At 69.2% G+C, this 114,697-nt stretch carries 100 protein-coding genes, 1 pseudogene and 2 riboswitches (1 of these 103 cut by a window edge); of the genes and pseudogenes, 54 read left to right on the top strand and 47 right to left on the bottom strand.

The features are described 5' to 3' along the window. Window positions 1-142: 142 nt before the first annotated feature. Complete coding sequence (locus tag VES41_RS17290) at window positions 143-853, top strand: Crp/Fnr family transcriptional regulator (RefSeq protein WP_324819581.1); 711 nt, start codon at window positions 143-145, stop codon at window positions 851-853. A 26-nt stretch (window positions 854-879) separates the two neighbouring features. On the opposite strand, the gene VES41_RS17295 is transcribed toward VES41_RS17290, so the two are convergent. Both VES41_RS17295 and VES41_RS17300 read right to left on the bottom strand, forming a co-directional pair. Continuing rightward, window positions 880-1,590 (bottom strand): 2OG-Fe(II) oxygenase, encoded by a 711-nt coding sequence (locus tag VES41_RS17295; protein WP_324819583.1) that lies wholly within the window; start codon window positions 1,588-1,590, stop codon window positions 880-882. A 66-nt stretch (window positions 1,591-1,656) separates the two neighbouring features. After that, entirely contained in the window at window positions 1,657-2,577 is a 921-nt protein-coding gene (locus VES41_RS17300; RefSeq protein WP_324819585.1) for a LysR substrate-binding domain-containing protein, read from the bottom strand. Window positions 2,578-2,782: 205 nt separating this feature from the next. Between VES41_RS17300 and VES41_RS17305 the strand changes: the two genes are divergently transcribed. Together VES41_RS17305 and VES41_RS17310 are read left to right on the top strand one after the other, a co-directional pair. Then, the gene (locus tag VES41_RS17305; RefSeq protein WP_324819587.1) at window positions 2,783-3,982 is read left to right on the top strand and encodes an acyl-CoA dehydrogenase; all 1,200 of its coding nucleotides are present in this window, start codon (window positions 2,783-2,785) and stop codon (window positions 3,980-3,982) included. Next, on the top strand, window positions 3,982-5,217 hold the full coding sequence (locus VES41_RS17310) for a CaiB/BaiF CoA-transferase family protein (protein WP_324819589.1): 1,236 nt from the start codon (window positions 3,982-3,984) through the stop codon (window positions 5,215-5,217). Before VES41_RS17305 ends, VES41_RS17310 begins: the two co-directional genes overlap by 1 nt. A 21-nt stretch (window positions 5,218-5,238) precedes the next feature. On the opposite strand, the gene VES41_RS17315 is transcribed toward VES41_RS17310, so the two are convergent. Both VES41_RS17315 and VES41_RS17320 read right to left on the bottom strand, forming a co-directional pair. Then, a complete protein-coding gene (locus VES41_RS17315; RefSeq protein ID WP_324819591.1) occupies window positions 5,239-6,132 on the bottom strand; it encodes a DMT family transporter in 894 nt (297 codons plus the stop codon). A 27-nt stretch (window positions 6,133-6,159) separates the two neighbouring features. After that, on the bottom strand, window positions 6,160-6,381 hold the full coding sequence (locus tag VES41_RS17320) for a DUF1127 domain-containing protein (RefSeq protein ID WP_324819593.1): 222 nt from the start codon (window positions 6,379-6,381) through the stop codon (window positions 6,160-6,162). A 93-nt stretch (window positions 6,382-6,474) separates the two neighbouring features. Between VES41_RS17320 and VES41_RS17325 the strand changes: the two genes are divergently transcribed. Then, complete coding sequence (locus VES41_RS17325) at window positions 6,475-7,359, top strand: LysR family transcriptional regulator (RefSeq protein WP_324819595.1); 885 nt, start codon at window positions 6,475-6,477, stop codon at window positions 7,357-7,359. Between the two features lie 9 nt (window positions 7,360-7,368). Here the strand turns inward: VES41_RS17325 and VES41_RS17330 are convergent, their stop codons facing one another. From VES41_RS17330 to VES41_RS17350, 5 genes are all read right to left on the bottom strand, one after another. Further along, window positions 7,369-8,241 carry an alpha/beta hydrolase gene (locus VES41_RS17330; RefSeq protein ID WP_324819596.1) on the bottom strand — a complete coding sequence of 291 codons (873 nt, stop codon included), beginning with the start codon at window positions 8,239-8,241 and terminating at the stop codon, window positions 7,369-7,371. Between the two features lie 11 nt (window positions 8,242-8,252). Beyond that, entirely contained in the window at window positions 8,253-9,143 is an 891-nt protein-coding gene (locus VES41_RS17335) for a DMT family transporter (protein WP_324819597.1), read from the bottom strand. 37 nt (window positions 9,144-9,180) lie between these two features. Further along, a complete protein-coding gene (locus VES41_RS17340; RefSeq protein WP_324819599.1) occupies window positions 9,181-9,690 on the bottom strand; it encodes a flavin reductase family protein in 510 nt (169 codons plus the stop codon). A 106-nt stretch (window positions 9,691-9,796) separates the two neighbouring features. Further along, the gene (locus VES41_RS17345) at window positions 9,797-11,023 is read right to left on the bottom strand and encodes a nucleoside recognition domain-containing protein (protein ID WP_324819601.1); all 1,227 of its coding nucleotides are present in this window, start codon (window positions 11,021-11,023) and stop codon (window positions 9,797-9,799) included. Between the two features lie 3 nt (window positions 11,024-11,026). Continuing rightward, window positions 11,027-12,334 (bottom strand): D-amino acid dehydrogenase, encoded by a 1,308-nt coding sequence (locus tag VES41_RS17350; RefSeq protein WP_324819603.1) that lies wholly within the window; start codon window positions 12,332-12,334, stop codon window positions 11,027-11,029. A 60-nt stretch (window positions 12,335-12,394) separates the two neighbouring features. On the opposite strand from VES41_RS17350, the gene VES41_RS17355 reads away from it, so the two are divergent. Beyond that, window positions 12,395-13,957, top strand: a complete 1,563-nt coding sequence (locus VES41_RS17355; RefSeq protein WP_324819605.1) for an alkaline phosphatase D family protein — start codon at window positions 12,395-12,397, stop codon at window positions 13,955-13,957. A 34-nt stretch (window positions 13,958-13,991) separates the two neighbouring features. Here VES41_RS17355 and VES41_RS17360 read toward each other — a convergent pair whose 3' ends face one another. Beyond that, entirely contained in the window at window positions 13,992-14,804 is an 813-nt protein-coding gene (locus tag VES41_RS17360) for a metallophosphoesterase (RefSeq protein WP_324819607.1), read from the bottom strand. A gap of 166 nt (window positions 14,805-14,970) precedes the next feature. Here VES41_RS17360 and VES41_RS17365 point away from each other — a divergent pair, with 166 nt between their 5' ends. Beyond that, window positions 14,971-15,138 (top strand): hypothetical protein, encoded by a 168-nt coding sequence (locus tag VES41_RS17365; RefSeq protein WP_324819609.1) that lies wholly within the window; start codon window positions 14,971-14,973, stop codon window positions 15,136-15,138. Between the two features lie 31 nt (window positions 15,139-15,169). Here VES41_RS17365 and VES41_RS17370 read toward each other — a convergent pair whose 3' ends face one another. After that, window positions 15,170-16,144 (bottom strand): LysR family transcriptional regulator, encoded by a 975-nt coding sequence (locus tag VES41_RS17370; RefSeq protein WP_324819611.1) that lies wholly within the window; start codon window positions 16,142-16,144, stop codon window positions 15,170-15,172. A gap of 112 nt (window positions 16,145-16,256) precedes the next feature. Here VES41_RS17370 and VES41_RS17375 point away from each other — a divergent pair, with 112 nt between their 5' ends. After that, window positions 16,257-16,775, top strand: coding sequence for a hypothetical protein (locus VES41_RS17375; RefSeq protein WP_324819613.1), 519 nt, complete (start codon window positions 16,257-16,259; stop codon window positions 16,773-16,775). A gap of 78 nt (window positions 16,776-16,853) precedes the next feature. Here VES41_RS17375 and VES41_RS17380 read toward each other — a convergent pair whose 3' ends face one another. The 4 genes and pseudogenes from VES41_RS17380 to VES41_RS17390 form a co-directional block, all read right to left on the bottom strand. Continuing rightward, window positions 16,854-18,722: a phosphoenolpyruvate carboxykinase (GTP) gene (locus tag VES41_RS17380; protein ID WP_324819615.1), complete on the bottom strand. Its 1,869-nt coding sequence runs from the start codon at window positions 18,720-18,722 to the stop codon at window positions 16,854-16,856. 40 nt (window positions 18,723-18,762) lie between these two features. After that, a pseudogene (locus VES41_RS24245) lies at window positions 18,763-18,810 on the bottom strand (twin-arginine translocation signal domain-containing protein); the annotation flags it as partial. 74 nt (window positions 18,811-18,884) lie between these two features. Further along, entirely contained in the window at window positions 18,885-19,037 is a 153-nt protein-coding gene (locus tag VES41_RS17385) for a hypothetical protein (protein WP_324819617.1), read from the bottom strand. A 152-nt stretch (window positions 19,038-19,189) separates the two neighbouring features. Beyond that, window positions 19,190-20,389, bottom strand: a complete 1,200-nt coding sequence (locus VES41_RS17390; protein WP_324819619.1) for a threonine ammonia-lyase — start codon at window positions 20,387-20,389, stop codon at window positions 19,190-19,192. 150 nt (window positions 20,390-20,539) lie between these two features. On the opposite strand from VES41_RS17390, the gene VES41_RS17395 reads away from it, so the two are divergent. After that, window positions 20,540-22,861, top strand: a complete 2,322-nt coding sequence (locus tag VES41_RS17395) for an ATP-binding protein (protein WP_324819621.1) — start codon at window positions 20,540-20,542, stop codon at window positions 22,859-22,861. Between the two features lie 195 nt (window positions 22,862-23,056). Further along, a complete protein-coding gene (locus VES41_RS17400) occupies window positions 23,057-24,613 on the top strand; it encodes a S41 family peptidase (RefSeq protein WP_324819623.1) in 1,557 nt (518 codons plus the stop codon). Window positions 24,614-24,616: 3 nt separating this feature from the next. Here VES41_RS17400 and recQ read toward each other — a convergent pair whose 3' ends face one another. Then, the gene (gene recQ, locus VES41_RS17405; RefSeq protein WP_414719172.1) at window positions 24,617-26,509 is read right to left on the bottom strand and encodes a DNA helicase RecQ; all 1,893 of its coding nucleotides are present in this window, start codon (window positions 26,507-26,509) and stop codon (window positions 24,617-24,619) included. A 153-nt stretch (window positions 26,510-26,662) separates the two neighbouring features. Here recQ and VES41_RS17410 point away from each other — a divergent pair, with 153 nt between their 5' ends. Together VES41_RS17410 and VES41_RS17415 are read left to right on the top strand one after the other, a co-directional pair. Then, window positions 26,663-27,709 (top strand): homocysteine S-methyltransferase family protein, encoded by a 1,047-nt coding sequence (locus VES41_RS17410; protein WP_324819627.1) that lies wholly within the window; start codon window positions 26,663-26,665, stop codon window positions 27,707-27,709. Between the two features lie 284 nt (window positions 27,710-27,993). After that, entirely contained in the window at window positions 27,994-28,794 is an 801-nt protein-coding gene (locus VES41_RS17415; RefSeq protein WP_324819629.1) for an SH3 domain-containing protein, read from the top strand. Window positions 28,795-28,820: 26 nt separating this feature from the next. Here the strand turns inward: VES41_RS17415 and VES41_RS17420 are convergent, their stop codons facing one another. Beyond that, window positions 28,821-29,711: a LysR family transcriptional regulator gene (locus VES41_RS17420; RefSeq protein WP_324819631.1), complete on the bottom strand. Its 891-nt coding sequence runs from the start codon at window positions 29,709-29,711 to the stop codon at window positions 28,821-28,823. A 90-nt stretch (window positions 29,712-29,801) separates the two neighbouring features. Here VES41_RS17420 and VES41_RS17425 point away from each other — a divergent pair, with 90 nt between their 5' ends. The 7 genes from VES41_RS17425 (at window position 29,802) to VES41_RS17455 (ending at window position 46,075) form a co-directional block, all read left to right on the top strand. Next, a complete protein-coding gene (locus VES41_RS17425) occupies window positions 29,802-30,242 on the top strand; it encodes a PACE efflux transporter (protein ID WP_324819633.1) in 441 nt (146 codons plus the stop codon). A 59-nt stretch (window positions 30,243-30,301) separates the two neighbouring features. Beyond that, a riboswitch (S-adenosyl-L-homocysteine riboswitch) is annotated at window positions 30,302-30,373 on the top strand. Window positions 30,374-30,431: 58 nt separating this feature from the next. Beyond that, window positions 30,432-33,146, top strand: a complete 2,715-nt coding sequence (gene metH / locus VES41_RS17430; RefSeq protein WP_324819636.1) for a methionine synthase — start codon at window positions 30,432-30,434, stop codon at window positions 33,144-33,146. Between the two features lie 462 nt (window positions 33,147-33,608). After that, window positions 33,609-40,118, top strand: coding sequence for an Ig-like domain-containing protein (locus VES41_RS17435; RefSeq protein WP_324819638.1), 6,510 nt, complete (start codon window positions 33,609-33,611; stop codon window positions 40,116-40,118). Window positions 40,119-40,236: 118 nt separating this feature from the next. Beyond that, window positions 40,237-40,851, top strand: coding sequence for a hypothetical protein (locus VES41_RS17440; RefSeq protein WP_324819640.1), 615 nt, complete (start codon window positions 40,237-40,239; stop codon window positions 40,849-40,851). 7 nt (window positions 40,852-40,858) lie between these two features. Further along, entirely contained in the window at window positions 40,859-43,075 is a 2,217-nt protein-coding gene (locus VES41_RS17445; protein WP_324819642.1) for a type I secretion system permease/ATPase, read from the top strand. Beyond that, window positions 43,068-44,339: an HlyD family type I secretion periplasmic adaptor subunit gene (locus VES41_RS17450; protein WP_324819644.1), complete on the top strand. Its 1,272-nt coding sequence runs from the start codon at window positions 43,068-43,070 to the stop codon at window positions 44,337-44,339. Before VES41_RS17445 ends, VES41_RS17450 begins: the two co-directional genes overlap by 8 nt. Before the next feature lie 323 nt (window positions 44,340-44,662). Next, window positions 44,663-46,075: a TolC family protein gene (locus tag VES41_RS17455; RefSeq protein WP_324819646.1), complete on the top strand. Its 1,413-nt coding sequence runs from the start codon at window positions 44,663-44,665 to the stop codon at window positions 46,073-46,075. A gap of 40 nt (window positions 46,076-46,115) precedes the next feature. Here the strand turns inward: VES41_RS17455 and VES41_RS17460 are convergent, their stop codons facing one another. The 3 genes from VES41_RS17460 to VES41_RS17470 all read right to left on the bottom strand — a co-directional run bounded on the left by VES41_RS17460 (window position 46,116) and on the right by VES41_RS17470 (window position 49,007). Beyond that, on the bottom strand, window positions 46,116-47,309 hold the full coding sequence (locus VES41_RS17460; protein WP_324819648.1) for an amidohydrolase family protein: 1,194 nt from the start codon (window positions 47,307-47,309) through the stop codon (window positions 46,116-46,118). A gap of 2 nt (window positions 47,310-47,311) precedes the next feature. After that, window positions 47,312-48,034 (bottom strand): TetR family transcriptional regulator, encoded by a 723-nt coding sequence (locus VES41_RS17465; RefSeq protein ID WP_324819650.1) that lies wholly within the window; start codon window positions 48,032-48,034, stop codon window positions 47,312-47,314. A gap of 199 nt (window positions 48,035-48,233) precedes the next feature. Then, window positions 48,234-49,007: a ferredoxin--NADP reductase gene (locus VES41_RS17470; protein ID WP_324819652.1), complete on the bottom strand. Its 774-nt coding sequence runs from the start codon at window positions 49,005-49,007 to the stop codon at window positions 48,234-48,236. Window positions 49,008-49,305: 298 nt separating this feature from the next. Here VES41_RS17470 and VES41_RS17475 point away from each other — a divergent pair, with 298 nt between their 5' ends. The 13 genes from VES41_RS17475 (at window position 49,306) to VES41_RS17535 (ending at window position 65,006) form a co-directional block, all read left to right on the top strand. Next, window positions 49,306-50,934 (top strand): 6-hydroxynicotinate reductase, encoded by a 1,629-nt coding sequence (locus VES41_RS17475; protein WP_324819654.1) that lies wholly within the window; start codon window positions 49,306-49,308, stop codon window positions 50,932-50,934. Between the two features lie 10 nt (window positions 50,935-50,944). Continuing rightward, window positions 50,945-51,928, top strand: a complete 984-nt coding sequence (locus VES41_RS17480) for a UPF0280 family protein (RefSeq protein ID WP_324819656.1) — start codon at window positions 50,945-50,947, stop codon at window positions 51,926-51,928. A 43-nt stretch (window positions 51,929-51,971) separates the two neighbouring features. Further along, entirely contained in the window at window positions 51,972-52,613 is a 642-nt protein-coding gene (locus VES41_RS17485; RefSeq protein WP_324819658.1) for an amino acid synthesis family protein, read from the top strand. 35 nt (window positions 52,614-52,648) lie between these two features. After that, window positions 52,649-53,233 (top strand): amino acid synthesis family protein, encoded by a 585-nt coding sequence (locus VES41_RS17490; RefSeq protein ID WP_324819660.1) that lies wholly within the window; start codon window positions 52,649-52,651, stop codon window positions 53,231-53,233. A gap of 76 nt (window positions 53,234-53,309) precedes the next feature. Further along, the gene (locus VES41_RS17495; RefSeq protein ID WP_414719173.1) at window positions 53,310-54,512 is read left to right on the top strand and encodes an ABC transporter substrate-binding protein; all 1,203 of its coding nucleotides are present in this window, start codon (window positions 53,310-53,312) and stop codon (window positions 54,510-54,512) included. A 45-nt stretch (window positions 54,513-54,557) separates the two neighbouring features. Further along, entirely contained in the window at window positions 54,558-56,513 is a 1,956-nt protein-coding gene (locus VES41_RS17500; protein WP_324819664.1) for an ABC transporter permease, read from the top strand. Beyond that, window positions 56,510-57,274, top strand: a complete 765-nt coding sequence (locus VES41_RS17505) for an ABC transporter ATP-binding protein (RefSeq protein ID WP_324819666.1) — start codon at window positions 56,510-56,512, stop codon at window positions 57,272-57,274. Before VES41_RS17500 ends, VES41_RS17505 begins: the two co-directional genes overlap by 4 nt. Further along, a complete protein-coding gene (locus VES41_RS17510; protein ID WP_324819668.1) occupies window positions 57,274-58,008 on the top strand; it encodes an ABC transporter ATP-binding protein in 735 nt (244 codons plus the stop codon). The genes VES41_RS17505 and VES41_RS17510 overlap by 1 nt, the downstream gene beginning before the upstream one ends. A 26-nt stretch (window positions 58,009-58,034) precedes the next feature. Beyond that, entirely contained in the window at window positions 58,035-58,763 is a 729-nt protein-coding gene (locus tag VES41_RS17515; RefSeq protein WP_324819670.1) for a nicotinamidase, read from the top strand. Between the two features lie 10 nt (window positions 58,764-58,773). Then, window positions 58,774-59,250: a (2Fe-2S)-binding protein gene (locus VES41_RS17520; protein WP_324819672.1), complete on the top strand. Its 477-nt coding sequence runs from the start codon at window positions 58,774-58,776 to the stop codon at window positions 59,248-59,250. Next, window positions 59,247-63,035, top strand: coding sequence for a molybdopterin cofactor-binding domain-containing protein (locus tag VES41_RS17525; RefSeq protein ID WP_324819674.1), 3,789 nt, complete (start codon window positions 59,247-59,249; stop codon window positions 63,033-63,035). Before VES41_RS17520 ends, VES41_RS17525 begins: the two co-directional genes overlap by 4 nt. 142 nt (window positions 63,036-63,177) lie before the next feature. Beyond that, window positions 63,178-64,380 (top strand): fumarylacetoacetate hydrolase family protein, encoded by a 1,203-nt coding sequence (locus VES41_RS17530; RefSeq protein WP_324819676.1) that lies wholly within the window; start codon window positions 63,178-63,180, stop codon window positions 64,378-64,380. Between the two features lie 29 nt (window positions 64,381-64,409). Beyond that, window positions 64,410-65,006 (top strand): DUF502 domain-containing protein, encoded by a 597-nt coding sequence (locus tag VES41_RS17535; RefSeq protein WP_324819678.1) that lies wholly within the window; start codon window positions 64,410-64,412, stop codon window positions 65,004-65,006. Between the two features lie 25 nt (window positions 65,007-65,031). Here VES41_RS17535 and VES41_RS17540 read toward each other — a convergent pair whose 3' ends face one another. Continuing rightward, complete coding sequence (locus VES41_RS17540) at window positions 65,032-66,588, bottom strand: YifB family Mg chelatase-like AAA ATPase (protein WP_324819680.1); 1,557 nt, start codon at window positions 66,586-66,588, stop codon at window positions 65,032-65,034. 175 nt (window positions 66,589-66,763) lie between these two features. Between VES41_RS17540 and VES41_RS17545 the strand changes: the two genes are divergently transcribed. From VES41_RS17545 to VES41_RS17580, 8 genes are all read left to right on the top strand, one after another. Further along, window positions 66,764-67,588, top strand: coding sequence for a TorF family putative porin (locus VES41_RS17545; protein WP_414719169.1), 825 nt, complete (start codon window positions 66,764-66,766; stop codon window positions 67,586-67,588). A gap of 66 nt (window positions 67,589-67,654) precedes the next feature. Continuing rightward, on the top strand, window positions 67,655-67,993 hold the full coding sequence (gene glnK / locus VES41_RS17550; protein WP_324819682.1) for a P-II family nitrogen regulator: 339 nt from the start codon (window positions 67,655-67,657) through the stop codon (window positions 67,991-67,993). A 37-nt stretch (window positions 67,994-68,030) separates the two neighbouring features. Further along, window positions 68,031-69,410 (top strand): ammonium transporter, encoded by a 1,380-nt coding sequence (locus VES41_RS17555; protein ID WP_324819684.1) that lies wholly within the window; start codon window positions 68,031-68,033, stop codon window positions 69,408-69,410. A 391-nt stretch (window positions 69,411-69,801) separates the two neighbouring features. After that, a complete protein-coding gene (locus VES41_RS17560) occupies window positions 69,802-71,286 on the top strand; it encodes a tannase/feruloyl esterase family alpha/beta hydrolase (protein WP_324819686.1) in 1,485 nt (494 codons plus the stop codon). A 54-nt stretch (window positions 71,287-71,340) separates the two neighbouring features. Further along, entirely contained in the window at window positions 71,341-72,267 is a 927-nt protein-coding gene (locus VES41_RS17565) for an SMP-30/gluconolactonase/LRE family protein (protein WP_324819688.1), read from the top strand. An 88-nt stretch (window positions 72,268-72,355) separates the two neighbouring features. Next, window positions 72,356-73,504, top strand: a complete 1,149-nt coding sequence (glcE, locus tag VES41_RS17570; protein WP_324819690.1) for a glycolate oxidase subunit GlcE — start codon at window positions 72,356-72,358, stop codon at window positions 73,502-73,504. A gap of 18 nt (window positions 73,505-73,522) precedes the next feature. Next, complete coding sequence (gene glcF, locus VES41_RS17575; RefSeq protein WP_324819692.1) at window positions 73,523-74,764, top strand: glycolate oxidase subunit GlcF; 1,242 nt, start codon at window positions 73,523-73,525, stop codon at window positions 74,762-74,764. A gap of 126 nt (window positions 74,765-74,890) precedes the next feature. Then, window positions 74,891-75,445: a carboxypeptidase regulatory-like domain-containing protein gene (locus VES41_RS17580; protein WP_324819694.1), complete on the top strand. Its 555-nt coding sequence runs from the start codon at window positions 74,891-74,893 to the stop codon at window positions 75,443-75,445. Between the two features lie 19 nt (window positions 75,446-75,464). Here VES41_RS17580 and VES41_RS17585 read toward each other — a convergent pair whose 3' ends face one another. Further along, window positions 75,465-75,956 (bottom strand): glutathione peroxidase, encoded by a 492-nt coding sequence (locus VES41_RS17585; protein WP_324819696.1) that lies wholly within the window; start codon window positions 75,954-75,956, stop codon window positions 75,465-75,467. A gap of 40 nt (window positions 75,957-75,996) precedes the next feature. Further along, window positions 75,997-77,301 carry a lysophospholipid transporter LplT gene (lplT, locus tag VES41_RS17590; RefSeq protein WP_324819698.1) on the bottom strand — a complete coding sequence of 435 codons (1,305 nt, stop codon included), beginning with the start codon at window positions 77,299-77,301 and terminating at the stop codon, window positions 75,997-75,999. 155 nt (window positions 77,302-77,456) lie between these two features. Here lplT and alr point away from each other — a divergent pair, with 155 nt between their 5' ends. Beyond that, on the top strand, window positions 77,457-78,548 hold the full coding sequence (gene alr, locus VES41_RS17595; protein ID WP_324819700.1) for an alanine racemase: 1,092 nt from the start codon (window positions 77,457-77,459) through the stop codon (window positions 78,546-78,548). A gap of 393 nt (window positions 78,549-78,941) precedes the next feature. Continuing rightward, window positions 78,942-79,502 carry a hypothetical protein gene (locus tag VES41_RS17600; RefSeq protein WP_324819701.1) on the top strand — a complete coding sequence of 187 codons (561 nt, stop codon included), beginning with the start codon at window positions 78,942-78,944 and terminating at the stop codon, window positions 79,500-79,502. Between the two features lie 124 nt (window positions 79,503-79,626). Here the strand turns inward: VES41_RS17600 and VES41_RS17605 are convergent, their stop codons facing one another. From VES41_RS17605 to VES41_RS17670, 14 genes are all read right to left on the bottom strand, one after another. Next, complete coding sequence (locus VES41_RS17605) at window positions 79,627-80,619, bottom strand: 2-dehydropantoate 2-reductase (protein ID WP_324819703.1); 993 nt, start codon at window positions 80,617-80,619, stop codon at window positions 79,627-79,629. Window positions 80,620-80,641: 22 nt separating this feature from the next. Then, entirely contained in the window at window positions 80,642-81,439 is a 798-nt protein-coding gene (locus VES41_RS17610) for a class II aldolase/adducin family protein (RefSeq protein ID WP_324819705.1), read from the bottom strand. Between the two features lie 22 nt (window positions 81,440-81,461). Next, the gene (locus tag VES41_RS17615; protein ID WP_324819707.1) at window positions 81,462-82,457 is read right to left on the bottom strand and encodes a Bug family tripartite tricarboxylate transporter substrate binding protein; all 996 of its coding nucleotides are present in this window, start codon (window positions 82,455-82,457) and stop codon (window positions 81,462-81,464) included. Window positions 82,458-82,505: 48 nt separating this feature from the next. Next, window positions 82,506-83,339: a 4-hydroxy-2-oxoheptanedioate aldolase gene (gene hpaI / locus VES41_RS17620; protein ID WP_324819709.1), complete on the bottom strand. Its 834-nt coding sequence runs from the start codon at window positions 83,337-83,339 to the stop codon at window positions 82,506-82,508. A gap of 50 nt (window positions 83,340-83,389) precedes the next feature. After that, the gene (gene hpaH / locus VES41_RS17625; protein WP_324819711.1) at window positions 83,390-84,190 is read right to left on the bottom strand and encodes a 2-oxo-hept-4-ene-1,7-dioate hydratase; all 801 of its coding nucleotides are present in this window, start codon (window positions 84,188-84,190) and stop codon (window positions 83,390-83,392) included. Between the two features lie 6 nt (window positions 84,191-84,196). Further along, window positions 84,197-84,607 carry a 5-carboxymethyl-2-hydroxymuconate isomerase gene (locus VES41_RS17630; protein WP_324819713.1) on the bottom strand — a complete coding sequence of 137 codons (411 nt, stop codon included), beginning with the start codon at window positions 84,605-84,607 and terminating at the stop codon, window positions 84,197-84,199. Between the two features lie 19 nt (window positions 84,608-84,626). Then, window positions 84,627-85,490 carry a 3,4-dihydroxyphenylacetate 2,3-dioxygenase gene (hpaD, locus tag VES41_RS17635; RefSeq protein WP_324819715.1) on the bottom strand — a complete coding sequence of 288 codons (864 nt, stop codon included), beginning with the start codon at window positions 85,488-85,490 and terminating at the stop codon, window positions 84,627-84,629. A 10-nt stretch (window positions 85,491-85,500) separates the two neighbouring features. Continuing rightward, the gene (locus tag VES41_RS17640; RefSeq protein ID WP_414719174.1) at window positions 85,501-86,472 is read right to left on the bottom strand and encodes a tripartite tricarboxylate transporter substrate binding protein; all 972 of its coding nucleotides are present in this window, start codon (window positions 86,470-86,472) and stop codon (window positions 85,501-85,503) included. Window positions 86,473-86,586: 114 nt separating this feature from the next. Beyond that, window positions 86,587-88,056: a 5-carboxymethyl-2-hydroxymuconate semialdehyde dehydrogenase gene (gene hpaE, locus VES41_RS17645; RefSeq protein WP_324819719.1), complete on the bottom strand. Its 1,470-nt coding sequence runs from the start codon at window positions 88,054-88,056 to the stop codon at window positions 86,587-86,589. Continuing rightward, window positions 88,053-88,811, bottom strand: a complete 759-nt coding sequence (locus VES41_RS17650) for a fumarylacetoacetate hydrolase family protein (RefSeq protein ID WP_324819721.1) — start codon at window positions 88,809-88,811, stop codon at window positions 88,053-88,055. Before VES41_RS17650 ends, hpaE begins: the two co-directional genes overlap by 4 nt. Then, window positions 88,808-89,428 (bottom strand): fumarylacetoacetate hydrolase family protein, encoded by a 621-nt coding sequence (locus VES41_RS17655; protein ID WP_324819723.1) that lies wholly within the window; start codon window positions 89,426-89,428, stop codon window positions 88,808-88,810. The genes VES41_RS17650 and VES41_RS17655 overlap by 4 nt, the downstream gene beginning before the upstream one ends. Next, entirely contained in the window at window positions 89,425-89,859 is a 435-nt protein-coding gene (gene hpaR, locus VES41_RS17660; protein WP_324819726.1) for a homoprotocatechuate degradation operon regulator HpaR, read from the bottom strand. The genes VES41_RS17655 and hpaR overlap by 4 nt, the downstream gene beginning before the upstream one ends. A gap of 104 nt (window positions 89,860-89,963) precedes the next feature. Next, complete coding sequence (locus VES41_RS17665; RefSeq protein ID WP_324819728.1) at window positions 89,964-90,956, bottom strand: tripartite tricarboxylate transporter substrate binding protein; 993 nt, start codon at window positions 90,954-90,956, stop codon at window positions 89,964-89,966. 46 nt (window positions 90,957-91,002) lie between these two features. After that, window positions 91,003-92,673, bottom strand: coding sequence for an FAD-dependent oxidoreductase (locus tag VES41_RS17670; protein ID WP_324819729.1), 1,671 nt, complete (start codon window positions 92,671-92,673; stop codon window positions 91,003-91,005). Window positions 92,674-92,748: 75 nt separating this feature from the next. On the opposite strand from VES41_RS17670, the gene VES41_RS17675 reads away from it, so the two are divergent. The 4 genes from VES41_RS17675 to VES41_RS17690 all read left to right on the top strand — a co-directional run bounded on the left by VES41_RS17675 (window position 92,749) and on the right by VES41_RS17690 (window position 97,257). Further along, a complete protein-coding gene (locus VES41_RS17675) occupies window positions 92,749-93,651 on the top strand; it encodes a LysR family transcriptional regulator (protein WP_324819731.1) in 903 nt (300 codons plus the stop codon). Window positions 93,652-93,678: 27 nt separating this feature from the next. Beyond that, the gene (radA, locus tag VES41_RS17680) at window positions 93,679-95,073 is read left to right on the top strand and encodes a DNA repair protein RadA (RefSeq protein ID WP_324819733.1); all 1,395 of its coding nucleotides are present in this window, start codon (window positions 93,679-93,681) and stop codon (window positions 95,071-95,073) included. Window positions 95,074-95,179: 106 nt separating this feature from the next. Then, window positions 95,180-96,772, top strand: coding sequence for a BCCT family transporter (locus VES41_RS17685; protein ID WP_324819735.1), 1,593 nt, complete (start codon window positions 95,180-95,182; stop codon window positions 96,770-96,772). Between the two features lie 35 nt (window positions 96,773-96,807). Next, on the top strand, window positions 96,808-97,257 hold the full coding sequence (locus VES41_RS17690; RefSeq protein ID WP_324819737.1) for a glycerate kinase: 450 nt from the start codon (window positions 96,808-96,810) through the stop codon (window positions 97,255-97,257). 9 nt (window positions 97,258-97,266) lie between these two features. On the opposite strand, the gene VES41_RS17695 is transcribed toward VES41_RS17690, so the two are convergent. The 8 genes from VES41_RS17695 to VES41_RS17730 are packed head-to-tail and all read right to left on the bottom strand — an operon-like array spanning window position 97,267 to window position 104,136. Beyond that, window positions 97,267-97,818: a DNA-binding protein gene (locus VES41_RS17695; RefSeq protein WP_324819739.1), complete on the bottom strand. Its 552-nt coding sequence runs from the start codon at window positions 97,816-97,818 to the stop codon at window positions 97,267-97,269. Window positions 97,819-97,849: 31 nt separating this feature from the next. Continuing rightward, window positions 97,850-98,176, bottom strand: a complete 327-nt coding sequence (locus VES41_RS17700) for a hypothetical protein (RefSeq protein ID WP_324819741.1) — start codon at window positions 98,174-98,176, stop codon at window positions 97,850-97,852. 2 nt (window positions 98,177-98,178) lie between these two features. Beyond that, complete coding sequence (locus VES41_RS17705) at window positions 98,179-98,913, bottom strand: orotate phosphoribosyltransferase (RefSeq protein ID WP_324819743.1); 735 nt, start codon at window positions 98,911-98,913, stop codon at window positions 98,179-98,181. Further along, window positions 98,910-99,881 (bottom strand): helix-turn-helix transcriptional regulator, encoded by a 972-nt coding sequence (locus VES41_RS17710; protein WP_324819745.1) that lies wholly within the window; start codon window positions 99,879-99,881, stop codon window positions 98,910-98,912. The genes VES41_RS17705 and VES41_RS17710 overlap by 4 nt, the downstream gene beginning before the upstream one ends. Then, window positions 99,878-101,170, bottom strand: coding sequence for a hydantoinase/carbamoylase family amidase (locus VES41_RS17715; protein ID WP_324819747.1), 1,293 nt, complete (start codon window positions 101,168-101,170; stop codon window positions 99,878-99,880). The genes VES41_RS17710 and VES41_RS17715 overlap by 4 nt, the downstream gene beginning before the upstream one ends. Window positions 101,171-101,175: 5 nt before the next feature. Beyond that, window positions 101,176-102,126, bottom strand: coding sequence for a dihydroorotate dehydrogenase (locus VES41_RS17720; protein ID WP_324819749.1), 951 nt, complete (start codon window positions 102,124-102,126; stop codon window positions 101,176-101,178). Next, entirely contained in the window at window positions 102,119-102,997 is an 879-nt protein-coding gene (locus tag VES41_RS17725) for a dihydroorotate dehydrogenase electron transfer subunit (protein ID WP_324819751.1), read from the bottom strand. Before VES41_RS17725 ends, VES41_RS17720 begins: the two co-directional genes overlap by 8 nt. Continuing rightward, window positions 102,994-104,136, bottom strand: a complete 1,143-nt coding sequence (locus VES41_RS17730) for an MFS transporter (protein WP_414719175.1) — start codon at window positions 104,134-104,136, stop codon at window positions 102,994-102,996. The genes VES41_RS17725 and VES41_RS17730 overlap by 4 nt, the downstream gene beginning before the upstream one ends. Before the next feature lie 257 nt (window positions 104,137-104,393). Between VES41_RS17730 and VES41_RS17735 the strand changes: the two genes are divergently transcribed. The 4 genes from VES41_RS17735 to VES41_RS17750 all read left to right on the top strand — a co-directional run bounded on the left by VES41_RS17735 (window position 104,394) and on the right by VES41_RS17750 (window position 108,012). After that, window positions 104,394-105,635, top strand: coding sequence for a helix-turn-helix domain-containing protein (locus VES41_RS17735; RefSeq protein WP_324819753.1), 1,242 nt, complete (start codon window positions 104,394-104,396; stop codon window positions 105,633-105,635). 125 nt (window positions 105,636-105,760) lie between these two features. Further along, window positions 105,761-106,447: a hypothetical protein gene (locus VES41_RS17740; protein WP_324819905.1), complete on the top strand. Its 687-nt coding sequence runs from the start codon at window positions 105,761-105,763 to the stop codon at window positions 106,445-106,447. Continuing rightward, the gene (locus VES41_RS17745; RefSeq protein WP_324819755.1) at window positions 106,444-107,250 is read left to right on the top strand and encodes a DUF899 domain-containing protein; all 807 of its coding nucleotides are present in this window, start codon (window positions 106,444-106,446) and stop codon (window positions 107,248-107,250) included. The genes VES41_RS17740 and VES41_RS17745 overlap by 4 nt, the downstream gene beginning before the upstream one ends. A gap of 21 nt (window positions 107,251-107,271) precedes the next feature. Beyond that, complete coding sequence (locus VES41_RS17750; RefSeq protein ID WP_324819757.1) at window positions 107,272-108,012, top strand: hypothetical protein; 741 nt, start codon at window positions 107,272-107,274, stop codon at window positions 108,010-108,012. Here the strand turns inward: VES41_RS17750 and VES41_RS17755 are convergent. After that, on the bottom strand, window positions 107,898-109,172 hold the full coding sequence (locus VES41_RS17755; protein ID WP_324819759.1) for a D-amino acid dehydrogenase: 1,275 nt from the start codon (window positions 109,170-109,172) through the stop codon (window positions 107,898-107,900). The two genes, VES41_RS17750 and VES41_RS17755, sit on opposite strands and share 115 nt — an antisense overlap. A gap of 169 nt (window positions 109,173-109,341) precedes the next feature. Continuing rightward, window positions 109,342-109,447: riboswitch (glycine riboswitch) on the bottom strand. A gap of 212 nt (window positions 109,448-109,659) precedes the next feature. Here VES41_RS17755 and VES41_RS17760 point away from each other — a divergent pair. Genes VES41_RS17760 through VES41_RS17780 form a run of 5 tightly spaced genes read left to right on the top strand, consistent with a single transcriptional unit; the run spans window position 109,660 to window position 113,797 of the window. Beyond that, the gene (locus VES41_RS17760; RefSeq protein WP_324819761.1) at window positions 109,660-110,337 is read left to right on the top strand and encodes a hypothetical protein; all 678 of its coding nucleotides are present in this window, start codon (window positions 109,660-109,662) and stop codon (window positions 110,335-110,337) included. A 16-nt stretch (window positions 110,338-110,353) separates the two neighbouring features. Beyond that, complete coding sequence (locus VES41_RS17765; protein ID WP_324819763.1) at window positions 110,354-111,073, top strand: hypothetical protein; 720 nt, start codon at window positions 110,354-110,356, stop codon at window positions 111,071-111,073. Window positions 111,074-111,089: 16 nt separating this feature from the next. Next, on the top strand, window positions 111,090-111,809 hold the full coding sequence (locus VES41_RS17770; protein WP_324819765.1) for a hypothetical protein: 720 nt from the start codon (window positions 111,090-111,092) through the stop codon (window positions 111,807-111,809). A gap of 16 nt (window positions 111,810-111,825) precedes the next feature. Then, window positions 111,826-113,196 carry a phospholipase effector Tle1 domain-containing protein gene (locus tag VES41_RS17775; protein ID WP_324819767.1) on the top strand — a complete coding sequence of 457 codons (1,371 nt, stop codon included), beginning with the start codon at window positions 111,826-111,828 and terminating at the stop codon, window positions 113,194-113,196. 34 nt (window positions 113,197-113,230) lie between these two features. Further along, window positions 113,231-113,797, top strand: coding sequence for a hypothetical protein (locus VES41_RS17780; RefSeq protein WP_324819769.1), 567 nt, complete (start codon window positions 113,231-113,233; stop codon window positions 113,795-113,797). A gap of 67 nt (window positions 113,798-113,864) precedes the next feature. Here VES41_RS17780 and VES41_RS17785 read toward each other — a convergent pair whose 3' ends face one another. Beyond that, window positions 113,865-114,697, bottom strand: partial view of a recombination-associated protein RdgC gene (locus VES41_RS17785; RefSeq protein ID WP_324819771.1) — the 3' portion only. It continues 172 nt past the right edge of the window; only the last 833 of its 1,005 coding nucleotides appear in the window; its start codon lies beyond the right edge, outside the window; it ends in the stop codon at window positions 113,865-113,867.

A 114,697-nucleotide genomic window follows, 5' to 3' on the forward strand; every position in this document is an offset into this window, starting at 1 on the left:
GAACTGTCCGCTTCCCCGTCCCGGCCGGCAGTGCGCTTTCGCACACAAAATTTCGGCTGGGGAAGCCGCCGCCGCGGGCGCAGAATTCCCGTTTGCCGCGCGCCGGGGCGTGCGGTGCGCGCCGTCGCACGAGGCCTGAACCATGTCGTTGATTCGCTCCAGCCTGGGTCTTCGATCGGTGAAGCTGTTCGAAGGGCTCCCGCCCGGTCGCCTGGACGCCCTGGCGCAGGCCTGCCGCTGGCGCAGCCTGCCCGCCGGGCGCTCGCCGGTGCAGCGCTCGGTGCGGGAGAGCGACGTGCATTTCGTCATTTCCGGCCAGTTGCGCATCACCTATTTCGCGTTCGGCGGCCGCCAGCTGACCTTCCGCGAAGTGGGGGCGGGCGAGTACTTCGGCGAGCTGGCGGCCATCGACGGGCAACCTCGTTCGGCCGACGTGCTGACCCTGCAGGACAGCGTCATCGCCAGCCTCGATGCGACCGCTTTCCGGGCGCTGCTGCGTGACGAGCCGGCGGTGGCCGAGCGGGTCATGCTCGGCCTGTGCCGGCTGGTGCGCGAGGTCTCCGAGCGCGTCATCGACCTGACCACGCTGGGCGTGCAGAACCGCGTCCATGCCGAGCTGCTGCGGCTGGCGCGCGAGGCGGGCTGCGCCGACAACCGCGCCCGGCTCGACCCGGCACCGACCCACGCCGAGCTGGCCAGCCGCATCAGCACCACCCGCGAGCAGGTGACGCGCGAGATCAATGCGCTGCAGGTGCGCGGCCTGCTGGCCAAGGACGGGCGTGCGCTGGTGCTCGGCGACGTCGACCAGCTGGCGCGCATGGTGATGCAGGTGCGCGGCGCCGAGACGACGTAGGCCGCGGCGTGCGGCGCGCCGGCCGGTCAGGCCGCGTCGTGGAAGATGATGCCCAGCGTGTGCCGTTGTCCCGAATGCAGGCGGCTGACGCCATGGCGCATGGTCACGCGGTAGCTGCCGCGCGTGCCCGTCACCGGGCGCTGGTTCACCGCGAAGAGCACGGCTTCGCCCTGGCCGGGCGCGACCACCTCGGCGCGCGACTGCATTCGCGGTCGCTGCTCCGTCAAGACGAACTCGCCGCCGCTGAAGTGCTCGCCCGGCCGGCTCAGCATGACGGTGAGCTGGAGCGGGAATTGCAGGTCGCCGTACAGGTCCTGGTGCAGGCAGTTGTAGTCGCCTGGCGCATAGCGCAGCAGCAGCGGTGTCGGGCGCGCCTGGCCGGCCGCGTGGCAGCGCGCCAGGTAGTCCTCGTGGCGTGCCGGATAGTCGGCCGGCCGTCCCAGCGCGCCGGCCCAGGCGTTGGCCATCGGTGCCAATCGCCGGTAGAGCGCCGCGCGCCACTCGGCCAGGGCGCCGGGCAGCGGATAGGCGAAGTACTTGTATTCCCCCTGGCCGAACCCGTGGCGTTGCATCACGACGCGGCTGCGGAAGGCCTTGTCATCCTCGTACATCGCCACCGTCGCGGCGCATTCGGCGGGCGTGAAAAGGGGGCCGGTGAGGGCGCAGCCGTGCCGGGCCAGTGCGGCCTCGATGTCGGCCCAGCGCAGGGCGTCGACGCGGTGGTGAATGTCGAGCATGCACGCAGTGTGGCGCCGCCGCGCGACGCACGCCGGTCGTTTCCGGACATTCCTTTTTCCGCCGAATCAGGCGGCGGCTGCCGCCTCGGCCGCCAGCCATTCGCGAAACGCCGCCAGCGCCGGCCGTTCGTCGACCTGCTCCGGCGTCACCAGGTAGTAGGCGCGGCGCGCACGCAGCGGGCGGTCGCAGGCCACCACCAGTTCGCCGCGTGCCAGTTCCTCGGCCACCAGCAGCGCCGGCGCGAGCACCACGCCCAGGCCGTGGGCAGCGGCAATGGCCAGCATGGAGAACAGCTCGTAGCGTGGACCGGAGCGGGCCAGCGGCGCCTCCACGCCCTGCGCGTCGAACCAGGCACGCCAGTCGTCCGGCCGGGTGCTCTGCTGCAGCAGCGGCAGTAAGGCCACGGCCTGCGGCGTCAGCGGCTTGCCGGGGCGGCCGCCGGCGGCGCGCAACAGGTGGGGACTGCAAACCGGCAGCACGTCCTCGTCCAGCAACCGCTGGGCGCGGATGCCGGCCCAGTTGCGCACCTGCGCCGGGGTGCCCGCATACAAGGCGGCGTCGAACTCGGTTTCCGCGAACAGGAACGGGCGCGTGCGTGTCTCGATGTGGACGACCACGTCGGGCTGCAGCGCCGCAAAACGCGGCAGCCGCGGGATCAGCCAGCGCGTAGCGAAGGTGGGCACCGCCGCCAGGGAGACCGCGCCGCCGGCGCCGTGGTGCGTCATTGCGTCGAGGGTGTCGCGCTCCATCGCCTCCAGTCGTCGCGCAATCTGGCGGGCGTAGGCAGCACCGCTGGCGGTGAGGGCGACGCCGTGCCGCGTGCGCCGGAACAGCGCCACGCCGAGGAAGGCCTCGAGCGCGCCGATCTGGCGCGACACCGCGCTTTGCGTCAAGGCCAGCTCCTGCGCGGCGCGGGTGTAGCTCTCGTGGCGCGCGGCGGCGTCGAAGCACAACAGGGTCTGCAGCGGGGGAATCTTGCGTCGCATGGTATGAGGTAGATGCGGGAAATGACCCGCCAACCTGCGGCGTCACGCACTTGGCATTGGGCCACAAGACATGATTTGAATGCATATCTGGATTCAGAACAATCGTTTGCCCGCACGCTGGCGCAGTCTTACCATCGGCAGCCGATACTTTCTCAATCCGCCTCCTGCCGCCGCGCACGGGGCCCTCTTGCCGGAGACACGCGCCATGGCCACCAAAGCCGCCTTCCACTGGGACGATCCGCTGCTGCTCGACCAGCAGCTCACCGCCGACGAACGCATGATTCGCGACGCGGCCAACGCCTACTGCCAGGAACGCCTGCTGCCGCGCGTGCTGGAAGGCTTTCGCAAGGGCGAGACCGATCCGGCGGTGTTCCGCGAGATGGGCTCGCTCGGCCTGCTCGGCCCGACGATTCCGGAGCAGTACGGCGGACCCGGCCTCAACTACGTGGCGTACGGACTGATCGCACGCGAGATCGAGCGCGTCGATTCCGGCTTCCGCTCCATGGCAAGCGTGCAGAGTTCGCTGGTGATGGTGCCGATCAACGAGTTCGGCAGCGAGGCGCAGAAGCAGAAGTTCCTGCCCAGGCTGGCCACCGGCGAGTGGATCGGCTGCTTCGGCCTGACCGAGCCGGACCATGGCTCCGACCCCGGCAGCATGGCCACGCGCGCCAGGAAGGTGGCCGGCGGCTACGAGCTCACCGGCAACAAGATGTGGATCAGCAACAGCCCGATCGCCGACGTGTTCGTCGTCTGGGCCAAGGAAGTGAGCGAGGGCGGCGCCGTCGGCCCGATCCGCGGCTTCGTGCTGGAAAAGGGCATGAAGGGCCTGAGCGCCCCGGCCATCCACGGCAAGGTCGGCCTGCGCGCCAGCATCACCGGCGAGATCGTCATGGACGGCGTGTTCTGCCCCGAAGAGAACGCCTTCCCCGAGGTGGAGGGCCTCAAGGGGCCGTTCACCTGCCTCAACAGTGCGCGCTACGGCATTTCTTGGGGCGCGATGGGCGCTGCCGAGGACTGCTGGCATCGCGCCCGCCAGTACGTGCTCGACCGCAAGCAGTTCGGCCGGCCGCTGGCGGCCAACCAGCTCGTCCAGAAGAAGCTGGCCGACATGCAGACCGAGATCACGCTCGGCCTGCAAGGCAGCCTGCGCCTGGGTCGCATGAAGGACGAGGGCACGGCGGCGGTGGAAGTCACCTCGATCATGAAGCGCAACAATTGCGGCAAGGCGCTGGACGTGGCCCGGCTGGCGCGCGACATGATGGGCGGCAACGGCATCAGCGACGAGTTCGGCGTGGCGCGGCACCTGGTCAACCTCGAAGTGGTCAACACCTACGAGGGAACGCACGACGTGCACGCGCTCATCCTCGGCCGCGCGCAGACCGGCATCGCCGCGTTCGCGAACTGATGGCCGCCCCGGCAGCGCTCGACGGCATCAAGGTCCTGGACCTGTCCCGCGTGCTGGCGGGGCCCTGGTGCACGCAGATCCTGGCGGACCTGGGGGCCGACGTGGTCAAGATCGAGCGCCCGGACGTGGGCGACGACACGCGCCACTGGGGCCCGCCCTTCCTCAAGGACGCCCAGGGCCACGACACCGACCAGGCGACCTACTTCACCTCGTGCAACCGCAACAAGCGGTCGGTCACGGTGGACATGGCGCATGCCGAAGGCCAGGCGCTGCTGCGGCGCATGGCGGCCGAGGCGGACGTGCTGGTCGAGAACTTCAAGACCGGCGGGCTGGCGCAGTACGGCCTGGACTACGCCTCGCTGCGCGAAGTCAATCCGCGCCTGATCTACTGCAGCGTCACCGGCTTCGGACATGACGGCCCGCACGCCCAGCGCGCCGGCTACGACCTGATGATCCAGGCCACCAGCGGCATGATGAGCATCACCGGCCGGCCCGACGACGAGCCCGGTGGTGGCCCGCTGCGCGTGGGCGTCGCGCTGACGGACCTGTTCACCGGCGTCTATGCCAGCAGCGCCATCCTGGCGGCGCTGCACGTGCGCGGCACCAGCGGGGCGGGCCAGCATATCGACATGGCACTGCTCGACGTGGGCATGGCGATCCTGGCCAACCAGGCCAGCGCCTTCCTCAACACCGGCGTGCCGCCCCGCCGGCAGGGCAACACGCATCCGAGCCTTGCGCCCTACCAGGACTTCCCGACGCGCGACGGCTCGATGCTGCTGGCGATCGGCAACAACGGCCAGTTCGAGCGCTTCTGCGAAGCCGCCGGCCATGCCGACTGGGCCCGGGACGCCCGCTTTGCCAGCAATACGCTGCGCGTGCGGCACCGCGAGGTGCTCATTCCCATGATGGAAGACGTCACGCGCATGCGCAGCACGGCCGAATGGATCGCGCTGCTGGAAGACAAGGCCGTGCCCTGCGGCCCGATCAACGACATCGGCCACGCTTTCCAGGACGAGCAGGTGAAGGCGCGCGGCCTGGCGGTGACGCTGCCGCGCGATGCCGGTGACGGCATCGGCGCCATCACCGGCGTGGCCAGCCCGCTGCGCCTGGCCGACACGCCGCCGGTGCTGCGGCGTGCTCCGCCGGCGCTGGGGCAGCACACCGATGAAGTGCTGGCGGAGCTGGGCCTGTCGCCCGAGCAGATCGTGGCATTGCGCGCCGGCGGCGTGGTGTGAGCTGCGCGGCGGCCGCGCGGCTCATGCCGCCGGCCGCGGCGCCGGCAGCGCGCGCGGCGCTTCGCTGCGTGCCAGGTACAGCCCGCTGGCGATGATGATCACGCCGCCGCCGAGGGTCCAGGCATCGGGCACGGCGTGCCAGATCAACCAGTCCAGCGCAATGCCCCAGGCCAGGGCGCTGTACTCGAACGGCGCGATCGCCGCGGCCTGGCCGTGGCGAAATGCCTCGGAGATTGCCAGCTGCCCCAGGAAGCCACTGACTGCCAGCCCCGCCAGCAGCCATCCGTGCTCGGCGCGCACGGGCACCCACTGCGGCGCAGCCAGTGCGCTGCCGCCCAGGGCCAGTCCCATCGTCGTCCAGAACACCAGCGTGGCACTGGGCTCGGTGCGGCTGACGAGCCGGCCGAGCACGTTCGAAAGCGCATAGCAGACCGCCGCGGCCAGGATCGCCAGCGCGCCGGCCGACACGAAGGCGCCGCCGTCCGGCCGCAGGGCCACCACCACGCCCGCGAAGCCGACGGCGATGGCCACCCAGTGACGCGCGCGCACCCGTTCGCCCAGTAGCGGCACCGACAGCAACGTGATGACCAGCGGAGCCACGAAGGTCAGGGTGTACGCCTCGGCCAGGCCCAGCGTTTTCAGCCCGAAGGTGAACAGCATCAGCATGGTGATGGTGAGCAGCGCACGCAGCAGATGCAATCGCCACCGCAGGCCGCGTGCGAACAGCGCGCCGGTCTCGCGGCGCCAGGCCACGTAGAGGCACACCAGCGGCAGCGCGGTCAGTCCGCGCAGCGCCGCGACCTGGGCCGGCGCGAAGCTGCCGGATAGCACCTTCAGCAACGCGTCCATGCAGGCGAAGGCGGCGCAGGCGGCGAGCATCGCGGCAATGCCGCGCAGGGTTCCGGGTGGGAGCATGGGCGTCGAGCATACCCATGCGTGCGGCTAGTGCCGCGGTTCCCGGAGCCAGTAGTCGACCTCGGCGCGGCCGATGCCCAGGTCACTCAGCTCATGCGCGCTCATGGCCTGCAGATGGTGGCGGTCGACACGGCGCCGGCGCCGCGCCGCAGCCCCGTCGGCCCATGCATCGCGCAGCGCGCGCCATCGCGCCAGCACGCGGCGCAAGGCGATCGCGATCGGCATGGATGGAGCGGTGTGGGTGTGCATGGGTGGCTTTCCGAATGAAGTCGGAAGCCATCTTGCGCGGCGTCATGCTATCGTCAAAGTTGAGAATTCTGAGCAGGTCAATCAGCATTTCTGATGCGTGAACTCAACCTCGACCAAGTACGTACCTTGTTGGCGGTGGCCGACCTCGGCAGCTTCTCGGCGGCGGCGCGGGCGCTGCACCTGGCCCAGCCGACGGTCAGCCTGCACATCACCGAGCTAGAGGCGCGGCTCGACGCACGCCTGCTGGTGCGCGGCCACCGCCGCGTCGAGCCCACGGCCGCCGGCGTCGCGCTGATCGAACGCGGGCGCCGCCTGTTGCGCGAGGCGGACGAGGCGGTGGACGCTGTGCGCCGCCAGTCGCGCGGCCTGGCCGGGCGGGTGCGCCTGGGCAGCTCCACCGGCGTCGTGGTCGACCTGCTGCCGCAGGTGCTCCAGGCGCTGGAAGGCGAACACGCGGGAATCGAGGTCGAGGTCAGCATCCTGGGCTCGGCCGAGGCGCTGGCGCGGGTGGCAGCCGGCACGCTGGACATCGGCCTGGTGGCACTGCCGCAGCCGCCGCTGCCCGGCATCCGCATCACGCCATGGCGCACCCAGCCGGTGATGGCATACCTGCCGGACCGCTGGAAGGCACCGCGCCGCGTCACGCCCGCCTGGCTGGCCGCCCAGCCGCTGATCTTCAACGACCCCGGCACCCATCTGTTCCGCCTGACCATGGCGTGGTTCGCCGCGGCGGGCGAGTCGCCGCGCGCGCGCATCGAGCTGAACTACGACGCCGCCATCCGCAGCCTGGTTGCGGCCGGCTATGGCGCGGCCCTGCTGCCTGCGCAGCTCGAGGAAAGCGTGCTGTCGAACGCGCGCATACAAGTGCGCCCGCCCAGTCCCCGCATCAGTCGCCGCATCGGCATCGCCCACCGTGCGCGCGGCACCGACGGCAGCACCGCCCACGTGATCGAGCTGCTGGAGCGCTTTCGTGGCTAGGGCGGGCGGCTATGCCGCCTTGGGTTCGGGCAGGACTTCGCCCAGCGCGAAATCCACCAGCCGAAGCCAGGTTTCTTCCAGGCGCACGATGTTGTGGTGGTCGGAGCCGGTGATCGTCTCCACAGTCACAGGTGTCGGCCAGGCGTCGATCAGCTTCTGTGAGCGTTCCGGCAGCACGACGTCGTCGGTCTGCGCCAGCAGGATCTGGGTCTTGGCGGCGACCTCCTGGCAGTGGCGCAACGATTCGAAGCGGTGGCGCATCAGCAGCGACAACGGCACCAGCGGGAAGCGCCGCTTGGCCACTTCCAGCAGCGAATCGTAGGGCGTGATGAGCTGCAGACTGGCGAAATCGTCGCGCCGGGCCACCAGCTGGATCGCCACGCCGGTGCCCAGGCTGCGCCCGATGACGTGCAGGCGCACCTTGGGAAAGCGCCGGCGCAGGTTCGTCGCCAGCGCGGCGGCATCCTCGACGGACGCGAGCTCTGACGGCTCCCCCTGCGAATCGGCCATGCCGCGGTAGTTGGCCGCCGCGAAGCCGAAGCCCTCGGGCAGCCAGGCCAGCGCCTGCGCAGTGGCGCGCACGTCTTCGCCGCGGCCGGCGAAGTAGACGAACAGGTCGCGCAGGGCATCTTCGCCGTCCGGGTGGTAGACATAGCCGCGCACCATGCCGCCGGGCACCTCGTGCGCGTATGCCGAGAAGTCCTCGGACAGGTGGACCACCGGCAGCACGCGCGAGTCGAACAGCAGACGGCCCTGGCGCCAGGCCAGGAACGACCAGTAGGCCACCAGGCCGCCCAGGGCGGTGGCCGAGGCGGACAACGCGGTACGCGCCAGCAGCGTGGTACTCGGGGCGGCGGGCTGGAAGCGGAAGCGGCGAGCCATGGCAACGATATTCAGGCGCGTCGGTTGACCAGCAGGATGCCGAAGCCGACGCCCACCAGCGCCAGCACGAGTTGCAGCGTCAACGGCTCGCTCAGCAGCGCGACCCCGAACACCAGCGCGAACAGCGGCGTGAGGAAGGTGAAGGACGAAATGCGCGTGGCCGGGTAGTGGCGCAGCATCCACATCCAGGCCAGGTAGCTGGCGAAGGCGCCGATGACGGTCTGCAGGCCGATCGACATCCAGGCATAGGCCGAGTAGTTCGTGCTCCAGCTCTCGCCCATTGCCAGCGACAGGAAGGGCGTGACCGCGGCCGTCACCGCGATCTGATAGAAGAGCGTCTTCTCGGCACTGGCCGTGGCCAGCCGGGTGGCGCGGATGGTCAGGGTGGTCAGGCCCCACAGCGCACCGGCCGCCAGTGCCAGTCCGTCGCCGAGCAGCTGGCCCGGCTCCCGGTGCCCCAGGCTTTCGCTGAAGGCCAGCACCACGCCCGCGAAGGCAATGGCCAGCCCGACCCATTGCGCCGTGCGCAGCCGCTCGGCCGGCACGAAGCGCGGCAGCAGCAGCGCCACCCAGAACGGCGAGGTGTAGAGGAACACCGTCAGTCGCGAGGCGCTGGTGTGCTGCAGCCCGATGTAGATGCACACGAACTCGCCGGCGAACAGCAACCCTGCCAGCAGGCCGCCGGGAAGGGTGCCGTCCCGTTCGAACAGCCTGACGCCGCGCGACGTGCACCACACCCACAGCAGCACCACCGCGCCGGTCATGCGCATGGCCGCCTGCCACATGGGCGGCACTTCGGTGACCGTGGTCTTGATGAGGATCTGCTGCAGGCCCCAGAACGCGCAGCAGGCGATGAGCGTCGAGATGGCGAGGGTGTCGAGGTGGTCCTTGCGGGCGATCATGTGCGGGAGGAGGAGGCGAAAGACTCGGGGCGCGGCGTCACAGCGCGTGCTCGGTGTAGTAGCGGCCGCCGTGAAACAGCAGCGGCGAGGCGCCGGGACGGTGCGCGCAGCGCTCCACCTCGCCGACGAAGATGACGTGGTCGCCCTCGTCGTAGCGGCTGCGGTTGAAGCATTCGAAGCTGGCAGCGGCGCCGCGCAGCACCGGAGCTCCCCCGACGCCGAGGTCGAACTGCACGTCGGCCCAGCGGTCGATGTTGCGGGTCGAGAAACGCTGGGCCAGGGCCATCTGGTCGGCCGCCAGGATGTTGATGGCGTAGTGCGAGCCGGTGCTCAGCGCCTGCATCGACGCCGCGCTGCGCGAGAGGCTCCACAGCACCAGCGGCGGCGCGAGCGACACGGAATTGAAGGAGTTGGCCGTCAGGCCCACCAGCGTGCCGTCGGCCGCGCGCGCGGTCACGATCGTCACGCCCGTGGCGAACATGCCCAGGGCGGCGCGGAATTCGTCGCTGGAGAAGGAGGGCACTCGGGCCCGGCGGGGAGGACTCACTTGGTGTTGTCTATGTCGTCCGCAGCGGATGGCGGCGGTCTATTCTGGCCGAACGGGCGTTTGCCTGCCGCCGCGGCGCCAACTGGCCCTAAAAACCCGCCGGGCGTCAGCCGAAGAACCAATAGCACACGCCGATCGCCGCCACCACGCCGGCGAACTCCGCCGCCAGGGCGCAGCCGACGGCATGCCGCGCCCGCTGGATGCCGACCGCGCCGAAGTACACCGCCAGCACATAGAAGGTGGTTTCGGTGCTGCCCTGGATGGTGGCCGCCACCAGCGCCGGGAAGCTGTCCACGCCCTTCGACTGCATGGTCTCGATCAGCAGCGCGCGCGCCGCGCTGCCGGAAAAGGGCTTGACCAGCGCGGTCGGCAGCGCGTCGACGAAGCGGGTGTCCCAGCCGGCGTGCGAGACCGCCCAGCGGATGCCGCCGAGCAGGAAGTCCAGCGCCCCCGAGGCCCGCAGCACACCGATGGCGCACAGCATGGCCACCAGGTAGGGCAGCAGGTTCTTCGCGACGTCGAAACCCTCCCGGGCACCTTCGATGAAGCGCTCGTACACGCCGACCCGGCGCCACGCCCCTAGCAGCAGGAAAAGCAGGATCAGGCCGAACAGCGCGAGATTGCCCAGCACCGAGGACAACGACGCCAGCGCGCCGGCGCCCAGGCTGGCCAGCAGGGCCAGGAAGCCGCCCAGCGCCAGCGCGGCCGGCAGCAGATAGGCCAGCACCACCGGTTCCCACAGCCGCAGCCTCTGGACCAGCGCAACCGCCAGCAGGCCGGCGACGGTCGAGGCGGTGGTGGCCAGCAGGATCGGCAGGAACACCAGCGTCGGATCGGCCGCGCCTTGCTGGGCGCGATACACGAAGATGGTCACCGGCAGCAGCGTGAGCGACGAGGCGTTGAGCACCAGGAACAGGATCTGCGCGTTGGTGGCTTCCTCGGGCCTCGGGTTGAGCGCCTGCAGTTCGCGCATGGCCTTCAGGCCGATCGGGGTGGCGGCGTTGTCCAGTCCCAGGGCGTTGGCGGCGAAATTGAGCGTGATCAGCCCAAGCGACGGATGGCCGCGCGGCACCTGCGGCATCAGGCGGGCGAACAACGGGCCCAGGGCGCGCGCGAGCAGCGCCACCAGCCCCGCCGCTTCCGCGATGCGCAGGAAGCCCAGCCACAAGGTCAGCGTGCCGAACAGCAGCAGCATCACCTCGACCGAGAGCCTGGCCATCGCGAACAGGCTCTCGACCATGGCGGCGAAGACGCCGGCGTCGCCGCCGATCCAGCGCACCAGCGCCGCGACTGCCGCGGCGACGAAGAAGCCCAGCCAGAGCCCGTTGAGCATCGGTCAGTCCATCCCGAGGAAGCCAAAGCCCGGGATCGGCGCGTGCTCGCCGCTGATCAGCGCCGCGATCGCCTTGCCGGAGCCGGCGCCATGCGTCCAGCCCAGCGTGCCGTGGCCCGCGTTCACCCACAGCCCGGGCACGCGCGTGCGGCCGATGAAAGGAACGTTGGTCGGGGTGGCCGGCCGCAGGCCGGTCCAGAAGCGCGGCTGGCCGCCCTCGTGCTCGGCGCGCGTGTCGCACACGCCGGGAAGCACCTCTTCGACACGGCGCACCAGCATGGCGCAGCGCGCCCGCGCCAGCGGTGTGTCGAGCGACAGGTCGAAACCGTTGAGCTCGATGGTGCCGGCCACGCGCAGCTCGTCGCCCAGGCGGGTGAAGGCGCAGTGCATCTCGTCGTCGATGGTGCTGACCCACGGCGCGGCCTCGGGCCGCAGGATGCGCACAGTGGCGCTGTAGCCCTTGCCGGGATATATCGGCAGGTCCACGCCCAGCGGGCGCAGCAGGGGCGCGGTCCAGGCTCCGCAGGCGGCGACGATCGCATCGCCTTGCAGCCGCATGTCGTTGCTGGCCGAACTCTCGCCGCGCGCCGCGCCGATGCGCACGGCACGCGCCTGCCCGCCTTCCACGTCGATGCCCTGGATGTCGCGCCCGAACAGCATGCGTGCGCCGCGCGCCGCGCAGCGACGCGCCAGTTCCTGCGTGAACAGCCGCGCGTCGCCCGATTCGTCGCTGGCCGTGAAGGTGCCGCCGACGATGCGATGCGCAAAGCCGCGAAAGGCCGGCTCGACCGCGAGCAGGCCCTCGCGGTCGAGCACACGGCGCTCGATGCCGTGGGCGCGCATTGCTTCGGCCGCTTGGGCCGCCTCGTCGAGCGAACGGTTGTCGCAGAAGTAGTGGGCGATGCCGCGCGTCAGGCGGTGGTACTCGATGCCGGTGGCGGCCAGCACCTCGTGCAGCGCCTGCTGGCTGTAGGCGCCCAGCGCCAGCAGCCGGGCCAGGCTGCGGCCGAAGGCGCTGTCGTTGCACTGCGCCAGGAACTGCAGGCCCCAGCGCCACTGCCGCCAATCGGCACGCGGCTTGAACAGCAGCGGCGCCTCGGCCTGGCCGAGCCACTTCAGGATCTGCAACGGTGCGCCGCTGCGGGCCCAGGGCTCGCAGTAGCTCACCGAGATCTGTCCGGCATTGGCAAAGCTGGTCTCCAGCGCCGCGTCGCTCTGGCGGTCGATCAGAGTGACCTCGTGCCCGCGTTCGAGCAGATGCCAGGCGGTGCTGACGCCGATGATGCCGGCGCCCAGGACAATGACTCTCATGCCCCGAGTGTGGCCGAAGCGAGACTTTCTCCTGTCACCCGCGCATCGACAATACCGCCCATGTCGAGTCCGTTGTTGCGCCGTCGAGACCTTCATCGCGCCGCCCTGTGGCTGGCGCTGGGCGCCTGGAGCCGCCCGGCCGCCGTGGCCGCTGCGCCACCGGCGCCGCGCTGGCGGCTGAACCCGTTCGCGCTCGGCGTGGCCAGCGGCATGCCGCGCCCGGACGGCGTGATGCTGTGGACCCGGCTGGCGCCGGCGGGCGAAGACGACGCCGAGCGCGATGCGCGCCCGGGCGTGTCGGTGCGCTGGGAAGTATTCGCCGACGAGGCGCTGCGCCGCCGCGTGGCGCATGGCGAGCAGCCGACCGACGCCGCCCGCGGATTCAGCATTCACGTGCCGGTGCACGGTCTGGCGCCGGACCGCCACTACTGGTACCGCTTCACCTGCGGCGACGCGCGCAGCGCGGTGGGGCGCACCCGCACTGCGCCGGCGGCCGACGCGCCGGTCGCGCGGTTGCGCCTGGCGTTGGCGGCCTGCCAGCATTACGAGCAAGGCTTCTACGTGGCGCACCGGGAGATCGCGCGGCGCGACCTGGACGTCGTGTTGTTCGTGGGCGACTACATCTACGAAGGCCAGGTCGGGGCCGCCCGCGCCATCCGGCGCCACGGCGCCGGCGAGCCGCGCACGCTGGACGAATACCGCGCCCGGCATGCGTTGTACAAGCGCGATGCCGACCTGCAGGCTGCGCACGCGGCGCATCCGTGGATCCTGACCTGGGACGACCACGAGGTGGTGAACGACTATGCCGGCGACCGCGGCCCCGAGCCGGTCGATACGGCAACGTTTCTGCGCCGGCGCAGCGCCGCCTACCAGGCCTACTTCGAGCACATGCCGCTGGCGCTCGGGCCGCAGGGCGCGCAGATGCGCATCAACGACCGCTTCTCCTGGGGCCGGCTGGCCGACCTTTGGACGCTGGACTGCCGCCAGCACAGAAGCCACCACGCCTGCGCCGACCCGCAGCGCGACCACGGGCGCACGGTGGTCGACTGCGCCGAACTGTGGGATCCATCGCGCAGCATGCTGGGCGCGGCGCAGGAACAATGGCTGGGCCAGGGCCTGGCGGCGTCGGGCGCGCGTTGGAAGCTGCTGGCGCAATCGACACAACTGAGTTCCATCGGCACCGACACGCCGCAGGGGCGGCAGTTCTGGACCGACGGCTGGGACGGCTATCCGCTGGCGCGCCAGCGCCTGCTGGAAGGCGTGGCCCGCGCCGGCACGCGCGACGTGCTGGTGCTGGGCGGGGACGTGCACCGTTTCGTTGCCGCGGATCTGCGCGTGCGGCCGAACGATGAGGCCTCGCCGGTGGTGGCCAGCGAGATCGTCGGCGGCTCGGTCACCTCGCGCGGCGCCGGCCAGGCCGCAATGGCCAGGTTGCGCAGGGACAATCCGGACGTGATCCACGCCCGCGGCGACGAGCGTGGCTATACGCTGCTCGACATCGGTGCGGACGCCGTGCATTGCGAGTTCCGCGCGACGCCGCATCCGGCCGCGGCCGACGCCGCGCTGGCCGCGCAGGCCTCGTTCGTGGTGGCCAGCGGCCGGCCCGGGGTGCAGGCGGCCTGAGGCCGATCGGCGCGCCGGGGCGGGCGCCGCAGTGTCAGCGCTGCGGCACCTCGACCAGCCAGTGCGGGCGAAAGCCCTCCTGCTCGCCCTTGCCGAGGTAGCCCAGCGGGTTGGCGACCACGCGGCAGCCGTCCTTCACATAGTCGAACGGGCAATGCAGGTGGCCGTGCATCCACAACTGCGCCCGCGGCAGCAGTTCGTCGAGCGAATTGCAGAATCCGGCCGTGCCCGGCGTCAGCCCGTAGCGCGGGTCGGCACTGGCCAGACTGGGCGCAAAGTGGGTAATGACCACGGTGCTGCCGTCGAATGGCATGTCCAGCGCGGCGCGCAGCCACTGCTGGCACGCGAGCGACTGCTCGCGCACCTGCTCGGCCAGGAACGGCTCGCTGGCACGGGTGCCGCCGGTGGTCCGCAGGTAGTAGTTGGCCGCGCGCATGGCCTTGCCGCGCTTGTTGAGCTGCTCGGTCATCGTCTCGCGCGGGTCGACCAGGGCGTCGAAATCGCTCCAGAGCGTGCTGCCGACGAAGCGTACGCCCCGGTCCACCCACACTTCGGATTCCAGCCATCGGATATCCAGGCGTTCGCAGCATTCGCGTAGTCGCGAATGCACGGCGTCGAAATCGTCGTTGTCGTACTCGTGATTGCCGGGAACGTAGAGGACCGGCGTCGGCCAGCCGTGGCGCGGCGAAAAGCGCGCCAGGCCGAAATCGGCGTCGGTCAGCAGCGAACCGGCCTGGTAGCCGCCGATGTCCCCGGCCAGCACCAGCAGGTCGGCGCCGGGCGCGGGAGAGATGGTCAGTTTCGGATGCACCTCCAGGTGCAGGTCGGACAGCAATTGCAGCTTCATTGCCGGCCATTGTCGGCCGGACCCGGGATTTCCGCGCGGGGCGGCCACTGAATCGCGGCATGCAGGAAACGCATAACCTTGGCAGGCACGATCTAGGGTTAACCCCTACATTAGGTGCATGGGGCGCTGAATCGTTGCCCCCTCACTCAACAAAAGAGAGTTCATCATGTCCCGCCTGCTTGCTCAACTTCGCAGCTTCTTTGGCCCGTCCGAAGCCGGGCCCAGCCACGCCTCTACGCTGCTCGAGGCCGCCGACGACTCGGCCGGGTACGACGCCCGGCATGCCCAGGAACTGCGCGCCGCCGCCAGCGCCTGGTTGAGCGTGGTCCGCTGACAGGATCAATTTCAGAAAGCAAGCGCTCACATCACGAATGCATTGTCGCGGGCCGCGTGGCGAACGCCATGTCGGCCGAGCGCACGAGAGCGCCGCGCAGCCATTCATGCGCATGCCCGTACTGGGCGCGCCGATGCCACACCGCATCAACGTGCATGAGGGGCTGGTCGAACGGCAACTCGCGCAGCACCAGCTGCTCACCGTAGCCGGTCATCCCCACGAAATGCCGCGGCAACACCGTGAGCAGATCCGAGCCCGCAACCACTCGGCCGGCAGTAAAGAACTGGTTGACCGTGGCGACGATCCGGCGCTCGCGCCCTAGCGCTCCCAGCGTCTGGTCGACGAAGCCGAAGGGCCGGCCGGAAAAGCTCACCAGCAGGTGCCGCGCATTGCAGTAGACGTCGAGCGTGAGCGGCGCAGCGGCCAGCGGATGGTCCCGCCGCATCACGCAGACGTACTGGCTGACATAGAGGCGTTGCGAATCGAACGGCAGCGATTCGCCCGACTGGGCGGCCGCAGCCAGGTTGGCGAGTAGCGCCGGGAAGTACCCGATCGCCATGTCCGCCGCTTCTTCCTCCAGCAGTGGCCGCGGGTCGCGCGTGGTGAGCGGCAGGGTCCGAAGCGAGATGCCCGGCGCCTCGTGCTCGCCGATGGTCACCAGCCCCGGCACCAGTTCGGCGGCGGTGGCGTCGGCCATGGCCAGAACAAAGATGGTGCGCGCACTGGCGGCGTCGAATTCGGCCGGCGCAAGCGTGTGCTGCAGCTGGCGCAGCGCTTCGCGCACCGCGGGCCACAGCGCCTGCGCACGCGGCGTCGGCTGCACGCCCGCACCGGCCCGATGCACGAGTTCGTCGCCCAGGAGTTCGCGCAGGCGCCGCAGGGCATTGCTCACGGCAGGCTGCGTGATCGAGAGATTGCGCGCAGCCCGCGTCAGGTTGCGCTCCGCCATCACCTCGTCGAAGACGCGCAGCAGGTTGAGGTCGAAGGTTCGGAAGTTGACGTTCATCATTCAGGTGAATGGTCAGCATCACAAAGATAAATTTGCAAAACAGTAGGGCAAACCCTAATATCAACGCATACACCGGGCCACAAGCCCACAGAACACAAAGGAAGAGATCATGACCAGCTTCGTCCAAGTCGAACAACCCGTCCAACACGCCGGCGTCTCCCGCGCCCTGGCGGTTGCCACCGAACTTCGCGCCGCGCGTGGCCGCCTCGATGGCGCCCGCGGTCTGGCCGCCGGCGCTGTCGCCGCTGTCGTTGCCGGTGCCCTGGTGGCGCTGGACAACCTGGCGATGGGCCTGGAGAGCGGCGAGATGTTCGTCGCCTGGCTCGCGCTGTCGGTGCTGTTCTTCGCCGTGCTGGTGATGGGCACCAACGTCGCCGCATCGCTGGGTGACCGCCTCTCGGCCGCCTGGGCGCGTGGCGCCCAGCGCCGTGCCGTCAAGCGCGCGGACGCCCAGTTCATCGCCTACGCCGCCCATGACCCGCGCGTGATGCAGGAGCTGCAGGCCGCCGTGACCCACTACGAGCAGGAAGCGCCGGCTGCCGCAGCCAAGGTCCGCCGCCAGCTCGACAAGGAAGTGGCCAGCATGTACGACGCGACCCGCCGCGCCCGCATGGCCACCTACTACTGAGAACGTGCCGGGGTGTCCCGGCACCCGCAATAAAAAAGGCCGCCCCACAAGGGCGGCCTTTTTGCTTTGAGCGGACCGTCAGGCCGCGAGCCGGCGCTCGATGGCGTCCTTGGTTTCCGGCAGTTCCTGCGGCAGGTGATGGGCAAGCTGCTGGAACAGTTCACCGTGCAGCTTCAGTTCGGCTTCCCAGGCTGCCTTGTCGATGCTCGTGACCCGCTTGAACTGGTCGGCGCTGAAATCCAGGCCGGTCCAGTTGAGTTCCTCGTAGCGCGGGCTGATGCCGAAGACGTGGTCGACGCCCTCTGCCTTGCCCTCGATGCGGTCGATGATCCATTTGAGCACGCGCATGTTCTCGCCGTAGCCGGGCCAGACGAACTTGCCGTCTTCACCCTTGCGGAACCAGTTGGTGGTGTAGATGCGCGGCGGCTTGGCACTCGAGGCCTGGAGCTTCTTGCCCAGGTCCAGCCAATGCTGGAAGTAGTCGGCCATGTTGTAGCCGGCGAACGCGAGCATGGCGAACGGGTCGCGGCGCACGACGCCGACCTGGCCGACGATGGCGGCGGTGGTTTCCGAGCCCATCGTCGCGGCCATGTACACGCCTTCGGTCCAGTTGCGGCCCTCGGTGACCAGCGGCACCGTGGTCGACCGGCGGCCGCCGAAGATGAAGGCATCGATCGGCACGCCGGCCGGATCGTCCCAGGCCGGGTCCAGTGCCGGGTTGTTGGTGGCGGCGACGGTGAAGCGCGAATTCGGATGTGCGGCCTTTGCGCCGGTTTCCTTGGCGATGGCCGGTGTCCAGTCGTTGCCCTGCCAGTCGATCAGGTGGTCGGGCTTCTTCTTGCCGGGCGCATCGTCTTCCAGGCCTTCCCACCAGACGTCGCCGTCATCGGTGAGCGCCACGTTGGTGAAGATCACGTCCCGGTCCAGGCTCTTGAGGCAGTTCGGATTGGTCGTGAGGTTGGTGCCCGGCGCCACGCCGAAATAGCCGGCTTCGGGGTTGATTGCGTACAGGCGCCCGTCCTTGCCCGGCTTGATCCAGGCGATGTCGTCGCCGATGGTGGTGACCTTCCAGCCCTCGAAGCCGGCCGGCGGCACGAGCATCGAGAAGTTGGTCTTGCCGCACGCCGACGGGAAGGCGGCTGCCACGTGGTATTTCTTGCCCTCGGGCGAGGTCACGCCGAGGATGAGCATGTGCTCGGCCAGCCAGCCCTCGTCACGCCCCATGGTCGAGGCGATGCGCAGCGCGAAGCACTTCTTGCCCAGCAGGGCGTTGCCGCCGTAGCCCGAGCCGTAGCTCCAGATCTCGCGCGTTTCCGGATAGTGGACGATGTACTTGGTCTTGTTGCAGGGCCAGGCCACGTCCTTCTGCCCGGGCTCGAGCGGAGCGCCCACGGTGTGCACGCACGGTACGAACTCGCCGTCGGTGCCGAGCACGTCGTACACGGCCTTGCCCATACGGGTCATGATCTTCATGTTGACCGCCACGTACGGGCTGTCGGACAGCTCGATGCCGATGTGCGCGATCGGCGAGCCCAGGGGGCCCATGCTGAAGGGCACCACGTACATGGTGCGGCCCTTCATGCAGCCGTCGAACAGCGGCGCCAGGGTGGCGCGCATTTCGGCGGGCGCCATCCAGTTGTTGGTCGGGCCGGCGTCTTCCTTCTTCTCGGAGCAGATGAAGGTGCGGTCTTCCACCCGCGCCACGTCGCTCGGGTCGGAATTGGCCAGGAAGGAGTTGGGGCGTTTGGCCGGGTCGAGGCGCTTGAAGGTCCCGCCGTCGACCAGCAACTGGCACAGGCGGTCATATTCCTCCTGGCTGCCGTCGCACCATTCGATGCGGTCGGGTTTGCACAGGGCCGCCGTTTCGGCCACCCAAGCGACCAGCTTGGGATTCTTGACGTACGAAGGTGCCTGGATGTCCAGGTCCTTTGCCACGGGTGCGTTCATCGAAAGACTCCTTAAGTTGAGAAACCGTCTTTTCGAACGGACCTGCGGCAGCCGCGGCGGCGGCGCAGGACCGTTTGAGAAAACGTCTTTCCCTCGCGGGCTTTCAAATGAAGGGGAGGAGCGGATCGGCCCCGCCTGCGCAGGCTGCGCGGGCCGGGTGGCTCAGGCCAGAAAGACGGCGATGGAGGCGAGCAGCAGCATCAGCACGCCGCCGCACAGGGGAAGCACCAGGGGCATCAGCGGAACGATGGACTCGACGGCGTCCTGCTCCATTTGGGTCGCCTGGCTCGGCGAGGCGGGGGTAGTCTGGCTCATTGCTGGGTATTCCCTTGAAGATCGCAAAACTGGGCGGTCATTTTATCCGGCGAGTGCCACCCGGGCGCCTAAGGGGCAACCCATGCCCCGGCGGGACGGGGTGTCGCTTGCGCGTCAGGCTTTTCCCACAGGATAGGGCAGGCGGCGCCAGGTCACGGCTGGGCGTCCGTCTCGAAGCCGGCGCCGCGCAGCGCGTCCAGCACGGCGGCCAGATGCTCGCGGCCGCGCGTTTGAAGCACCAGTTCGATTTCGACGTTCTGTGCCGCCAGCAGGGTGAAGGCCCGCTGGTGGTGCACTTCGTCGACGTTGGCGCCGGCTTCGGCCACGACTGCGGTGATCCGGGCGAGCACTCCGGGGACGTCGCGGGCACTCACGCGCAGCCGCGCCAGGCGCCCGGCGCGCACCATGCCGCGCTCGATGATCGCGCCCAGCAGGAGCGGATCGATGTTGCCGCCCGAGAGCACCAGGCCTACGCGCTTGCCGGCAAAGTGCTGCGGATGCCGGATCAGCGCCGCCAGTCCGGCCGCGCCGGCGCCCTCGACCAGCGTCTTCTCGATCTCCAGCAGCATCAGAACGCCCTGTTCGATGTCGCCCTCGTCCACCAGCAGCATGTCGTCGACCAGCCGTGCGATGAGCGCCAGCGTGTGTTCGCCCGGCGTACCAACCGCGATTCCCTCGGCGATGGTGCTGGTGCCCTGTTCATGCCGAGTGTGCTTGACCGCATCGAACATGGCGGGAAAACGCGTGGTCTGCACCCCCACCAGCTCGATATCCGGGTTGAGCGCCCGTGCGGCCACCGCCATGCCCGCGAGCAGGCCGCCCCCGCCCACCGAGACCACGAGCGTGTCCAGCGAGGGAACGGCCTCCAGCATTTCCAGGGCGACCGTGCCCTGGCCGGCGATGATGGCCTCGTCGTCGTACGGGTGGACGAAGGCCAGGCCCCGTGCTTGCGCCAGCTCGTAGGCGTGGGTCCGGGCCGCGTCGAGCGAGTCGCCGTGCAGCACCACTTCGGCGCCGAAGCCGCGTGTGCGCTCGATCTTCACCCCGGGCGTAAAGCGGGGCATCACGATGGTGGCCGCCAGCCCCAGCCGCTGCGCATGGTAGGCCACGCCCTGCGCGTGATTCCCGGCGGACATGGCGATGACGCCGCGCACGCCCTGTTCGGCAAGTTGCGCGAGCTTGTTGCAGGCGCCGCGCTCCTTGAAAGAGGCCGTGAACTGCAGGTTCTCGAATTTGAGGAATACCTGCGCGCCCACGATCTCCGACAGCGTACGCGACTCCAGACATGGTGTGGCCAGGACTTGCCCCTGCAACCTGCCGGCCGCCTGGCGGATGTGTTCGATGGAGACCATGCGCCATTGTGGCGCGCCGGCTTGGGCCGGGCCGAGGGTTATTCCGCTGGCGGACCCTTCACGAAGGTAAAAGTCTGCGCTATGGTCGCGCTCACTGCGCTGCCCTCGCTCGAAGGGGCGGCGCGCGGCTTACAGGAGGTCTTGTCTATCATGGTCCGGCGTACCGGGATCGACGCACTGGCTTTGCGCGCGCAGTCCTTGCCGTCGCCCGGGCTGCGCGAAGCACCGGTGCTGGAGCTGATGTGTTCGCACTTCGTGCTCACGCTCGCTGCCAAGCAGGGGCCGCGCTTCAACGTGCGGCGCGACATGAACGGACTGCTGTCGCTGACCGGGCGTCACCTGGTCTGGCCGGCGCCGGTGCTGATGCGGCTGCGCGACTTTCTCGCGCGGCGCTGCCAGGGCAACGAGGCCTGGCTCGGCGTCGAAAGCGCCGACGCGCGCACGCTCCTGGAGCGCCACGGCATGTGGCGCGGACCCTACGAGGAAGGCACGCTCTTCTTCTACCTGGATGAATATGCCAAGGACCAGCCCAAGGACCTGATGGCGGTGCTGTCGGTCACTCGCGACTGGCTCACGCACGCGCTGCGCAAGCAGAGCACGCTGGTCGAGAAGAACATCGACGCATTGGCCGGCCTGTTGCAGCTCAACAAGGCGGAGCGGGCGCTGCTGCTGTACGGCACGCTGGCGCGCTACCAGCGCGATCTGCGCTCGCTGCTGGTGGAGTTCAAGGTCAACAATGCGCCGGAGGCCTATGCCGCCATCGCCGAGGTGGCCGGCGTCAACGCCACCGAAGTCGGCGAGGCACTGCGCGTGGGCTCGCGGCTGGAGCGCATCGGCCTGGTGGAGAACCTGATCTCCGAGCACAACATCACCGACCTCGCCGACCTGATGAAGGTCAGCGAGAAGCTGCCGCCGGTGCTGATGCGCGAGTACCGCGACCAGAACGAGCTGATGGCGGTGTTCACCCGTCCGAGCGCCAAGTCGCATCTGGGCGAGGAAGACTTCTCCTTCGTGCGCGAAGACACCGCCATGCTCATCACCCTGCTGCGCGCGGCCGTGGCGCGCAAGGAGCCGGGCGTCAACGTGCTGCTCTATGGCCCGCCCGGTACCGGGAAGACCGAGCTGGCCAAGGTCATGGCGCAGGCGGCAGGGTTGGAACTGTTCGAGGTGGAATACGCCGACCGCGACGGCAATTCGCTGTCGGGTCGAGACCGCTATCGCTCGCTCCAGATCGCCCAGGCCTTCCTCAAGGGCAGCGCCAGGGCCGCGCTCCTGTTCGACGAGGTCGAGGACGTCTTTCCACCGATCAGCACCGAGGCCGCGCAGTTCATGGCGCGCGCCGAGCAGATCGCCGCCTTGCCCAGCGGCAGCGTCAGCGGCAAGGCCTGGGTCAACCAGATCCTGGAATCGAACCCCGTGCCCACGCTGTGGGTGACCAACCGCATCGAGCAGATCGATCCCGCCTTCCGGCGCCGCTTCGCCTACCACCTGGAGCTGAAGTCCCCGCCGCCCGGCGCGCGCGAACAGCTGGTGCGCAGGACGCTCGACGGCGTGGCGGTGTCCGATGCCTTCGCCGCCAAGCTGGCCGAGCGCAAGGGCCTGACGCCGGCACAGATCCGCACGGCGGTGCGCTTTGCCGAGCTGGCGCAGACCGAGGGCGGTGCGCCGGTCGAGAGCCTGATCGAGCGTCAACTGCGCAATGCCGACCAGGCGCTCGGCACCTGGGGCACGGGGCGCAACGAGCGGGCGAGCGTCACCACCTACGACCTGGACATGTTGAATGTGGAGACACGCTTCGAGATCCCGCGCATCGTTTCGGCCCTGAAGGCCCGCGGCCACGGGAGCCTGTGCTTCTATGGTCCGCCCGGCACCGGCAAGACGGCGCTGGGCGCGCACATCGCCCGGCAGATGGGCCGCCCGCTGCTGGTCAAGCAGGCGAGTGACCTGATGAGCAAGTACGTCGGCGAGACCGAGCAGAACATGGCGGCCATGTTCCGCGAGGCCGAGGCCGAGCAGGCGGTATTGCTGCTCGACGAGGCCGACAGCTTCCTGCAGGACCGGCGCGGCGCCCAGCGCACCTACGAGGTGACCGAGGTCAACGAGATGCTCCAGGGCATGGAGCACTTCGGCGGCGTCTTCGTCTGCACCACCAACCTGATGGACCGCCTCGACCAGGCGGCATTGCGGCGCTTCACGTTCAAGATCCGGTTCAAGCCGCTGACCGCGTCCCAACGCGAGCGCATGTTCGTGACAGAGGCGCTGGGGGGCGACGAGGCATTGCTCGAACCCCGGATCAAGGCCCGCCTGGCCAGGCTCGAGCAGCTGTGCCCCGGCGACTTTGCCGCCGTCAAGCGGCAGTGGGACATCCTGGCCACTGCTTTCACGCCGGATGAATTCGTGGAACAGCTCGAGATGGAGCACCGCGTGAAGCCCGAGGTCCGCGAAGCGCGCGCCATGGGTTTCTTCCACTGAGTCGGCAACACGCGCAGGGCCGCGGCGAACGCCCCGTTCGTTTTGTGTAAGGGGCGACAAAGCTGCGCTGATGGCGCCGGTCGCGGCGCGTGTGCGGCCAAAGACACCGGTCCCGGCGATATGCTGCAGCCCGCATCAGGTAGAGGACAGGCCTCACCTGACAAGAACCAGGAAAAAAGCAGCAGGAGGGAGTGCATGGCCTTGCCAAGGGCATTGCGGGGGTGCGCCTGGCGCAACGTGGCCGCGGGTGTCGCAGTAGCGTTCGCAGCGGTGGCATGTGGCGGCGGCGGCGGCGGCGGTGGCGGTGGTGGCGGCAGCAGCAGCGCAAGCGGTGGTGATTCCGCGCCGGACCCGGACATCGTCGACCCGGCCACCGTGGCGGGGCGTTGCGCGGTCGTGCGGCCCGGCTCCCCGGATCTTCCCGGCACGTCGGTCGACGAGAAGCGCTGGCTTCGTTCGTGGATCGACGACACCTATCTCTGGTTCGACGAGGTGCCCACGCTCCGCGCGTCCGACTATGCAACGCCGGTCGAATACTTCGACGTGCTCAAGACGCCGGCGCTCACGGCGTCCGGCCGGCCCAAGGACCGGTTCCACTTCAGCTACGACACGGCGGCCTACGAGGCCCTGTCGAACGGCATCGCCTGGGGCTACGGCATCCAGTTCGCCTACCTTTCGAGCCAGCCGCCGCGCGACATCAGGGTGGCCTACGTCGAACCCGGCTCGCCGGCCGAGGCCGCCGGCGTGGTGCGCGGCATGCGCCTGCTCGCGGCGGACGGCATCGATGCGGCCGAAGGCGCCAACGTGGACGGCCTGAATGCCGCGCTCGCGCCCGCAACGCCCGGCCAGCGGCACGACTTCGCGTTCCGGGCGGCCGACGGCTCCGAGGCCCGGTTCGAGTTCACGTCGTCGGCGGTCGCCACCGCGCCGGTGATGAACGTCAAGACCCTGCCGACCGACACCGGCCCGGTCGGGTACCTGCAGTTCAACCAGCACTCCGTGGGCGCCGAGGCCGACCTGATGGATGCCGTTGCCCAACTGCGCGACAGCGGCATCACCGACCTGGTGATCGACATGCGCTACAACGGCGGCGGCCTGCTCGGCATCGCGGCCGAACTGGCCAGCATGGTGGCGCCCGCCAACGCCAGCGTGGGCCAGACCTTCGAGCGCATGGTCACCAATCGCAAGAACCCGTTCGGCTGGTCGCAACGCGACGCGCATTTGCCGTTCTACGGCACGGCGCAGTACGGCGTGCGCCGTGGATCGAGCTTGCCGCGGCTGAACCTGTCGCGCGTGCTGGTGCTTTCGGGCGGCGCCACCTGTTCGGCGAGCGAATCCGTCGTCAACGGCTTGCGCGGCATCGGCGTGCAGGTGGACCTGGTGGGTGGCGCCACCTGTGGCAAGCCGTACGGCTTCTTTCCCCAGGACAACTGTGGCACGACCTATTTCGCCGTTCAGTTCCAAGGCGTCAACGCCCGTGGCCAGGGCGACTATGCCGACGGGCTCATGCCGACTTGCGCGGTGGCCGACGACTTCGACCATGCTTTGGGTGATCCGGCGGAGGCACGGCTGGCCGTAGCGCTGGAGCTGAGGCGCATTGGCCAGTGCCCGGCGCCCGTGATCGCGTTGGCGGCAGATTCGCAAAAGATGGCGGCAGGTGCCGGCCGGCCGGCCGGGCCATCGCTGCTGGGACCGCGCGCGCCATGGCTGGACAACCGGATCGTGCTGCCGCAGGACCTCGCGCCGCATTGAAGGTCAGGCGCTGCCGCACACCCTCAGCACCTCGACGCCGTACGCCGCCAGCTTCTTCTCGCCGATCCCGCTGATGCCCTGCAGGTCTTCCAGCGTGGACGGCGCCCGCCCGGCGATGGCCGCCAGGGTCGCGTCATGGAAGATCACGTAGGCCGGCAGGTTGTGTTCCTTGGCGACTTCGGCGCGCCAGGCACGCAGCGCCTCGAATCGCTTCTGGCCCTCGGCATCGAGTTGCGCAGCCACGGCCGCGGTGCGGTTGGCACCGCCGGCGCCACCGCCGCCGCTGCGCCGTTCGCGCCGGCGCGCCGGCGAACCCGGCGTCGACACCGACTCGCGCAGGCGAACCGGTACCTCGCCGCGCAGCACGGCGCGCGAACCGTCGGTCAACTGCAGCGTGTTGTACGCCTGCGCGTCGACATTCAGGGCGCCCGTCGCGATCAGCTGGCGCAGCACGCCGCGCAACTGCGCCTCGCTGAACTGCGCTCCGATGCCGAAGGTGCTCACCTGCGCATGGCCGAACTGGGTGACCTTGTCGGTCGTCTTGCCGCGCAGGATGTCCATGACGTGCCCGGCCCCGAAGCCGATGCCGCTGTGCTGCTGCACGCGATAGATGGTGGACAGCAGCATGCGCGCGGCCTCGGTCGCATCCCATACCGCGGGGGGGTTCAGGCAGTTGTCGCAGTTGCCGCAGGGCTGGCTGGCCTCGCCGAAGTAGTGCAGCAGGCGCACCCGCCGGCAGTCGATGGCTTCGGCCAGTGCCAGCAGCGCGTCGAGCTTGCCGCGCATGACCTGCTTGAACTCCTCGCTGGCAGGGCTCTCGTCGATCATGCGGCGCTGGTTCACCACGTCCTGCAGGCCGTACGCCATCCAGGCATCGGCCGGCAGCCCGTCGCGTCCGGCGCGGCCGGTCTCCTGGTAGTAGCCCTCGATGTTCTTGGGCAGGTCCATGTGTGCGACGAAGCGCACGTCGGGCTTGTCGATGCCCATGCCGAACGCAATGGTGGCGACCATCACCACGCCTTCCTCGCGCAGGAACCGGTCCTGGTGGCGCTGGCGAACGGCGGCGTCCAGGCCGGCGTGATAGGGCAGGGCGTCGATGCCGGCCTGTGCCAGTTGCTGCGCCACCTCTTCCACGCGCTTGCGCGACTGGCAATAGACGACGCCGGCCTCGTCCTCGTGCTCGCCTTCGATGAAGCGCAGCAACTGGCCCATCGCGTCTTTCTTCTCGGCGATGGCATAGCGGATGTTGGGCCGGTCGAAGCTGCTGACGAACTGCCGCGCCTCCTGCAGCTGGAGCCGCTCGACGATGTCGGCGCGGGTCAGGTCGTCGGCGGTGGCCGTCAGCGCGATGCGCGGCACGCCGGGGTAGCGCTCGTGCAGCACGGCCAGGGCCCGGTACTCCGGCCGGAAGTCGTGGCCCCATTGGCTCACGCAATGCGCCTCATCGATGGCGAACAGGCTGAGCTTGCCGCGCGTGGCCAGGCCGTCGAGCAGTTCCAGGAAGCGCGGCGTGGTGACGCGCTCGGGCGCGGCATACAGCAGCGTGATCTCGGCCCGCGCCAGACGGCGCTCGACCTCCTGCGTCTGCGCCCAGTCGAGCGTGGAGTTGAGGAATGCGGCGTCGACGCCGGCCTCGTGCAGCGCGCCGACCTGGTCGTGCATCAGCGCGATCAGGGGCGATACCACCACGGTCACGCCGCGTCCGCTGCGCCGGCGGGCAATCGCGGGGATCTGGTAACACAGTGACTTGCCGCCGCCGGTGGGCATGAGCACCAGTGCGTCGCCGTCGCCGATGACGTGATCGACGATGGCCTGCTGTGCGCCGCGAAAGGCGCCGTAGCCGAACACTTCCTCCAGGATGTGCTGTGGATCGGCGGCATCGGGCGGAGCCGGCAGGGGCGGAGCTGTGAATCGGGACAAGAGGGACAAGGGGCGCAATGCAAAATGCGGCACGCACGCCGCGCACCGCCCCCATTGTCTCAGCCCGGATGCGGCGAAGGAGGCCCGGCCGCGCGCGTTGCCGGCGCGCTTTCTACAATCGGGGACATCATGAAGCCCATTGCCTACACCCGCGGCCAGCAACTGCCCGGCATCCTCGCGCAGCGCATCGCCATCCTCGACGGCGCCATGGGCACCATGATCCAGCGCTTCAAGCTTGGCGAGGCACAGTACCGCGGCGAACGTTTCAAGGACTTCGCGCGCGACGTCAAGGGCAACAACGAGTTGCTGTCGCTGACACGCCCGGACGTGATCCGGGACATCCATGAAGGCTACCTCGCGGCCGGCGCCGACATCATCGAGACCAACACCTTCGGCGCGACCCGGATCGCGCAGGAAGACTACAAGATGGCCGACCTCGCGCGCGAGATGAACGTTGAATCGGCGCGCCTGGCACGCCAGGCCTGCGACAAGTTCAGCACGCCCGACAAGCCGCGCTTCGTTGCCGGCGCTCTGGGCCCGACGCCCAAGACGGCCAGCATCAGTCCGGACGTCAACGACCCGGGCGCGCGCAACGTCGATTTCGAGGCCCTGCGCGCCAGCTACTACGAGCAGGTCGAGGCGCTGGCCGAGGGCGGTGCCGACCTGTTCCTCGTCGAGACCATCTTCGACACGCTCAACGCCAAGGCGGCGTTGTTCGCCATCGACGAATGGTTCGAGGCCAGCGGCGAGCGCCTGCCGGTCATCATCAGCGGCACCGTCACGGACGCCTCGGGCCGCATCCTCTCGGGCCAGACCGTCACGGCCTTCTGGCACAGCGTGCGTCATGCGCAGCCGCTTGCCGTCGGGCTGAACTGCGCGCTCGGCGCGGCGCTCATGCGCCCGTACATCCAGGAGCTGGCGCGAGTGGCGGGCGACACCTTCATCAGCTGCTACCCGAACGCCGGCTTGCCCAACCCGATGAGCGAAACGGGGTTCGACGAAACGCCCGACGTCACCTCGCGCCTGCTGCACGAGTTCGCGGCGGAAGGCCTGGTCAACATCGTCGGCGGCTGTTGTGGCACCACGCCTGAACACATCGCGGCCATCGGCGGCGCGGTCACGCCGTTGGCTGCGCGCACGCTCCAGTCGGGGCCGTTCTATCGCGAGGCCGCCTGAACGTGCGCGCCGGCCCTTCGTCCGACATGGCGTCGGCTTGCCGGCCGGCCCTGCAGGGGCGAACCCGGGGGTAAAGATAGGGCCCGCGGTCGCAGGGTGCGTCTGGCATGTCAAGCCACGTGTCGCGCCCGTCAATGCGCATGTCTGCTCGATGAAGTGCGCGACGGTGTGTAGCGCAGGCGTCGCAGACCGTCGCGGACGTGCTGCAATGCGACCCAGGTGCAGACGAATTCGCCTCGACCGACGCATTCCGGCGCACCGTAGACAACCAGGAGATGTCAAGGATGGAACACAAAAACATCAAGGGATGGATACGCGGTGCAGCGCTGTCGGCGGCGCTGGCCGTGCCACTTGCCGCTGCCGCGCAGCAGGCGTACACCACCGACATGCTCAACCTGCGCGCCGGTCCCGGCGTGGAGTACCCGGTCGTCGCGGTGCTGTCCCAGGGCCAGCCGCTCGATGTGATGGGCTGCCAGAACGGCTATGACTGGTGCGACGTGGTGCTGCCCGACGGGCAGCGCGGCTGGGTGGCGGCATCCTTCCTGCAATTTCCGTATCAGGGCGCGCCGGTACCGCTGACCAGTTACGCGCCGGTGATCGGCGTGCCGATCGTCACCTTCGCGCTGGGCTCCTATTGGGGCAGCTATTACAGGGATCGCTCCTGGTACAACGAGCCGCGCTGGTGGCATGGCCGTCCGCCGCCGCCGTCGCCGGGGTGGCGCCCGCCGCCGCCCCCGCGGCCCGGCTGGCAACCGCATCCGCCACCACCGAACTGGCGCCCGCCACAAGGACGTCCGTCGGGTTGGAACGGTGGACCGCGCCCCGGATGGGACGGGCAGCCGGGACATGGCGGACGCCCTCCCAACTGGAACGGCCAGCGACCGGACCGGCCCGATTCCCGGCCGCCGAACTGGAATGGCCAGCGTCCCGATCGCCCCGATTCGCATCCGCCCGGTGGCGGTGGCGGCGGCGGTGGGGGGGCGCGGCCCGATCGACCGCACGGCGGCGGTGGTGGGCAGCGGCCGCCCGGGCCACCCCCGGGGCGCGTCGGGCCCAACAACTCGGACAACCGCGACAAGCCTTGAGTGCCGTGGCCCGGGCGCGCGGCGGTCTAGCCGCGCCGCTGCCGCGCGATCAGGCTGACCAGCCGTTGCGCGCCCAATCCCAGAGGGCGCTCCTTGGACCAGACGACGTCGACCCAGAGGTCCAGCGAATTCGACAGGTTCTCGAAGGCGATTTCCACGAGTGAGCCCGCCGCGACGTGCGGGCGCACGAGGTTGCGCGGCAGCCAGCCCCAGCCCAGTCCGGCGCTGATCAGCGCCAGCGCGGCAAGCGCGTTGTCGGTGCGCCAGCTGTGCCGGCCGAACGCGAAGCGCGGGTCATGGCTGGCGAGGTCGCGGCCGGCGACCACGATCTGGCGCGTGTTGATCAGGTGCTCCTCGCGCAACCGACCACCGGCGAGGGCCAGCGCCGGATGATCGGGCGCCATCACGCAGACCAGGGTTTCGCTGCTGACCTCCTGGAAGCCTTCCCGCCCATCGAGGCTGGGCCGCTCGAACACCAGGGCCAACTGGGCGCGGCCGGTGTGGAGCATGGCCAGCGCGTCGGCTTGCGGCGCCGCCAGTACCTCCACTTCGAGCAAGGGGTGCTCGGCCGCCAGGGCGGCCAGCGCGGCGCTCCAGGGCGCGGCCAGCAGTTCGGGTGCGATGGCCAGTGTCAGCCGCGACTCGAGGCCCTGCGTCAGGCCGAGCGCCTGGACTTGCAGCGCTTTGAGCTGTGCATCCACCAGCCTTGCCTGCGGCTCCAGCGACCGGGCGGCGTCGGTGGGCCGGGGCTCGCGTCCCGAACGGTCGAACAACTGCAGGTCGAGCTCGGCCTCGAGGTTGGCAATGGCCATGCTCACGGCCGAAGGAACGCGCCGCAGCGAGCGCGCCGCGGCCGAAAAGGAGCCGTGGTCCAGCACGGCGAGGAACACCTGAAGGTTGTCGCTGGACAGGGCCATATTTCAATAAAACTGAAAGAAACTGACTTTTTATATCAGCCAAAGGCAAATAAAGTCCAGTCATTCCTTTTCTTCTCTCGTGAGTCCGGCATGCAAGGCATCAAGCGCAAAGTGATCTACGTCAGCCTGTACGAGGCGATCGCCATCGTCGCGGCGAGCGCGGGCTTCTCGCTGCTGTCCGGAGCCGACGTGTCGCACGCCGGGCCGCTCGCGGTGATCTGCTCGGTCGTCGCCGTGGCATGGAACCTGGCGTTCAACGGCTTGTTCGAAGCCTGGGAAGCGCGGCAGCCGACCCGCGGACGCAGCATCGGACGGCGCATCGCGCACGCCATCGGCTTCGAGGGCGGGCTGGCCGCCATCCTGGTGCCGGTCATCGCCTGGTGGCTGGACGTGTCGCTGTGGCAGGCACTCGTGATGGACTTCGGATTGATGTTGTTCTTCCTGGTCTACACCTTCTGCTTCAACTGGGCCTTCGACCGCATCTTCGGCCTGCCGGCATCGGCGGCCGGCGGCGCGGCCGCCACGGCGTAGACCGCGCTGCAAGCCGGGGCAGCCGCCAGGGCTGCCTGCCTGGCGGCTAAAATGCACGCCTTCTCAAGGAGCGTTGCAGCGGCCCGCAAAACGGGCCGTCAGGCTTGAGATTTCAACGACGCTCGCCTGTTCGCGCCCACCACAGGTTGAGCCATGTCCGACGCCCCGATTCCTGATTCCGTCTCTCCCATGAAACTGTCCGGCCTTGAGCCGGTCCAGATCGGGCAGGGCACGCTGTTCGTCAACATCGGAGAGCGCACCAACGTCACCGGCTCGAAGGCATTTGCCCGTCTGATCCTCAATGGCCAGTTCGAGCAGGCCCTGGCCGTGGCGCGCCAGCAGGTCGAGAACGGCGCCCAGGTGATCGACGTGAACATGGACGAGGCCATGCTCGACAGCAAGGCGGCGATGGTGCGCTTCCTGAACCTCATCGCCAGCGAGCCCGACATCGCCCGGGTGCCGGTCATGATCGACAGCTCCAAGTGGGAGGTGATCGAGGCGGGCCTGCGCTGCATCCAGGGCAAGGGCATCGTCAATTCGATCTCCATGAAGGAGGGCGTCGAGAAGTTCAAGCACGAGGCGCGGCTGGTCAGGCGCTATGGCGCCGCCGCGGTGGTGATGGCCTTCGACGAAGTGGGTCAGGCCGACACGTTCGAGCGCAAGATCGAGATCTGCGAGCGCGCCTACCGCGTGCTGGTCGACGAAGTCGGCTTCGCGCCCGAGGACATCATCTTCGACCCCAACATCTTCGCGGTAGCCACCGGCATCGAGGAACACAACAACTACGCGGTCGACTTCATCGAGGCCACGCGCTGGATCAAGGCCAACCTGCCGGGCGCCAAGGTGTCGGGAGGCGTCTCGAACGTGAGCTTCTCGTTCCGCGGCAACGACCCGGTGCGCGAGGCGATCCATACGGTGTTCCTGTATCACGCGATCAAGGCCGGCATGGACATGGGCATCGTCAACGCCGGCATGGTGGGCGTGTACGACGACCTCGAGCCGACGCTGCGCGAGCGCGTCGAGGACGTGGTGCTCAATCGCCGCCCGGACGCCGGCGAGCGCCTGGTCGAGGTGGCCGAATCGGCCAAGGGCGCGGCCAAGGACGACAGCCGCAAGAACGACTGGCGCGGCACGCCCGAGGCACCGGTGTCCGTGGGCCAGCGCCTGTCGCATGCGCTGGTGCACGGCATCACCGACTTCATCGTCGAGGACACCGAGGAGGCGTACCGCGGCATCCTCGCCAAGGGAGGCCGCCCGCTGCACGTGATCGAGGGGCCGCTCATGGACGGGATGAACATCGTGGGCGACCTGTTCGGCCAGGGCAAGATGTTCCTGCCGCAGGTGGTCAAGTCCGCCCGCGTCATGAAGCAGGCCGTGGCCCACCTCATTCCCTATATCGAAGAGGAAAAACGCCAGGACGAGGCCGCTGGCCGCGACGTTACGGCCAAGGGCAAGATCGTCATCGCCACCGTCAAGGGCGACGTGCACGACATCGGCAAGAACATCGTCACCGTCGTCCTGCAGTGCAACAACTTCGAGGTCGTGAACATGGGCGTGATGGTGCCGTGCCACGAGATCCTCGCGCGTGCGAAGGTCGAGGGCGCGGACATCGTCGGCCTGTCCGGCCTGATCACGCCCAGCCTGGAAGAGATGCAGTACGTGGCCGGCGAGATGCAGAAGGACGAGCACTTCCGCCTGCGCAAGATCCCGCTGCTGATCGGCGGAGCCACCACCAGCCGCGTCCACACCGCGGTGAAGATCGCGCCGCACTACGAAGGCCCCGTCGTCTACGTGCCCGACGCATCGCGCAGCGTGAGCGTGGCGCAAAGCCTGCTGAGCGAGCAGGCCGCGAAGTACATCGACGAGCTGAACGCCGACTACGACAAGGTCCGGCACCAGCACGCCAACAAGAAGCAGGTGCCGCTGTGGCCCATTGCCAAGGCCCGGGCCAACAAGACACCGATCGACTGGGCTGCGTACACGCCCCCGGAGCCCAAGTTCATCGGCCGGCGCGAGTTTCGCAATTTCGACCTGACGGACCTGGCCAGGTACATCGACTGGGGCCCGTTCTTCCAGACCTGGGACCTGGCCGGGCCGTTCCCTGCGATCCTGAAGGACGAGATCGTCGGCACCGAGGCGGTGCGTGTTTTCGGCGATGGCCAGCGCATGCTCAAGCGCCTGATCGAAGGCCGTTGGCTGACGGCCAACGGCGTCGTCGGCTTCTGGCCGGCCAACACCGAGGACGATGACGACATCGTCCTGTACGCGGACGAGGCGCGCCAGCGCAGGTTGCTGACGTGGTGGGGCATGCGCCAGCAGTCCGAGAAGCAGGCGATCGACGGGGTGATGCGCCCAAGCCGCTGCCTCGCCGACTTCGTGGCGCCGCGCGAGACCGGGCTGGCGGACTATGTCGGCATGTTCGCCGTCACCGCGGGCATCGGCGTCGACCGAAAGGAAAAGTTCTTCCTCGACGACCTGGACGACTACTCCGCCATCATGCTCAAGGCCTTGGCCGACCGCCTGGCCGAAGCCTTCGCCGAGGCTCTGCACCACCGTGTGCGTACCGACCTGTGGGGCTACGCGAGCGGCGAGGCATTGAGCCACGAGGACCTGGTGCGCGAAAAATACCAGGGCATCCGCCCCGCGCCGGGCTACCCGGCCTGCCCGGACCACACGGTCAAGCGGCAGATGTTCGATGTGCTGCAGTGCGAGCAGATCGGCATGGGGCTCACCGACAGCCTGGCGATGACGCCCGCGGCGAGCGTGAGCGGCTTCTACCTCAGCCACCCGCAGGCGACCTACTTCAACGTGGGCAGGATCGGCGAAGACCAACTCGTCGATCAGGCCCGCCGCCGGCAGACCAGCGTCGACGAACTCCAGCGCTATCTCGCGCCCAATCTCTAGTCCGCCGCTCCCCCGTTCCTTTCCCGCCCCCACGCTGTCGCGCTCGCGGGCCGGATCGCTTCGTCTCGCACTGACCATATCGCGCATTTGCCTGCGGCCCGACCGGGCGCCAACGGTGGCCGCTTGTCGCCGTCAAGGCGCCCGCACGTCACCGCGCAACACCCAAAAATGTCCGGTAATTGTTAATTTGGATGGAATCAATCCCCGGTAGGAAATAGCGGACACACCCCATTGAATTGGTCGGCGGTGCGGAATGTTCGTGGTGAAGCCAAAGTTTTAATAATTGCAATCTGTGATTTGCTATTCGTAACACGGAGGCGTTCTGCAAAGCATTACCGGTATGTTTATTCTTCGGGCACTACAATTGGTCGCATCTCCGGGAGGGTGAAACCAGCGCCGTCGTCAATTGCCGAATTGACCCGAATGCTGGTTTTCATTAATTAACATTTAAGGGGGTTGGCATTGTCTTCTGCAAAAGTGAACGTCGCCGTCGAGAGCGGCCATGGCCAGGACGCCGTGCATCAGATCAACGGCCGAGAGGGGGACCCGGTGCGGGTCCGGGCGCAGGAAGGCGTCAACTATCTGCTCGAGGGTGAAGACGGCCAGGCGCCGGAAAACATCACGCTCAGGCGCGTAGGCCAGGACCTCGAAATCATGGTCGAGGGCGAAGACCAGCCGGGCCTGGTCATCGAGGGGTATTTCGAGCCGTCCGAGCCCCCGGGCCTGTACGGCGTCGATGCCGAGGGGCAACTCCACGCCTTTGTGCGAACCGATGGCGACGGCGGCATCTTCACACTCGTCGAAGCTCAGACCGAAGCGGCAGCACTGAGCGGCCGGCCGGCCGACATCGGGATTGGCGGCGACGGCAGCGACGGCGGGCCTTTCGCCGTCTTTCTGCCTTTGCTCGTCGTCGGCGGCCTGATGGGATTGGCGGCATATTCGATTTCATCGAGCGACGACTCCGCCACGCCCAGAACGGATGCGCCCGACGCCATCGACGGCGTCAACGACGACGTCGGCACGCGCACCGGCCCGCTGGCCAGCGGCAGCAGCACCGACGACAGCAGCCCCGAAATTCGCGGTCATGGTTGGCCAGGCAGCACGATCAAGGTCTACGACAACGGCCAGTTGATCGGCGAAACGGTCGTCGACAACAGCGGGAACTGGCGGGTCACCCCGGCCGGCATGGCCGACGGGGCGCACTCGGTCACGGTGACGGAAACCAGGCCCGGCGCCACCGAGAGTGCGCCATCGGCAGCTTTCGACTTCAATGTGGACACGGGCGTCCCGCATGCACCGCAGAACGCCGCTGCGATCGACGATGCGCCGTCCATCGTCGGCCCCATCGCCAACGGCGCGGCAACCGACGACGCCACGCCCGCGCTGAGCGGCACGGCCGAGGCGGGCGCGGTCGTCGTCGTGCGCGACAACGGCGAGGTCATCGGAAGCACTGCGGCAGATGCCGCTGGCAACTGGCACTACACGCCGACCCTCGCGGACGGCGAACATGCCATCACCACCACGGCGACCGACCCGGCCGGCAATACCAGCGCGGCCAGCGACCCCATCGTCATCACCGTCGACACCCAGGCGCCCGCCGCGACGCAGCCCATCGCCTCGGATGACGCCGGTCCCCTGGGGAACGGCGCCACCACCAGCGACACAACGCCTAGCTTCTCCGGCCAGGCCGAAGCCGGCAGTACCGTCGAAGTCCTCGATGGTGGGCAGAAGATCGGCGAGGTGGTCGCCGATCCGAACGGCAACTGGAGCTATACGCCGGCGCTCGACGACGGCGATCATTCGATCACCACCCAAGTGGTCGACCCCGCCGGCAACAAGAGCGCGCCGAGCGATCCCGTCGCCATCACCATCGACTCCAATCCGGAGACCGCCTACCCGAGCGCGCCGGCGATCAACTCGGTCATCGACAACGTCGGTGAGGTCCATGCGCTGCAAAAGGGCGAGTCGACCGACGACAACACGCCGACGATGTCCGGCTCGGCGCAACCGGGCGCGGTGGTGCGCATCCACGAAGGGTCATCGTCCGGCCAGGAACTGGGTTCCGTGGTGGCCGGCGCGGACGGCCAGTGGACCTTCACGCCGGAAGCGCTGCCCGACGGCCAGCACAGCCTGGTTGCCGTGGCCACGGACCCGGAAGGCAGGACCGGCCCGGCCACCGGTGGCTGGGACTTCACCGTGGACACCACGGCGCCCGCCGCTTCGAGCAACGGCACGGCGACCGACGACCAGGGCGACCAGACCGGCCCGATCGCCCCAGGCGGGACGACGGACGACTCGACCCCGACCTTCAGCGGCGACGTCGAGCCGGGCAGCGAGGTCGTCATCGAGGACAACGGCGTGGCCATCGGCACCGCCACGGTGGACGACACCGGCCACTGGGGATTCACGCCCGAAGCCCCGCTGGAACCCGGCGACCACGAGATCGTGCCGGTGGTGGTCGATCCCGCGGGCAACCAGACCCCCAGCGCGCCGATCAACGTCAACGTGGATCCGACCGAGGTACCCGTCGCCATGGGACAAGTGCTCGACAACCAGGGCGCGGTCACGGGAGACATCAGCATGGACGGCGTCACCGATGACACGACTCCGGAGTTCACCGGAGTCGCCAAGGCCGGCTCGGTCGTGACACTGACGGACGGCCAGGCGGTGCTGGGGAGCACCACGGCCGAGGCGGACGGGTCCTGGCGCTTCTTGCCGCCGCAAGACCTGGCCGAGGGCGCACACAGCGTCGTGGCAACGGCGGTCGATCCGCAAGGCAACAGCACGGAATCCTCGGCATTCGGCTTCAGTGTCGACACACTCGCGCCCGAAGCGCCGACGGTCGGCAAGGCGAGCGACGACGTGGGATCGGTCCAAGGCGATCTGAGCAGTGGCGCACACACCGACGATCCGACGCCGACTTTCAGCGGAACGGCCGAGCCGGGCAGCACCGTGACCATCAAGGACAACGGAGCCGAACTGGGCACTGTTGTCGCAGGTGACGACGGCAGCTGGGCCTTCACGCCCGAGGCGCCACTCGGCGAGGGCGCGCACACGATCACCACCGTGACCACCGACCCTGCGGGCAACGAGAGTCAGGAGTCCGGGCCCTTCGAGATCACGACCGACTACACGCCGCCGGCGGGGTCGGCCAACGATGGGGCGACAGACGACGCCGGTGACCAGACCGGCCCGATCACTTCGGGCGGGACGACGGACGACACCACGCCGACCTTCAGCGGCGACGTCGAGCCTGGCAGCGAAGTCATCATCGAGGACAACGGCGTGCCGATCGGCACAGCCACCGTAGACGACAACGGCCACTGGGAGTTCACGCCACAGCCGCCGCTCGATCAAGGTCCTCACAACATTGTTCCAGTCGTGCTCGACCCCGTGGGCAACGAGACACCCGGCGATCCGATCGTCGTCAACGTCCTGCCGGCGGGCACCGAGCCGGTGACCGTGGGCGCGGTGACCGACGACCAGGCGCCGGTTACGGGCAACGTCGCGGCGGGCGGCGTGACGAACGACAAGACGCCGGAGTTCTCGGGTACGGCTTCGCCCGGCGCGGTCGTCACGCTGACGGACGGCGCGACGACGCTGGGCAGTGCGACCGCCGACAGCGACGGCAAGTGGACCATCAAGCCCACGCAGGACATGAGCGAAGGCGCGCACAACGTGGTGGCCACGGTCGTTGACTCGACCGGCAACAGCACGGCATCGCCGCCCTTCGCGATCACCACCGACTACACGCCACCGGCACCGTCCGCCAACGGTCAGGCACACGACGATGCCGGCGACCAGACCGGCCCCATAACTTCGGGCGGGACGACGGACGACACAACGCCGACCTTCAGCGGCAACGTCGAGCCTGGCAGCGAAGTCATCATCGAGGACAACGGCGTGCCGATCGGCACGGCCACCGTGGACGACAACGGCCACTGGGAGTACACGCCGCCTCCGCTGGACGAAGGCTCGCACAGCATCGTCCCGGTGGTGGTCGACGCGGCGGGCAACCAGACATCCAGCGATCCGATCGTCGTCAACGTCGTGCCGGCGGGCACCGAGCCGGTGACCGTGGGCGCGGTGACCGACGACCAGGCGCCGGTCACGGGCAACGTCGCGGCGGGTGGCGTGACGAACGACAAGACGCCGGAGTTCTCGGGCACGGCTTCGCCCGGGGCGGTCGTCACGCTGACGGACGGCGCGACGACGCTGGGCAGCGCGACCGCCGACAGCGACGGCAAGTGGACCATCAAGCCCACGCAGGACATGAGCGAAGGCGCGCACAACGTGGTGGCCACGGCCGTCGACTCGACCGGCAACAGCATGACATCGCCGCCCTTCGCGATCACCACCGACTACACGCCACCGGATGCCGGCCTGCTTGGGATCACGGGTGTGCATGACGACGAAGGTCCCAGCAGCGGCAACGTCGCCAGCGGCGCGACAACCGATGACACAACGCCAATGATCTCGGGCACGGGCACTGCAGGCGACGTCGTCATCGTCGCGGCTCAGACGCCCGAGGGCGAGCGCGTGCTGGGCAGCGCGACGGTACAGGCGGACGGGACATGGAGCCTTCAGGTGGAGAACGCCCAGGCACTGCCCGAGGGAACCAATACCTTCGTCGCGCTGGAGCTGGATTCAGCCGGCAACCGGAGCGATCCAAGCGCCGCCTACACGATCAACGTGAACACCGACGTCACGCCGATCGGCGGGCAGGCCATGATCGACCTGGACTCGGCCAGCGACAGTGGCGCGAGCCCGACGGACAACGTGACCAACGTCGCTCACCCGATGATCAACGGCAGCGTGACGGGGCTGAACGCCGAGGACATGGCGGAGGTGAACGCGGGCAGGGTCACCGCGACGCTGTTCGACGACGCCAACAACAACGGCCTGATCGACTCGGGCGAGACCGTATTCGCCAGCGACATCGCCGTGACGGCGGATGGCGCCAGCGGTGCCAGGTTCAACGCCGCCCTGCCACAGCTTCAAGACGGCTCCTACAACATCAAGTCGGTCCTGTTCGACGTCGCGGGCAACGCATCCGCCGCCGGCTTGCTGGACAACGACCCGGCTGCGCGCCTGGTGATCGATCACTCGCAACCCAGCAGCATCGGCCAGGGCGGCGCGCAGAACGAGGGACTGGGCTGGGTAACGCACACGGCTGGCGATTTCAACGGCGATGGCGTCGACGACTTCATCGTCTCGGGTACGCACAATCAGGACGGTACAAACGACGGGCGCGACAACTCCAAGATCTACATCGTCTACGGCGGCGCCAACGGACTGCCGCAGATCGGCGACATGGACGCCATGACGCCTGCGCAAGGCGTCAAGCTGGACAACACGGCGGTCAACCTGGACCCGGGCAACCTCGACATCGGCAAGACCGGCGTGGTGCTTACTTCATTGGGCGACATCAATGGCGACGGCTATGACGACGTGTCGATCGCAAGCCATCGCGAGGACGGGGCCTACATCGTGTTCGGTCGTGAGACCGGCACCGACACCATCCATCTGCGCGAGATGGTCGATGGCCCAACCGCCGATGGCTTTCGCATGGGTTGGGGCGGCGCCTGGTTCGGAGCGGGCGTCGGCGGTGGCGACTTCAACGGCGACGGTTATGCCGACATTGTCGTGAGCGACTCTGCCGACAACCGCGCGTTCGTGCTCTATGGCCACGAAGGCGCGGCTGGTTCGCAGGAGTGGGGCAACCTTCGCTCGGACAGCAGCGGTGTCTACAACCGCGATACCGGGGAGAAGCTGAGCAATGCGTCGGTGCTGGGCAGCAATGGTGCCAACGGCCTCGGCGTCGGTGACCAGATCAACAGCGTTGGCGATGTCAACAACGATGGCTACGACGACTTCGTCCTCACGCACTCGTACACCGATGTGAACGGGCAGGACAATGCCGGCGCAGCCTACCTCATCTTCGGCAGCAGCGAAGGGCTGCCTTCCAGTATCACGCTGGACACCGACTACGGCAGCTACGGCATCAGGCTCACGGGCACCGAAGCGCAGGAGTACCTGGGCGACACGCATATCAACTGGCCGTCGCCGGCGCACGGTGGCGGCGAGTTCACGGCCACGGAGAACCTCGCCGCCTTGGGGGACATCAATGGCGACGGCTTCGACGACTTCATCATCGGCTCGCCGAATTGGGGCGACGGCGCCAGCGATGGCGAGGCGCCGGGCCGTGCCTACGTGATCTATGGCAAGGCCGGGGGCTGGTCGGACATCGAGTTGACCAACCTGGACGGCAGCAATGGCTTCTACCTTGAGTCCGTGGGTCTGGGCACCGACGCCTCGCTCGGCAGCGGCGTGTCGGGAAATGGCGATGTCAACGGTGACGGCTTGGCCGATTTCCTCGTTGGCGCGCCGTCCGCCGACACCAACGGCTTGACCAACAACGGCGCCGTGTACCTGGTCTATGGCCAGGCCGGCAACCCCTTCGCGAACAATCCGCATGTCGATCTGGACGCGTTGGTTGCGCAGGGGCTCGCGAGACGCTGGGACGGCGAGCAGTCTGACGCTCAGATGGGCACCGGCTCCGGCCTGGGCGACTGGGACGGCGACGGATTGGCGGAAATCGCCATCGGCTCGTGGAAGGGGGACTATGACGGTCTGGTCAACAACGGCAAGTACGAGATCTACGACCTTGGCCCGCACACGCTGCCCTCGCAAGACGCACAGGCGCCGAGCGCAGGCGTCCAGCGACTCGCGGCGACCGGTGGCGCCGACCCGCTCGACGGCGGAGCAGGCCTGGACGGGCTGGTGTTCCAAGGGGCCGCGAGCGTCGACCTGTCGGCGCTCGGCGGCCAGGTGCAGGGAATCGAGATGCTCGACGCAGGCAGCGGCAACAGCAACCTGGCGTTGAGCGGCGATGGTGCTCAGCCCAGCGTCTACACCAGTGGCAATGCCGAGTTGCTGGTCGAGGACAAGGTGCAGGTGGCAATCCTGTAGTTCGCATCACGGCATTCCGGACAAGCGAAGGGCGACGCGCGGCGCGCCCTTCGCCAACGAGCAAGCGGTTAGACAAAAGAGAACGGACGCTTCGAGCGTCGCGAACAGGGGGAACCACATGCAAGCGAAACACCAGCAATCCCGGCGCCTCGGCGCGAGAACGACGCGCCTGGCGATCGTCGGCGTCGTCGCCATGGCTGCCGCGACGGTGGCCATGGCCGGGAACATGATCGAGGCCTCGGTCTACGAGCAAGGCGAGTTCTATTCGAGCGTTCCGGAGGCCAGCGCGGACCAGGCCCAGGTGATCGTCTTCCGCGGGGGCGCTTCGGACGATGCTCCGCGCGACGCCCAGGTATACGTCGACCGGCAACTGCATACGGCGCTGCTGCCCGACAGCTTCACGCGCCTTTGCGTCGCGCCCGGGGAGCATTCGGTGGAGGCCTACTTCAATGACGCGCCGCTATATCTCGGCAAGCAACAGCCACGCACGCGCGTCGAACTCAGCGCAGGGGCCACGTACTTCGTCGAACTCGACGAGGCCGGTGGCGACCTGGTGCCGCTGACGCGGGAATCCGCGGAGGAGATGTTGCACGCGGCCCGGGAGCAACTCCACCTGAAGAGCCGCGCCGCGGCGGTCCAACCATGCCGGGAAACCGGCGTGGTGGCCACCGGCCTGGCGACACCCGACGTATCGCCCGACGCCGTCGCGGAAGATCAGGCGTCCGAGCCGTAGAGCGCACATGTCAGCCGTCATCGAACAGAGCGGTCCGGAGGACGCGGAAAGCGCCGAGCCGAGCGCAGCCAGCCAGGATTCGCTGCTCGCCGCGGTACGTTGGATCTGCGCCTATCACGGCCGGGTCCGCAGCGACGCCGCATTGCTCGCCGGACTACCGCGCGATGCCCGACTCACACCTTCGCTCGCAGTGCGGGCGCTTGGCCAGGCGGGCATCGGCGCGGGCTGGGTTCGCCGCCCGCTGGCAGAGTTGGAGGCCTTCCTGTTTCCGGTCGTGCTGTTGCGCCGCGAGGGCGGCGCGCTGGTCCTGGTCGCGCGGGAAGGTCAGGGCAGCGATGCCTCGTACGAGGTCGTGCTGCCCGAAGCCGAGGGCGGCGCCGTCGTCGTGCCGGCGGACCTGCTGGAGGAACACTATGCCGGCCATGCGCTCCTGGCGAAGCCGCGGCCACGCCTGGACGACCGTGCCGGCGAGTCCCTGACCGCGCCCAAGGGGCACTGGCTGGCGTCGACGCTCTGGCGTTACAGGCGCTACTACTTCAGCGCGGCGCTGGCTGCCCTGCTGGTCAACGTGCTGACGCTGGCCAGCACCTTCTTCACCATGAACGTCTACGACCGGGTGATCCCGCACGAGGCGTACACCACGCTGTGGTCGCTCGCCATCGGCGTGGTCCTGGCGATGACCTTCGAGTTCATTGCGCGGACCGTGCGCACTCACGTGGTGGACGTCGCCGGCAAGAAGGCCGACCTGATCCTGGGCGCCGTGCTGTTTCGCAAGCTGCTGGCCACGCGCATGGAGCACAAGCCGCCATCGGCCGGCGCGTCTGCCAACCAGCTGCGCGAGTTCGAATCGGTCCGGGACTTCGCGACGTCGGCCACCGTCGCCACGCTGTCGGACATTCCGTTCACGCTCCTGTTCGTGGGCATCATCGCGATGATCGGCGGCAAGCTGGCACTGGTGCCACTGATGGCCATTCCCGTCATCGCCCTGATCAGCGTGGCGGTGCAATGGCCCCTGGCGCGCGTCATGAGGGAAAACATGCGCGAGGGCTCGCTCAAGCAAGGCCTGCTGATCGAAGCCATCGAAGGCATCGAGACGCTGAAGGCCACGCGAGGCGAAGGCGTCATGCAAAGAAAGTGGGACAGCTTCAGCGCACTGTCGGCCGCAAGTGCCATGCGTTCGCGCGCCCTCTCCGCATTGGCGGCCAACAGCGTCACGCTGGTCCAGCAGATCCAGACGGTGGTGATCGTCGTGTGGGGTGTCTACCTGATCCACAGCGGCGACCTGACGATGGGCGCACTGTTCGGGGTCGTCATCCTCTCGGGGCGTGCCACCGCACCGTTGGCCTCGCTCGTCGGACTCGCGGTGCGCTTCCAGCAGGCGCGCGTCGCGTTGCGCTCGCTCGAGCAGGTGATGAATGCACCGGTGGACCGCGATACCGACCGCCGCTACCTGCCCAAGCCGACGTTCGCCGGCAACATCACCCTCAGGAACATCCGCTTCGGCTATCCGCCGCCGCCCATGCAGCAGTCGCCGACGGTTCTGCAAGGCATCGACCTGACTTTCAAGCCAGGCGAACGGGTCGGCATCCTGGGCAACATCGGTTGCGGCAAGTCCACCTTGCTGCGCATCATGGCCGCGCTCTACAAGCCGACGGACGGGCAGGTTCTCATGGACGGCATCGACGTCGGGCAGATCGATCCGGCCGACCTGCGTGCGGCCATCGGGGTGTTGAGCCAGGAGCCGCGGCTGTTCCACGGCACGCTGCACGACAACGTCATCATCGGCAAGCCGGAGGCCACCGGCGCCGAGTTTCTGCAGGTGGCACGGCTTTGCGGACTCGATGCCATCGCCGCGCGCCATCCGCGCGGCTACGACATGCCGATCGGGGAAGGCGGCCAGGGCCTGTCGGGCGGCCAGCGACAGCTCGTGGCCCTGGCGCGATGCCTTCTGCTGCGGCCGAGCATCCTGCTGATGGACGAACCCACCAGCTCGATGGATCTCATGACCGAGCGCTACTTCCTCGGGCGAATGGCCGCCGCGACCAGGGGGCAGACGCTCGTCGTGGCGACGCACCGGCTGTCGGTGCTCGAGCTGGTGGACCGCATCGTGGTGCTGGACGCCGAAGGCAGGGTATTCAAGGACGGCCCCAAGAGCGAAGTCATGAATGCGCTGGCCCGGCCGGCCGTGACAAGGCAGGGCGAGGAGAACGACAACCATGAATGAGGTCGCCGTGAACGATCAGGCGCCCGCACTCGCCGCCCGGCCGCAGGCGCGTGGCGGCCGCAGGCGAGAGGAAGACACGCCTTTCATCCACGACCTGCGCGAAGCGATGCTGGTGCAGAAGACGCCGGGCTCGATGATTGTTCTCTACCTCATCGCCGCGTTGATCGTGGTGGGCATCACCTGGGCGCACTTCGCCATCGTCGAGGAGGTGACCATCGGCGAGGCCCGCATCGTCCCGGCCAGCCGCGAGCAGGTGATCCAGAGCCTGGAAGGCGGCATCCTCGAGTCGATGAACGTGCGCGAGGGAGACGTGGTCGAAGCCGGCCAGGTGCTGCTCGAGATCGACCCCAAGCGCGCCGGTGCCGCCTATCGCGAGGGCCTGTCGAAGATGCTGGCCCTCAAGGGCGCCGTGGCGCGCCTGCGTGCCGAGGCCTACGACCAGCCGCTGGTGTTTCCCGAGGATGTGCAGCACACGCCCAACATCGTGAAGGACGAGACACAGGCCTTCAAGGCGCGCCAGCGCACGCTCGACCAGAGCGTCGCGGCGCTGTCGCGCAGCCTGAGCCTTGCCGAACGCGAGATCTCGCTGTCCGAGCCGCTGTCCAGGCAGGGACTGATCTCGCAGGTGGAAATCCTGCGGATGAAGCGCCAGGCGAACGAGTTCCGGCTGCAAATCGCCGAACGGCAGAACAAGTTCAGGTCGGACGCCAACGCCGAACTGACCCGCCTCGAGAGCGAGCTGGCGCAATCCAGGGAAAACGTAGGCGCTCGCGAGGACGTGATGAACCGCACCGTCATCCGGGCGCCGGTGCGCGGCACGGTCAAGAACATCCGGGTCAACACCGTCGGCGGCGTGATCCAGCAGGGCTCGGACATCATGGAGATCGTTCCGTTGGAAGACCAGTTGCTGGTCGAAGCCAAGATCCGCCCTTCCGACGTGGCATTCGTGCGACCCGGACTGCACGCCACCGTGAAGGTCTCGGCTTACGACTACGCCATCTACGGCGGCCTGGACGGCGTGGTCGAAATGCTCAGTCCCGACACGCTCAAGGACGAGGAACGCGCGCGACAGGGCAGGGCGGACTCGACCTACTACCGGCTGATGGTGCGTACCGACAAGGCGCACCTGAGCGCGGGCGGCAAGACCTTTCCGATCATTCCGGGCATGACCGCGACGGTCGAAGTGCGCACCGGCGAGAAGTCCGTGCTGAGCTACCTGCTCAAGCCGGTATTGAAGGTTCGCGAAGCCTTCAGGGAGCGATGAAGATGAGCCACGTCCGGCAACCCAGGCGGCAGCGGACCCGCACCGCCCCGATGCGATGGCGCGTCGCGCAGGCCCTGATGGTGTGGCCCTTGATCCAGGCCCCCGCGGCGCAGGCGCGCGACGCGTCGGCACCGCGCCTGGTTCAATGGTCTTCAGCCGCGAGCCCGGCGGCGGCGGCACCAGCACCGGCCACCGGTGTCCGGGCGTCCGCGGTCGGGCGAGCCGCGTCGGCCCGGCCTGAGGCGGCATGGGTCGCGGTACCCATACCGGCACCCGTCGCCGAACCACCGTCGCCCGCGGCCCGCCACAGGTCCGGTCGGTTCGTGTTCTCGACCCCGGTGCCGGATCGGCCGCTGCCGCAGGCGGCGCCGCTTGGCGAGACCGCTCCGGCGGCGAACCCGTCAGGCGCGCATGCGGTGCGCGCGGTACGGACGTCGAGCCAGGTGGCGCCGCGCGTGCCCGGCAGCTTTTCCGGCGCCCCGGTGCGTGCCGTCCTCTCGCGCGCGGTCGCCGATGCGCTGGCGTCCAGCCCTTCGGTGCGCCAGGCCGAGGCGCAGTGGCAAGCGGCGCAGTACGACGTCGATCAAGCCAGGGGCCAGCGCTGGCCGCAGGTCCAGGTCGGGGCCGCGTCGCCCACGGCAACTTTCGGGGCCGAGGCCGCCGATACCGCCAACGATCCCTTCGGAACGCTCAACGTCACCACGCCGGTGTTCGATTGGGGACATCTGAGCAGCACCATCGACAGCCGCAGCCAGACGGCGGTCGCGGCGCAAGCCGAACTGGAACAAGGGCGGCAGCAGGTCGCGTACGACACGGCCACGGCCCTGATGGACTTCGATCGCAACCGCCAGTCGCTGCTCCTGACCCAGGCCTACATCGACCGGCTCGACGAACTCGTGTCGATGCTGCGGCGAATCGTTCAGAGCGATCCGGGACGTGGCAGCGAGCTGACCCAGGCGCGCGCGCGTCGGCTGCAGGCAGTCACCAACGGCGACCAGATCCGCACGCGCATGAACGACGCGCGGATCCAGTTCACCAAGCTGGTCGGACCAGGGTTCCGTATTCCCGAGACGTTGGACTGGCGGTCGCAGTCCATGGCGCTGGGCGATGCGCTGGCCCGAGGCGCCGAGCACCCTTCGCTGCGGCAGGCGCGAGCCGAGTCGCAAGCCGCCCTCAAGCTCGCGCAGGCCGTCGGCGCGCAGCGGTTGCCGCAGATCAACTGGGTCGTGTCCGGCACGACGCAGAAGGACAACTTCGGCAACCGGCAACCGTGGAGCACCGGCCTGATGCTGCAGTGGAACGCCTTCCAGGGCGGGTCGGCCTCGGCGTCGGAGCGCGCGGCCTACGAACGCGCCAATGCCAGCGAGCAGCGTGCCAGGGATGCGGAGCGTGACCTGGAATACAGCCTGCGCAGCCAGGCCGAGCAACGCGACGCTGCCAAGCGTCGCTCGACCGAGTACGACACCCTGGTCGTCGAGACCGACCGCGTCCGCAAGGCCTACTACGACCAATGGTTCCACCTGGGCAAGCGTTCGCTGCTCGACGTGCTGACCGCCGAGAGCGATCACTACAACAATCGGGTGGCCCGCCTGAACACCCGCTTCGAGGCATACGCGGCCGACCTGCGCATCCGGGCGGACTCGGCGACGCTCCTGGGCTGGCTGTTCGGTGCCCCGCCGGGCGGTGCCGATCTGGCCGCCGGGCCTGTGCAAGCCCGGCCCGGGCGCAGCCTGTAGGTCCCCGGCCGCCGCAGGTCTGGCCGACGGCGCTGCTGCCTCAGGCCAGCACGACCGGCACTTCGGTAGCCGGCGGCGTGTTCCGGCTGCGCCCGCAGCGGACGATGCCGTCGATCATCACCATGCCGACGCCGGGAATGTCGCCCAGTTCGACACTCTCGAGCAGCGTCTTGCCGGCGGTGTGCTGGGCGCGGTCCATGAAAACGAAATCGGCTGCGCGGCCGACCTCGATCAGGCCGCAGTCGAGGTTGCGGATGCGCGCGGTGTTTCCGGTGGCGAAGCAGAAGACCAGTTCGGCCGGGATGCCGGCGATGGCCGAGAGCAGGGAGACCATGCGCAGGATGCCCAGCGGCTGCACGCCGGAGCCGGCCGGGCCGTCGGTGCCGAGAATGATGCGGTGCGGGCACTTGAGGTCCAGCGCGGCGCGCGCGGCCTCGATGGCGATTTTCTCGTTGCCGTTGTGCACGATCTCGATGGCCCGGCTGCTTTTCTCGCACAGTTCGCACACGTGTGCCAGCGGCAGCGACGTGTGGCCGCCGTTGATGTGGCCGATGATGTCGGCATCGGCCTCGAGCACCACGTCCTTGTCGATGTAGCCCGAGCCGGGTACGGACGGGCCTCCGGTGTGAATGGTGCTCTGGATGCCGTACTTGCGTGCCCAGGCCACCATGGTCCTGGCCTCCTCGCCGGCCTTGACCGAGCCCAGGCCGATCTCGCCCAGCAGGCCGACACCGGCTTCGGCCAGTTCCTTGAAGTCGCTCTCGACCATGCCCTTTTCGATCACCGGCGCGCCGGCCAGCACCTTCACGCCGCCGGGCCGAAAGTTGTCGAACGCGCGCTGGGCGGTGATGGCCAGCGCCTTCAGGCCGACGATGTCCTTCGGGCGGCCGGGGTAGTGCACCTCGCCGGCCGAGATCATGGTGGTCACGCCGCCGTTGAGGCTCGACTCGATCCAGTTGAGCTGGCTCTGGCGCGGCGTCCAGTCGCCCGCCACCGGGTGCACGTGGCTGTCGATCAGGCCGGGCGCCACGCAGGTCCGGCGCGCGTCGATCACGGTTCTGGCGCCTTCGGTGTCGCAGTCCTTCTCGCGGCCGACGGCGACGATCCTGCCGTCGTTCACCACGATGGTGTCGGCCTCCAGAACGGGCTGGTCGATGTCTCCGGAGAGCAGCAGGCCGATGTTGCGGATGACGACCTTGCCGGATTGGGGAGTGCCTGCTGCGGGTTCTGCCATGGTTATGCCTCGATTCGAGCGTTGCTGGTAGATGGAATGGATGAACGGCCGCTGCCCGCGGCGTCGGCGCCGCCCGCGTCCACTGCGCGCAGCACCGATTCGATGACGAACGCCTCCCAGTGCGCGACGGCATCGGGGCTGTCCAGCGGCGCGCCCATGAAGGCGCTGAGCGTGTAGCGGTTGGACATGTGGAAGTAGCCCGTCGCGGCGATGAGCAGGTACAGGTCGCGCGCCGCCACGTCGGGCCTGAACAGTTCCTGCGCCACGCCCGCCTGCAGCACCTGGCCCAGGAGCGCCAGCGCGTGCGATGAATACTCGCGCGCCCGCAGCGACTTGGAGATGTGCTTGCCCTTGTGCAGGTTTTCCGTGTTGAGCAGCGTGACGAACTCTGGATTGCGCCGGTAGTAGTTCAGGACGAAGCGGATGAAGGTGGTCAGCGCCTCGACCGGCCGCGACAGCTCCAGCTCGATGGCCGACTCCGCCTCGTCCATGCGCCGGTAGATCTCTTCGAGCACCGCGATGAACAGGCCTTCCTTGCTGCCGAAGTAGTAGTAGATCATCCGGTCGTACGAACGGGCCGCCTTGGAGATCTTCTCCACGCTTCCGCCGTCGTAGCCGTACTTGGCGAACACCTTCGTCGCGGCCCGCAGGATGGCCTCGCGCGTGGCCTGCGCTGCCGCCTCGCGCACGCCGGTGCGGCGCTGCGGCCCCTTCGGCCCCTTCACCCCCGAAGCCCGGCCCCCGGCTTTCCTGCCAACGCTGTTGGCATCTCCAGTCATTCCCGCCCGCCCCGTCCGGCCAGACCCCGGGCCCGCGATGCGAGGCCCCTTCGGGGGCAACCGCGGAACCGGCTTTGCCGGGCCGCAGCATGCGCCCCCTCGAGGGGGGAGGCGGACCTGCGAAGCAGGGTGGCCTGGGGGGAAGTCATTTCTCTGCGAAGGCCCGCTCGACGACGTAGTCGCCCGGCGTGCTGGTATTGCCTTCCTTGAAGCCGCGGCCTTCGAGGATCTCCTTGAAATCGACCAGCAGGCCGGGGCTGCCGCACAGCATCACGCGGTCTTCCTTGGGGTCCAGGGCGGGCAGGCCGAGGTCGCTGGTGAGCTTGTCGCTGTCGATCAGCTCGGTGATGCGTCCCTGGTTGCGGAACTCCTCGCGCGTCACGGTCGGGTAGTACAGCAGCTGCTTCGAGATCATCTCGCCCAGGATCTCGTGCTTGGGCAGGTGGTCCACCACCAGGTCGTGGTAGGCCAGCTCGTCCACCTGGCGCACGCCGTGCGACAGGATCACCTGCTCGTATTTCTCGTAGGTCTCGGGATCGCGGATGACGCTCATGAACGGCGCCAGGCCGGTGCCGGTGCCGAACAGGTACAGCCGCTTGCCCGGCAGCAGGTAGTCGATCAGCAGGGTGCCGGTGGGCTTGCGGCCCACGATGATGGTGTCGCCCACCTGGATGTGCTGCAGGCGCGAGGTCAGCGGACCTTCCTCGACCTTGATGCTGAGGAACTCCAGATGCTCCTCGTAGTTCGGACTGACGATGCTGTAGGCGCGCAGCAGGGGCTTGTTGTTGACCCTCAGCCCGATCATCGTGAAGTGGCCGTTCGAGAAGCGCAGGGCCGGGTCGCGCGTGGTGGTGAAAGTGAACAGGCGGTCGGTCCAGTGGTGGACGGACAGAACGCGTTCTTCGCTGAAGGCACTCATGGCGGAAACTCGCAGTTGATATTCAATCGACGTCGGAATCGGCGTGCGTCCGCGCGGGCGGCGGGACGCTGGCCAGGGAGGCGGCTTGCGGGGTGCGCCATGACGTGGCGCGGGCTCCCGCTGGCTCCGAACCCTCGATTGTCGCGGCTTTGCGGCCAGCCCGGTAAATCACCATTGCATGCCCCCGATCTGTTTGCTACATTGACCTTCAATGTAGTGTTCACAACATGAACGTTCAGCGGATGCTACACATGTGGCATGGCACGTGCAAGCCCGAACGACACGAGAGATCGCCCCGATGACCGAACACACCAAGACCGACGGCCTGCCTGCCATCGACATGCCGCCGGCGCAGGACGCGCAACTGCGTTCCGCGCCACGCAGCGAGCGCATGAGCGCCAGCAAGATCGAGTGCAATGCCTGCCCCGTGCTGTGCCAGATCTCCGAGGGCCGCACCGGCGCGTGCGATCGCTACGCCAACCAGGCCGGCGCCCTTGTGCGTGTCGATCCGGTGGTCCTGCTGCGGCGCGAACTTGCCAATCCCGAGCCCGCGCTCGTGCCCTTTGCCGGTGCGGCCCCAGTCGCCGATGGCGCGCCGGCGCCCGAAAGCGGTGCGACGGCCGACCCGGACTGGAACGGCGACCTGCTGCTCGCCGATCAGGTCTTCGTCACCGGCGTCGGCTCTTCCACCACCTACCCGGACTACAAGCCGGCGCCGTTCATCGTGGCCTCCAAGGCGCAAGGCGTGGACATGGTCACCGTGGTGACCGAGGGCATCTTCAGCTACTGCAGCTTCAAGGTGAAGATCGACACCGACCGCTTCCTCGGGGCCGAGCAGGCCAACGTGCGCTACCGCGGAGAGGTGGTGGGGCACGTCACGACGGCCGAGTACGGCTCGCAGATGCTCTCGCTCGGCGGGGTGCACCACCTCACCGGCGGCAGCAAGAAGGAAGGCCGCATGACGGTCGAGCTGATGCAGCTGCTGGGCAACAAGCAGGCCGTCGAATGCAGCATCGACGGCGGCGCCACCCTGGTCGTCCAGGCCGGCCGCGCGCCCATCGTCAACGGCGTGGAGGAGCAGCGCATGCGCGTGGGATGCGGCTCCGCCGCGGTAGGCATCTTCGCGCGCCAGCTTGCCGGCCATGCCGACGAGGTGGTAGTGGTGGACGACCACATCACCGGCGTCCTGACCGAGCACCAGGCCGGCCGGTGCCTGGGCATGGCGCCGTCGGGCATCCAGATGCGCGGGCGCAAGTCCACGCCCGGGCGCTACTTCCAGGTGGCGAACCCCGGCAACGGCTGGGGCGGCACCGACATCGCCGACCCGTTGTCGATCATCGAAGGCTGGGAAGACGGCGTGGCCCGCCCCGGCCTGCGCATGCTGATGACCTCCACCACCGGCGAGCATGCGCAATGGTTCGTGCTGGACGAGCAGCTGCGGCCGGTCGAGCACGAAATGCCGCCCGAAGTGCGCCGCGTGGTCGAGCGCATCGGGGAGAACTGCGAGTCGTCGCTGTGCTCGGTGTTGTTCCTCGGCGGCGCCGGCGGCAGCCTGCGCGCCGGCGTCACCGAGAACCCGGTTCTGCTCACGCGCTCCATCAAGCGGACGCTGGTGAACGTCACCTGCGGCGGCGCGCCGGCCTACGTCTGGCCCGGCGGCGGGATCACCGTCATGGTCGACGTCACGCGCATGCCGGACATGAGCTTCGGTACCGTTCCGACGCCGGCGATCGTCGCGCCCATCGAGTTCAGCATGCGCATGGACGAATACCTGGCGCTCGGGGGCCATGGCGAGCACGTCATGTCGCTCGACCAGGTGCTCGCCCGAGGCGCCTGGCACCAGGACGGGGCACCGCAGGCGCGGCGCTGGGTGGCACAGGACCAGGCCAATCCCTGGCCGCTGGGCCACGTGCCCATGCTCGGCTGAGGCTGGCCGCATGACCGCTCGACGCACGCGCCTGGACGATGCGCGCTGGCATTGGCAACACGGCCCGATCGACGTCGTGGCCCAGGCCGAAGGCGACCCGGCCGCCGTGGCCGAGGCGCACGAAGCCGCCTGGCAGCGCTTCGCGACCGTGCTGGACGAACTGGTAGGCGAACTGCCGTCGCTGCGCCGCCCGGTGGTGGGTGCGCTGTCGCTGCGCGGGCCGGTGGCCAGGCGCATGTTGCAGGCCTGCGCCGCCGCGCGTTCGGCGGCGCCGGGCCGGCCCTTCATCACGCCGATGGCGGCGGTGGCCGGTGCGGTGGCGGAGGAGCTTGCCGGCTTCTACCAACGCCCGGGCGTCAGCCGCGCCTGGATCAACAACGGGGGCGACATCGCGCTGTGCCTGGCGCCGGACCGGAGCGCGCGCGTCGGCCTGTTCTCCGACCTGGCGCGCTTCGACCCGCGCGACGCCGGACCGCTGCGCCTCGACGGCACCTTCGAGGTCAGTGCCGGCATGCCGGTGCGCGGCATCGCCACCAGCGGCTGGCGCGGCCGCAGCCTGTCGCGCGGCATCGCCGACAGCGTGACCGTGCTTGCACGCACCGCCGCCCTGGCAGACGCGGCAGCCACGCTCATCGCCAACGCCGTCGACGTGGCCGATGACGGCATCGCCCGGCTGCCTGCCTCGCAGTGCAAGGACGACAGCGACCTGGGCGACATCCCGGTCACCGTCGACGTCGCGCCGCTGGCGCCCGCCCAGGTGCGGCGTGCACTCGACGCGGGCGTGCAATGCGCGCAACGCCTGCAGGCGGCCGGCGTGGTGCACGCGGTGGCGCTCGCCTGCCAGGGGCAATGGCATTTCGTCGACGCCGTGGATCCGCGCGATGGAGTCGCGCACACAGGGTCTTCAGCGTTCCCAGGTGCCGCATCGGGCGCACACAATGCCAACCTGCCCGAACGCGCCGCCTGCAGCGCCGCGCATTCGGCGTTCGCTTAACCTTGGTTCAGTATTTGCTTAACGAAAGCAAGGCCACCTACCCATGATCGACATTCGCCGCGTGCTGACCCAGGTCGAGCACATCCACCACGAGTTCGGACCACCGCCGCCGCAGCCGCTGGTGCGCGGCGCCATCGCCGCCGTCCTGACCAATCCGTTTGCCGGCCGCTACGAGCCGGACATCCTGCCGATGATGAAGCTGCTCGAGCCGGTCGGCATCGACATGGCGCGGCGCCTGCTCGACGCCATGGACGTGCCGGCCGATCGCATCGCGACCTATGGCAAGGGCGCCATCGTCGGCGCCGGCGGTGAACTCGAGCACGGCGCGCTGTGGCACGTGCCGGGCGGCTATGCCATGCGCGAGCTGCTGGGCTGGAAGGGAGACCGCAACGCCTACCGGCAGGGCAAGGCCGAGGACAAGACCGGGCAGCCGGGCAACGCACTGGCGATCGTTCCGTCCACGAAGAAGGTGGGCCCTCCCGGCGCCGCGCTCGACGTGCCGCTGACCAACATCAACGCCAGCTACGTGCGCGGCCAGTTCGATGCGATGGAGGTGCGCGTGCCCGGCGCCCCGGTGTCGGACGAGATCGTCTTCATCCTTGCGATGACGACCGGCTACCGGGTGCACGAGCGCGTCGGCGGCCTGCGCGCGCAGGACATTTCGAAGTGGGATGGGCTGCGGTAGCGCGCCCCGACCGAATACACACACCAGGAGGCGTGATGAGCGCAAAGATTCGCAAGCTGATTGTCCAGGTCGACGAGACCCGCAAGGAAATGGGCCAGGTCATCGATCCGCCGGCGCGCCGCGCCGTGGCGATGGCGGTCATCGAGAACCCCTACGCCGGCCGCTACAGCGAGTCGCTCGACGAGCTGATCGCCATCGGCGAGGAACTGGGGGCGCTGCTCGGCCAGAAGGCCGTGAAGGCGCTGGGCATCGCGCCCGGCCAGGCCCAGAGCTACGGCAAGGCGGCCATCGTGGGCGAGGGCGGCGAACTCGAGCACGCGGCCGCCATCCTGCATCCCAAGCTGGGCGCGCCGCTGCGCGTGGCGGTGGAGAAGGGTGCCGCGCTGGTGCCGTCGGCCAAGAAGCTCGGCACGCTGGGTACGGCCATCGACGTGCCGCTCGGCCACAAGGACGCCGCGTTCGTGCGCAGCCACTTCGACGCCATCGAGGCGCGCGTGTCCGATGCACCGCGCGCCGGCGAGATCGTCGTGGCCGTTGCCGTGACCGACAGCGGCAGGCCGCTGCCGCGCGTGGGCGGCCTCGCCGCGAGCGAAATCAAGGGCGAGGACGGCCTGCGCTGAGGCCGGCCGCCAACCCCGTGCGTGCACACGTACAGTGACGATCACCAAATCATCAATGAGGAGTCGTGAAATGAAGATGCGCCTTGTCCTGCGAGCCGTTGCGCTCGCCTCCTTCGCCGCCGCCGTGGCCGCCGCTCACGCGCAGGGCGTGATCAAGATCGGCGAGGTCAACAGCTACAAGGCGCAGCCGGCCTTCCTCGATCCTTACAAGAAGGGCATGGAGCTGGCGGTCGAGCAGGTCAACGCCAAGGGCGGCGTCAACGGCAAGAAGATCGAGCTCGTCATCCGCGATGACAACGCCAACCCGGGCGACGCGGTGCGCGTGGCCGAGGAACTGGTGTCGCGCGAGCAGGTCGACCTGCTCGCCGGCGCCTTCCTGTCCAACACCGGCCTGGCGCTGGCGGACTTCGCCAAGCAGAAGAAGTTCTTCTACCTGGCGGGCGAGCCGCTGACGGACAAGATGACCTGGCAGGGCGGCAACCAGTACACGTTCCGCCTGCGTCCGGGCACCTACATGCAGGCCGCGATGCTGGTGCCCGAGGCCGTCAAGCTCAAGAAGAAGCGCTGGGCCCTGGTCTACCCCAACTACGAGTACGGGCAGTCGGCCGTTGCCGCCTTCAAGACGCTGCTCAAGGCGGCGCAGCCGGATGTCGAGTTCGTCGCCGAGCAGGCCACGCCGCTGGGCAAGGTCGACGCGGGCAGCGTCGTCCAGGCGCTGGCGGACGCCAAGCCCGATGCGATCTTCAACGTGCTGTTCGCAGCCGACTTGTCGAAGTTCGTGCGTGAGGGCAACACCCGCGGGCTGTTCAAGGACCGCACCGTGGTCAGCGTGCTGACCGGTGAGCCCGAGTACATGGATGCGCTCAAGGACGAGGCGCCCAATGGCTGGATCGTCACCGGCTATCCGTACTACGGTATCGACACGCCGGCGCACCAGGCATTCCTGAAGGCGTACGAGGCCAAGTACAAGGACTATCCGCGCCTGGGCTCCGTGGTCGGCTACAGCATGATCATGTCTGCCGTCGCCGGCATCGACAAGGCCAAGAGCACAGACCCCGACAAGCTCGTGGCCGCGTTCAAGGGTCTGCAGGTCGACACCCCCTTCGGCAAGATCAGCTACCGCGCCGAGGACCACCAGTCCACCATGGGCGCCTACGTCGGGTACACCAAGAACGAAGGCGGCAAGGGCGTGATGGTCGACTATGCCTACCGCGACGGCGCCGACGCACGCTTCCAGCCCTCGGCCGAGGAAGTCAAGAAGTCGCGCGCCACCGACTGACGCGGCAAAGACAAGCGAAGCGTTCACCAGGGAGTCGAGGCGCCAATGAGCCTATCCGGTCTGTTCGTCCAGCTGCTCAATGGGCTGGCCTCCGCGTCATCGCTTTTCCTGGTGGCGGCCGGGCTGTCGCTCATCTTCGGCGTCACCCGGATCGTCAACTTCGCGCATGGCTCCTTCTTCATGGTGGGCACCTACGTGGCCTACACGCTGGCCGAGCGGATCGGCGGCGCCGGCTTCTGGGTGGCGCTGCCGCTTGCCGCGCTCGCGGTCGGCGTGCTGGGCGCGGCGATCGAGATGCTGCTGCTGCGGCGCATCTACAAGGCGCCCGAGCTGTTCCAGTTGCTGGCCACCTTCGCGCTGGTGCTGGTCATCAAGGACGCGGTGCTCTACCTCTGGGGGCCCGACGAACTGCTCGGCCCGCGCGCGCCCGGCCTGCGCGGCGCGGTGGAGATCCTGGGCCGTCAGTTCCCGGCCTACGACCTGTTCCTGATCGTCATCGGGCCGGTGGTGCTGGGACTGGTCTGGCTGCTGCTCACCCGGACCCGCTTCGGGACGCTGGTGCGCGCGGCCACGCAGGACCGCGAGATGGTCAGCGCGCTGGGCGTCAACCAGGCCTGGCTGTTCACCGCCGTGTTCGCGCTGGGGGCGCTGCTCGCCGGCCTCGGCGGCGCCCTGCAGCTGCCGCGCGAGCCGGCGCACCTGGAAATGGACCTCAACACCATCGGTGCCGCGTTCGTGGTGGTGGTGGTCGGGGGCATGGGTTCGCTGCCGGGCGCCTACGTCGCGGCACTGCTGATCGCCGAGATCAAGGCCGTGTGCATCTGGCTCGGCGTGGTGGAAATCGCGGGCATCGCGTTCTCGTTCTCCAAGCTCACGCTGGTGGTGGACTTCATCGTCATGGCCGCCGTGCTGGTGTGGCGGCCGTGGGGCCTGATGGGCCGGCCGCAGGCCCCCAGCCGCTATGTCGGCATGCAGGAAGAGCCGTTGCGCCGGGCCGGCAAGGGCTACATCACAATGGTCGCCGTGCTGGCGCTCGTGCTGGCGGCCATGCCGCTGCTGACGGCCGGCTCGCCCTACACCATCGTGCTGCTGATCGACCTGCTGGTCGCCGCGCTGTTCGCCGCGAGCCTGCACTTCATCATGGGCCCGGCGGGCATGCACTCGTTCGGACATGCGGCGTACTTCGGGCTGGGGGCCTACGGCGCGGCGCTGCTGGCCCGCTCGGCGGGGTTGCCGATGGAACTGGCCCTCGTGCTCGCGCCGCTGGTGGCCGGCCTGGGCGCGCTCGTCTACGGCTGGTTCGCGGTGCGCCTGTCGGGCGTTTACCTGGCCATGCTGACCCTGGCCTTCGCGCAGATCACCTGGGCCATCGTCTACCAGTGGGACGACTTCACCGGCGGCAGCAACGGTCTGACCGGCGTATGGCCGGCCGACTGGCTGGCGGACAAGCGCAACTACTACTGGCTGACGCTGGCGCTGGTCGGCCTGGGCGTGTGGGGCCTGCGCCGCATCCTGTTCTCGCCGTTCGGCTATGCCCTGCGCGCCGGCCGTGACTCGGCGTTGCGCGCCGACGCCATCGGCATCGACGTCAAGCGGATGCAGTGGGCCGCCTTCGTCGTCGCCGGCATCGCCGCCGGCGCCGCCGGCGCGCTGTTCGCGTATTCGAAGGGCAGCATCTCGCCCGAGGCCCTGGCGGTCGGCAAGTCGGTCGACGGCCTGGTGATGGTGCTGCTCGGCGGCATCCAGACGCTTGCCGGGCCGGTGGTCGGGGCGTTCACCTTCAGCTGGCTGCACGATACGGTGGCCCGCAACACCGACTATTGGCGCGCCATGCTGGGCGGCATCATCCTGCTGCTCGTTCTGCTGTTTCCGCAGGGCATTGCAGGGTCGGTCAAGCTGCTTGCCGATCGCCTGCGCGGGCGCAAGGACGATGTCGCGGCGGACCGGGCCGGCGAGCAGCCGCTCGACGCCGCCGCGGCGGCGGGGGAGGCGGCGCGATGACACTGCTGCAAGTGCGCGACCTCGGCAAGTCCTTCGGCGGCGTCAAGGCGGTCGATGGCATCACCTTCGACCTCGCGCCGGGCGAACTGCTCGCGCTGATCGGCCCCAATGGCGCAGGCAAGTCGACGACCTTCAACATGGTCAACGGCCAGTTGCGGGCCGACCAGGGCTCCATCCGGTTGTCCGGCACGGAGCTGGTCGGCAGGAAGCCGCGCGAGATCTGGCGCCTGGGCGTCGGCCGCACCTTCCAGATCGCCGAGACGTTCTCGTCGCTCACGGTTGCCGAGAATGTCCAGATGGCGCTGCTCTCGCACGACCGGCGGTTGTTCGCGATGTGGCGCCGCGCGGCCGACCACAAGCGCGACGAGGCGCTGGCGCTGCTCGACCAGGTCGGCATGAAGGCCCAGGCCGACCGCCCGTGCAGCGTGCTGGCCTATGGCGACGTCAAGCGGGTCGAACTGGCGGTCGCCATGGCCAACTCGCCCAAGCTGCTGCTGATGGACGAGCCGACCGCCGGCATGGCGCCAAGGGAGCGCAATGCGCTCATGGCGCTGACCAAGCAGCTGGTGGTCGAGCGCGGCATGGCGGTGCTGTTCACCGAACACAGCATGGACGTGGTGTTCGCCTATGCCGACCGGACCATCGTGCTGGCCCGCGGCCGGCTGATCGCGCAGGGCAAGCCGCTGGAGATCCGCGACCATCCCAAGGTGCAGGAGGTCTACTTCGGCACCGGAACCACGTTCGAGAAGAAGGCCGCGTGATGCGCGACGAGCAGATCCTCCTGCAGACGAAATCGCTGTGCGCCTGGTACGGCGCGGCGCAGATCCTCTACGACGTCGACCTCGACGTGCGGCGCGGCGAAGTGGTGGCGCTGATGGGGCGCAACGGCGCCGGCAAGTCCACCACGCTCAAGGCCATCATCGGCATGCTGGCCCGGCGCCGCGGCGCGGTACGCTTCATGGGCCACGACATCAGCCGCAGCGAGCCGCATGTCGCCGCGCGCCTCGGCCTGGGCTTCGTGCCGGAAGACCGTCGCGTGTTCACCGACCTCACTGTCACCGAGAACCTCGAGGTGGGCCGGCAGGCGCCGCGCCACTGGAGCGACGGCAGCGCCGCGCCGCTGTGGACGCCCGAGCGCCTGTTCAGGCTCTTTCCCAATCTCGGCGAGATGCCCCACCGCCCCGGCGGCCGCATGAGCGGCGGCGAGCAGCAGATGCTGACGGTCGCGCGCACCCTGATGGGCAACCCGTACCTGGTGCTGCTCGACGAGCCGTCCGAGGGCGTCGCGCCGGTGATCGTCGAGCAGATGGCCCACATGATCAACGAACTCAAGTCGCATGGCGTGAGCATCCTGCTGTCGGAGCAGAACATGCATTTCGCCGAACTGGTGTCGGATCGCGCCTATGTGCTCGAGAAAGGGCAGATCCGCTACCAGGCCACGATGGCGGAACTCGCCGCCAACGAGGAAGTGCGGCGCGACTATCTCAGCGTCTAGTTGTCCCCATCCTTCTGGAGCTTCTCATGACCGATGCGCAAGTCCTTTCGCAACGCCGCCGCCTCCTTTGCGGCGCCGCCGCCCTGTCCGTTCTCGGCGCCGTGCCCGCATGGGCCGCCGACAGGAAGATCAAGCCCGGCGCCACCGCGGCATTGATCGTGGTCGATGTGCAGAACTGCTTCATCGACGGCGGGACGCTGCCGGTCAAGGGGGGCGCCGAGGTGGTGCCGGTCATCAACAAGCTGGCCGATGCATTCACCAATATCGTCGTCACGCAGGACTGGCACACCCCGGGCCACGCCTCGTTCGCCAGCACGCACGGCGGCAAGAAGCCGTTCGAGAGCATCAAGCTCGGCTATGGCCAGCAGGTCCTGTGGCCCGACCATTGCGTGCAGGGCACCGACGACGCGGCACTGTCCAAGGACCTGCGCCTGCCGACCGCGCAACTGATCATCCGCAAGGGATTCCACAAGGACATGGACAGCTACTCCGCGTTCGAGGAAGCCGACCACAAGACCGCCACCGGCCTGGCCGGCTACCTGAAGGCGCGGGGCATCCGCACGGTATTCGTCACCGGCCTGGCCACCGACTTCTGCGTGGCCTGGACGGCCATGGATGCGCGCAAGGCCGGCTTCGAGACCTACGTGATCGAAGACGCCACGCGCGCCATCGACCTCAACGGTTCGCTGGCCGCCGCCTGGAAGCAGATGCAGGCCAAGGGCGTCAAGCGCATCAAGTCGTCGGACATCGCCTGACCCGGCACCCATGGCCTTGCTCGCGCTCACCGTGAATGCGCGCGCGGTCGAACTCGACGTGCCGCATGAAGCCAGCCTGCTGCATGTATTGCGCAACGACCTGGCGCTCAACGGCCCCAAGTACGGCTGCGGCCTTGGCCAGTGCGGCGCCTGCACCGTCCACGTGGACGGCGTGGCGGCCCGAGCCTGCGTCGTCCCGGCGCATGGCGTGGCCGGCCGGCAGGTCACGACGCTCGAGGGCCTGGGCGATCGGCGGCACTGGCATCCCGTGCAGCAGGCCTTCGAGCATGCACAGGCCGCGCAATGCGGCTACTGCCTCAACGGCATGGTGATGCAGGCGGCGGCGCTGCTTGCGCGCGAGCCTCATCCGGGCGAGGGGCGCATCCGCGACGAACTGTCGGGCAACCTATGCCGCTGCGGCACTCACGTCGAGATCCTGCGCGCGGTGCAGGCGGCCGCGCTGGCGCAGGGAGACCGTCCGGCGTGAGCGGCCGCGCTGGTCAGCCGCGCTCGCGCGCCGACTTCCTGGCGGCCACCGGTGTGCTGCTGGTGCTGCGGGACTCGCCCGCGCCGGCGGCGCCCGCGCGGGGCCAGCCGTCGGCGGTGCCGCCCAATCCGGCCGAAGGGCCGGAGATCCTGCTGGCCGTGTGGGACGACGGCAGCATCACCGCCCTGAACGGCCACGTCGACCTCGGCACCGGCCTGCGCACGGCACTGGCGCAACTCGTTGCCGAGGAACTCGACGCGCCCTTTGAACGGGTGCACATGGTGCTGGGCGACACGGCCCGCGCGCCCAACCAGGGCGCCACCATCGCCAGCGCGTCGATCCAGGTGCATGCCGCGCCGCTGCGGCAGGCCGCGGCGCAGGCGCGCGCCTGGCTGGTGGAGCGCGCGGCGGAACTGCTCGGCGCCCAAGCCTCGGCACTGCGGGTGCGGTCGGGGCGCGTGGAAAGCGCGGACGGCGCGCACGGCATCGATTTCGCCGCACTCGTGGCGGGCCAGCGCAACGCGCTGCAGCTGGACGCGGACACCCCGCTCAAGTCGTTCGCCGACTACCGCATCGTCGGCACGCCGGTGGCGCGCGTCGACATTCCGGCCAAGCTGGCCGGCGAGACGGTCTTCGTGCACGACATGCGCCTGCCCGGCATGCTGCACGGCCGGGTGGTGCGCCCGCCCTATGCGGGAGCGGACCACGGCGAATTCGTCGGCCGCACGCTCGAGTCGGTGGACGAGTCGTCGGTGGCGCACATCCCCGGCCTGCGCGCCGTGGTGACGATCGGCGACTTCGTCGGCGTCGTGGCCGAGCGCGAGGAACATGCCGAACAGGCCATGCGCGAACTGCGCGTGCATTGGAAGCGCTGGCCCGGCCTGCCGCCCCTCGACGACCTGGAAGGAGCGCTGCGCGCGAAGCCGGCCACGCAGCGCCTTCTTGTGGACGAAGGCGACGTCGACGGCGCGCTGCAGGCAGCCGACCGCCCGATGCCGCGCACCTACCTGTGGCCGTATCAGATGCATGCGTCCATCGGCCCGTCGTGCGCCGTGGCAACCTGGCTGGACCCGGAGGACGGCAGCCGGGCGCGCTTGAGGGTCTGGGCCGGCACGCAGAATCCGCATGTCCTGCGGCGCGACCTGGCGCAGCTGGCCGAGATCGACGAGCTCGCCGTCGACGTGGTTCGCATGGAAGCCGCCGGCTGCTATGGCCGCAACGGCGCCGACGACGTGGCGGCCGATGCCGCGCTGCTGTCGCGCGCGGTCGGCGCGCCGGTGCGGGTGCAGCTGACGCGAGAGCAGGAGCATGCCTGGGAGCCGAAGGGCGCGGCGCAATTGATGCAGGTGCGCGGTGGATTGGATGCCGACGGCGCCGTCGCGGCCTACGACTTCGAGACCTCGTATCCCTCCAACGGCGCGCCGACCCTGGCGCTGCTGCTGACCGGCCGCGTCGCGGCCACGGCGCAGGCATTCGAGATGGGCGACCGCACGGCCCGCCCGCCCTATACCTTCGGCAACCTGCGGGTCAAGGTCAACGACATGGCGCCGATCGTGCGCGCCTCCTGGCTGCGCGGCGTGTCGGCCCTGCCCAATTCGTTCGCCCACGAAAGCTACGTCGACGAGCTGGCCAGTGCCGCAGGCGTCGATCCGGTGGAGTTCCGCCTGCGCCATCTGCACGACCCGCGCGCGGCCGAGCTGGTGCAGGCCACGGCCGACAAGGCTGGATGGCGCCGCCGCACCGGCCCGTGCGAGAACGCCGACGGCGGCCTCGGTCCGGGCGGCGATGTCCTGTTCGGCCAGGGCTTCGCCTATGCGCGCTACGTGCACAGCAAGTGGCCCGGGTTCGGCGCGGCGTGGTCGGCCTGGGTCGCGGACGTCGAGGTCAATCGCAAGACCGGGGAGGTGCACGTGCGCCGCGTGGTGGTCGGGCACGACGCCGGGCTGGTGGTGAATCCTGCCGGTGTCGAGCACCAGGTGCACGGCAATGTCATCCAGGCCACCAGCCGGGCGCTCAAGGAGCAGGTCCGCTTCGCGCCGGCAGCGCCGGTGCAGGGCGCGCAGGCCGATGGCGGCACCGGGCTGGCGCCGCTGCCGGGGCGCTTGCCCGCCGGCGTCGTCCAGAGCCGCGAGTGGGGCAGCTACCCGATCCTCAGTTTCCGCGAAGTGCCGGTCATCGAGGTGCTGCAGATGCCGCGACCGGGCGAGGCCCCGCTGGGCGCCGGCGAATCCGCCTCGGTCCCTGGCACCGCCGCCATCGCCAATGCCATCTTCGATGCCACCGGCATTCGATTCCGTGCGCCGCCGTTCACGCCGGAGGTGGTGCGTGCGGCCTTGAACCCGTTGCCGCCGGCGCCGCCGGCCGGTGGTGGCGCGATGGACGCGCCGCACCCGCCGGGCGATGCAGCCGTATCGGCAGCCGTGCCGTCGCGCGCCGTGCCGCGGGACGCGCCCTGGCCCCGGCGGCGCGCGTGGTGGGCCACGGCCGGCGCACTGCTGGTGGGCGGCCTCGGCGCGGTGGCCGGCCTGTTCGGATGGCGTGCGGCCATCGCTCCGGTGTCGCTCGGCGCACAGGTGTACAACGACGCCACCATCGAGCGTGGCCGCATGCTGGCGGCAGTCGGCGATTGCGCCGTATGCCACACCGCTCCGGGCGGCCAGCGAAACGCCGGCGGCCGGGCCATGGACACGCCGTTCGGCACCGTCTTCAGCACCAACCTGACTCCGGACGCCGACACCGGCCTGGGCCGCTGGTCGTTCAGTGCTTTCCAGCGCGCAATGCGTGAAGGCGTCTCGCGCGACGGCCACCACCTGTACCCGGTGTTCCCCTACACCGATTTCGCCAGGACCAGCGACGACGATCTGGCGGCGCTCTACGCCTACTTCATGTCGCTGCCGCCGGTGCGCGCCCAGACGCCGCCTGCGCAGCTGCGTTTTCCGTTCGGCCTGCGGCCGCTCATGGGGGTGTGGAATGCGCTGTTCCACGACAGCGCGCCCTATGCGCCGCAGCCGGCGCGCAGCGCCGAATGGAACCGCGGCGCCTACCTGGTCGAAGGCCTGGGCCACTGCGGCGCCTGCCACACGCCGCGCAACGCGCTGGGCGCCGAGCGATCCGGCCCGGCCCACCTGTCGGGCGCGACCGTCGACGGCTGGGAGGCGCCGCCCCTGACCGCGCAGGCATCGACATCCGCGGTGCCGTGGACCGCCGATGCGCTCTACGGCTACCTGCGTCACGGCCACAGTGCGCAACACGGCACGGCCGGCGGGCCGATGGCGGAGGTGGTGCGCGAACTGGCATCGGTGCCCGACGCGGACATACGCGCCATGGCCACCTACCTGGCCTCATTCCAAGCGCCGGTGGAGCCGCAGCGCGCCGAAGCGCTGGCGCGCCAGGCGGTGGCGGATGCGCGGCAGCGGCAGCCGGCGCCGGGCGCGGCCCAGCGCCTGTTCGACGGCGCCTGCGCGGCCTGCCACCACGACGGCGACGGCCCGCGCCTGCTGGGGGCCAACGTGCCGCTGGCGCTCAACAGCAACCTGACGAGCGCGCAGCCCGACAACCTGCTCAACACCCTCCTGCAAGGCGTGCGCGAGCCGGCCTCGCGCGAAGTCGGTTTCATGCCGGCGTTCGGCGACGCGCTGGACGATGCGCAGATCGTCGACCTGGCCGCATGGATGCGCGCGCGCTTCGCACCGCAGGCGCCGCCCTGGCGCGACCTGCCGGACCGCCTGCGCGAAGCGCGCGCGAGGCTGCGCCCACCGGCGGCTGGCGCCAAGCCAGGGCCCTGAAGCGCCCCGGCCCGAGCCCGCGCTGGCCCTGCCGATCGCCGCGACGTAGGATGCGCCGGCGTCCTTGCGCGCGTAGGATGCGCGCCACCGCAGAGTCCGGCCGCGCCCGGCGGTGGACAGCCCATTTACTGGAGACGAACGCTTGAATGCACAGTTGACGCCCGATCGCAGCCTTCCCCACGACGCCGAACGCGCGACCCTGGTCGGGCGCCTGTGGCAACCGGGCATGGGCCCGACGCTTGTGGCGGTGCATGCCGGTGGCCTGCACGACCTGTCGCCGCTGGCCGCAACCTGCAGCGAACTGCTCGAACAGGACGGCGAGCCGGCCGGGCGGGTGAACGACGCGCTGCAGTCGGGCCGCGCGCCGCGCATTGCGGGGCTGGCCGAAGCGCTTGCCAACAGCGACGAGGCCCGCCGCGACCTCTCGCGGCCTTGGCTGCTCGCGCCGTGCGATCTGCAGGTCATCAAGGCCAGCGGCGTGACGTTCGTCGAGAGCCTGCTCGAACGCGTGATCGAGGAGCAGGCGCGCGGCGATGCGTCCAAGGCCGAGAGCGTGCGTGCCGCGCTGGTCGGCGTCCTGGGCGACAACCTGGCCGGCATCGTGCCGGGTTCGGAGCAGGCGGCCAAGGTCAAGGAGGTGCTCATTGCCCAGGGCGCATGGTCGCAGTACCTCGAGGTCGGCATCGGGCCGGACGCCGAGATCTTCACCAAGGTGCCGGTGCTGTCGTCGGTAGGCACCGGCGCCGACGTCGGCATCCATGCCAGGTCGGAATGGAACAACCCCGAACCCGAGGTGGTGCTGGCCGTCGACAGCCGGGGGCGCACGCGCGGCGCCGCCCTGGGCAACGACGTCAACCTGCGCGACTTCGAGGGCCGCAGCGCGCTGCTGCTGGGCAAGGCCAAGGACAACAATGCTTCCTGCGCCATCGGTCCCTTCATCCGCCTGTTCGACGCCCACTTCGGCATCGACGACGTGCGCCGCATCACGGTCGGTCTGCAGGTGCACGGCCCCGAGGGCTTCACCCTCGAAGGCGCCAGTTCGCTCACCCGCATCAGCCGCGATCCGCTCGACATCGTCTCGCATGCCATTGGCGCGCACCACGACTATCCGGACGGGCTCATGCTGTTCCTGGGCACCATGTTCGCGCCGGTGCAGGACCGTTTCGGTCCGGGCCAGGGCTTCACGCACGCGGTCGGCGACCTCGTGACGATCGCGGCGCCCGAGCTCGGCGCGCTGGTCAACCGGGTGGTGCACTCCGACCAGGCGGCGCGTTGGGAGTTCGGCATCGGCGCGCTCATGCGCAACCTGGCGCAGCGCGGCCTGCTCGGCGTCGCCCGCAACTGAATCATTCGACCCACCGAAAGGCCCGCGACATGAAGGCGATCTGGAACTTCTTGATCAACACGCTCATCGGCGGCCTGCTCGTGCTGCTGCCGGCCTACCTGGCCATCCTGCTGATCGTCAAGGGGATGATGGGCTTGGTCGAAGTCGCCAAGCCGCTGGTCAAGGTGCTGCCCATCGACACCGACCATCACGCGATCGCCGCGCTGCTGCTGATCATCCTCGCCAGCTTCATCGTGGGCCTTGCGGTGCGCACCTGGCCCGGCCGCCCGCTGGGTCGCTGGCTGGACAAGGGCCTGCTCGACCGCATTCCGGGCTACACCTTTCTGCGCAGCCTGCTGGGCCGCACCTTCGGCGACGAGACCGCCGAGTTCCGCGTCGCGTTCATCGAGTTCGACGACAACACGGCCATCGGCTTCGTCGTCGAGCAGCATGAGGACGGGAACTACACGGTGTTCATGCCGTCGTCGCCCACGCCGTTTTCCGGCACCGTGCTGCTGATGCCGGCGCAGCGGGTCCATTTCGTCGACGTGCCCTTCATGCAGGCATTCAGCTCGATGGCCAAGTGGGGCACCGGGGTGCGCAGCCTGGCGCAGGTGCTGGACCAGCAGCGCGCCCCGCGCGCCTGAGGCAGCCGCGGGCGGCGCGCGGGCGTCACGCCTCGTTCCCGTGGCCACCCGGCCCGCGCCGGTACTGGATGGCTTCGGCCACGTGCGGCGGTTCCACCGCGGCGGCCGCGGCCAGGTCCGCAATGGTGCGCGCCACCTTCAAGGCCCGATGGGTGGCGCGGGACGACCACCCGAATTGCCGCGCCGCCTTGTGCAGCAGCCTGCGCGCATCGTCTTGCAAGGCTGCATGCGTGTCGATGTCCGCGCCCTGCAGGGCCTGGTTGGCATGGCCCTGGCGCGCCAGGGCGCGCCGGCGTGCCTGCTCGACGCGTTCGCGCACCTCGGCGCTGGCCTCGCCGGGCGGCGCATCGAGCAGATCCTGCGGCGCGATGGACGGCACCTCCACGTGCAGGTCGATGCGGTCGAGCAGCGGTCCGCTGAGCTTGCCCTGGTAGCGCGCGACCTGGTCCGGCGTGCACCGGCAGGCCCGCAGCGGCGAGCCGAGGTGGCCGCAGGGGCACGGGTTCATGGCCGCGATCAGCTGGAACCGCGCCGGGAATTCCGAGCGCCGGGCGGCGCGGGCAATGCGGATCTGGCCGGTTTCCAGCGGTTCGCGCAACGCCTCGAGGGCGGCCCGCGCGAACTCGGGGAACTCGTCGAGGAACAGCACGCCGTTGTGTGCCAGCGAGATCTCCCCGGGGCGCGGCGGCGATCCGCCGCCGACGAGCGCGACCGCACTGGCGCTGTGATGGGGCGCGCAGGTGGGGCGGTGCATCCAGCATTCGGGGCGGAAGGTGCCGGCCAGGCTGGCGACGGCGGCGCTCTGCAGCGCCTCGTCCACCTGCATCGGCGGCAGCAGCCCGGCGAAGCGATGCGCAAGCATCGACTTGCCCGAGCCCGGCGGGCCGACCAGAAGCAGGCTGTGCGCGCCGGCGGCCGCGATCTCCAAGGCCCGCTTGACGCCCGCATGCCCCTTCACATCCGCCAGGTCGGGCGGCGCGGCCATAGCCACCGGCGTGCGCGCCTGGGCACGCGCCCAGCCGTCGCCATCGGTGGCGGCGCCTTCGGGCGGCGCCGCGCCCTCGGGCAGGAACTGCGTCACGACGTCCAGAAGGTGGCGGGCCCCGTAGACGGGCGCATCGGGCACCAGCGCCGCCTCGCAGGCGCTGGCCATTGGCAGGACCAGCCGCGCCGGCGCACCGCCGGCAGCCGGACGCGTGAGCGCCATGGCCAACGCACCGCGCACCGGCCGCAGCTCGCCCGAAAGTGAGAGCTCACCTGCAAACTCCCATCCGGCCAGTCGGGCGGCATCCACCTGGCCGCTGGCGGCCAGGATGCCCAAGGCGATCGGCAGGTCGAAGCGCCCCGAATCCTTCGGCAGGTCGGCCGGCGCCAGGTTGACCGTGATGCGCTTGTTGCTGGGAAATTCCAGCCCGGCGTTCTGGATGGCGCAGCGCACCCGTTCGCGCGCTTCCTTGACCTCCACATCTGCCAGCCCGACCAGCGTGAAGCTGGGCAGGCCATTGGCCAGATGCACCTCGACGGTCACCTGCGCCGCTTCCAGGCCCAACAAGGCGCGGCTTTGCACCAAAGACAAGCTCATGTTCCTCCCTTTCACCAAGATGGTGCATCCATCTTCTCTTCGCGGCGCATGGCCGCTGCATTTCCCGAATGATCCAGTTGCGTGCTGCCTCGTCCCTGAAAGGCCTTGACACACTTTGGCACGCTCCCTGCTTTGGGTGGTCAACCCACTTAAACGCACCGAGGAGCCTTCCCAAATGATGCACCGCAAAACCGTTCTGGCCGGCACCGCGCTTGTCGCTGCCGTGTCGCTGGCGCCGCAGATCGCGGCAGCACAGGCGGCGGCCGCGCCCGAGCCTTCGCCGCTGACGGCGAACGTCACCCTGACCAGCCTGTACAAGTTCCGCGGCCAGGACCAGGACGTGCTGGGAAGCAACGGCAACTTCAAGACCTCGAGCGTCAAGCCCGCGCTGCAAGGCGGCTTCGACTACGCACATTCGAGCGGGTTCTACGTCGGCAACTGGAACTCCAGCGTCGGCTGGCTCGATGGCAACAGCATCGAGAGCGACCTTTACGGCGGCTTCAAGTTCCAGGGCGGCCCGATCGCCTGGGACGTGGGCGTGCTCGGCTATATCTATCCCGGCGCCACCGCCGGCAACACGGTCGAGATCTACGGCTCGGGCACGTACGACACCGGTGTGGCAGGTGCCTTCACCGCCAAGTATTCGCACACCGTGTCGGACGACTATTTCAACTACGCCGGCAACGACGGCGGTTCCGGCCTGAAGGGCACCAACACCGGCTACTTCAACCTGGCCTGGGCAATGACCGTCGCCGGCAACGTGACGCTCAAGGCGGCCGTTGGCTACACGCACCTGTCGTCCGACATCCGCGGCCTGGGCTACCCGAGCTTCTACGACTACAGCGTGGGCGCGGCCTACGACTTCGGCGGCGGCCTGTCGCTCGGCGCGATGGTGCAGGGCGCCAGCGACACGGGCGCCTACGAGGTCACCGGCGCCGACGGCAGAACCGTCAGCCCGAACAAGGCCCGGTTCATCGTGGCGCTGACCAAGACGCTGTAATCAAGAGCCCCGGCGCGGCCGCCTCGACGCCGCCGCGCCGGAACGACCATTCCAAGGAGTCAAACCATGAAGCTGATCGCAGCCATCATCAAACCCTTCAAGCTCGACGAGGTGCGAGAGGCACTGTCGGCCATCGGCGTGCAGGGCATCACCGTCACCGAGGTCAAGGGCTTCGGCCGCCAGAAGGGGCACACCGAGCTGTACCGCGGCGCCGAATACGTCGTGGACTTCCTGCCCAAGGTGAAGATCGAGGCGGCGGTCTCCGACGACCTGGTCGACCGCGTCATCGAAGCGGTGGAAACCTCGGCGCGCACCGGCAAGATCGGCGACGGCAAGGTTTTCGTCTACGACCTGGAGCAGGTCGTCCGCATCCGCACCGGCGAGACCGGGCGGGAGGCGCTCTGATTTCGCACATGCCCAGCAGGCACGAAAGAACTCTCAAATGAAGAAGCTGCTCATTTCCCTCGCGCTCGGCCTGAGCGCGCTCCTGGCCGGCGTACCCGGCTATGCCCAGACACCGGCGCCGGCGGCCGAAGCCCCCGCCGCCGCTGCCGCCGCCGCGCCTGCCGCCGAGGCACCCGCTGCCGCGCCTGCGCCGAAGGTCGACTCCGGCGACACCGCCTGGATGCTGACCTCCACGCTGCTCGTCATCCTCATGACCATCCCCGGCCTGGCCCTGTTCTACGGCGGCCTGGGTCGCAGCAAGAACATGCTGTCGGTGCTCATGCAGGTGTTCGTGATCTTCTCGCTGATCTCGATCCTGTGGGCCCTGTACGGCTACAGCCTGGCCTTCTCGGGCGAGGGCAAGTTCTTCGGCGGGCTGGACAAGATATTCCTCAAGGGCGTCTCGCAAGAGACCTTCGGGGCGCTGACCACGATTCCGGAGTACGTCTTCCTGGCGTTCCAGGGCACCTTCGCGGCCATCACCGTGGCGCTGATCGTCGGCTCCTTCGCCGAGCGCGCCAAGTTCTCCGGCGTGCTGCTGTTCTCGGTGCTGTGGTTCACCTTCAGCTACGTGCCGATCGCCCACATGGTGTGGGGCGGCGGCCTGCTGGGCGCCGACGGTGCGCTCGACTTCGCCGGCGGAACGGTGGTCCACATCAACGCCGGTGTCGCCGGCCTGGTCGGTGCCTACGTCATCGGCAAGCGCATCGGCTTCGGCAAGGAAGCATTCACGCCGCACTCGCTGACGCTGACGATGGTCGGTGCCTCGCTGCTGTGGGTCGGCTGGTTCGGCTTCAACGCCGGTTCCGCCGGTGCCGCCAACGCCAACGCCGGCCTGGCATTCGTCAACACGGTGCTCGCCACCGCGGCCGCCACGCTGGCCTGGAGCCTGGGTGAAGCCATGCACAAGGGCAAGGCCTCGATGCTGGGTGCCGCCTCCGGTGCCGTCGCCGGCCTGGTGGCCGTGACGCCGGCCGCCGGCTTCGTCGGCCCGATGGGCTCGATCGTTCTGGGCCTGCTGGCCGGCTTCGTCTGCCTGTGGGGCGTGGGTGGTCTCAAGCGCATGCTGGGCGCCGACGACGCGTTCGACGTGTTCGGCGTGCACGGCGTGGGCGGCATCCTGGGTGCCATCCTGACCGGCGTGTTCGCCTCGCAAAGCCTGGGCGGCACCGGCGGCCTGACGCCCGACACCTTCGCGATGGGCGCCCAGGTGTGGGTGCAGATCAAGAGCGTGCTGGTCACGATCGTCTGGTCCGGCGTGATTGCCTTCATCGCCTACAAGATCGCCGATCTGACCGTCGGCCTGCGCGTCAGCGAGGAAGAAGAGCGCGAAGGCCTCGACATCACGTCGCACGGCGAGACCGCCTACAGCCGCTGAGCGGCGCGCCACAAGTTTCGTATCGCAAGTCTCTCCCTTGGATGTTCGGCCCGCAAGAGCTTCGGCTCGAGCGGGCCTTTTTTTTGGGCATTCACGGACTGCCGGGGCGGGCGGCTGGCAGCCTAGGGTAATTCCTCTGAGTTCGCGGCGTACGTCTGCATAAGCTGCGCTTCACCATACATAAATGTATGGATTGATGCGCCGATACCCGAGCTGGCGTCGTGCCAGATCTGCGGACATGTACAACAACCACGGAAGCAGCATGAGACAAGCAACGCCACTGGCCAGATATCTCCCGCTCGCATTGGCCGCCTCGCTGGCGGCCTGCGGCGGCAGCGGACACGACAATACACCTTCGAATGGAAACGACGGGCCCGAGCCTCCCGCCAGCATGACGTTCGCGCAGCGCTGCGCACAGTTGGCCGGCAAGGACGTCGCGCCCGGAAGCATCACCTCGACCGAGGTACTCGAGGCGACGAGCGGCCAACCCCAGACCTGCGTGGCGATGGGGGAAATCGTTTCATCGCCGACGTCCACGATCCAGTTCCGCGCCGACCTGCCGGAGGACGCTTCGTGGAACACCAAGCTGGTCCAGATGGGCGGGGGCGGGTACAACGGCGTCATCCGCCCGCCGGAGATGATCGACGGTCTTGCCGGCGGCAACATCCGCGCGCTCGGCTACGCCGTCATCTCCAGCGATTCGGGCCACCAGGATCCCACGGGTGATTTCAAGTTCGCGCTCGGCAACCCGAGCGCCCTCGACAACTTCGCCTTCAACGCGCATCCGCAGTTGCTCAAGGCGGGCCTGGCAACGCTCCAGGCGCTGTATGGCGCGGCGCCGTCGAGAAAATACTTCGTGGGCATTTCCACGGGCGGGCGCGAGGCTCTCCTGCAGGCCCAGCGTTTTGCCGACAGCTACGACGGCATCGTGGCCGGAATGCCGGTGGTGGACTACAGCATCGTCAACCAGAAGGGCATCGCCATCGCGCAAGCCGCATTCGCCAATGGCGGGGCTGGCTGGCTCAACCCGGCCAAGGTCAAGCTTTTCGACTCGGCGCAGCTCGCCGCCTGCGACGCGCAGGACGGGCTCGCCGACGGCGTCATCGCCAACACCGCGGCTTGCCAGTTCGATGCGCAGGCACTGCGCTGCCCGGGCGGAGCCGACAGCGGAGATACGTGTCTGTCGGATCCCCAGTTGGCCACGGTCGAACTGATGCGCACGCGCACGAGCCTGCCGGCGCCGGTTGCCAATGGCATCGCGACGGCGGCACCGTTGGGTGTCGGCGGCGAAGCCTCCGCGCTCGGGTGGAGCGTCATGCAGCTTGGCATGTCGGGCACGACGCCGGCCAGCGTGGAGTTCAATTTCGCCAACGGCTACCTGAAGTACGGCGTGACCTCCAGCCCGACCACCGACCTGCTGAGCTACGTTCCCGGAACGTATGCGCAGCAATGGCTCGCCCTTTCCGACAAGGTCAATGCCACGAACCCCGATCTCGGTGCGTTCGCCGACAAGGGCGGCAAGCTGATCCTGTTCCACGGGACGTCGGACCATCTGGTGCCACCGGCCTATTCGAGCGACTACTACGCAAGCGTCGTCGACCGGCTGGGCCAGGCCAGGACCGACTCCTTCATGCGCTTCCACATGCTCGCCGGCGTCGGGCACACCGGATCGGGTTACCTCTTCAACGCGCTCGCCGCGCTCGACGGCTGGGTTGAAAAAGGGCAGGCGCCGCAGACGCTGATCAGTGCCAGCCTGGCGGCGGACAACAAGACGATCGTGTCCTCCCGTCCTGTCTGCCGGAACCCGGCATGGGCCAGGTACAACGGCTCGGGCGATGTGAATTCCGCAGCCAGTTTCGTCTGCGCCACTTCATAGGACGCATAGGACGGCGCGGCCCATCGCGCGCTTGGCGAAGCCACAATGGAGGCCATGTGGCAAACCCTGGACTCATCCGTCAGCGAACTCGGCGAATCGCCTTTCTGGCATCCGCACGAGCAATCGCTCTACTGGGTCGACATCCCCGGGCGCGCGCTGCTGCGCACGCGCGGCCGGCCCGGCGCGGGCCACCGTGTGGAGCGCTGGGCGCTGCCGAGCGAGCCCGGGTGCGCCGCGCCGGCGCGCAGCGGCGGGCTGGTGGTTGCGCTGCGCGATGGCATCTATCGCGCGCGCACCTGGGGCGGCGAACTTCAGCAGATAGTTCGCGCCGATCATGACGTGCGCACCATGCGCTTCAACGACGGCAAGTGCGACCCGCTGGGCCGCCTGTGGGTCGGCTCCATCAACGAGGCCAAGGACGCGGCCAGCGCCGCGCTCTACTGCCTCGACGCGCGCCCCGGCGCTGCCGCCGGCGCGCCCCGCCTGGTGCGCATGCTCGACGGCGTGACCACCGCCAACGGCCTGGCGTTCTCGCCGGACGCGCGGCGTCTCTATTGGACCGACACGCCGACTCATGCGGTGCGCGCCTGGGACTGGGACGCACAGTCCAACCGGCTCACGAACGAACGCGAGTTCGCCCGCTTCGCGCCCAAGGCGCCGGGCTGGCAGCCCGGCGCGCCCTACGGCGGCCGGCCCGACGGGGCCGCCGTCGATGCGCAAGGCCGCTATTGGGCCGCCATGTACGAGGGCGCCCAACTCGTGTGCATGGAGCCGGACGGGACACTGTCGCGGTCGCTGCCGGTTCCGGCCCAATGCCCGACCATGCCCTGCTTCGGGGACGAGGACCTGTGCACGTTGTTCGTCACCACCGGCCGCCATGGCCGTGCAGCCAACGAGCTGGCGCGCCTGCCGGCGTCCGGCAGCGTGCTGTTCGCGCGCGTGGACGGGCCGGGCCGCCCCGTGGACTTCTTCGACGACTAGCGTCCGGGCTGCCCCTCGCCGGCGCTCGATCGATCGCCATTGGCGGCCGCGACCCAGGCGCCTGCCCGCCGGCGCTACCATCGGGCGCATGCAATCCGCCCCGGGCCAGGCGCCCCACGATCTCGACCCGCTCATCGAACGCATCCGCGATGCCGCCGCGCGCGGCGTTCCCCTGTGCATCCGCGGCGGCGGCACCAAGGACTTCCTCGGCGGCACGATCGAGGGCGAACTGCTGGACCTGCGCGAACTCGCCGGCATCGTCAGCTACGAGCCCAGCGAGCTGGTCGTCACCGTGCGCGCCGGCACCCCGCTGGCGCAGCTCGAGGCGCTGCTGGCGCAGCAGGGCCAGTGCCTGCCGTTCGAGCCGCCGCGCCACGATGCCGTGGCCGAAGGTGCGCCGCTGGCCGGCACCGTGGGCGGCATGGTGGCCGCCGGGCTGTCGGGGCCGGCGCGCGCGAGCGTGGGCTCGGTACGCGACTATGTGCTCGGCGCCGGGCTGATCAATGGCCGCGGCGAGCACCTGGCGTTTGGCGGGACGGTGATGAAGAACGTGGCCGGCTACGACGTCTCGCGCGTGCTGGCCGGCTCCATGGGCGTGCTCGGCGTGATCACCGAAGTGAGCCTGAAGGTGCTGCCGGTGGCGCCGGCCGAAGCCACGCTGGCCTTCGCCTGCAACCAGACCGAAGCGTTGCGCCGCCTCAATGCGTGGGGCGGCCAGCCGTTGCCGCTCAACGCCAGTTGCTGGGGCGAGCAGGACGGCCAGGGCTGGCTGCTGCTGCGGCTGCGTGGTGCCACCGCCGCGGTCGAGGCGGCCTGCCGCCAGCTGGGCGGCGACCGGCCAGAGGCGGCGCAGGCCGCAGCCAGCTGGACCGCGCTGCGCGACATGCAGCTGCCTTTCTTCGCACTCGCGCCCGGGCAGGAGCTGTGGCGGGCCAGCCTGCCGCAGACCGCGCCCGCGCTCGCCTTCGACGCGCCGCCGCCGCTGGTCGAATGGCACGGCGGTCAGCGCTGGTACGTGCTGCAGGCCGGACAGGGTCGGCGCCTGCAGGACCTGGCCGTCAGCGTCGGCGGACGTGCCACCCGCTTCGCGCGCGCCCCCGGAGAGGCGCAAGACGCCGCGCCGGCGCTCTCGCTCGACAGCCTCGATCCTCCGCTGCGCCGCATTCACGAGGCGCTCAAGCGCGAATTCGACCCGCAAGGCATCTTCAACCGCGGCCGGCTGCTCGGCGGTCTCTGACAACCGGATTTCCTCCTCATGCAAACCGAACTCGCACCGGAATTCCGCGACACGCCCGAAGGCGCCGAGGCCGAAGCCATCCTGCGCAAGTGCGTGCACTGCGGCTTCTGCACCGCCACCTGCCCCACCTACCAGATCCTGGGCGACGAGCTCGACGGGCCGCGCGGGCGCATCTACCTGATCAAGCAGGTGCTCGAAGGACAGGCGCCCACCCGCGCGACGCAGCTGCACCTGGACCGCTGCCTGACCTGCCGCAATTGCGAAAGCACCTGCCCCTCCGGCGTGCAGTACGGCCACCTGGTCGACATCGGACGCAAGGTGGTCGACGCCAAGGTGCCGCGCCCGGCGGGCCAGGCGGCCGTGCGCTGGGCTCTCAAGGAGGGGCTGCCCTCGCCGCTGTTCGGCCCGGCGATGGCGGTCGGCCAGAGCGTGCGCGCGCTGCTGCCGGGCGCGCTTCGCGCCAAGGTCCCGCCGCGGCAGGATGCCGGCCGCTGGCCCCGGCGCAGCCATGCGCGCAAGGTACTGACACTGGCCGGCTGCGTGCAGCCCGCCATGGCCCCCAACATCAACAGCGCCACCGCGCGCGTGCTCGACGCCGCCGGGGTCGAGTGCGTCACCGCGCCGCAGGCGGGCTGCTGCGGCGCGGTCAAGTTCCACCTCAACGACCAGGACGGCGGCCTGGCGCAGATGCGCGCCAACATCGATGCCTGGTGGCCGCTGGTCGACAGCGGGGCGGTCGAGGCGATCGTCATGAACGCGTCGGGCTGCGGGGTCACCGTGCGCGAGTACGGCCACCATCTGAAGGACGACCCCGCATACGCGGACAAGGCCGCGCGCGTCAGCGCGCTCACCCGCGACCTGAGCGAGTTGCTGCCCGAACTGGCGCCGTTGCTGGCCGAGCGGGTCAAGGCGCCCGAGGGGACCATCGCCTATCACCCGCCATGCACGCTGCAGCACGGCCAGAAGCTGCGCGGCGGCGTCGAGCAGCATCTGCGCGCGCTCGGCTTCGACATCCAGGTGGCCCGCAACGAATCGCACCTGTGCTGCGGCTCGGCCGGCACCTACTCGGTGCTCCAGCCGGAGCTGGCCTACCAGTTGCGCGACCGCAAGCTGGGCCATCTCAACCAGTTGCAACCGCGGCAGATCGTGTCGGCCAACATCGGCTGCATCACGCACCTGCAAAGCGGCAGCCCCGCTACGCCGGTGCGTCACTGGATCGAATTGCTGGACGAGGCGTTGCAGCCGGCCGAGCCGCGCTGACCCCGCCACGGGACCGGGTCGCAGCGCACAGCAGCCGTGGGTGCCGTCCGACGCGACGCAGCGTCACGGCGGCGCACGATGTGGATCCGATCCTGTTGCTCCGAAGGGGCGCATATGACAGCAGCAATGCGAATCGAATGGCGGCGTTGGGCGGCGGCGGCCGCGTGCAGCGTCGCCGGCTTGGCATGGGCGCAGCCCGCCCCGGTGACCATGCCGGCAGAGAAGGTCAAGCCGGAGCCCGCAGCCGTTCCGTCCGGCAGCCCCGGTGCGCCGGTCCCCGCAACCGTCCCGGTCGACAGCACCGGCACGCCCATGCCCGCGACGGCCCCGCCACCGGGCACGCCGGGTGGCGACGGCGGCCCCTTGGTGCGCACCGACATGCGCCACAAGTGCGGCGGCATCGGCAGCGACGAGTCCGACGCGATGCGCGCGCAAATGAAAGATCATCCGCTCGCGCTGCTGATGGCCAAGGAGGGCGGCGCCTATCTGGCCGACATCGATGTGACCATCCAGGGCGGCGGCAGCCAGCCCGCCATGGTGTTTCGCGCCAGCGGGCCCGTGTGCCTGATCGACCTTCCGCCCGGCACCTACCAGGTGCAGGCCAGCAAGGGCGGCGTGACGCGGCGCGAATCGGTCACGCTCGGAAGCGGCGCCAAGACGGTGAACTTCCGGTTCCCATGAGGGGCAGGGCGCTCCGCGCTCAGCCCGCCGTCGCCGCCAATGCCGTCTCGATATCGGCGGCGAGCGACTCCGGCTTGTCGAGCGGTGCGTAGCGCCGCAGTACCTGACCGTCGCGCCCGACGAGGAACTTGGTGAAGTTCCACTTGATCGCGCTGACCAGCAGCCCTTTCTTGCGCGACCTGAGCCATTGGTACAGCGGGGCTGCGCCCGGACCATTCACTTCCACCTTGTCCATCATCGGGAAGCTCACGCCGTAGTTCTGCGCACAGAAGGCGCCGATCTCGGCGTTGGTCCCCGGGTCCTGGTGGCCGAACTGGTTGCAGGGAAAGCCCAGCACCGTCAACCCGCGCCCGGCATATTGCCGGTGGAGTTGCTCGAGACCCGCAAACTGGGGCGTGAAGCCGCACTGGCTTGCGGTATTGACGATCAGCAGCACCCGCCCGCGGTACGCCGACAAGGGCGCGGGCCGGCCGTCGATGGTGCGGGCTTCGAAGTCGTAGACGCTGGTCATGTCGGTACCTCGTGGCGCCGGCGACGTGCGGCGCGCCGCCTCAATGATGCTTGTCGCTGCGGGCGATGGCCAGCAGGTGTTCCAGCTCTTCCGGGTAGCGCCGCATGTTGTTCATGTGCCATCGCTTGATCAGCCACATGACGCCCGCCACCACGAGGCCGAAGGCGGAGATCGCCCCGTACGCCGACAGCCCCAGGCCGGTGCAGGCGCTGTAGAAGGCGCCCAGCAGGAGGATGCAGGCCTGCTCGTTGAAGTTCTGCACCGCGATCGACCGGCCCGCGCCCATCAGGTTGTGGCCGCGGTGCTGCAGCAGCGCATTCATCGGCACCACCAGATAGCCGCCCAGTGCGCCGAGCAGCACCAGGAACGGAATCGCCACCCACACGTTGCGGATGAGGATCATCGCGATCACCAGCAGGCCCATGGTGATGCCCATGGGAATCACGCTGGTGGCGCCGTCCAGCCGCATGCGCACCGACGCCACCACGGCGCCGATGGCGGTGCCGATGGCCACCACGCCGGTCAGGGCGGAGGCCTGCGAGGTGTTGTAGTCCAGCGCCAGTGCGGCCCAGGCGAGCACGATGTACTTGAGGTTGCCGCCGGCGCCCCAGAACAGGGTGGTGGTGGCCAGCGAGATCTGGCCCAGCTTGTCGCGCCACAGGCGTGCGTTGCAATGCCAGAAATCGGGCAGCAGCGCGGCCAGGTTGCGCACCATCGAGTGGTTCGGGTTGGCGCGCAGCGGCCGCATTTCCACGCCGGTGTGCGGAATCCGGGTGTTGAACCATGCAGCCAGCGCGTAGACGGCGATCAGCACCGAGATGGCGGCTGCGGGCGGCGTGTCGATGCCCGTGTCGATCAGCGGGAGGTCGATGCCGAGCAGGGCCGAGGACACGGCGTGCCCCACCAGCACTCCGCCCAGCGCCAGCCCGAGGATGATCGAGGCAATGGTCAGCCCCTCGATCCAGCCGTTGGCCTTGACCAGCTGCGACGCCGGCAGGAGCTCGGTGAGGATGCCGTACTTGGCCGGCGAGTAGGCGGCGGCGCCCAGGCCGACGACGGCGTACGCGGCCAGCGGATGCGAGCCGAACAGCATCATCAGGCAGCCGACCACCTTGATGGCGTTGCTCACGAACATCACGCGGCCCTTGGGCAGGGCGTCGGCAAAGGCGCCCACCAGGGGCGCCAGCATGACGTAGAAGACCGCGAAGATCGGCACCAATGCGGCGCGTTGCCATTCGGGTGCGCCGGCCCCGCGAAGCAGTTCGACCGCCGCCACGAAAAGCGCCTGGTCGGCCAGTGACGAAAAGAACTGGGCCGACATGATGGTGTAGAAACCGCGCTTCATCGATAGGTCATGCAGGCCTGAGGTTCTTCTTGGGCGACGGAGTGCGGTCCCGGCGAGAGATGTGCGGTTATAGCATGGGGGTGCCATGCCAAAATGACCCGCAAACACCCAGTCATGTTGGGTATTTCCCTGTACACCTGCCAACCGGAGCCGACGTGCCACGCCCGATCCTCGCCACCATCCACCAAGCCGGACTTCGTCACAACCTGGACCGGGTGCGCCGGTCCGCGCAGGAGTCGCGCGTGTGGGCGGTGGTCAAGGCCAACGCTTATGGGCACGGCATCGAGAACGTCTACGAGGCCTTTCGCGCGGCCGACGGCTTCGCGCTGCTCGACCTGGACGAGGCGCAGCGCGTGCGCGCGCTCGGCTGGCGCGGGCCGGTGCTGCTGCTCGAAGGCGTGTTCGAGGCACGCGACCTGGAGCTGTGCTCGCGTCTCGATTTATGGCACGCGGTGCACTGCGACGCCCAGATCGACATGCTGGCGGCGCACAAGACACAGGCGCCGCACCGCGTCTTTCTCAAACTCAACTCGGGCATGAACCGCCTGGGCTTCACGCCGGCGCGCTACCGCACCGCCTGGACGCGCCTCAATGCCTTGCCGCAGGTGGGCGAGATCTCGTTGATGACGCACTTCAGCGATGCCGATGCGCCGCGCGGCATCGCCCAACCGCTGGCCGCCTTCGAGCAGGCCACGCAGGACCTGCCCGGCGAGCGCTCGCTTGCCAACAGCGCCGCCATCCTGCGTCACGCGGGCACGACCCGCGCCGACTGGGTGCGCCCCGGCATCGTGCTCTACGGCAGCGCGCCGGACTATCCCGAGCACGACGCCGCGCATTGGCAGCTCCAGCCGGGCATGACGCTGGCCACGCGGCTGATCGGCGTGCAGGAACTGGCCGTCGGCGACACCGTCGGCTACGGCTCGCGCTTTACCGCCGAGACGCCGATGCGCATCGGCATCGCCGCCGTAGGCTACGGCGATGGCTACCCGCGCCATGCCGGCACCGGCACCCCGGTCCTCGTCGACGGTGTGCGCACGAGAACCGTGGGCCGGGTCAGCATGGACATGACGGCGGTGGACCTCACCCCCGTGCCCGGCGCCGGCATCGGCAGCGAGGTGACGCTGTGGGGCAGGGCAGACAACGGCGAATGGCTTTCCATCGACGACGTGGCGCAGGCCGCCGAGACGGTCGGCTACGAACTCATGTGCGCCATCGCGCGGCGGGTGCCGGTGGCGGTGGAAGCCTGAGAGGCAGCGCCCGGGCGGTGTGGGCCAAGCCGTGACGGATGCTCTCGCGGCCGACGCGAGGGCCCATTGCACGTCGATCAGGAAGTAGTCTTGCAACGAAGGGCGTTCAAGCTCGGCCCATCCAGAATCGACTATTGCTGTCGCGTTTCGCGCGACTGCGCGCAAGCGCATTCAAGTCGGCTTGCGCTATCCAACAGCTCCACGAAGCAATACGCTTGCCGCGTGGTGGATATGCGCCACAGGACAAGCAAGCGTCGAGACAGGGAGAACGCCATCCGCGACCGAAATTCCGCTTTGCGTGCAATGTCGCTGCTGGCTGCAATCGTGTTGAGCGGATGCGTGCAGCCCCCTTCCCATACGCCAGCCACGCAGCCTCCAAAGGATCCTGCTGCCATGACCATGACGATGACCATGACCATGACCATGACCATGACCTCACCGCTGAAGGCAGCGCAGCCCAGAGCGGAGCAGGCGCTGCGCCGCTTGCTGACGCTCATTCGTACAAGCCAGTCGATCGATGACTTCACCCCTGGGCGGCTGGAGGCCGTGATGGAGAGGCCAGTCCAACGCTGGAGCGAGACATACGGCTTCCTGGAGCGCTTGACCTCGCAATGGACGTATGTGTTCGTGGTCAGAAACGAGGACCGCCCGCAAGTGGAGTTCAGCTTTCGAGAACGCCCGGGAAGCTACCCGCCCATGACGGACATCTGTCAGTTGAACTACGACGCCTTCGCAGGCGAACTGGAGGCGATGGGCTACCGCCGCGAGTCCCACTACGATTCCCCACCGCAAGCGCCGCATGGTCAGCCTCAATTGCGACATGGGGGGTTGCTCTACGAGCGATTCCATCGACCTTCCAGCTCGCCCGGGTTGCGGATAAAGGTCTATCCAAGAGGCGAAGGCGTGGCAGATTCACCATCCCGAGTCTGCGTCAAGACGGTCTGGGTCGGCTGACCAGGAGAGGTCGATCGGCAGGAGCAATTGGCTGCGCAGGCCCTGCTGGAGCGGCAGCAGGTAGAGCAAGAGCTCGGACGGCACTTCAAGTCGCGCGCGAGGCGCTACGAACGGCGTCTGCCCGTTACGTTGCGCTTGCGGCGTACAGCCCCAGCCCGCGCGCATGCAGCCGTGCCAGGCCCAGCAGCGCGTCGATGTGGGGTGTCGGCACGCCCGTGATCTGGCCCAGCTCGCGCACTGACGAGACCAGTGCGTCCAGTTCCACTGCGCGGCCGCCTTCGACGTCCTGCAGCATCGAAGTCTTGAAGCCGCCGAGCTTGCGCGTGACCGCGTGCCGGTCCTCCGGGCTCTCGGCGATCGGCACGCCGATGCGCTCGCCGATGGCCTTGGCCTCGAGCATCATGGCGGAGATGTAGCCGCGCACCAGGTCGTCGTCGAGGATCTTGTCGGTGGTGGCGCGGGTGAGCATGCTGATCGGGTTGACCGTCATGTTGCCCCACAGCTTGTACCAGACGTCCTTCTGGATCTGCGGCGACAGCCTGGCGTCGAAGCCGGCACGCTGCAGCAGTGCGTGCAGCGCCTGCGCCCGGGGCGTGGCCTGGCCCGACGGCTCGCCGACGATCAGCCCGTTGCCGAAATGCAGACGCACCCGGCCCGGCGCGTCCAGCGAGCAACTGGCATGCACCACGCCGCCGATGACGTGGCGCGCCGGGATGGCCGCGTCGATGGCGCCGGCCGGGTCGACCGCGGCCAGCCGCCGGCCGCTGAACGCGCCGCCGAAGCCGCCCGCCAGGAACCACCACGGAACGCCATTCATCGCCGTGAGCACGATCGTGTCGGGGCCGACCAGCGGGCCGATGCGCTCGGCCACCGCCGCCAGCGCGGGCGCTTTCACCGCGATGACCACGAGGTCCTGCGGCCCCAGCGCGGCCGGATCTTCGGCCGCCCGCACCGGCACCGAGACCGACTCCTCGCCATGCGCGAGCGACAGACCGTCCTTGCGCAGCGCCTCCAGCGTCGCGCCGCGCGCCACCACCGACAGTTCGCAGCCGGCCTGCGCCAGCTTCACGCCCATCCAGCCGCCGATGGCGCCGGCACCGTAGATGCAGACTTTCATGCCGTGTGTCCTGTGCGCCGCATCATTGCTTGTACGTGGCGTCGATGCGGTCGACCTGCCGCACCAGGGCGTCGAACACGTCGCGTCCGGCGCCATGGTTGGGATTGAACTGCAGCGCGTCCTCGGTGCAGCGCGCGGCCACCGCCTCGCCCACCGGGATCGGGGCTCCCATCGACAGCGTGGCCATCTGGATCTCGCAGGCGCGCTGCAGCGTCCACAGGATGGCGAAGGTCTGCTCGAGCGTCTCGCCCCAGGCCAGCAGGCCGTGGTTGCGCAGGATCACCGCCGGCTTGTCGCCGATGCTCCTGAGCAGGCGCGGGCCCTCGTCGGCATGGATGGTGATGCCTTCGAAGTCGTGGTACGCCACCATGCCGTGCAGTTGCGCCGTGTAGAAGTTGTTCTGCTGCAGCCCGCCCTGCAGGCAGGCGACGGCCACGCCGGCCGTCGTGTGCGTGTGCATCACGCAGTGCGCCGCCGGCAAGCCGTCGTGGATGGCCGCATGCACGGTGAATCCGGCCGGATTCACCGGCCAGCGCGAGCCGTCCAGCACGCGGCCCTGCAGGTCGATCTTCACCAGGTTGCTGGCCGTCACCTCGCTGTAGTGCAGGCCGAAGGGGTTGATGAGGAACTGCTTCTCGCCGCCGGTGACGCTGTCGGGCAGGCGCACCGTGATGTGGTTGTAGATCATCTCGGTCCATCCGAGCATGGCGAAGATGCGATAGCAAGCCGCCAGCTTCACCCGCGCGGCGCGCTCGTCGGGATGGATCGAGGGATGCATCAGGGTGCCGGGCGGCGCGATGGTGCTGGCTGGGGCGTTCATGTCGTGGTCCTTGCGGTTGGGGTCAGGTCTCTGCGGTGAAGCCGACCTGCTTGACGATCGGGCCCCACTTGGCGGTGTCGCTCTTGAGCAGTTCCGCCAGTTCGGCCGGCGTGCTGGACATGGCCTCCAGGCCGAAGGTGGCCAGGCCGTCGATCACGTCCTTCTGTGCCAGCGCCGCCTTGGCCGCGGCATGGGCGCGCGCCACCACCTCGGGCGACGCCTTGGCCGGCAGCAGGAAGGCGAACCACTCGCTGTGCGTCGCGTTGTGGATGCCCTGTTCCTCGAACGTCGGCACGTCGGGCGCGAAGCGGCTGCGCTTCTTGCCCGACACGCCCAGGATGCGGATCTTGCCGCTCGACAGATGCTGCGTGATGTCGCCGATGGGGCCGGACACGCCCGAGATGTTGCCGCCCAGCAGGTCGAGCATGGCCGGCTGGGTGCCTCGGTAGGCGGCGTGCTTGAGGTCGACGCCCGCGCCCTTGCCCAGCAGGGCCCCGATGAAGTGCGGCGTGGAGCCGGCCGCCGGCGAGCCGAAATTGGCGCCGGCGGGGTTGGCCTTGGCCCATGCCAGGAACTCGGGCACCGACTTGACCGAGGCCGGCACGGCCGGCCCGACCACGAAGCCGAAGTCGAACTGGCAGGCCAGCGTCAGCGGCGTCAGGTCGGTCAGCGGGTCGTACGGCAGCTTCTTGTAAATGTGCGGATAGATCGTCAGCATCGACGTCGGCGTCTGCAGGATGGTGGCGCCGTCGGCGGGCTGGCCCTTGACGTAGCTGACCGCGATCTGGCCACCGGCGCCGGTGCGGTTCTCCACCACCATCGCCTTGGCATAGCTCGGCTGCATGGCCACGGCGACGCGGCGGCAGGTGGTGTCGGAGGTGCCGCCGGCGGCAAAGCCGGTGATGAACCGGGCCGTCTCGAAGGGCGTGCCGCCCTGGGCGAGGGCGTGCCGGCCCAGGCCGGCGAGGAGCGCGCCGGCGCCGGTTCCTTGAAGCAGTTGGCGGCGGGTGAAAGGCATGGGAGGGTCTCCGTCAGGTTCTGTTGTGGATGCGTCCCGCACCAGGGTTCAGTATCCCGAAGCCTGCGCCGCCTGCGGCGCGTCCGTGGGATTCCTGTATCGGGCCGCCAGTTGGCGGCAGGCGCCGGACAGCACGATCGTATCCACACCGACGGCCACGAACCGCGCGCCGGCGTCCAGCCATTTGCGCGCCTGTTCCTCGGTGGTCGACAGGATGCCCGCCGCCTTGCCGGCGCGCTGGATGCGTCCGATCGCGTCGGCGATGGCCGCCTGCACCTGCGGATGGTCCGGCCGGCCGACGAATCCCATGGATGCCGACAGGTCGGCCGGGCCAATGAACACGCCGTCGACACCGGGCGTGGCGGCAATGGCATCGAGGTTTTCCAGGGCCTGCACCGATTCGGCCTGCACCAGGAGGCAGACCTGCTCGTTGGCCTCGTGCAGGTAGCGCGGGTAGGCCTGCCAGCGCGATGCTCGCGCCAGGGCGCTGCCCATGCCGCGGATGCCGTCGGGCGGATAGCGCGTGGCCGCGACGAGCCCTGCCGCCTGCTCGGCCGTGTCCACCATCGGCACCAGCAGTGTCTGCGCACCGATGTCCAGGAACTGCTTGATCAGCGCCGTGTCGCCCACCGGCACGCGCACCACCGGATGCGAGCGCGCGGCGTCGGGCGCCTGTGCCGACCAGGCGCTCGCGATGCCTTGCAACTGCGCCAGCACCGAGCGCAGGTCGTTGGGTGCGTGCTCGCCGTCGACCAGCAGCCAGTCGAAGCCGGTGCCGGCAATGATCTCGGCCGCGTAGCCGTCGGCCAGGCCGACCCACAGGCCGATCTGCGCCGGGCCCGACTGCAGGGCCTTCTTGAAGGTGTTGATGGGTGTGTGCATTCAGTACTCCATTGCGCAAGCCGCGTGAAGTGGGCTGGGCCGGCAGGTGGTCATGTGAACCTGAAGGCAATGCCCCCCAGCGGGCCGTAGTCCGCGTGGAAGGTGTCGCCGGCCTTGGCGGTGGCGGGGCGGGTGAACGAGCCGGCCAGCACCACTTCGCCGGCCGCGAGGTGCTCGTCCCAGGGCGCGAGCTTGTTGGCAAGCCAGGCGATGCCGTTGGCCGGATGGTTGAGCACGGCGGCGGCCAGGCCGGATTCTTCGACCTGCCCGTTCTTGTAGAGCAGCGCGCCGACCCAGCGCAGGTCGACCGCGTCCGGCTTGACCGGGCGCCCGCCCAGCACCACGCCGGCATTCGCGGCGTTGTCCGAGATGGTGTCGAACACCTTGCGTGGCGCCTTGGTGTGGCGGTCGAACTGCTCGATGCGCGCGTCGATGATCTCGATGGCCGGCACCACGTAGTCGGTGGCGGCCAGCACGTCGAAGATGCTCACGCCGGGCCCGCGCAGCGGCTTGCCCAGCACGAAGGCCAGCTCGACCTCCACCCGGGGGGCGATGAATCGCGTGAACGGAATCTCGCCCGGCTCGAAGAACATGTCGTCGAGCAGGGTGCCGTAGTCGGGCTCGTCGATCTGGCTCGACTGCTGCATGGCGCGCGAGGTCAGGCCGATCTTGTGCCCGCGCGGCGTGCGCCCTTCGGCGATCTTGGCCTTGACCCATTCGCGCGAGATGGCGTAGCCGTCCTCGATCGTCATGTCCGGATGGCGCTTGGAGAAATGCTCCAGCTGCACACGCGCGCGCTCGCTCTCGTGCAGTTCGGCGGCCAATTGGCGGATGATGTCTGGCGCAAGCATGGTCGTTCAGTCCTTCTTCTGGAACAGCGGATGCAGGTTGCCGACCTTGCCGTCGAACACCTGTCCGGGCGCTTCGTCGATCTGCAGCGTCACGCCCACGTGGCGGCGCGCCAGCAGCGGCTCGAAGTGCTGGCGCACGCGCGCCACCAGCGCGTCCCCGCAGGCTTTGTGCACCACGGCGCTGCGGCCTGCGGCCATGCGCAGGTTGAGATAGACGAAGCCATGCTCGCCGCTTCCGTCGGCAACGGCGAAATGCGCGGCCGGGTAGGCCAGAACGCGCGTGCCGCCCACCGGAAACACGGCAACGCCGCTTTCGTCGCGCTGCGCGATCATCGTGTCGGCCAGGCCGCGGCACAGCGCGGCCATGTCGGTGTGCGGCTCGATGTCGGGGGTGTACAGGATCACCAGGTGCGGCATGTGCGGCTCCTCGTCGGGGTCAGGCGGGCAGCGGCGTCACCGGGAAGATCGCATTGATCTGCCCCGTGCCCGAGCTGCCGAAGTAGGGCGTGACGATTTCCACGGGCGCCGCATAGCGGTCCCAGCCCAGCAGGCCGAGCAGCATCGCGGTGTCGTGCATGTCGCCTTCGCCCCAGCACTTGTCGGCATACATGGGCAGCATGCCGGTGAAGGTTTTCCAGTCGCCGGCCTTCCACAGCTCGACCACGCGCTGGTCGACCTGCTCCAGGAACGGGTCGTACACCTTGTGCATGAACTCCGGGGCGCGCCCGTTGTCCGCGAAGTGGTGGCTCAGGCTGCCGCTGGCGAACACCGCGACCTTGCCGTCGTAGCGCTCCTCGATGGCGCGCCGCACCGCCAGGCCGAAGCGGCCCGACTCGTGCAGGTCGTGCCAGTCGCACCAGCCGCTGACGCTGATCACCTTGTAGTGCCGGTCGGCGTTCATGTAGCGCATCGGCACCAGCGTGCCGTACTCCAGTTCCAGCGTCGTGTCGGAGTGGGCGCGGCTCTTGACGCCCATCTCGTTGGCCACGTCGGCGATCAGGTGGCCCAGCCCCGGATTGCCGTCGTACGCGTAGGGCATGTTCTTGATGAAGTGCGGCAACTCGTTGCTGGTGTAGGTGCCCTCGAACTTCGGCCCGCAGTTGATGTGGTATTCGCTGTTGACCTGCCAGTGCACGTCGAACACGACGATCGTGTCCACGCCGAGCGCACGGCAGCGGCGGTCGATCTCCTTGTGGCCGTCGATGGCGGCCTGCCGGCAACCGAAGTTGGGCCCGGGAAACTCCGACAGGTACATCGACGGCACGTGGGTGATCTTGGCGGCGAGGGCGAGTTGGCCCATGGCGTTTCTCCTAGGTGTCCAGCGTGATGCCGCCCTTGCGGATCACGTCGGCGTACTTGGCGATCTCGCTGTCGACGAAGGCAGCGAACTGCGCGGGCGTGCGCGCCATCGAGGCGATGCCGCCTTTCTGGAGCGCGGCCGCCACGGCCGGCGCCGCCAGCGCGCGATTGACCTCGGCGTTCATGCGCTGCACCACCGCATCGGGCGTGCCCGCGGGCGCCAGCAGCCCGTTCCACGAGTTCGACTCGATCGGCACGCCCTGCTCGGCGAGCGTGGGGATGCCCGGAGCGTACGCCGACCGCTGCAGCGTCGCCATGCCCAGCGCCACCAGCTTGCCCGACTCGACGTGGCTGCGGAACTCCGGCCAGTTGCCGAACATCATCGTCACCTGCCCGCCCAGCAGGTCGGTCAGCGCCGGGCCCTGGCCCTTGTACGGCACGTGCACCAGCTCGATGCCCATCTGCTGGGCCAGCATCGCGCCCGACAGATGGGCCGAGGTTCCGTTGCCGAAGGACGCATAGCTGAGCGTGCCCGTTCCGGCCTTCGCGGCCGCGCGCAGGTCTGCGAGATTCTTCAGGCCGCTGCCCGGGTGCGTTGCCAGCACGTGCTCCGACAGCCCCATCAGCGCCACGGCGCGCAGGTCGCGGCGCGAGTCGTAGGGCAGCTTCCTGACCAGCGTCTGGTTGGCACAGAAGCTGTTGGCAACCGTCACGAAGTTGCTGCCGTCCGGCGCGGACTTGGCGACATAGTCGACGCCGATCACCGTACCGGCGCCGGGCTTGTTGTCGATGATCACCGGCTGCCCCAGGGCCCTGCCCAGTTCGGTGCCGATCAGCCGGGTGACGTAGTCGGTGGTGCCCCCGGGCGGGAACGGCACGACCAGGTGGACCGGCTTGCCGGGCCACGCGGCTTCGGCGTGCGCCAGCAGCGAAAGGGGCAGGGCGCCGAGCGCCGCCGCCTGCAGGAGCCGGCGCCGCGCAATCGCGCCATTCAAAGCGAAGTCAGCCATGGGATCGGACCTTGGTTACGAGAAGCAATCCCCTCGAGGGGAGGGTTTGGGAGGGGGAGCGCAGTGCGCCCGCAGGGGCAAGGCATCTCATGCCCGACCCCAGTGCGGAATGTGATGCGATCCGAGCGACACCGCCACGTTCTTCGGCTCGCAGAACACCTCGTAGCTCCAGGTGCCGCCCTCGCGTCCGGTGCCGCTGGCCTTGGTGCCGCCGAACGGCTGGCGCAGGTCGCGCACGTTCTGGCTGTTGACGAAGCACATGCCGGCTTCCACCGCGGCGGCCACGCGGTGCGCGCGGCCGATGTTCTCGGTCCAGACGTAGCTCGACAGGCCGTACTGGATGTCGTTGGCCAGCTCGATGGCGTGGGCTTCGTCCCTGAAGGGGATCAGGCAGGCCACCGGCCCGAAGATCTCGTCCTGCGCGATCTTCATGCGGTTGTCCACGTCGGCGAACACGGTCGGGCCGACGTAGTTGCCGTTCCTGACGCGGTCGGGCAGGCCGTCGGGCGTGCCCGTGCCGCCGCACAGCAGCGTGGCGCCTTCCTTCGGGCCCAGCTCGATGTAGCTGCGCACCTTGGCCAGGTGCGCCTGGCTGATCATCGGGCCGATGATGGTCGACTCGTCGAGCGGGTCGCCCACGCGGATGCGCCTGGCGCGCTCGACGAACTTCGACACGAAGTCGGCATAGATCGACTGCTGCACCAGGATGCGGCTGCCGGCAGTGCAGCGCTCGCCGTTGTTGGAGAAGATCATGAAGACCGCGGCGTCGAGGGCGCGCTCGAGATCGGCGTCGTCGAAGATCACGAACGGGCTCTTGCCGCCCAACTCCATGCTGAACTTCTTCAGGCCGGCCGACTTGACGATGCGGTTGCCGGTGGCGGTCGAGCCGGTAAAGCTGATCGCGCGCACGTCCGGGTGCGCCACCAGCGGTTCGCCGGCGTCCTTGCCGTAGCCATGCACGAGGTTGAGCACGCCGGCCGGAATGCCCGCCTCCAGTGCCAGTTCGCCCAGGCGAGCGGCGGTCATGGGCGAGAGCTCGCTCATCTTCAGCACGGCGGTGTTGCCGAAGGCCAGGCACGGCGCCACCTTCCAGGTGGCCGTCATGAAGGGCACGTTCCAGGGGCTGATCAGCGCGCACACGCCCACCGGGTGGAACAGCGTGTAGTTCAGGTGCGTGGGCGTCGGATAGGTGTGGCCGTCCACCCGCGTGCACATCTCGGCGAAGTAGTAGAAGTTGTCGGCTGCGCGTGGCACCAATTGCTTGCCGGTCTGGGCGATGACCTGGCCGCAGTCGTTGGTCTCGGTCTGCGCCAGCTCCGGCACGTGCCGGGCGATCAGGTCGCCCAGCTTGCGGATCAGCTTCGCGCGCTCGGGCGCCGGCAGGCCCGCCCACTTCGGAAAGGCGGCCTTGGCTGCGGCCACGGCGGCGTCCACCTCGGCCTGGCCGCCGCAGGCCACCTCGGCCAGCACTTCCTGCGTGGCGGGATTGATGGTTTCGAAATAGTCTCGGCCGGCGACGTGCTCGCCGCCGATCAGGTGATCGATCCGGGTGGTCATGGGGTTCCTTGGATGGTGTTGACCAGCGCGCCGACGCGCTCGATCTCGGTGACGATCACATCGCCCGGGCGGCAGTCCGCCACGCCGTCGGGCGTGCCCGTGAGGATGAGATCGCCCGGAGAGAGCGTCATGAAGCTGGAGAAATACTCGATGAGGAAGGGCAGGTCGAAGACCATGTCGCGCGTGTTGCCTGACTGCGTGACCTGGCCGTTGACGGTGGTGCGCAGGTCGAGGTTCATCGGGTCGGGCACGTCGGCGGCGTCGACCAGGAAGGGCCCCAGCGGCGTGCAGGTGTCGCGGTTCTTCACCCGCAGGTTGGGCCGATACCAGTTCTCGAGGTAGTCGCGGATGGCGTAGTCGTTGGCCACCGTGTAGCCGCCGATGAAGTCATACGCGTCGTCGCGCCTGACCTTCTTCGCGGTGCGGCCGATCACCACGGCCAGCTCGCATTCGTAGTGCATGAACTGCACCTGCGCCGGCCGTCTCGTGAACTGGCGATGCCCGATGAGCGCACCCTCGCCCTTGACGAACACCAGCGGCTCCTCGGGCGCCTTGCTGAAAGCCAGCTCCTTGGCATGGTCGGCGTAGTTCAGGCCCAGCGCGAGGATGGTGCGTGCGCGTGGCGTGGGCGCCAGCGGCGGCAGCCAGGTGACGGCGTCGAACTCGAACGCCTCGCCGCTGGCCAGCAGCAGGCGGCCGTCGCGCTCGGTGGCATCGTGCGTGACGCCCTGATGGATGACGCGTGCGCGCTTCATGGCTGGCCTCCGACGAGGGTGTTGCTCAAGACATCGAAGCCGGGCGCGACGATGTCGACGCGCTGCCCGGCGCGCGCCAGCGGCCGGCCGGCATTGCAGCCCAGCATCAGCACGTCGCCCGCACGCAGCGTCATGAAGTCGGCGACGTCGGCGAGCAACTGCGCGGGCGGACGCACCAGCTCGGAGAAGTCCGCGCGCTGGCGGGTCTGGCCGTCGATGCGCACCTCCAGCGAGAACGACGCCGGGTCGGCCCCGTCGGTGCGCAGCGCCGCGCCGATGCCGAGGAATCCGTCCAGGCACTTGTACTTCACCGGCGGGCGATAGAAGCTGGCGTGCGGGATCGACAGGTCGTTCATCAGCACGCAGCCGGCGACGCTCCCGCCTTCGCCCATCACCAGGCCGATGGTGGCGCCCACCTCGACCGCCTGCACCCCCGCGGGCAGCGCGATCGGCGCGCCTTGCGGCGAGAAGGTGTTGGCGGTCTTGACGTAAAGGACGGGCGCCTGCGGCGGCGCCTTGTAGGGCGGCTCGTTCATCTGCGGCGCGAGCGCTTCCTGCTCGGCGCGGAAGTTCAGCAGCACGCCGTAGACGGTGCCGGTGGGGAGATAGGAGGTCACGAAGGCTGTTCCAGTGCGATGAGTTCGTCCAGCAGCGCGTAAAGCTGCGAAAGCTTGTCCTTGCCCAGCGAGCTTTCGAGCCAGGCGTAGTGGGATTCGATGGTGGAAGACAGCTGCCGCACCAGCTTGCGCCCAGCCGGCGTGGCGTCGATCAGGCTGCGCCGCGCGTCTTGCGGGTCGCGATAGCGTTCGACCAGGCCGTCGCGTTCCATGCGCGCCAGCACGCCGGTCAGGCTCGGGCCGAGGATGAAGGCCTCGCGCGCCACCCGCCCGGTTTCGACCGCGCCGTGCTCGCCCAGCACGCGCAGCACGCGCCATTGCTGGTCGGACAACTGGTGCTCGCGCAGGCTCGGCCGGGTATGGGCCATGACGGCCTCGCGCGCCTGCAGCAGCAGGCGGGGAAGGTTGCGGTGGACGAACGAGGTGCTCACGAAGCGGCGGGCCGAAGTAGATATTTAATATATTAAATAAATGACGCGCCGCTATGCGGGTTATCCCGCAGGACGGCGCGGCGTCGCCGAGTGCGCGGTGCAGATCAGTCGAGCGTCGCGCCGGCCGCAAGCACTACCTTGCCCCAGCGTTCCGATTCGCTGCGCATGTAGGCGCCGAGCTGCTCCGGCGTGCTCGAACCCGCCTCGAAGCCCTGGCGCAGCAGCGCCTCGCGCACCTCCGGCAGGCCGACGATGCGGACGATCTCGCGGTTGAGTTGCTGCACCGTCGCCGCCGGCGTGCCGGCCGGCGCGACCACGCTCTGCCAGGCCACGGCCTCGAAGTCGCGCGTGCCGGCGACGCCGGATTCGGCCACCGTCGGCACGTCGGGCACCGAGGTCTGGCGATGGCCGGACGTGACCGCCAGTGCGCGCAGGCGGCCATCGCGCACGTGCGGCAGGGCAGGCGCCAGGTCGGTGAACATCAGTTGCAACTGGCCGCCAAGCAGGTCCGCGAGTGCCGGCGCGCTGCCGCGGTAGGGCACGTGCGTGAAGTCCACCCCGGTGGCAGCCTTGAACATCTCGGCGCCCAGGTGCTGCGGGCTGCCGTTGCCCGCCGACCCGTAGCTGAGCTTGCCGGGCTGCGCCTTGGCCAACGCCACCAGTTCGGCCAGGTTGCGCGCCTGCACGGAAGGATGCACCACCACCATCAGCGGCACCGAGCCGAGCAGCGCGACCGGCGTGAAGTCCTTGGCCGGGTCGTAGGGCAGCTTGCGGTACAGCCACTGGTTGATGGCCAGGGTGGTGCTGGTGGCGACCAGCAGTGTGTTGCCGTCCGGCGCGGAGCGCGCCACGTGGCTGGCGGCGATGGCCGTGCCAGCGCCTGGCTTGTTGTCGACGATGACGGTGCGGCCCAGCGCCGTGCCCAGGTGCTGCGCCAGCAGCCGTCCGAGCATGTCGGTGGTGCCGCCGGGCGCGTAGGGCACGACCAGGGTGATCGGACGGTCGCTTTGCGCGAGCGCGGGCAGGGCGGCGGCACCGCCCAGGGTGCCGGCAGCGGTCAGCAGGCCCAGGCGGGCGAGGGCTTGGCGTCTTTGCATGGTTGTCTCCTTCGATTCGGTTTCGGGGCCAGGTGGGCGGCGGCGCTCAGGCTACGGCGGCGCCGCGTATGCGATCGACAAGCGCCGTGGCGTCGTCCGGACAACGGTCGCCGCGCCAGGCGACGTGCTGGTCCGGCCGCGACAGCACCAGTGGCCGGTCGTACAGTCCGGCGGCGTCGGCCGAATCCAGGTCGAGCAGGGTCATCGGCACGCCGCGCTCGGCGGCAGCGGCCAGCAGCGGCGCGGCGTCGACCGCAGGGTCGCGCCGCAGCAGGGTATAGCCCGCGCCCATCGCGTCGTACAGCGAACGGCCGTCGCGCAGCCACAGGTGGGGCGTGCGGCAGCCGGGCACGGTGGACGGCTGGAACTGCGCCATCGAATAGGCGGGCGCGGCTTCGCCGTCGTAGGCGACGATCGGCGAGGCGTCGTAGAAGTAGCCGAAATTCAGCCCGGCGCAGCAATACTGCTGCACGTTCAGTGCGTACAACGTGCGGCCGGTCGCTTCGCGCACCGCGTCGCCCTCGGGTCCGGCGGCTTCGATGTTCGCCGGCACGCCCTCGCGCTCCTTCTGCAGCGCCACCGCATGGTTCATCGCGAAATGCGACACCTGCTCCGTGATGGGCAGCCGCTCGGCCTGGTAGGCGTCGAGAATGGCCGCCGGCGCCCAGCCCTGCACATGCGCGGCGAGTTGCCACGACAGGTTCATTGCATCGGCGATGCCGGCGTTCATGCCGTAGCCCGCCATCGGGATCCACAGGTGCGCTGCGTCGCCGCAGATGAAGACGCGGCCGTCGCGCAGGCGGTCGGCCACCAGCCGGCGCCCGATCCAGTCTTCCCTGGAAATGACCTCGTACTCGAACTGCGGCCCCACGCCCAGGATCTGGCGGATCGCCCAGTCGCGGTCGACCGAGTCGAAATCCGGCTCGTCCGAACGCAGGTAGTTGTGCACCAGCCAGGTCTCGCGCCCGTCGATGGCGTAGACGTTGCCGCTGCGCTGCGGGTTGATGGAGAAGGTGGCCCAGGCGCGGTCGTGCCGGGCCAGACCCAGCAAGGCCGGCGCGCGCAGGAAGGTCGACTGCACGCGGCCCACTTCCGCCGTGCCCGACAGCCGAGCGCCGATCTGTTTGCGCACGCCCGAGCGCCCGCCGTCGCAACCCACAAGGTACTGGCACCGGATGCGCACGCGCGCGCCGCCGTCCAGACGCGTGCCATGCGCGGTGACGCCGTCGGCGTCCTGCGTGAATTCGTCGATGCGCACCCGGTTGAGGATCTGCAGGCCCGGCGTCGCCTCGGCGTGGGCGAACAGGACCGGCTCCAGGTAGATCTGGTTGATGCGGTGCGGCGGCTCCGGCGTCGGCCACCAGGTGTCCGGCCCGTCGGAGGCGGTGTAGCGGTCCTGGCGCGCGGGGATCGGAATGCGCGAGAGTTCCTCGCCGGTGAACCGCGTTCGGTACGCAACGTCGTTCGGGTAGTCGGCCGGCAAGCCGGTGGCGCGCAGTGCGGCGGCCACGCCGAGGCGACGGAAGATCTCCATCGAGCGCGCCGAGACGTGGTTGCACTTCACGTTCGGCGGCTCGCCGCGGTGGCGGATCTCGGCCACCAGCACCTGGATGCCGCGCTGCGCCAGGTCGGTCGCCAGCGTCAGGCCCACCGGGCCGGCGCCGACGACCAGCACTTGCGCCTGCAGGCTGTCGTTCGTCGTGTCTGTGTCTTGCATGAAGACGCATTAGAGGCAATCCGGCGCTTCTGCAAAAATGAAACTTCGATGGCCATAAATAAAGAAACTTTATCAATGCGCGACACGCCCTCGATCCGCCAGTTGCGTGCGTTCGCGGCCGTGTACAGGCTGGGCCAGCTTTCGGCGGCGGCGCGTCAGCTGTCGCTGACGCAGCCGGCGGTCACCGTGCTGCTACGCGAACTGGAAGACAAGCTGGGCGTTCGCCTGTTCGACCGCACCACGCGCTCGCTCCAGCCGACCCAGGCCGCCGTCGAGGCGATCGTCCACGCCGAACGCGTGCTGGCCGAGTTGCAGGACATGCACGGCGCCATGGCCGAACTCGCCTCGAGCCGGCGCGGCCGCCTGCGGGTCGCGGCCACCTCGACCGTGGCGCAGACGCTGCTGCCGGGCGCCTTGCGGCGCTTCGGCGCGCAGCATCCGGGCGTGCGCGTGGTGGTCGACGATTGCGCGCCCGGCGAGTTCGTGCAGCGCATCGCCAGCGGCCGCGTCGACCTGGGCATCGGTACGCTCGAGACGGCAGTGCCGGCACTGGTCGAGCGCGTGTTCCTGCGCGAGCCGCTGGTCGCCGCAGCGCCCGCCAGCGGGTCCTTCCAGCCCGGACGCGACATCACGTGGAAGGCCTTGGCCCGCCTGCCGCTGGTGACCGTGCGCGCCGGCTACGGCGTGCGCCAGCGCATCGAGCGTGCCGCGGCGGAGGCGGGCGTGACGCTGCAGGTGACGCAGGAGGTGTCGCTGCTGACCACCGCGCTGGCGCTGGCGGCGGCCGGTCTGGGCGTGGCCGTGGTGCCTGCCTCCGTGGCGGCGCGCATGGCCTGGGGTGACATGGCGGTGCGGCGCATCACGCGGCCCACGGTGACGCGGACGGTGGCGGTCGTCTCGCTGGCCGGGCGTTCGCTGCCGCCGGCCGCCGAGGCATTCGCCGGGCTGCTCGAATCCGGCTTCAGGTCCACGGACTGAGTTCGCGCCATCGGGCACACTCGGCGCATGGCCAAGGAGAAGACCCAATACGTGTGCGGCGAATGCGGCGGCACCAGCCCGAGATGGCTCGGCAAGTGCCCGGCTTGCGGCGCCTGGAACACGCTGGTGGAGCAGGCGCCACCGGCCGCGCCGACCGGCGGCAACAACCGACTGAGCCAGCCGCAGTTCGCTGCGCTGGCTGGCGTTTCGGAGCTGATGCTGTTGTCCGAGATCGAGGCCGTCGACGTGGCGCGCACGCCCACCGGCATCGCCGAACTCGACCGGGTGCTCGGCGGCGGCATCGTCGCCGGGGGCGTGACGCTCATCGGCGGCGACCCTGGCATCGGCAAGTCCACGCTGCTGCTGCAGGCGGTGGATGCGCTGCAGCGCGCCGGCCAGAACGCGCTGTACGTCACCGGCGAGGAAAGCGGCGCCCAGGTGGCGATGCGCTCGCGCCGGCTGCAGCTGGCGCAGTCCCAGGTGCAGGTGCTCGCCGAGATCCAGCTGGAGAAGATCATCGCCACGCTGGACAGCACCCGCCCGGCCATCGCGGTGATCGACTCCATCCAGACCGTCTACTCCGACCAGCTCAGCTCCGCCCCCGGCTCGGTGGCGCAGGTGCGCGAATGCGCAGCCCACCTCACGCGCTTCGCCAAGACGAGCGGCACGGCGGTCGTGCTGGTGGGCCACGTGACCAAGGAAGGTGCGCTGGCCGGACCGCGCGTGCTCGAGCACATGGTCGATACGGTGCTGTACTTCGAGGGCGACACGCATTCGAGCTTCCGCCTGGTGCGCGCCATCAAGAACCGCTTCGGTGCGGTCAACGAGATCGGCGTGTTCGCCATGACCGAACGCGGCCTCAAGGGCGTGAGCAATCCCAGCGCCATCTTCCTGAGCCAGCACAGCGAGCCGGTGCCCGGCAGCGTGGTGCTGGTCACGCTGGAGGGCACGCGGCCGATGCTGGTGGAAATCCAGGCGCTGGTCGACAACGGCGGGCCCAGTCCGCGTCGCCTGTCGGTGGGGTTGGACCGCGAGCGGCTGGCCATGCTGCTGGCGGTGCTGCACCGGCATGCCGGCGTGGCCTGCATGGACCAGGACGTGTTCGTCAACGCCGTCGGCGGCGTGCGCATCGGCGAGCCGGCGGCCGACCTGGCGGTGATGCTGGCCATCAGCTCGTCGCTGCGCGGCAAGCCGCTGCCCAAGGGCTTCATCGCCTTCGGCGAGGTCGGCCTGGCGGGCGAAGTGCGGCCCGCGCCGCGCGGCCAGGAGCGCCTGCGCGAGGCCGCCAAGCTCGGCTTCTCGGTGGCCATCGTGCCCAAGGCCAATGCACCCAAGCCGGGCGCGGCCGGCTTCGAAGGGCTGGTGCTGCATCCGGTCGAGCGCATCGAGGAGGCGCTCGCGGTCGTGCGCGGCCTCGACTGATCCGCCGACGCGCACGCCGATCGCCAAGTACCGGCGCGCGCGTGCATACTCGCCTCAAAGTACAAGCGCGGGCCGCATCGGCCCGGCCATAAAGTCAGGAGCGAGCATGCAACTCATTGTTTCCGCCGGCGTCATTGCCGCGATCGTTCTCTGGGGGCTGGTGTCGCCGGCTTCGCTGGGCAGCTTCTTCAACACCGCGCTGGCGGACATCTCGCACAACTTCGGCTGGTTCTATCTGTGGCTGGTGCTGGGCCTGGTGGTTCTGGCGGTGTTCCTGGCGGTGACCCGCTACGGCGACCTGAAGCTTGGCGACCACGACGACGAGCCGGAGTTCTCGCTGCACGCCTGGTTCGCCATGCTCTTTGCCGCCGGCATGGGCATCGGGCTCGTCTTCTTCGGTGTGGCCGAACCGGTCTCGCACTACAGCACCCCGCCCGAAGGCGTCGTGCCCAACACGCCCGAAGCCGCGCGCGCGGCGATGCGCTATGCCTTCTTCCACTGGGGCCTGCACCCCTGGGCGGTGTACGGGGTGGTGGGCCTGGCCATCGCCTTCTTCACCTTCCGGCGCAATGCCTCGCCGCTGATCAGCTCGGTGACCGAGTCCCTGCCGTGGGCCCTGGTGCGCAAGCTCTCGCCGGCCTTCAACGTGCTGGCCATCGTGGCCACCGCATTCGGCGTGGCCGCCTCGCTCGGCGTGGGCGCGACGCAGATCAACGGCGGGTTGCATGCGGCCTTCGGCGTGTCGGTCAACTCGGTGAACCAGTCGATCATCATCGTGGTGACCACGGTGCTCTTCATCACGTCGGCGGTCACCGGCGTGGAGCGGGGCGTGAAATACCTGTCCATCGGCAACCTGGTGCTGGCGGGGCTGCTGGCGCTGTTCGTGCTCGTGGTGGGGCCGACCATCGCCATCGTCGACACGCTGACCAACACGCTCGGTTCGTACCTTTCGGAGCTGGTGCGCATGAGCCTGCGCATGACGCCGTTCGTCGACAGCACCTGGGTGGGCGACTGGACCATCTTCTACTGGGCCTGGTGGCTGGCATGGTCGCCCTTCGTCGGACTGTTCATTGCCCGCGTCTCCAAGGGGCGCACCATTCGCGAGTTCATCATGGGCGTGGTGCTGGCACCGACGCTGGTGGGCTTCGTGTGGTTCTCCATCTTCGGCGGGACCGCGCTGAACCTGGAAATCTTCCATAGCGTGCCGCTGGCCGAGGCGGTCAAGGACAACGTGGCCACCACGATGTTCGTCATGTTCAACGCGTTGCCGGCCAGCACGCTGCTGTCCATCGTCGCGACGGTGCTGGTGTTCGTCTTCTTCGTCACCTCCGGCGATTCGGCCACGCTGGTGCTGGGCACGATGAGCACCGGCGGCGATCCGAACCCGAAGGCCAAGGTGAAGATCATCTGGGGCGTGCTGGTGGCCGGCATCGCCATGAGCCTGCTGCTGGCCGGAGGCATCGACGCCCTTCAGGCGGCGACCATCGTGTTCGCGCTGCCGTTCTCCGTGGTGCTGGTGCTGATGTGCATCGCGCTGGTCATCGCGGTGCGGCAGGACTGGCAGGAAGAGGACGCGCGCGAACGCAAGCTGCACCGGCGCCTGCGCGAGTGGGTGAGCAAGGAGGAAACGGCCGCCGCCGGTGGTGGCGTGCAGCCGTTGGGCGACCAGCCGTCGCAGGCGCGCCGCGACGGACCGTGACGCGGGCCGCTCGGGCGCGGCGACAATACGGCCCCATGAACTTCAAGCAACTGTGGGTGCCCGTGCTGGGCCTCCTGATCCTGTTCGGCGCCTATCGCGCCTACGGCTGGCCCGGCGTCGCGCTCGCCGCCGGCGGCCTCGTCATGTTCCTGCTGCTCAATTTCAATCGCGCCGTGGCGGTGCTGCGGCGCGCCGCCGACCGCCCGATCGGCACGGTGGCCAGCGCCGTGATGCTCAACGTCAAGGTGCGCAAGGGCCATACCCTGATGCACGTCATCGCGCTGACCCGGGCGCTGGGCGAGCTGCGTTCGCCCAAGGGCGAGCAACCCGAGCACTACCGCTGGACCGACAACAGCGGCTCCTACGTGGATGCGCAGTTCATGAACGGCAAGCTGCAGGAATGGTCGCTCACGCGCCCGCAGGCCGATGCGCCGGAGGACACCGCCGCGGCCACCGCGGCCGACGAGACCACGCCGCGCGCGTGACCGCCGGGGTCAGGGCGGGGCTGGCCGCTGCTGCTGCCGGGCCAGCGCCTTCGCCACGAAGCCGATCACTTCGTCGAGGTCTTGCATGACGGGCATGGGCCGTGGCAGGAGCTCGAATGCGTCGGCAGGGCCGAAGCCAACGACCGGCTTGCCGAATGCCAGGCCGAGCCCGATCTCGTCGCGCGTGCCCTGGCTTCCCGGCAGGGCGATGACGACGTCGCTCGACAGGATGTTGACGTGGTTGCGCGTCAGCCGGCCGGTGTCGCCGTCCGTGGCGTCGAAGCGCGGCAGCGGCGTGACGATTGGAATTTCCACGAACGGATTGGGATAGCCGTCCAGCGGCGCGAAGCCGTGGGCCGCGTCGGACCGCGTCGGCAGGATGCCGATGCAGCGCCCCGGCCGGCCGGGGGTCTGGTGGAAGGCGCGGCTGACGCTGGTCATCACGCCGCCGCCGCCGCCGGTCAGCAGGTGATGGCCGGCCCGCGCGATCCACTGGCCCAGCGGTTCGGCCAGTTCGGGCCAGGCCTGCTTGCCCGAGCCCATGACGCCGATCACGGCCATGGAAAGTCGTGCCTGCGGTGCATCGCGCGGTTCAGAACTCGCGCACGTTCCATTCGTAGTCGATGGCCACCGAGTTGGCCGCGCTCAGCCGTTCGGCCGGGCCCTTGGACAGGGCGGACAACAGGCGCTGGTTGAACTCCACCAGCGTGTCCTTGGCCTTGTCGGCCAGTTCCGGATCGACGCCCTGGTCCTCGTACTTGAACACGTAGGCCTGGGCTGCGATGCCGACCACGAAATAGAGTGCGGCATTTTCCGGGTCGGTCTTCATCAACTGCAGCGCGCTGCGGCCGAAGGCCTTGAAGCCGTCGGTGCCGGAGGGTGCCTGCGCGAATGTCTCGGCGATTTCGGTGAAGGTCATGGTCAGGGCAATTGTCGTTGAAGGAGTTGTGGCGCGGGTGCCGCCGTGGCGCCGACGCCGCCGTGCGCGATCGACCAGCGCGCGGGATCCTGGACGAAGTTTCGCATCTCTTCCAGCGAGGCAGGCGGCAGGGCGTTCCGGGCAGACGCCACGTCGAGCACCTCGCGCCAGCTGCACAGCGCATGCGTGCGCACGCCTTGCGCGGCCAGCAGTTGCTCGGCGCCGAAGGTGCCGTAGCTGAACACGACGAACAAGTCCCGCACTTCGGCGCCGGCGCTGCGCAGGCCTTGCAGGAAGGCCAGTTTCGACTGGCCGGCCGCCATCATGTCGTCCACCAGCAGCACCGGCGCGCCCGGCTGCACGACCCCTTCGACCTGCGTCAGGCCGCGCGGCTTCTTGCGCACGTACTGAAGCGGCAGCTCGAGCGCGTCGGCGATCCAGGCGGCCAGCGCGATGCCGCTGGCCTCTCCGCCGGCGACGGCCCGCAGCCCGTCGAGCGCGCCGGCGGCATCGAGCTGCCTGCGCGCTTGCGCCAGCAGCGCAGAGCGGATCGCCGGAAAGGAGATCAGCCGCCGGCAATCCATGTAGACCGGGCTGGCCCAGCCCGATGGCAGGCGGAAGGGTTCGTCGGTGCGCGCCGAGACGCAGCCTGCATCGAGCAGCAGGCCCGCCATCTCGCGCCGCAATGTGTGTTCCTGCTCGTCGGCCACGCCGCCTCCTGTCGTTGTCGGTTTCATCGGATCCGCTCGACCAGCTGGCGCAGCATCTGCGCGCCGGCCTTGCCCTTGTACGCCTGTTTCCACAGGCGCGCGATCATGGCTTCGTGCATCGCCGTGGCTTCCGGCGACGCGGTCACGGTCGCGATGCCGTTGCGCACGTTGGGCAGCTCGCCCAGGCGGAACGGGCTGACGGCCACCACGTTGCGCTCCGGCCCCGCGAACAGCTGGAAGGTGGAGGAGGGCATCGCGTCGTCGATCAGGCCGATCTGCACGTGCAGCGGCTCGCTTTCCATCAGGTCGGCGATGCGTCGCACCTCGTGGCGCGCCGCCTCCACGCGCTGCGCGCGCACCGGCTCGGGCAGGTCCACGCGGCCGACCAGCCCGGTCAGCACGAAGCGCTCGAGTTCCCGCAGCCCGATCAGGCTCAGGATGTGCGGCCTGCGCCGCTCGAAATGGGCCTTGCGCTCGGCCATGATGGCCAGGATGTTGTCGATGTCGGCCAGCGGCATCGGCTTGCCGCCGACCCTTGGCGCGCCTTCCACCAGCATCTGGCGCAGGTGGCCCAGGTACTGGTCGGACGTGAGCAGCACCGAGATCGGCTCGAAATGCGCCAGGATGCGCTCGGCGCCCAGTTCGAGCTGGCGCATGCGCTCGAACAGCCCCAGCGCCGTCGGGTAGTACTCGACCTCCACGCCGAGCAGCGACGCGAGCGTCGTGCCCAGCAGCTGGGCCAGGCTCTCCAGCGTCTCGATCTTGACGATGTCGCCCTTTTCCATGCGATAGACCACCGCGCGCGACACGCCCAGGCGCTCGGCGACGTCTTCGGCCAGCAGCGAGGCGCCGACCCGATACGCCTTGAGCCGCTCGCCGATGGCGCGGTAGTCGACCCCGGACAGGGCCTTGTGCGCGCCGGCCGCGCCGGACGCTTCGGCGCCGCCGCCGTCTCCGGGGCCGTCGCCGGCCGGCAGCGCGCTGCCGGCCTTCATGGGCGGCCGGCAGCCGGCACGGCGGCCGGCTCCTGCGAAAGGCGTTCGATGGCGTCGCTCATGGCCTGCACGCCGAGCATGAAGTCGCCCATGTCCATGGCCTCGTTCGGGTTGTGCGAGCCGTTCTGGTTGCGCACGAACAGCATGCCGCTGGGAATGCCTGCGTTCGCGAACAGCGATGCATCGTGGCCGGCCCCGCTGGGCAGCACGTCGTGCGGCACGTTCAGCGCGGCGCAGGCGGCGTCGAGCAAACCGGCGATGTGCGCGTCCATCGTGGCCGGGGCGCTGAGCAGCCGGCGGTCGGGGCGGAACGCCACGCCGCGCTCGCGCGCCACCGCCGCCATCTCGGCCTGGGCCAGCTGGTAGAACCCTTCGAGCGAGTCGATGCTCTTGCTGCGCGCCTCCAGGCTGAAGGCGACGTGGCCCGGGATGCGCGAGATGGAGTGCTCAGCCGCATCGGTCTGCATGATGCCCGCGGTGACCACCAGGTCGGTGCCGCGCTCGAGCAGCTCGCGCCAGTGCTGGTCCAGCCGCATGATCAGGTCCGACACCGCGAACACCGCGTCGTGGCGCAGCCAGCGCGGCACCACGCCGGAGTGCTGTGCGTCGCCCACGCATTCGATGCGGTTGTGCCGCACGTTGCCGCGGATTCCCGACACCACCGCCAGCGGCCACTCGCGCGCCACCATGACGGGGCCCTGCTCGATGTGCAGCTCCAGGTAGGCGCGCACCTTCGACTTGTCGAACAGCACTTCCTGGCGCCGGATGCGCTCGACGTCGGCGCCGGCGGCGGCCATGCATTCGCCCAGGGTCTGGCCGGTGCTGCGCTGGCGCAGCTCGAGGTCGGCCGCCTCCAGCTTGCCCAGCAGCGCGCCGGAGCCCATGTAGGCCTTGCCGAACCAGGCGCTCTCCTCGCCGCGGAAGGCGATGGTGCGCACCGGCGGCGACTTGCCGCCGCCGGCCTTGCGGCGCGCCAGCACGCACAGCAGGCCGCACACGATGCCGGCAAGCCCGTCGAAGTTGCCTCCCTGCGGCACCGAGTCGATGTGCGAGCCGATCCAGACCGCCGGCGCCGCGGCGTCGACGTCCGGGTCGCGGATGACCAGGTTGGCGGCGGCATCGGCCTCGACCGCCAGCCCCTGGGCCAGCGCGAAGTCGCGCAGGTAGTCGCAGGCTGCGTTCTCGCCGCGGCCATAGCTCTCGCGCGTCACGCCGACGCCGTCGAAGGACAGGGCGCGGATGTCGGCGAAGAGCTTGTCCGCCAGCGCGCGGTGTTCGAGCAGGTTCATGGCGGTCAGCCCGACTGCTGGGCGAAACGCAGCCAGCGGTCGGACAGCTGGCGGTCGAGCTTGACCTGGCCGGTCAGATCGCGGACCTGCGTCACGCCCTGCTGCGCGCACAGGTCATGCAGCCCGTCGACGATCTTGCGCATCACGCCGGGATCGAGGAACGAGGCGGTGCCCACCTGCACCGCGGAGGCGCCGGCGAGCATGAACTCCATCGCGTCCTCGGCGCTGCCGATGCCGCCGCAGCCGATGACGGGAATGCGCACGCTGCGATAGCACTGGTGCACCATGCGCAGGGCAATGGGCTTGATCGCCGGGCCCGACAGGCCGCCCATCACGTTGCCGAGCTTGGGCTTGCGCGTGCGTACATCGATCGACATGCCGAGCACCGTGTTGCCCATCACGAGCGCGTCGGCACCCGCCTCTTCGGCGGCCTTGGCGACCGCGGCGATGGACGAGGCATTCGGCGTGAGCTTGGCCCACACCGGGTGCGAGGTGCGCCGCCGGATCGCGCTGACGACCTTGTAGGTGGTCTCGGGCGTCATGGCGAAGGCCATGCCGTCGGCCTCCAGGTTCGGGCAGGAGATGTTGGCCTCGATCGCCGCCACGTCGGGCAGCGACATCTCGGCCACGGCGGCGGCAAACTCGTCGGCGGTGTCCGCCGAGATCGACACCACCACCGGCGTGCCGAAGCGGGTGTAGGGCGGCAGCACCTGCTCGCGGAAGTGCTGCAGCCCCTTGCTCGGGATGCCGATCGAATTGAGCATGCCGGAGGTGGTCTCGGCCACCCGCGGCGTCGGATTGCCGGCGCGCGTCTTGGGCGAGACGCTCTTGATCACCAGCGCGCCCAGCCGGCGCAGGTCCAGCGCCTCGGCGTACTCGATGGCGAAGCAGCCCGAGGCGGGCATCACGGGATTGCGCAGGGCGAGTTCGCCCACGCGCACGGTCAGATCAGCCAAACTCCACCTCCCCGACCACATGGCGGATGGGAAAAACCGGGCCGTCGCGGCAAACGCGCAGGAAGCGCTTGTCCTGCCCGTCGTCGAACAGCCGCACGCACGACAGGCACACGCCCATGCCGCATGCCATGCGCTGCTCCATGGCCACGTCGCCGCGCGTGGCGGGAAAGTCCTGCAGCACCCGCTGCAGCAGCAGCAGGAGGCGGTGCGAGCCGCAGGTGAACACGGCGTCGTGATGGCGCGCCGAAAGCAGCCGGCGCACCAGCGCCTCGACCGGCTCGACCGCCGAACTGCCGTCGCTGTCGAACACACAGTGCACGTCCGCCTCGGCGCCGCGCAGGAACTCGTCCCGCATCAGATCCTGCGGCGAGCGGGCGGACATCACCGCGGTGATCGCCACGCCGGCCTGCGCGGCCTGGCGCAGCAGCGGCGCCATGGTGGCGAGCCCGACGCCGCGCGCGACGACCAGCAGGCCCTGGTCCTCGGGCCGCAGCTCGAAGGTGTTGCCCAGCGGGCCGACGATGTCCATGGTGCTGCCGACGTCCAGCGTGGCCAGCGTGCCCGTGCCCAGGCCGGTCACGTTGTAGAGGAACTCGATGGTGCCCGCCTCCGGCCCGGTGCCGTACACGCTCATGGGGCGCAGCAGGAAGGGCTGCGCCGCCTCCACCGCCGGGCACTTGAGCTGGTAGAACTGGCCCGGCCGCGTGGTGCCGGCCAGGTCGGCGTCGGCCGACAGGCGAAGGTACCGGTAGCGCGCATTGACCTGGCGGTGCTCGACCACGCGGCAGCGGTGCGAAGCGACCTGCGCGGCGTTACGCGGGAAGCCGCAGGCGGCGGACGACGCTTCGCCGCAGGAGGCCGGCAGCGTCATTGCAGTTCCTTGCCCTTGAGCTCGGGCACCAGGAAGACGGTGGCGATCATGTCGATGACGTAGATCGCGGCCAGCAGGCCGATGGCGACCTGGAACGAGTACGTGGCGGCAAGCGCGCCGACGGTCACTGGCCCAAAGCCGCCCACCGCGCGTCCGATGTTGAACAGCACGTTCTGGGCGGTGGCCCGCGCCTCGGTCGGATAGGCCTCCGACATGAGCGCACCGTAGCCGCCCAGCATGCCGTTGACGAACATACCCAGCACCGCGCCGGCCCACAGCATCGCCACCGGGTCGCGCAGCTGCGAATACACCACCACCATTACCACGGCGCCGGCCTGGAACAGCAGGAAGCTGGGCTTGCGGCCGATACGGTCCGCGAGCTGGCCGAAGACCCAGATGCCGGCCATCATCCCGAGGATGGTCACCGCGGTCCACATGGCCGAGCGGGTGAGGTTGAAACCCAGTTGCTTGGACAGGAAGCTGGGCATCCAGATCATCAGCCCGTAGTAGCCGAAGTTCTGCACCGAGCACAGCACGACGATGCCGGCGCTGACCTTGGCGGTGGCCTTGTCCTTGACCAGCAGGCCGAAGGCGCGGGCGCCGGACGTCTTCTTCGCCGCGTTGCGCACGAACACCTCCGGCTCGTGCAGCCGGTTGCGGATCACCCAGGCCACGATGGCCGGGATCACGCCCACCAGGAACATGCCGCGCCAGCCGATGGCCGGCAGCAGCAGCGGCGTGAGCAGCGCCGCGCCCAGCACGCCGACCTGCCAGCCCAGCGCGACGTACGAGGACACGCGGGCACGGTGGCGCGCCGGCCAGGCCTCGGCAGCCAGCGCCATGCCGATGCCGAACTCGCCGCCCAGGCCGATGCCGGCGATGGTGCGGTAGATCAGCAGGTCCCAGTAGCCCTGGGCGAAGGCGCACAGCCCGGTGAAGACGGCGAACAGCACGATGGTCCAGGTGAGCACCCGGATGCGCCCGAAGCGGTCGCTCAGCGCGCCGAACACGATGCCGCCGATCACCGCGCCGATCAGCGTCCACGTGACCAGCGAGCCGGCCTGGCCGGGTGTCAGGTGCAGGTCGGCCGAGATGGCCGACAGCATGAAGCCGAGGATCAGGAGGTCGAAGCCGTCCATGGCGTAGCCGACGGCCGAGCCGAGCAGGGCTTTCCATCCGTAGCTGTCGACGCGGGTGCTCGCGGCGCCGTCCGCGGGGGCGCCTGCGGCGCCCGTGTGCGTTGTGTTCAAGCAAGTCTCCTGAGTGGATTTTTTATGATACATATCTCTTTTTTGAGATTGCAAGCATTTTGTGACAGAAGCGGGCCTCGCCGTGCCGGCGCCGCAACGCCGCGGGAGTCGCCGCTGGCGCCAGCGAGCCAGCAGAATGCCGGTCCATGGACGCCTTCATCTCCGCCTCCGCCCGCGCCCTGGCCGCAGGCGATGCGCTGGGGGCGCTCAAGCGCGTGGCGCTGCGCGACGATCCACCTGCGCTGGCCCTGCGCGGCATTGCCATGGCGCAGCTGGGCGAGCATGTGCGCGCGCGTGACCTGCTGCGGCGAGCGGCGCGTGGCTTCGGCGCCGGCCATGAATCGCTGGCCCGTGCGCGCTGCATCGTGGCCGAGGCCGAGGTCGCCCTGGCGATGCGCGACTTCGGCGCCAGCGGCGGCGCCCCGCGGGCGCTGATCGCGGCGACGGCCACCCTTGCGGCCCACCGCGACCGTCCCAACGTGCTGCAGGCGCAACTGATCGCGGCGCGCCGCCTGCTGCTGCTGGGGCGGCTCGACGATGCCGCGGCCGCCCTGGCGGCGCTGGACGCGCGCGAAGGCCTGTCGCCGGCGCTGGCGGCGGTGGCCGAGCTGGCCTCGGCCGAACTGGCGCTGCGCTCGCTGCGCGTCGGCGCGGCGCAGGCCGCGCTGGCACGGGCGCAGGCGCTGGCGCTGCACGCCGGCGTCCCGGCCCTGGTGGCGGAGGTCGCTGAAGCCCGTACGGCTTTGCAGCGTCCAGCGGCGCGCCGCCTCGATCCTGACGGCGGCGGGCAGCCGTTGCTGCTGCACGAGGCGGCAGCCCTGCTCGACGACCCTGGCTGCCTGGTGCTGGATGCCTGCCGCCGGGGCCTTCGCGCCGGCCATGTCTGGTTGCCGTTGGCACGCCGGCCGGTGCTGTTCACGCTGGCCCGGGCGCTCGCCGGCGCCTGGCCCGGCGACGTCGGGCGCGAGGCGCTGATCGCCGACGCCTTTCGCACCCGCGAGCCGGACGAGACGCACCGGGCCCGCCTGCGGGTGGAAATCGGCCGCCTGCGCGCCCTGGTCAAGCCGCTGGCGCAGGTGCAGGCAACCGCGCGCGGCTTCGTGCTGCAGCCGCGCGAGGGTCGGGAACTGGCGGTGCTCGCGCCGCCCATCGACGGCGAGCAGGCGGCATTGCTGGCGCTGCTGGCCGACGGCGCGGCGTGGTCCACGTCCGCCCTGGCGCTGGCGCTGGATGCGAGCCAGCGCACCGTCCAGCGCGCGCTGGCCGACCTGGAGTCCGACGGCCGCGTGCGCTCGGTCGGGCGCGCCCGCGCGCAGCGCTGGCTGGCGCCGCCGCTGACGGGATTCACGACGATCTTGTTACTCCCCGCTGCGCTGCAGCCGGCGTAGATTTGCCTGCATGGCGCCGACGCCGGCGCCTTTGTCCCGACATCAGCAACAGGAGCGATCAGATGACCGACAGCAAGCTCAGCAACGCGTGCGAGATCGAGCCCGAGGACGCACCCCCGAGCCGGATGCACGCACCCGCGGTGGCCGCGCGCCCCGCCGAGATCGTGCGCGAATACGGCGACCTCGGCGGCGACGGCCGCGTGCATGGCGTCAGCCACGACGGCCGGCATGTCTGGGCCGCGACCGGAACCCAGCTGGTGGCCTTCGACCCCGCCAGCGGGCAGGTGGCGCGCACGCTCGATTGCGCCGGCGATGCAGGCACCGCCTTCGACGGCAAGTACCTCTGGCAGATCGCCGAGGCGCGCATCGACAAGATCGACCCGGCCAGCGGCCGCATCGTCGCGTCCATCCCTGCGCCGGGCCACGGTAACGATTCGGGCCTGGCCTGGGCCGAGGGCAGCCTGTGGGTGGGACAGTACCGCGACCGCAGGATCCACCAGATCGACCCGGCATCGGGCGCCGTGCGCCGCACCATCGAGTCGAACCGCTTCGTCACCGGCGTGACCTGGGTCGACGGCGAGTTGTGGCACGGCACCTGGGAAGCCGAAGAGAGCGAACTGCGCCGCGTCGACCCGAAGAGCGGCGAGGTGCTCGAGCGCCTGTCCATGCCCGACGGCATGGGCGTCAGCGGCCTCGAGTCCGACGGCGGCGGGTTGCTGTATGCGGGCGGCGGCGGCAGCGGCAAGGTGCGCGCCGTGCGCCGGCCCCGGCGCGCCCCATCGGCGCACGCCAACACGGGAGCGGCGTCATGAACGAGGCACTCGCCGAACAGGCGCGCACGGACGATCCGGTCCGCAGCAGCCACGCCGTGGTCGTCAGGGACCGCTGGCTGGCCCAGCGAAAGGCCTTGCTGGCGCGCGAGAAGGAGCTCACGCGCCTGGGCGACCAGGTCGCCCGCGAGCGCCGCGCGCTGCCCTGGCTCCACGTGGACAAGGCCTACGTGTTCGACGCGGCCGACGGCGCACGCGCGCTGGGCGACCTGTTCCAGGGCCGGCGCCAGCTGCTGGTGCAGCACTTCATGCTCGGCCCGGGCTGGGAGGCGGGCTGCCCGAGCTGCTCATTCATGGCCGACCACGTCGACGGCATCGAACGCCACCTGCAGCAGCGCGACATGAGCTTCGCGGCCATTTCGCGCGCACCCATCGACGAGATCGAACGCTTCCGCCGCCGCATGGGTTGGCGCTTCGCCTGGGTCTCGTCGAACCGCAACGACTTCAACCAGGATTTCGACGTGAGCTTCACGCCCGAGCAGCTGACGCGCGAGGAGGTGTTCTACAACTTCGGCATGACCACCTTCAAGAGAGACGAGTTGCCGGGGCTGTCGGTGTTCTACAAGGACGATGCGGGCACCATCTTCCACACCTACTCGACCTACGGGCGTGGCGTGGAGGCCATGATGGGCGCCTATCGCCTGCTCGACCTGCTGCCCAAGGGCCGCGACGAGGACCGGTTGAGCTACGGCATGGCCTGGGTGCGGCATCACGACCGCTACGAGACGGCCGCGCCGGCTCCGGCGGCCGGCGGCTGCTGCGCCGCATCAAGGGCAGGCGCCTGAGCGGCGCGCCGGGACCACGCCATGGACGCGCCCGGGCCCTGGCTGGCGGTGGCTGCGCTGGGCGCCGTGCACGGCCTCAATCCCGCCACCGGCTGGATCTTCGCGGCGGCCTGCGCGGTGCGCGGCGGCGAGCGGTCGCGCGCCGTACTTGCCTTGCTGCCGATCGCCGCGGGTCATCTCCTTTCGGTGGCGCTCGTCGCCGGCGTCGTGGCGCTGGCGCCGTGGCTTGGCCGCCAGGCGCAATGGCTGCTGCAGGCCGGGGCCGGCGCACTGCTGGTCGCCACGCTGCTGATGCACCTGCGCGGCGGGCGTGAAGTGCGCAACCGCCCGCAAGGATGCGGCGGGCGGGTCCGTACCGTCGCGCCGCGAAGTGCCGCGGCCGTGGCGCGGCATGCCGGCGCCACCAGCCTCGCGCTGTGGTCCTTCATCATGGCCACCGCGCATGGCGCCGGCCTGATGCTGGTACCGGCCCTGGTGCCGCTATGCCTGGCCGGCACGCCGGCGCGGGAGATCACCGCATCGGGTTCGCTGGGCCTGGTGCTGGCCGCGATCGGCCTGCACATGGCCGCGATGCTGGCGACGACGGCCCTCATGGCCGGCGCCGCCTGCCGGTTGGCCGGGTGGTGCCGGCGCCGGCTGGCGCGCCTTCAGGCCATTGCGGTGGCGGTGGCAGACGGCCGCGCCGCGCCGCGGTCGCGTGCCAGAAGCATCTGGGCGGCCACCATTTCCGCCGTGGCGGCCGAGAGGGTCCAGCCCAGGTGACCGTGGCCCGTGTTGTAGAACACGTTGGCCCGCCGGCCCTGTCCGACGCGGGGCATCAGGTTCGGCATCATCGGCCTCAGCCCGGCCCAGGGCACGACCTGGCGCGTGTTCACGCCCGGGAAGCATTGGTTCACCCAATCGACCAGCGGTCGGATGCGGTCGGCGCGGATGTCGCGGTTCACGCCGTTGAATTCGGCCGTGCCGGCGACACGGAAGCGGTCTGCGCCGAGCCGGCTGGTCACCAGCTTGGTCTCGTCGTCCAGCAGGCTGACCGTCGGCGCGGCCGCCTGGCTGGCGGCATCGAGCAGGTTCACGGTGATCGAGTAGCCCTTGACCGGATAGACGTTGACCCGGTCCCCGAGCTGCGCGGCGAAGTCGCGGCTGCCCACGCCGGCGCACACCACCAGCCCGTCGAAACGATGCTCGCTCTGCGGCAGGCCGTCGGCCGGCCGGGCCGCGACGGTCACGCGCGCCTGCCTGCCGTCGCTGTCCAGGCGCGTCACGTCCTGGCCGTAGAGTATGCGCACGCCCAGCCGCTGCGCCGCCGCCGCCAGGCCCTGGGTGAACTTGTGGATGTCGCCGGTGGAATCGCTCTCGGTGAAGAAGCCCCCGTGATAGCGGCCGGCCAATGTCGGTTCGATGGCGCGCATCTCCTCGGGCGTCACGGCCCGGCGCGGCAGGCCGCCCTCGGCCAGCAGCTTGCTGACCTCGGCGGCATGGTCGAAGCCGGCCTTGTTGCGGTAGATGTGCAGGATGCCCTCGCGCTTGAGGTCGAAATCGATGCCTTCGGCCTGCGCCCAGTCGAACAGATGTTCGCGCGCCGCGACGGCCAGGCGCGCCGTCTCCACCGTGTTGTGGCGGTAGCGCCCGATGTGGGCCACGAACTCGGCGAACCAGGACAGCTTGTGCCAGCTCGGCCGGGGATTGACCAGCAGCGGGGCGTCGCCGCGCAGCATCCACTTCATGCCCTTCCAGACCGTTGACCAGTGGTTCCACACCTCGGCGTTGGATGCCGAGAGCTGGCCGCCGTTGGCGAACGAGGTTTCCATGGCGGCATAGCGGTGCCGCTCGAACAGGGTGACGGAAAAGCCGCGCCTGGCCAGCGCGTAAGCCGTGGTGACACCGGTGATGCCACCGCCGATGACGGCGATCGATTGCATGTGAGACAGCTCCAGGACGTCATGAGGATGGGCGCGCGCGGCATGTTTGCCGCTGCGTGCGCCCCCTCTGTCCTGGAACCTGAGAGATTCGCGGGCGACCACCGGGGTGGCGCCGCTTGCTCCTGCGGTGTCCCGGCAGACGACGCCGGGCGCTCTTCAGAGAGTTGAAAACCGTCGACCGGTCCTTTTGCCTGAGAGTTTCCGGGGCGGTTGCTCCTTCGGCGCCGGCTCCCCGTCTTGCAGGACAGGTGGCCGGGCTCTCCCGATCGACCGCGCGATTCTAGGCGCGGTTGCCGGGTTGGGGCAATCCGTGTGTTCGTCCGGCCGGGCGTTAGACCGGCCCGGCGGGCGCCGGCGCGCTCCTCGCACCGCGCCGATCGCCCAAGAATTCCGTCAACTGTCGGAAGCAGCTCCTTGGTCGCGTGGCACACGTCCATGCGGGGCCTATAGTGCGGCCGGCGCAAAAAGCGGCGCTGCAGGGAGAGGAATGAAACAACGAGGATCGCGCAAGCCTGCGCGCTCGAGCCAGCGCGCCAGCATCGCAGGCGAGTGCGGCCATGCGCCGACGACTTTCGCCATTGCCGCGATGTGCTCTGTCTTTCTCGCGGGATGCCAGAGCACCATGTCCTCTTCGTTGTCCATTGGCGGCGCCGCGGGCCAGCCCGGCGCAGGCGGCCATTCCGTGACCACCGACGATTGGCCTTTGAGGTTTCGGGAGCACAAGTTCAGCGCGTTCAGCTACAGCACGTATGGATGCAGGCTGTGGTATCGCGGCAGGCTCCAGTTGGATGAGCCTGATGACCAACTGCAGATGCCCTCGGACGCCGTCGGCAACTACCCGGACAACCTGCATGCGAGCTGGGGGCCGATTCGGAACTTCCCTTCGCCGGCCAAGGTGAGCTGGCGCTCCAGGGATGGCTCGTCGCATCGTGCGGAGGTGGACATCGGCGAGATATTCAAGGACCAGCTGGTTCGCCACAACATGCGGCGCGAGGAGTTGCTGCGGAATCAGGGCGTGCCGCCGGAGATCATCCTGGAGGTCAACGACCGCACGATCAACGTCTATATGCGCGCGACGTTGTGGACGAAGGACGAGCAGATTTCAGGCAACCGCCTGAGCCACCGCCGCGACGATCTGATCAAGGCATACAGCCGCACGTACTGAGAAGCCAGGGCAGTGCATGGGCCAGGTCACCGACTCGTCAATCGATACCGATGCCGCAACCGGGCGGACCAATCCGGTGCCAGCGCTTTTGCACACGGACTACCGCCGAGGCATGGCGCCGAATCGCGCGTTGCTCAACCGCCGCGCAGCCGCCTCGCTGTGCGTGCTTTTTCTTGCAGGATGCCAGAGCGCCATGTCCCCTTCGTTGTCCACTAGCGGCGCCGCGGTCCAGCGCGGCGCAGGCGGCCACTCCGTCACCACCGACGATTGGCCTTTGAGGTTTCGGGAGCACAAGTTCGACGCCTACTGCTTCAGCACCGTTGGATGCGAAGTGGTCTACGGCGGCATGCTCAGGGTCAAGGACCTGGACGACAGATTGAAGATCGCATCGGCGGCCTTGAAGAACTATCCGGCGATGCTGACGGCGGGTATGGGGCCCATCGCCAACTTTCCGCCGCCGGCCAAGGTGAGCTGGCTCTCCAGGGATGGCTCGTCGCATCGTGCGGAGGTCGACATCGGCGAGATATTCAAGGACCAGCTGGTTCACCACAACATGCGGCGCGAGGAGTTGCTCCGGAATCAGGGCGTGCCGCCGGAGATCATCCTGGAGGTCAACGACCGCACGATCAACGTCTATATGCGCGCGACGTTGTGGACGAAGGCGCCTCAGAGGCCGGGACATCCACACAGCAACTATCGCGACGACCTGATCAAGGCATACAGCCGCACGTACTGAGAAGCCAGGGCAGAGCATGGGCCAGGTCACCGACTCTCCAATCGATACCGACGCCGCAACCTGGCGGATCAATCCGGTGCCAGCGCTTTTGCACGCACACCGCCGCCGAGGTATGGCGCCGAACCGCGCGTTGCTCAACCGCCGGGCAGCCGCCTCGCTGTGCGTGCTTTTTCTTGCAGGATGCCAGAGCGCCATGTCCCCTTCGTTGTCCATTAGCGGCGCCGCGGTCCAGCGCGGCGCAGGCGGCCACTCCGTCACCACCGACGATTGGCCTTTGAGATTTCGGGAGCACAAGTTCGACGCCTACTGCTTCAGCACCTTCGGATGCGAAGTGGTCTACGGCGGCATGCTCAGGGTCAAGGACCTGGACGACAGATTGAAGGTCGCATCGGCGGCCTTGAAGAACTATCCGGCGATGCTGACGGCAGGTATGGGCCCCATCGCCAACTTTCCGCCGCCGGCCAAGGTGAGTTGGCGCTCCAAGGATGGCTCGTCGCATCGTGCGGAGGTGGACATCGGCGAGATATTCGAGGACCGGCTGGTTCGCCACAACATGCGGCGCGAGGAGTTGCTGCGGAATCAGGGCGTGCCGCCGGAGATCATCCTGGAGGTCAACGACCGCACGATCAACGTTTATATGCGCGCGACGTTGTGGACGAAGGACGAGCAGATTCCAGGCAACCGCCTGAGCCACCGCCGCGACGATCTGATCAAGGCATACAGCCGCGCGTATTGAGAAGGCAGGGCTGTGCATGGGCAAATTCACCAACTCGTCAATCGATGCCGACGCCGCGACCGAGCGGGATCTGGACACCTACCGCGAGGCCGCTGCTGCACTTGGCAAACTTCGAGTCCCGCTGCTGCTGCCAGAGGTCGACCCTCACGCGCGCTTGTACGTTGCAGCGTTGGACGGGACCGGCAATAGCATGCTCAATGACGCCCCCAAGCATTGGACTGCGGTGGCAAGAATGTATGTCCAGATCAGAGACCGCGAGTATCTGGGCATCACAAACATTCGGGGAGGCTACGTCGCAGGCACCTTCACGCAGGAAGGAATCCTTCGCATTCCCGAGCGCTTGCTGGATGGCCGTTTTGCGAACTCTTTCGATTCGCGCGTCGAGACGGCTTACTTTGACCTGTGTGACAAAGCCCAGCAATGGCTGATTGAGGACCCGCGCGCCCGAATCAACGTCGTAGGCGTCGGCTTCAGCCGCGGCGCAGAGCAAGTTGCCGCACTGCAGCGCATGGTCGAGGAGCGCGGCATTCGCGATCCCAGGGGTGCCAGGTATCAGCGAGATCGGGACGGCATCATCCGGTACGTCGAGTACGCGGACCTCCCCCTGCTGGTTCCTCGCGGCAGGACCTTGCAGGCCGCCCTGTTGTTCGACCCGGTCGTCACCGGCGTGCAGGACGAGGAACGCACGCTGCCGCGATCCAATCTGAGCACCTTCGAGATCAGCGCGATCCATGAGCGGCGCGACTTGTTCAAGGACAACGACCACGTCGCGCCGGGTTTGAGCGAGCAGGGGCGCCACCTCAATGTCAGCGTGGCCGGATCGCACAGCGACATCGGCGGCGCTTACGAAACGAATGGGCTGGGTACGCTCAGCTTCAACCTCGGCGTGGCGTTTCTCAACCGGCTGAGCGACAGGCCGTTCCTGCAGGCGCGGCCGGTCCCCGACGACCCCGCGCAGTTCGTCATTCATCGTTCCGAGCAGCACATGCTGGGCCTGTACGGCACGGCCAGCTACGACGAGGACGGCCTGCGAGACCGCCTTCAGGACCAGTCGCCCCGGCCGGGCATCCAGCGCAAGGATGCCATCGGGGTGGACCTCGACGCGCTGGTCACGCGCGGCACGGCCGCAGCCTTGCAGACCCGCCAGGCGGGGCGCATCGAGCCCATCGGGTTCGTTCGTTCGGATGCCTCCGATGAAGACCTGCTGGACCGCGCGTTCGACGCCTACGAGAAGGGCGATCTTCAGGCCTTTTCCAGGGTCATGCATGAGTTCAGGCAGTCGCCGGACGGGCAGGCCTGGGCGCGGGAGCAGGAGGAATTCAGCGCCACCCTGCGGGCGCATGAGCGGCGGCACGCCGTGCAGCCCGGCCCCGTGATGGCCCGCTGAGCGCCGCTGGACGTTGGGCACGAAAGGAGGGTAGATGGAGGAAGAACGATCGAGAAGGTTGATGCTGCGGCTGATGGCGCTGGCGGACAAGCTGGAGCAGCGCGACATGCAGGTGATCGCGCAGCTGTCGCAACAGGCGTGCGAACTCAAGCGCAGCGCGCAGGCCGTGGCGAGCGGCGGCGAGCAATTCGCGCGCACCGCGCTCGATGCGATGCGCGGCGAAGCTGGCAACGTGGTGCAGCGCGCGATGCGGCAAGCGGTCGAGCAGTGCACCCACAGCCTGACCGAGTCGGCGGCCCATGTGAGCCGCACGGCGCATGAGGTCGGCGCATCGACCGAGCAGCTGCGCAGACAGCGCGGCCTTTGGCTCTGGGCGGCTCCGCTGGCGTTGATCGTGGGGGCGCTGCTTGCCGCCGGCGGTAGCGGCTACCTCGTCTGGAAGAACGCGGCGGAGTTGCGACGCGCGAGCTTCGGGCTGGACATCCTGCAGGCCACCCGCTCGGGAGCGCTCACGCGCTGCGGCGATGCGCTGTGCGCCAGGGTCGGCGCCAAGCCGGCCCGCTACGGAAGGAACGGCGAGTACGTGCTGCTGGCCAAGTAGCTGCGCGGCCGGTCGAGCCGCGGCGGCCCGCCCTCGCGAACGCCTTGCGCGCGGGATGCCCTCAACCTCAGAACGGCGCTTCTTCCTCGGCCTGCGGCTGGCCCTCGGCCTCCGCCGAAGCCGCGCCCTGGGCGCCCGTTGCCCGCGCCGCGTCCACCGGCATGCCGCCGGCGATCAGCTGCTCGCCGCCCAGCGCCTCCACCAGCGCCGGCAGCAACTGCCCCAGCTCGCCGGTCGCGATGGCCGCGTCCGCGTCAAAGTCGTCCTCCGGCTTGCCGCCGTCGGCGGCCTTGTCGGTGCCTTCCAGGAACGCGAGCTTGCGCAACTGCATGCCTTCGGTCAGCTCGAACGACACGCGGTCCTCCCAGGTCATGGCCAGCCGGGTCGGCCGCTTGCCGGCCTCGATGTGGGCGCGTACTTCGTCGATGTCCAGCGCGTGCTTTGCGTAGCGAACGGCTGCCTTCGACTCATCCGTGGCCTTGAGCTCGCATTCGCGGTCGATGGTGAAGCCCGCCGGCGGCTCCTGCGTGTGCAGCCAGCCCGACATGGCGCTGGCCGGCTCCAGCTGGGTGTGGAGCGCCGACACGCCGAAGCCCGGCAGCTGCTGGGCCAGGCTGCTGACCACTTCGTCGGCGCGGGCGATGTTGGAGGCGTTGATCACCAGGCGGCGCTGCGTGCGGTCGATCCAGACGGTGGCGCGCATGAAGCGGGAGAAGGCCATCGGCAGCAGCTCGTGGGTGACCTCTTCCTTCATTTCCTTCTGCTCCTTGCGGCCGGGGCGGCGGCCGGTCTGGGCCTCGATCTGGGCGGCGCGCTCCTCGACCTTGCGGCGCACGACCGAGCCGGGCAGGGCCTTGGCCTCGACCATGAACTCGAGCAGCCACTGGCCCTGGACCGATT

Source organism: Variovorax sp., assembly GCF_035634955.1.
Lineage (GTDB): Bacteria > Pseudomonadota > Gammaproteobacteria > Burkholderiales > Burkholderiaceae_C > Variovorax.

Coding starts and splice junctions, on each gene's coding strand:
- VES41_RS17685 (WP_324819735.1), top strand. CDS start 95,180: ATGCAACTCATTGTTTCCGCCGGCGTCATTGCCGCGATCGTTCTCTGG.
- glcF (WP_324819692.1), top strand. CDS start 73,523: ATGCAAACCGAACTCGCACCGGAATTCCGCGACACGCCCGAAGGCGCC.
- VES41_RS17410 (WP_324819627.1), top strand. CDS start 26,663: ATGAAGCCCATTGCCTACACCCGCGGCCAGCAACTGCCCGGCATCCTC.
- VES41_RS17585 (WP_324819696.1), bottom strand. CDS start 75,956: ATGACCAGCGTCTACGACTTCGAAGCCCGCACCATCGACGGCCGGCCC.
- VES41_RS17320 (WP_324819593.1), bottom strand. CDS start 6,381: ATGCACACCCACACCGCTCCATCCATGCCGATCGCGATCGCCTTGCGC.
- VES41_RS17490 (WP_324819660.1), top strand. CDS start 52,649: ATGAGCGCAAAGATTCGCAAGCTGATTGTCCAGGTCGACGAGACCCGC.
- VES41_RS17395 (WP_324819621.1), top strand. CDS start 20,540: ATGGTCCGGCGTACCGGGATCGACGCACTGGCTTTGCGCGCGCAGTCC.
- VES41_RS17710 (WP_324819745.1), bottom strand. CDS start 99,881: ATGAAGGCCGGCAGCGCGCTGCCGGCCGGCGACGGCCCCGGAGACGGC.
- VES41_RS17725 (WP_324819751.1), bottom strand. CDS start 102,997: ATGACGCTGCCGGCCTCCTGCGGCGAAGCGTCGTCCGCCGCCTGCGGC.
- VES41_RS17500 (WP_324819664.1), top strand. CDS start 54,558: ATGAGCCTATCCGGTCTGTTCGTCCAGCTGCTCAATGGGCTGGCCTCC.
- VES41_RS17535 (WP_324819678.1), top strand. CDS start 64,410: ATGAAGGCGATCTGGAACTTCTTGATCAACACGCTCATCGGCGGCCTG.
- VES41_RS17555 (WP_324819684.1), top strand. CDS start 68,031: ATGAAGAAGCTGCTCATTTCCCTCGCGCTCGGCCTGAGCGCGCTCCTG.
- VES41_RS17745 (WP_324819755.1), top strand. CDS start 106,444: ATGAACGAGGCACTCGCCGAACAGGCGCGCACGGACGATCCGGTCCGC.
- hpaI (WP_324819709.1), bottom strand. CDS start 83,339: ATGCACACACCCATCAACACCTTCAAGAAGGCCCTGCAGTCGGGCCCG.
- VES41_RS17370 (WP_324819611.1), bottom strand. CDS start 16,144: ATGAACGTCAACTTCCGAACCTTCGACCTCAACCTGCTGCGCGTCTTC.
- VES41_RS17560 (WP_324819686.1), top strand. CDS start 69,802: ATGACGTTCGCGCAGCGCTGCGCACAGTTGGCCGGCAAGGACGTCGCG.
- VES41_RS17520 (WP_324819672.1), top strand. CDS start 58,774: ATGGCCTTGCTCGCGCTCACCGTGAATGCGCGCGCGGTCGAACTCGAC.
- VES41_RS17605 (WP_324819703.1), bottom strand. CDS start 80,619: ATGAAAGTCTGCATCTACGGTGCCGGCGCCATCGGCGGCTGGATGGGC.
- VES41_RS17675 (WP_324819731.1), top strand. CDS start 92,749: ATGCGCGACACGCCCTCGATCCGCCAGTTGCGTGCGTTCGCGGCCGTG.
- VES41_RS17325 (WP_324819595.1), top strand. CDS start 6,475: ATGCGTGAACTCAACCTCGACCAAGTACGTACCTTGTTGGCGGTGGCC.
- VES41_RS17565 (WP_324819688.1), top strand. CDS start 71,341: ATGTGGCAAACCCTGGACTCATCCGTCAGCGAACTCGGCGAATCGCCT.
- VES41_RS17715 (WP_324819747.1), bottom strand. CDS start 101,170: ATGAACCTGCTCGAACACCGCGCGCTGGCGGACAAGCTCTTCGCCGAC.
- radA (WP_324819733.1), top strand. CDS start 93,679: ATGGCCAAGGAGAAGACCCAATACGTGTGCGGCGAATGCGGCGGCACC.
- hpaH (WP_324819711.1), bottom strand. CDS start 84,190: ATGCTTGCGCCAGACATCATCCGCCAATTGGCCGCCGAACTGCACGAG.
- VES41_RS17470 (WP_324819652.1), bottom strand. CDS start 49,007: ATGAGTGCCTTCAGCGAAGAACGCGTTCTGTCCGTCCACCACTGGACC.
- VES41_RS17515 (WP_324819670.1), top strand. CDS start 58,035: ATGACCGATGCGCAAGTCCTTTCGCAACGCCGCCGCCTCCTTTGCGGC.
- VES41_RS17335 (WP_324819597.1), bottom strand. CDS start 9,143: ATGATCGCCCGCAAGGACCACCTCGACACCCTCGCCATCTCGACGCTC.
- VES41_RS17540 (WP_324819680.1), bottom strand. CDS start 66,588: ATGAGCTTGTCTTTGGTGCAAAGCCGCGCCTTGTTGGGCCTGGAAGCG.
- VES41_RS17350 (WP_324819603.1), bottom strand. CDS start 12,334: ATGAGAGTCATTGTCCTGGGCGCCGGCATCATCGGCGTCAGCACCGCC.
- VES41_RS17300 (WP_324819585.1), bottom strand. CDS start 2,577: ATGCGACGCAAGATTCCCCCGCTGCAGACCCTGTTGTGCTTCGACGCC.
- VES41_RS17600 (WP_324819701.1), top strand. CDS start 78,942: ATGACCATGACGATGACCATGACCATGACCATGACCATGACCTCACCG.
- glnK (WP_324819682.1), top strand. CDS start 67,655: ATGAAGCTGATCGCAGCCATCATCAAACCCTTCAAGCTCGACGAGGTG.
- VES41_RS17765 (WP_324819763.1), top strand. CDS start 110,354: ATGGGCCAGGTCACCGACTCGTCAATCGATACCGATGCCGCAACCGGG.
- VES41_RS17690 (WP_324819737.1), top strand. CDS start 96,808: ATGAACTTCAAGCAACTGTGGGTGCCCGTGCTGGGCCTCCTGATCCTG.
- VES41_RS17295 (WP_324819583.1), bottom strand. CDS start 1,590: ATGCTCGACATTCACCACCGCGTCGACGCCCTGCGCTGGGCCGACATC.
- lplT (WP_324819698.1), bottom strand. CDS start 77,301: ATGAAGCGCGGTTTCTACACCATCATGTCGGCCCAGTTCTTTTCGTCA.
- VES41_RS17615 (WP_324819707.1), bottom strand. CDS start 82,457: ATGCCTTTCACCCGCCGCCAACTGCTTCAAGGAACCGGCGCCGGCGCG.
- VES41_RS17315 (WP_324819591.1), bottom strand. CDS start 6,132: ATGCTCCCACCCGGAACCCTGCGCGGCATTGCCGCGATGCTCGCCGCC.
- VES41_RS17460 (WP_324819648.1), bottom strand. CDS start 47,309: ATGGCAGAACCCGCAGCAGGCACTCCCCAATCCGGCAAGGTCGTCATC.
- VES41_RS17650 (WP_324819721.1), bottom strand. CDS start 88,811: ATGAAGCGCGCACGCGTCATCCATCAGGGCGTCACGCACGATGCCACC.
- VES41_RS17450 (WP_324819644.1), top strand. CDS start 43,068: ATGAATGAGGTCGCCGTGAACGATCAGGCGCCCGCACTCGCCGCCCGG.
- VES41_RS17670 (WP_324819729.1), bottom strand. CDS start 92,673: ATGCAAGACACAGACACGACGAACGACAGCCTGCAGGCGCAAGTGCTG.
- VES41_RS17775 (WP_324819767.1), top strand. CDS start 111,826: ATGGGCAAATTCACCAACTCGTCAATCGATGCCGACGCCGCGACCGAG.
- VES41_RS17750 (WP_324819757.1), top strand. CDS start 107,272: ATGGACGCGCCCGGGCCCTGGCTGGCGGTGGCTGCGCTGGGCGCCGTG.
- hpaD (WP_324819715.1), bottom strand. CDS start 85,490: ATGGGCCAACTCGCCCTCGCCGCCAAGATCACCCACGTGCCGTCGATG.
- metH (WP_324819636.1), top strand. CDS start 30,432: ATGAAACTGTCCGGCCTTGAGCCGGTCCAGATCGGGCAGGGCACGCTG.
- VES41_RS17420 (WP_324819631.1), bottom strand. CDS start 29,711: ATGGCCCTGTCCAGCGACAACCTTCAGGTGTTCCTCGCCGTGCTGGAC.
- VES41_RS17290 (WP_324819581.1), top strand. CDS start 143: ATGTCGTTGATTCGCTCCAGCCTGGGTCTTCGATCGGTGAAGCTGTTC.
- VES41_RS17545 (WP_414719169.1), top strand. CDS start 66,764: ATGATGCACCGCAAAACCGTTCTGGCCGGCACCGCGCTTGTCGCTGCC.
- VES41_RS17495 (WP_414719173.1), top strand. CDS start 53,310: ATGCGCCTTGTCCTGCGAGCCGTTGCGCTCGCCTCCTTCGCCGCCGCC.
- VES41_RS17730 (WP_414719175.1), bottom strand. CDS start 104,136: ATGGACGGCTTCGACCTCCTGATCCTCGGCTTCATGCTGTCGGCCATC.
- VES41_RS17385 (WP_324819617.1), bottom strand. CDS start 19,037: ATGAGCCAGACTACCCCCGCCTCGCCGAGCCAGGCGACCCAAATGGAG.
- VES41_RS17330 (WP_324819596.1), bottom strand. CDS start 8,241: ATGGCTCGCCGCTTCCGCTTCCAGCCCGCCGCCCCGAGTACCACGCTG.
- VES41_RS17695 (WP_324819739.1), bottom strand. CDS start 97,818: ATGGCCGTGATCGGCGTCATGGGCTCGGGCAAGCAGGCCTGGCCCGAA.
- VES41_RS17700 (WP_324819741.1), bottom strand. CDS start 98,176: ATGACCTTCACCGAAATCGCCGAGACATTCGCGCAGGCACCCTCCGGC.
- VES41_RS17375 (WP_324819613.1), top strand. CDS start 16,257: ATGACCAGCTTCGTCCAAGTCGAACAACCCGTCCAACACGCCGGCGTC.
- VES41_RS17475 (WP_324819654.1), top strand. CDS start 49,306: ATGACCGAACACACCAAGACCGACGGCCTGCCTGCCATCGACATGCCG.
- VES41_RS17740 (WP_324819905.1), top strand. CDS start 105,761: ATGCACGCACCCGCGGTGGCCGCGCGCCCCGCCGAGATCGTGCGCGAA.
- VES41_RS17480 (WP_324819656.1), top strand. CDS start 50,945: ATGACCGCTCGACGCACGCGCCTGGACGATGCGCGCTGGCATTGGCAA.
- glcE (WP_324819690.1), top strand. CDS start 72,356: ATGCAATCCGCCCCGGGCCAGGCGCCCCACGATCTCGACCCGCTCATC.
- VES41_RS17355 (WP_324819605.1), top strand. CDS start 12,395: ATGTCGAGTCCGTTGTTGCGCCGTCGAGACCTTCATCGCGCCGCCCTG.
- VES41_RS17735 (WP_324819753.1), top strand. CDS start 104,394: ATGGACGCCTTCATCTCCGCCTCCGCCCGCGCCCTGGCCGCAGGCGAT.
- VES41_RS17770 (WP_324819765.1), top strand. CDS start 111,090: ATGGGCCAGGTCACCGACTCTCCAATCGATACCGACGCCGCAACCTGG.
- VES41_RS17390 (WP_324819619.1), bottom strand. CDS start 20,389: ATGGTCTCCATCGAACACATCCGCCAGGCGGCCGGCAGGTTGCAGGGG.
- VES41_RS17665 (WP_324819728.1), bottom strand. CDS start 90,956: ATGCAAAGACGCCAAGCCCTCGCCCGCCTGGGCCTGCTGACCGCTGCC.
- hpaE (WP_324819719.1), bottom strand. CDS start 88,056: ATGACCACCCGGATCGATCACCTGATCGGCGGCGAGCACGTCGCCGGC.
- VES41_RS17505 (WP_324819666.1), top strand. CDS start 56,510: ATGACACTGCTGCAAGTGCGCGACCTCGGCAAGTCCTTCGGCGGCGTC.
- VES41_RS17485 (WP_324819658.1), top strand. CDS start 51,972: ATGATCGACATTCGCCGCGTGCTGACCCAGGTCGAGCACATCCACCAC.
- VES41_RS17510 (WP_324819668.1), top strand. CDS start 57,274: ATGCGCGACGAGCAGATCCTCCTGCAGACGAAATCGCTGTGCGCCTGG.
- VES41_RS17305 (WP_324819587.1), top strand. CDS start 2,783: ATGGCCACCAAAGCCGCCTTCCACTGGGACGATCCGCTGCTGCTCGAC.
- VES41_RS17610 (WP_324819705.1), bottom strand. CDS start 81,439: ATGAACGCCCCAGCCAGCACCATCGCGCCGCCCGGCACCCTGATGCAT.
- VES41_RS17440 (WP_324819640.1), top strand. CDS start 40,237: ATGCAAGCGAAACACCAGCAATCCCGGCGCCTCGGCGCGAGAACGACG.
- VES41_RS17705 (WP_324819743.1), bottom strand. CDS start 98,913: ATGAAACCGACAACGACAGGAGGCGGCGTGGCCGACGAGCAGGAACAC.
- VES41_RS17780 (WP_324819769.1), top strand. CDS start 113,231: ATGGAGGAAGAACGATCGAGAAGGTTGATGCTGCGGCTGATGGCGCTG.
- VES41_RS17310 (WP_324819589.1), top strand. CDS start 3,982: ATGGCCGCCCCGGCAGCGCTCGACGGCATCAAGGTCCTGGACCTGTCC.
- VES41_RS17400 (WP_324819623.1), top strand. CDS start 23,057: ATGGCCTTGCCAAGGGCATTGCGGGGGTGCGCCTGGCGCAACGTGGCC.
- VES41_RS17760 (WP_324819761.1), top strand. CDS start 109,660: ATGAAACAACGAGGATCGCGCAAGCCTGCGCGCTCGAGCCAGCGCGCC.
- VES41_RS17755 (WP_324819759.1), bottom strand. CDS start 109,172: ATGCAATCGATCGCCGTCATCGGCGGTGGCATCACCGGTGTCACCACG.
- VES41_RS17580 (WP_324819694.1), top strand. CDS start 74,891: ATGCGAATCGAATGGCGGCGTTGGGCGGCGGCGGCCGCGTGCAGCGTC.
- VES41_RS17380 (WP_324819615.1), bottom strand. CDS start 18,722: ATGAACGCACCCGTGGCAAAGGACCTGGACATCCAGGCACCTTCGTAC.
- VES41_RS17425 (WP_324819633.1), top strand. CDS start 29,802: ATGCAAGGCATCAAGCGCAAAGTGATCTACGTCAGCCTGTACGAGGCG.
- VES41_RS17345 (WP_324819601.1), bottom strand. CDS start 11,023: ATGCTCAACGGGCTCTGGCTGGGCTTCTTCGTCGCCGCGGCAGTCGCG.
- VES41_RS17360 (WP_324819607.1), bottom strand. CDS start 14,804: ATGAAGCTGCAATTGCTGTCCGACCTGCACCTGGAGGTGCATCCGAAA.
- VES41_RS17630 (WP_324819713.1), bottom strand. CDS start 84,607: ATGCCGCACCTGGTGATCCTGTACACCCCCGACATCGAGCCGCACACC.
- VES41_RS17445 (WP_324819642.1), top strand. CDS start 40,859: ATGTCAGCCGTCATCGAACAGAGCGGTCCGGAGGACGCGGAAAGCGCC.
- VES41_RS17365 (WP_324819609.1), top strand. CDS start 14,971: ATGTCCCGCCTGCTTGCTCAACTTCGCAGCTTCTTTGGCCCGTCCGAA.
- VES41_RS17415 (WP_324819629.1), top strand. CDS start 27,994: ATGGAACACAAAAACATCAAGGGATGGATACGCGGTGCAGCGCTGTCG.